Here is a 113,282-nt window from a genome sequence, read left to right as displayed (position 1 = left end):
GGCCAGTGACCGGCAAATGCACACGCAGAGCGGCGTGCGGGCGTCATCGCGGTAACCGCCGCGCGTCCAGGGCGCCGAACAGCCCGTCGGCGCGGTTCCACCCCGCGGCGAGGCGCTGCGCGTGCTCGTGGCGACCAGAGGCAGCGGCATCGGCGATCTCGCGGGTCGCGTGGGCATGCAGGTGCGCGCGGTAGCGCGCATAGTCCGCCGCGGAATCCTTGCTGACCATGAACGGCCAGTCGCTCGACACGGTCAGCAGCGTCTCGCGCAGGATCTGGTCGGCGACGTAGTTGCGGGCCGGGGGTGCGTCGGTCTCGCCGAGCGCCTTGTCGACGGTCGTCAGCGCGGTGTCGACGACTTCGGTGTTCAACTGCACGAGATCGGCGACCTGCTCGCCCGCCCACACCTGCCAGTCCTTACCGGAACCCCAAGAGCTGGGTGGCAATTCGACGGGTGAGCCGATGAAACCGTCGGCCTTGGCGTCGGCCAGCGTGCCGACGCGCACGCCCGCCTCGGGCAGCGCGCGCAGCACCCGTTCGAGCCACACCGGTCCCTCGTACCACCAGTGCCCGAACAATTCGGTGTCGAAGGCGGCGATGACGTGCGCGGGGCGTCCGATGCGCTCGCTCTCGTCGTGCAGGCGCTGACGGACGACCTCGACGAAATCGGCGACGTGGGCGTCGATCGCCCGGTCGGCCCGCTCGGGGTCGTACGGTGCCTTGGCGTCCGACGGCACGTTGCGGCCGGTGACTCTGGCCGGCTTGAGCCCGGTCGTGTGGTCGTAGGTGTGAAAGTCGCGGTAGGCGGCGTGCCCGGGGTAGCCGGATTTCGGCGACCACACCCGATAGCTGACCTGGAGGTCGCGGCCGAACGCGATCACGTCGGACGCTGCGACGGGGCGGCCCAGCGCGGTAACTCCGTGCAGCGACGGCCCGTCGACTATGAAGTGCCCGACACCCGCTGCGGCGTAATCGATTTCCATCCCGGGGGCGTAGGCGCATTCCGGGGCCCAGATGCCGGTCGGCGTATGCGCAAACCGCAAGCGGGCATCGGCAAGCCCCTCACGCAGGGCGAACTCCCGCAGCCTGGGGTTGAGCAGCGGCTGGAACGGATGCGCGAGCGGACCGCCGAGCAGTTCGATGGTCTCGGCGTCGATCACCTCGCGCAGCAGCGGGCTGCCGCCGTGCGCCCACAGCGTGGCGAAATCCTCGAGTGCCTGCTCGGCCTCGGCGTGCTCACGAAGTCCGAACTGCCGCAACGGATCTGACAGAGTTGTTGCTTCGAGTGCGCGCAGCTGCCAGTTCGCCAGCCAGTGGTGCATTCCCGTCAGGCAATACGGGTCGTCGAGTTGGGCGGTCACCACGGGCGTCATTCCCAGCGTCAGCTGATGCCGACGGCCCTCGGCCGCGAGCGTGCGCAGAACCCGCATGAGCGGCAGATACGACGCCGACCACGACTGGTACAGCCATTCCTCACCGACGGGCCAGCGGCCGTGGTGCGCGAGCCAGGGCAGGTGCGTGTGCAGGACGAGGGTGAACAGCCCCGGTACGGGGTCGGCGGATTCCGGGGTAGTCACGGTCGCACCGCGATCGCGACCAGATCCAGGCTGTCGTCGATGTTGCGCTCGCGCGCGTCGACCAGATCGAAGTCGTCGCTGCGCACCGACGCGACATCGGCGAGCAGATCCTCGGGCCACGGCGCACCCGCGAGCGCCCGGGCGATCTGGGCGTCGATGATCGACCCACCGTGACGGGCGTCGAGCTCGGCGAGCCGAGGCCCGTGGAAGACGCCGAGCACGCTGTCGACCGCAAAGCCGGCCACCGTCAGCAGGTCGGTCAGCTCGGCGGCGTTGAGCTCGCGGGTGTGGAACGGGTTGATCGGCGTATCCCGGCCGGGGGAGAACGTGATGCGGTTCGGCGTGGACATCAGCAGGCAGCCACCCGGGCGCAGCACGCGCAGGCATTCGCGAACGAATTGTCCTTGATCCCAGAGGTGTTCGATGACCTGGAAGTTCACGACGACGTCGACCGCGCCGTCGGCGAGCGGGAGTTCGGCCAGGTTTCCGTGGCGCATGTCCACCCGCGGATACCGCGCGCGGACGTGCGCGACCGTCGTCTCGTCGTAATCGAGGCCGATCACACGGCGGGCCACGTCGGCGATCAGGTTGGCTCCGTATCCCTCGCCGCAGCCCGCCTCGAGCACGTCACGATCCGCGCAGCGGTCGGCCATCCGCTCGTAGACGACCTCATGGCGGCGGAACCAGTAGTTCTCCTCCGCGAGCCCCGGAACCGTGCGTTCCCCGGTGAGGGGGAGGTCCGGTCCGTCAGTAACAAATGCGCTCATTGGAAGGCAGGCTAACGTGAATCGGCCCACAGACGAATGGTTCACCGCCTACGTGCTGCTAGAACACGAACTTCGACCCGCTATGGTGTTCCTGCGAACCACCACAAGTTACCCGCGAGTAACATGGTGGTTGTTGCTCAGAGCGTGATATTGCGGGCCGATCATCGGCCCCTTCGAGGAGGACGAACCACACTCATGACGAACATCGTGGTCCTGATCAAACAGGTCCCTGACACCTGGTCGGAGCGCAAGCTCACCGACGGCGACTTCACCCTCGACCGCGAGGCCGCGGACGCGGTGCTCGACGAGATCAACGAGCGTGCCGTCGAAGAAGCGCTGCTCATCAAGGAGAAGGAAGGCGGCGAGAGCACTGTGACGGTGCTCACGGCCGGCCCCGAGCGCGCCACGGAGGCGATCCGCAAGGCCCTGTCGATGGGCGCGGACAAGGCCGTACACCTCGTCGACGAGGGCATGCACGGCTCGGACATGGTCCAAACCGGTTGGGCCCTGGCGCGTGCGCTGGGCACCATCGAGGGCACTGAGCTCGTCATCGCCGGCAACGAGGCCACCGACGGCACCGGCGGCGCGGTTCCGGCGATCATCGCCGAGTACCTGGGCCTGCCGCAGCTGACGCATCTGCGCAAGGTGACGGTCGAGAACGGCAAGGTCACCGGCGAGCGCGAGACCGACGACGGCGTGTTCTCCGTCGAGGCGTCGCTGCCCGCGGTGGTCAGCGTCAACGAGAAGATCAACGAGCCGCGCTTCCCGTCCTTCAAGGGCATCATGGCCGCCAAGAAGAAGGAAGTCACCAAGCTCACGCTTGCCGAGATCGGTGTGGAGGCCGACGAAGTCGGTCTCGCCAACGCCGGTTCCAAGGTGCTGTCCTCGACGCCGAAGCCGCCGAAGACCGCCGGCGAGAAGGTCACCGACGAGGGTGACGGCGGCACCAAGATCGCTGAGTACCTGGTCGCCCAGAAGATCATCTAGGGCCGAACACCGAGACTGCGAAACAAGAGACGAGAGAAGAACTCATGGCTGAAGTACTCGTGCTCGTTGAGCACGCCGAAGGTGCGCTGAAGAAGGTCACCTCGGAGTTGATCACCGCGGCTCGCAAGCTTGGCGAGCCCTCGGCCGTCGTCATCGGCGCGCCGGGAACCGCAGAACCGCTCGTCGACGGCCTCAAGGCCGCCGGCGCCGCCAAGATCTACGTCGCCGAGTCCGACGACGCGGAGAACTACCTGATCACCCCGCAGGTCGACGTGCTGGCCTCGCTGGTGGAGTCCGCATCGCCCGCGGGCGTCCTGCTGTCGTCCAACGCCGACGGCAAGGAGATCGCCGGTCGCCTGGCGGCGCGCATCGGGTCCGGTGTGCTCTCCGACGTCGTCGACGTCAAAGACGGTGGGGTGGGTGTGCACTCGATCTTCGGTGGCGCGTTCACCGTCGAGGCCGAGTCCACCGGTGACGTCCCGGTCATCACCCTGCGCGCGGGTTCGGTCGACGCCGAACCGGCCGACGGTGCGGGCGAGGTCGTCAACGTCGAGGTGCCTGCCCAGGCCGAGAATGCGACGAAGATCACCAAGCGCGAACCCGCCGTCGCCGGCGATCGCCCGGAGCTCACCGAGGCCACCGTGGTCGTCTCGGGTGGCCGCGGTGTCGGCAGCGCCGAGAACTTCACGGTGGTCGAGGAGCTGGCGGACTCGCTCGGTGGCGCCGTCGGTGCGTCCCGTGCCGCCGTCGACTCCGGCTACTACCCGGGCCAGTTCCAGGTGGGCCAGACCGGTAAGACGGTGTCGCCGCAGCTGTACATCGCACTGGGCATCTCCGGTGCGATCCAGCACCGGGCCGGCATGCAGACGTCGAAGACGATCATCGCGGTGAACAAGGACGAGGAGGCGCCGATCTTCGAGATCGCCGACCTCGGCATCGTCGGCGACCTGTTCAAGGTCGCGCCGCAGCTGACCGAGGCGGTCAAGGCTCGCAAGGGCTGATCGTCGCTTTTCCGCGGAGCCCCGGTGCCTGGCGCACCGGGGCTTCGTGCTTTTCGGCGGCGGTAAGACTACGGATTCTCAAGGGTGCACACGAGGCACCGCCGGGCGCACGCTTGTGTACGTAAATGTCGAGTAGAAGCGCGACAAAGCGTGCGCTCGGCGTTCGGAAAGGGTGCCCGAGATGAAGATCACGGTGATCGGCTCGACCGGCCTTATCGGCTCGAATCTGGTGTCGCTGCTCGGCGGGGAAGGCCATTCGGTGGTTGGGGCGGCCCGGTCCACGGGCGTGGACGTGCTGAGCGGCGACGGGGTGGCCGACGCGATCGCCGGCGCTGACGTGGTGATCGACGTGACGAATTCGCCGTCTTTCGAGGACGGGCCGGTGATGGACTTCTTCACCACGTCGACGACGAACCTGGTGACCGCGGCCAAGGCCGCGGGGGTGGGGCATTACGTGGCGCTGTCCATCGTCGGCGCCGACGATCTGCCCGAAAGCGGATATCTGCGTGCGAAAGTCGCGCAGGAGACGATCATTCGCGACTCCGGGCTGCCCTACAGCATCGTGCGCGCGACGCAGTTCCACGAGTTCGCCGAGGCGATCACCGACTCGCTGAACGTCGACGGCGAGGTCCGCGCACCCGATGCGCTGATCCAGCCGATTGCGGCCCAGGAGGTCGCCGCCGAGGTGGCCGAGGTGGCGGTCGGGAAGCCGCGTAACGGCCACATCGACGTCGGCGGGCCCGACAAGATCCCGTTCGCCGACCTCGCCCGCGCGGTGCTGGCCAAGCGCGGCGACGACCGGCGCGTCGTGGTCACCCGCGAGGCGACCTACTTCGGCACCCCGCTCGCCGAGGGCAGCCTGGTGACCGGCGACGACGCCGTCATCGCCGCCACGCGCTTCACGGACTGGCTGGCCCGGCGATGACCGCCGCCGCGCCGGAGAGCGACCTCGAGCGGGTCGTCCGCGAGCGGCACTGTACGCGAAAGTTCCTGCCCGACAAGCCCGTACCGCGTGAACTCCTCGACGAGGCACTGGAGTTGGCGATGCGGGCGCCGTCGAACTCCAACATCCAGCCGTGGCGGCTCTTCCTGGCCACCGGCGCGGCCCGCGACCGCCTCGCCGAGGCGCTGACGGAACGCGCCTCGGGTGGCTTTCCGCCGACGATGGGAATCCCGGAGAGCTTCGCTCCGCTGCGGCAGCAGCTGGGCGCGCTGGTGTACGGCGCGATGGGCGTGGACCGCCACGATGCCGAGGGACGCCGCCTCGCCCAGCTGCGCAACTTCGAATTCTTCGGCGCCCCGGTGGCCGGCGCGGTGTGTATGCACCGCGATCTCGGCCACGCCGACAGCCTCGCGGTCGGGATGTTCCTGCAGACGCTCGTCCTCGCGCTGACCGAACGCGGCCTCGACACCTGCGTGCAGGTTTCGGTTGCCTACTTCCCGGACGTGCTGCGCGAGCAACTTGACATCCCCGACGAGCTGCAGGTGCTGTGCGGCATCGCGATCGGATACGCCGACCCAGAGTTCCCGGCGAACCGCGTGCGCACGCCGCGCAACGCCGTCGAGGACAACGTCGCGATCCTCGACCGCTGAGGCGGGCCGGCCGGGTCCAATTCGTCACCTGGCGCTCACCGACACGTCACGCGCCCGATGCCGCCCGGAGATGCGGCTGGGCGACCGTGCAGCCATGAGCACCGCTTCTGTACTCATCGCCCCCGACGAAATCCGCGGCGGGTCGACCCCCGCGCCGCGCTACACCCTGCTGCTCACGACCGATGCCGCGCACATCGAGGATGCGCAACGGCTGCGCCACGAGGCGTTCACCGCCGAACCCGGCTTCGCACTGCGCGGTACCAGTGACGGTCTGGACGCCGACCGCTTCGACGAGCACTGCGATCACCTCCTGGTTCGCGAGGACGTCACCGGCGAGCTCGTCGGCTGCTATCGCATGCTGCCGCCGGCGGGTGCGCTGTCTGCCGGAAGCCTCTACAGCGCAACAGAATTCGACGTACGTGCGCTCGCTCCGTTGCGGCCGGGCCTGGTCGAGATGGGTCGTGCCGTGGTGCGGCCCGACCACCGCAACGGGGCCGTCGTCCTGCTGATGTGGGCCGGGATCCTGGCCTACCTCGACCGCTGCGGCTACGACTACGTGACCGGCTGTGTGTCGGTGCCCGTCTGCGGCCCCGACGGTCAGCCACCGGGCGCACAGATCCGCGGCGTGCGCGACTTCGTCCGTCACCGTCATGCCGCCCCGGCCCGCTATACAGTGCACCCGCACCGGCCGGTGACCGTCGACGGCAGGGGCCTCGACGAGATCGCTCCGCCCGATCGGACCGTCGTGCCCCCGTTGATGCGCGGCTACCTGCGGCTCGGCGCGCAGGTGTGCGGCGAACCCGCACACGACCCCGACTTCGGGGTGGGCGACTTTCCGGCGCTGCTCGACAAGCGCCGAGCGGACACCCGCTACCTGAGCAGGCTGAGGGCGGTCGACGCGGCCACCGGGATCGCGTCGTGACGGTCCAGGAGAGCTGGGTGCCGCGGGGGGAGTGCGACGCAGGCTGCGTCAGCAACACCGCGCGGCAGGGCGGACGGCGGGTGATCGTCGCGTGCCGGGCCGCGCTGCGGATCACCTCGGCCGCCTCGCTCCTGTTGCTGGCGCCGCTGCTGGCCGTCCCGGCGCCGGGCAGATCTCGACTGCAACGCGGCTACTGCCGGCTGTTGCTGGCCTGCCTGGGCGTGCGGACCAGGGTGTCCGGCGGTCCGATCCGCAACCTGCGCGGTGTTCTGGTGGTCAGCGGTCATGTCTCCTGGGTGGACGTTTTCGCGATCGGCTCGGTGCTGCCGGGGCGGTTCGTCGCCAAGTCCGAACTCGTCGGCTGGCCCGGACTGGGACTGTTGGCCCGGCTGCTGAGGGTCATCCCGATCGAGCGGGCGAACCTGCGGCGGCTGCCCGATGTGGTGGGGGCCGTCAGCCGTGGACTACGGGCCGGGCACACCGTCGTCGCATTTCCCGAGGGCACCACCTACTGCGGGCTGGCGTACGGCCGCTTCCGGCCGGCGATGTTCCAAGCGGCCATCGACGCGGGGAGGCCGGTGCAGCCGCTGCGGCTGAGCTACCTCGACGCCGACGGCGCCGCCTCCACCGTCGCCGCTTATGTGGGCGACGACACGCTGCTCGCGTCGATCCGGCGGCTGATCAGCGCGAAACGCACGGTCGTGCGGGTGCACGTGAAGTCGTTGCAGCTCCCGGGAACCGACCGCAGGGATCTGGCGATGCGCTGCGAGGCGGCGGTGCGCGGCGATCCGACGCGACGCTCGCACGGTCACGCGCTCGTGGCCTGAGCGAATCGGGGGAGCCCCGGCCCGACGGCTATTCTGGACTGGTTATGACCTCGGATCAGCCGGTCTACCTCGATCACGCCGCCACCACCCCGATGCACCCCGCTGCCATCGAGGCGATGACGGCCGCGCTGGCGACGGTCGGCAACGCGTCGTCGTTGCACGGCACCGGCCGCACGGCCCGGCGGCGCATGGAGGAGTCCCGCGAGACGCTGGCCCACCTGCTGGGCGCCCGCCCGTCGGAGGTGATCTTCACCGCCGGGGGCACCGAAAGCGACAACCTCGCGGTCAAGGGCATCTACTGGGCCCGCCGCGACGCCGATCCGCGCCGCAGGCGCATCGTCACCACGCCGGTTGAACACCACGCCGTGCTCGACTCGGTCGAATGGCTGGTCGAGCACGAGGGCGCCGAGGTGACCTGGCTGCCCGTCGAGCGGGACGGTTCGGTGACGCCGGCGGCGCTGCGGACCGCGCTGCAGGACCACGACGACGTGGCCGTGGTGTCGGTGATGTGGGCCAACAACGAGGTCGGAACGATCATGCCGATCGCCGAACTCGCGGCGGTCGCCGCGGAGTTCGACGTGCCCATGCACAGCGACGCCGTGCAGGCCGTCGGCCACATCCCGGTCGATTTCGCGGCGAGCGGACTGTCGGCGATGAGCGTCGCGGCGCACAAGTTCGGCGGGCCCACCGGTATCGGCGCCCTGCTGCTGCGCCGGGACACGGCCTGTGTGCCCCTGCTGCACGGCGGCGGCCAGGAGCGCGATGTCCGTTCCGGCACACCATATGTGGCAGGTGCGGTCGCGATGGCCGCGGCGGCTAAGGTCGCGGTCGACGGTCTGGAGGCCAACGGTGCGCGGGTGTCGGCGCTTCGCGACCGCCTGATCGAGGGCGTGTTGGCCGTCATCGACGACGTCGAGGTCAATGGGGCGACGGGCGCCGCGCGGCTGCCCGGCAACTGCCACTTCACTTTTCGCGGCTGCGAGGGCGACTCGCTGCTGATGCTCTTGGACGCCAAGGGCATCGAGTGTTCGACGGGGTCGGCCTGTACGGCCGGCGTTGCGCAGCCCTCACATGTGCTGATCGCGATGGGAGCGGACCCGGCCAGTGCGCGCGGGTCGCTGCGTCTTTCGTTGGGGCACACCAGCAGTGAGGCTGACGTAGAGGCCGCACTGGCGGTGCTGCCGGCCGCGGTCGAGCGGGCGCGGCAGGCGGCGCTGGCAAGTTCGGGAGTGGTCGAGTAGTGCGGGTACTGGTTGCCATGAGCGGCGGCGTGGACTCCTCGGTCGCCGCCGCCAGGATGGTCGACGCCGGCCATGACGTGGTCGGTGTGCACCTGGCGCTGTCGCCCTCTCCCGGCACCCTGCGCACGGGATCGCGTGGCTGTTGTTCGAAGGAGGACGCCGGCGATGCGCGCCGGGTCGCCGACATCCTCGACATCCCGTTCTACGTATGGGATTTCGCGGACCGGTTCAAAGAAGACGTGATCGATGACTTCGTGTCGTCGTACGCTCGTGGCGAGACTCCGAACCCGTGCGTGCGGTGCAACGAGCGGATCAAGTTCTCCGCGTTGGCCGCCCGCGCGCTGGCGTTGGGTTTCGACGCTGTCGCCACCGGACACTATGCGCGGCTGTCCGACGGGCGGCTGCGCCGCGCGGTCGACGCCGCCAAGGACCAGTCGTACGTACTCGCGGTGCTGACCGCAGAACAGCTGCGGCACGCGGCGTTCCCGGTGGGTGACACGCCGAAGCCGCAGATCCGCGAGGAGGCCGCACGTCGCGGGCTCGCGGTCGCCGACAAGCCCGACAGCCACGACATCTGCTTCATTCCCTCCGGCGACACCCAGGCGTTCCTCGGCGCGCGGATCGGGGTGCGGCGGGGGTCGGTCGTCGACGCCGCGGGCACGGTGCTTGCCGAACACGATGGGGTGCACGCGTTCACCGTCGGTCAGCGCAAGGGCCTGGGCATCGCCGGGCCCGGCCCGGACGGCCGGCCGCGCTACGTGACCGAGATCGATCCGGACACCGCGACGGTGCGGGTCGGCGCCGCCGACGACCTCGACGTGTGGACGTTGACCGGGGAGCGGCCGATATTCACATCCGGTGTCGCGCCGGACGGTCCGATCGAATGCCAGGTGCAGGTGCGCGCACACGGCGGGATCGAGGAGGGCGTGGCCGAACTCCGCGACGGCCGCCTCGTGGTCGACCTGCGCACACCGCTGCGCGGGGTGGCTCCGGGTCAGACGATGGTGCTGTACCGCCCCGACCCCGCGGGCGACGAGGTGCTGGGAAGCGCGACGATCACCCGATAGCTAGCCGGGCACGTTGGCCAGGATGTTGGTGATGACGATCTCGGGCACCGAGTCGGGGAACCGGCATGCGGTCACCTCCACCAGCACCACCGACTTGACGCGGTAATCGCGACCGCAGGCACTGGCGGGCCGCGTCTGCAAGGTGTCCGCACCGACGGCCCATTCGCCGACGAACATGGGTCCCAAAGGCGTTGCGCTGCAGCCGTCGACGAGGGCGACTAGGGAGTCGAACGCGCGCCGCGCGGTCGCGGCATCGCGATACGCCGCCGCACCCTCGGAGATCAACCTGCCCTCGGGCGGATGCTGGAACGTCGTCTTGTGGAACTCCTCGACGTCGGGTCCGAAGGTCTGAGTCTCGGCGAAGATCCATTGGCACTGCAGGGGAGTGGTCTCGGTGAGCGGATCGATGTCGACCGGGAACTTGCCGTCCATCGTCGGGATGATCGTGAGATCCTCACCGGCGCCGGTGATCGCGCGCATCTGCGACTGATCGAGCATGATCGTCTCGACGTCGATCGGGGACAGCGACTCGTCGTCGATCCCGGGTAACGCCCGCATCGCTTGACCGTCGACGAGGTGGGTGCACCCCGACGTGATCGCGACCGCCGCGCACCACACCGCTGCCGACCGTAGCGCTGCGGGCATGGTGTGTCCTTCCCAACCCTTCCGGACCGAGACTAGCCCGATCGAATACTGTCAAACGAGTGAGTGCTTTCGCCGCCGCCACCGGCATCGGATCCTGGCCCGGCACGTCGGCACGGGATGCGGCCGAGATCATCGTCGGCGAACTGGACGCTCTGCCGCATCTGGCCGAGCTGCCCGGCCGCGGTGTCGGCGCCGACATGATCGGCCGGACGGGGGCACTGCTGGTCGACATCAGCATGGACACCGTCCCCCGCGGTTATCGCATCGCCGCGGGCCGCACCGCGGTCCTCCGGCGGGCCAGGAGCCTGCTGGAGGAAGACCTCGACGCGCTCGAAGAGGCTTGGGAGAAGGCGGGTTTGCGCGGTGCGGGCCGCACCGTCAAGGTTCAGGCACCCGGGCCGATCACACTGGCGGCACAGTTGGAGCTGGGCAACGGCCACCGCGCGCTCACCGATCTGGGTGCGGTGCGCGACCTGACCACTTCGCTGGCCGAAGGTGTCGCGCAGCATCGGGCGCACGTCGCCCGACGGCTGGACGCCGCGGTGGTGGTGCAGTTCGACGAACCGCTGCTCTCCGCGGCACTGGAGGGCCGGCTGACCGGGGTGACCAGCCTGACGCCGGTGCACCCCGTCGACGAATCGGTGGCCATCAGTTTGCTCGACGAATGTGTCGCCGCGGTGGGCGCGCCGGTCGCCGTTCACGGATGCGCATCAGGTGTGCCGTGGAATGTGTTGCAGCGCAGTACGGTTGACGCCATATCGGTCGATGCGTCGGTCCTCGTGCCCGCCGATCTCGACCGCGTCGCTGAGTTCGTCGACTCCGGTCGCACGGTGGTGTTCGGCGTCGTGCCTTCGACCGCGCCGGAGGCCCGCCCGTCGTCGGAAGAGATCGCCAAGGCCGCCGTGTCGCTGACCGACCGACTCGGCTTCGCGCGCGCCGTGCTCACGGAGCGCATCGGCATCTCGCCGGCCTGCGGTCTGGCGGGCGCCACCGCCGAGTGGGCGCGCACCGCGATCGGATTGGCACAGAAGGCGGCCGACGCCTTCGCCGAAGACCCCGACGCGATCTAGTGCGCGCCGAATTCTGCACCAGGGCTGTGGTCCGTCGAAAACAGCGACCCTGACGCAGAATTCGGCGCACTCAGAAAAAGTGCAACCAAAGGGTTGCGCTTCGTGGCGACGACGCCTACCGTCAGGCGCAACCAGGAAGTTGCATATGAGTACGGATCGAATCGAGAAGGAAGTGGTGTTGAAGGCGCCGCTCGAGCGCGTCTGGCGGGCGATCAGCGACGCCGATGAGTTCGGTCAATGGTTCGGGGTGCGCTTCGACGGGCCGTTCGTCGCCGGTACCTCGATCACCGGTGTCATGACGCCGACGGCGGTCGACGCCGACGTCGCCCGGCAGCAGGAGCCGTATGCCGGCACGGCCGACGCCTGGCACATCGAAGCGGTCGAACCGCCACGACGGCTGGCCTTTCGCTGGCATCCCTACGGGGTCGAGGAAGGCGTCGACGTCTCCGAAGAACCGACGACGCTGGTGGAGTTCACGCTCGAGCAGGTCGCCGAGGGCGTGCTCCTGCGCATCGTCGAGTCCGGCTTCGACGCGCTGCCCGCGCACCGGCGTGCCTCGGCGTTCGAGGGCAACAGCCAGGGTTGGGCCGCGCAGACCGAACTCGTGCGCAAGTACCTCGCGGTCAGCGAGGCCGTGTGAGCACAACGACGGCCGACGCGCCGTTGTCGTCGTTCTTCAACGCGCTGGGGGATCCGAACCGCCTGCGTATCGTCACCCGGCTGTGCGACGGCGGACCCTGCTCGACCAGCGAAGTCACCGAGGTGGTGGCGGTCAGCCGGCAGGCCACGACGAAACACCTCTTGCTGCTGGAGTCGGTCGGCCTGGTCAGCAGCGAGCGCAGCGGTCGCGAGCGTATCTGGCGGGTGCGGCCCGAACCCCTCGCCGACGCCGGGGAGTATCTGGAGAGACTGTCGCAGCGGTGGGACCGCGCCATCGACCGGCTGCGAGCCCACGTCGAGGAGGGCTGAGGTCCGCTTCGCGGACGATTTGCGGCGTCCGAATCGGGTGCTGCGCTTCGGGGTGCTCTCATGCAAGAATGCCTGTCAGGCGATGTCATTCGCCTTTGCCGAGAAGGGAATGGTGTTCGGATGAACCCGCGCCTCGCCGCAGGTGCCGGCGTGGTGTCCGTATTTTTCCTGCTGAGCGGATCGGGTGCGGCGGTCGCGTACGCCCACCCCGGTGACTCGCGCGGCTCCGACCGTGGACACAGCTCCGATCGGGGTGGCAGCCACGGCCGCGGGTCCAACAACGGCAAGCACGACAACGACCGCCGCGACGGCAACCGCCCCGGCGGCAGCAAACAGGGCGGCGGCCTCAACCGCCCCGGTGCGGCCCCGGAATCGCGGGTCGGTTCGGGCCGCGAAGACCTCAAGACGACATCGGGCAACCGGTTGTCCGTCGCGCCGGGCCCCGAGACGGCCGGTCGCGCCGCATCGAGCCCACAGCCGGCCGCCCGAGTGGCGTCCACCCCGCAGCCGGAGGCTCGGGTGGCGGCGGGTCCGGAGTCCGCCAACCGGTCGGCCGTAGCAGGTGTGGCGCCCGTCGTCGAAGCGCCGGTGGGCATCGCGTCGGTGGCCGGACCGGTCGCGGCGGGCGGATCCGGTGCCGCGGGTGCGCTCGCGCCCGCGTTCGAACCGCCTCAGGTGACGTTCGGCAACGGTCGCACCCCGCAGAGCCGCGGTCCCGCGCCTGAAGCCGGCGGGGAATCGCCCGCGGTCCCGGCGCCCGCGGTCCCGGCGCCCGCCCTGCCGGCTCCGATGCCCCCGGAGTCGCTGCCGCCGCTCGCACCGACTCCGTTGAGCCGGGACACCGCTCCACCCGCGGTGGTGCGTCAGTTCGTCGTCGCGCCCGGCGCCGGCACCACCGACCCCCTGTGGGGCATCGCCGGTTTGCTGGTGATCCCCGTGGCGGGCGCCGCGCTCGGGTACCGACAGGCGAGGGCGGCCCAGGCGGCCGAGCGGATCGGCCGATCCTGATCAGCTCCGCAGATCCTTGCGGAGGATCTTGCCGGACGCCGACTTCGGCACCGCGTCGATGAACGCGACCTGGCGGACCTTCTTGTACGGTGCCACCTCGCCCGCGACGAAGTCGATCACCTGCTGCTCGGTGAGCTCCGCCCCGGATCGCTTGACCACGAACGCCTTCGGCACCTCTTCGCCCTCGGCGTCGGGCACCCCGACGACGGCGGCGTCGGCGATGTCGGGATGGCTCAGCAGCACGGCCTCCAGTTCGGCCGGCGGGACCTGGTAGCCCTTGTACTTGATCAGCTCCTTGAGTCGGTCGACGATGTACACGCAGCCGTCGGCGTCGACCTGCGCTAGGTCGCCGGTGTGCAACCAGCCCTGGTCGTCGATCGTCTCCCCGGTGGCCTCTTCGTTGCCGAGGTAGCCGGCCATCACGTTCGGGCCCTTGAACCACAGTTCGCCGGTTTCGCTCAAACCCTCTGTGGGCGGGTCGATCTCATCACCGGTCTCGGGGTCGACGATCTTCGACGCGGCGTTCGACACCGTCCAGCCGACCGAGCTCAGTGGCGCCACCATGTTCATCTCGTGCTGGCCGCCGTCGAACGGGGTGATGTGGCTGACCGGACTGAGCTCGCTCATGCCGTAACCCTGAACCACGCGGCACCCCAACCGTTCTGCGACGGCGTGGCCGAGATCGGCGTCCAGCGGAGCCGCACCCGACATCACGACGTTCAGCGAGGACAGGTCGTATTCGTCGATCAACGGATGCTTGGCCAGCGCCACGGCGACCGGAGGCGCGATGAACGCGATCGTGCACGCGTGGTTCTGGATGTTGCCGAGGAAATCGCCGAGATCGAAGTTCGGCATGATCACCAACTTGGCCCGCGCATGCAGCGCCGCGTTGAGCAGCACGGTCATCCCGTAGATGTGGAAGAACGGCAGAACGGCGAGCACGGTGTCGTCGGCGACCATGCCGTGCAGGGGCCGGATCTGGGCGACGTTGGCCACCAGGTTGCGGTGGGTGAGCATGACGCCCTTGGGGTTTCCGGTTGTACCCGAGCTGTACGGCAGCGCGGCCAGGTGCGACGACGGTGCGAAGCTCACATCCGGCGCCGGGTGGCCGGGTCCCATCAGGTCCTCGGCGTTCGGGTGTCCGTCGGCGTCCTGGCCGGCACCGTCGAGCACGACGAGTGCGTCGCCGGCGATGCCCGCCGCCGCGGCCGCCTCCTCGGCCTGTGCCAGCAGCGGGGAAACCGTCACGAGCATCTTGGCCTTGGAGTCGGTTAGCTGCTTGGCGATGTCCTTGGCGGTGAACAGCGCGTTGATGGTCGTCGCGGTCGCGCCCGCGCGCAGAATGCCATGAAATGCGACCGCGAACCCGGAACTGTTCGGCGAGAGCAGACCGACGACGTCACCGACGCCGATCCCGCGCCCGGCGAGCGCGCCCGCGAACGCCTCGATGCGCGCGATCACTTCGCGGTAGGTGGTCTCGCGGCCGGACTTCGCGTCGACGAGCGCGATCCGGTCGAGGTCTGCCTCGGCGATGTCGCCGAACAGGTAGTCGTAGACGCTGGTGGACGGAATGTCGACCTCGGGAAAGGGGCTCGCGAAACTCATCGCGTCTCCGATCGATTCATGGCCTGTCGGCTGTTTGTTCAGACCTCGTCGAGGTTTCTGAGTCGAGCTGTTTGATGAGTTTCCTGGGCGCGGTCAACCGAAACGACGCGTCGATCAGCTCCCGCACCTCGTCCCAGTCGACGGTCCCGGCCGACAGGTCGAGCCCCAGCCACCCCGACGGCCCGAGATAGGCGGGGGAGAAGAACCGGGCGTCGTCCTGCAGCGCGTGCCGTTCGCTCTGGTCGACCCTGACCAGGATCGACTGCGGGTACTGGATGTAGTCGCCCTTGCGCGGCGGTTTGACGCTGCCGCTGTACATCGCGAACATCTTGGCGGCGAAAAATGCGGGCCGTCCGTGCGAGATCTTCTCGTAGGCCTCGGGAAACGACAGCGCCAGCGTCCGTACCCGTGCCAGCACCGGGTCGTCGTCGCGGAACATGATCGGGTGCGGCATGGGGTCAGGGTAACGGTGCGGTGCTGTCGGGCCGCTCGGTTAGCCTGCGAAGGTGACCTCCAAGCGTGCCGAAGACGCGCTGGCCGCGCAGTCCGACGACGGCCCCGACGCCGACGTGCGTCGCCGCTGGCAGAAGCTCGCCGACGAGGTGCGCGAGCATCAGTTCCGCTATTACGTGCGCGACTCCCCGATCATCACCGACGCCGAGTTCGACGCACTGCTGCGCGAACTGGAGGGCCTCGAGGAGGACCACCCCGAACTGCGCACCCCGGACTCGCCGACCCAGTTGGTGGGCGGGGCCGGCTTCGCCACCGATTTCACCCCGGCCGAGCATCTCGAACGAATGCTGAGCCTGGACAACGCGTTCACACCCGATGAGCTCGCCGCATGGGCGGGGCGGCTCAAGGGTGAGATCGGCCCAAACGTGCTGCAGGACGCGCACTTCCTGTGTGAGCTCAAGATCGACGGCGTCGCCCTGTCTCTGGTGTACCGCGACGGCCGGCTGGAGCGGGCGGCCACCCGAGGCGACGGCCGCACCGGTGAGGACGTCACGCTGAACGCCCGCACCATCGCCGACATCCCCGAAAAGCTCAGGCACAGCGACGAATTCCCGCAGCCCAAGGTTCTCGAGGTGCGCGGTGAGGTGTTCTTCCGCGTGGCCGATTTCGAGGAACTCAACGCCGGTCTGGTCGCCGACGGCAAGCCGCCGTTCGCCAATCCCCGCAACAGCGCGGCCGGCTCGCTGCGGCAGAAGAACCCGGCCGTCACCGCGCGCCGCAAGCTGCGGATGATCTGCCACGGCGTCGGCCACGCCGAGGGGTTCCGGCCCAAAACCCTGCACGACGCCTATCTGGCGCTGGCGGCATGGGGGCTGCCGGTCTCCGAGCACACCGCGCAGGTCAAGGGAATCGACGCGGTCACCGAGCGCATCGCGTACTGGGGCGAACACCGCCACGACGTCGAACACGAAATCGACGGCGTGGTGGTCAAAGTCGACGATGTGTCGTTGCAGCGCCGGCTCGGATCGACGTCGCGGGCGCCGCGCTGGGCCATCGCCTACAAGTTTCCGCCCGAGGAGGCGCAGACCAAGCTGCTCGACATCAAGGTCAACGTCGGGCGCACCGGTCGGGTCACGCCGTTCGCCTGGATGGAGCCGGTGAAGGTGGCCGGCTCGACGGTCAGCCAGGCCACGCTGCACAACGCCTCGGAGGTCAAGCGCAAGGGCGTGCTCATCGGGGACACGGTGGTCATCCGCAAGGCGGGTGACGTTATCCCCGAGGTGCTCGGCCCGGTCGTCGATCTGCGCGACGGCTCCGAACGCGAGTTCGTGATGCCGACGCACTGTCCGGAGTGCGGAACCAAGCTCGCGCCCGCTAAGGAGGGCGACGCCGACATCCGCTGCCCGAACACCCGATCCTGTCCGGCGCAGTTGCGCGAGCGCGTGTTTCACGTCGCGGGCCGCGGCGCGTTCGACATCGAGGGTCTGGGTTATGAGGCGGGCACCGCGCTGCTGCAGGCCGGTGTCATCGCCGACGAGGGAGACCTGTTCACGCTGACCGAAGACGACCTGCTGCGCACGGATCTGTTCACCACGAAGAACGGTCAGCTCTCGGCCAACGGCAAACGGCTACTGGCCAATCTGGACAAGGCCAAATCGCAACCGCTGTGGCGGGTGTTGGTCGCACTGTCGATCCGTCACGTCGGGCCGACGGCGGCGCGCGCGCTGGCCACCGAGTACGGCAGCCTCGACGCCGTCATGTCCGCCTCGGAGGACGAACTTGCGGTCGTCGAGGGGGTCGGCCCGACGATCGCGGCCGCGGTCACCGAGTGGTTCACCGTCGACTGGCACCGCGCGATCGTCGACAAGTGGCGCGAGGCCGGCGTGCGGATGGCCGACGAACGCGACGCCAGCATCGAGCGGACGCTGGAAGGGCTGTCGATCGTCGTCACCGGCTCGCTGACCGGGTTCTCCCGCGACGAGGCCAAGGAGGCGATCGTCGCGCGCGGCGGCAAGGCAGCCGGTTCCGTGTCGAAGAAGACGGCGTACGTGGTCGCGGGTGATTCGCCGGGGTCGAAGTACGACAAGGCCGTCGAGTTGGGGGTGCCGATCCTCGACGAGGACGGTTTCGCCCGGCTGCTGGAGAACGGGCCCGACGGGGTCTGAGATCGCCGCTCGCCCGAGCGCTCCGCGTTTGTCCGGCCCGCCCACGGGGCACCCGACTGGGCGAATCGACAAGGAGTTGTGATGGCGATCTGCGATACCTGTGGCAACGACTACGACAAGGCGTTCACCGTGACGTGGCCCGACGGCCGCAGCGCGACGTTCGACAGCGTCGAGTGCGCGGCCGTCCAGCTGGCCCCGGAATGTGCGCACTGCGGGTGCCGAATCCTCGGGCACGGCATCGAAACCGAGGAAGCGATCTTCTGCTGCGCGCACTGCGCCCGCAAGGACACCAACGCCGACGTCAACGACCGCTGGCCGGTTCCGGCCGGCGGCTGACCGATTGGCTTCCGCCGCAACGGCTTTCGGCGCGAACCCTCAGCGCAGAATCGTCGCGACGATTCCCGCGAGATAGCCGAGCCGAGCGACCTCCGACGGCCGGAACAGCGGTCCGCCCGGCCTGCCCAGCACGACAGCCGTGCGGGGGTCCCCGAGCGGCGCAGCCGCCAGCGTGGTCGCCATGTCGCGCCACACCTGCGGCACCCACGCGGCGTCACCGTCGAGCGCCTCGGCGTGGTCGAGCGGCAGCCACGGCGTCTCTTCCACCTGGGTCTCGGGGGCGCCGGAGCTGCCGACGAGACGTTCCGGTCCACTGTCGGTCAACCGCACCACAGAGGTCCAGCCCACGCGCAGCACCCTGGGGGCCTCGTCGGCGAGCACCTGCAGCCTGCTCTTGCGGTCCGCCGCGGCGATGTGGTCGATGAGCTCGAGCTCGCGATGCGCCTCGAGCAGGCCGGTGTGTGGACGAATGGAGTCGACGTAGACGCCCTTGATCTGCTCGGCGGCGGTGATCAGCATGTCGGGCATCGCACCCCCGGGCAGCTCGACGACCAGATCGTCGACGGCGTAACCGGCTGACCGTTCCACCACGTCAAGCGACAGAATGTCGGCGCCCACCGACCCGAGCGCCACGGCCAGGGAGCCGAGGCTGCCAGGTCGGTCCTCGAGCTGGACCCGCAGCAGGTACGTAGGCACGCGCAACACTGTTGCACAGAGCGCCGGGGTGGGCATTCCGGCCTCAGCGGCCGCAACCGCGGTGACTAGGCTTGCTTGTCGTGTCGCAGATCTCCCGAGACGAGGTAGCCCACCTGGCGCGCCTGGCCCGCCTCGCGCTGAGCGAAGACGAGCTGGACAGCTACGCCGAGCAGTTGGACGCCATCCTCGGTCACGTCAGCCAGATCCAGTCCGTCGACGTCGAGGGCGTCAAACCCACCGGCAACCCGCTCACCGACGTCAACGTGTTCCGGCCGGACGCGGTCGAGCCGTGCCTGACGCAGGAGGAGGCGCTCGATCAGGCGCCGAAAACAGCCGAGGGCCGGTTCGCGGTGCCGCGGATCCTGGGGGAGGCGCAGTGAGCGACCTCACTCGGATGGACGCGGCGGCGCTCGGGGAGAAGATCGCCGCCAAGGAGGTGTCGTCGACCGAGGTCACCCAGGCGCACCTGGACCAGATCGCGGCCACCGACGAGCGCTACCACGCGTTCCTGCACGTCGCCGAGGAGCGTGCGCTGGAAGCGGCGGCGCGCGTCGACTCCGCCGTCGCCGCCGGTGAAAACCTGCCTTCGCCGCTTGCCGGCGTCCCGATCGCGCTCAAGGACGTGTTCACCACCACCGACATGCCGACGACCTGCGGGTCGAAGATCCTCGAGGGCTGGACCTCGCCGTATGACGCGACCGTCACCATGCGGTTGCGCGCGGCGGGTCTGCCGATCCTCGGCAAGACAAACATGGACGAGTTCGCGATGGGGTCCTCGACCGAGAACTCCGCATACGGGCCGACCCGCAATCCGTGGGACGTCGAGCGCGTCCCCGGCGGGTCGGGCGGCGGCAGCGCCGCGGCGCTGGCCGCGTTCCAGGCGCCGCTGGCCATCGGCACCGACACCGGCGGCTCGATCCGCCAACCGGCCGCGCTGACCGCGACCGTCGGCGTGAAACCGACCTACGGAACCGTGTCGCGGTACGGGCTCATCGCCTGCGCTTCGTCCCTCGACCAGGGCGGCCCGTGTGCCCGAACCGTTCTCGACACCGCCCTGTTGCACCAGGTGATCGCCGGCCACGATGCCAAGGATTCGACGTCGGTCGACGCGGCGGTGCCCGACGTCGTCGGCGCCGCACGCGCGGGCGCGTCCGGCGACCTCGCGGGCCTGCGGATCGGCGTGGTCAAGCAACTGCGCGGCGACGGCTACCAGCCCGGCGTGCTCGAGTCGTTCAACGCCGCCGTCGAACAACTCACCGCGCTGGGAGCCGAGGTCAGCGAGGTGGACTGCCCGCACTTCGACTACTCGCTGCCCGCCTACTACCTGATCCTGCCGTCGGAGGTGTCAAGCAATCTCGCGCGGTTCGACGCGATGCGGTACGGGCTGCGCGTCGGCGACGACGGCGCCCACAGCGCCGAGGAGGTCATGGCGCTGACCCGCGCCGCGGGGTTTGGCCCGGAAGTCAAGCGTCGCATCATGATCGGCACCTACGCGTTGTCGGCGGGTTATTACGACGCCTACTACAACCAGGCGCAGAAGGTGCGCACGCTGATCGCGCGCGACCTCGACGAGGCCTATCAGCGGGTCGACGTGCTGATCTCACCGGCGACGCCGACCACGGCGTTCCCGTTGGGGGAGAAGGTCGACGACCCGCTGGCGATGTACCTGTTCGACCTGTGCACGCTGCCGCTGAATCTGGCCGGACACTGCGGAATGTCGGTGCCGTCCGGTCTGTCGCCCGACGACAATCTGCCCGTCGGTCTGCAGATCATGGCGCCGGCGCTGGCCGACGACCGGCTGTACCGCGTCGGCGCGGCATACGAGGCGGCGCGCGGACCGCTGTCGACGGCGGTCTGAACGCCCGTTTGACGGACGCAAACGCCGACAGAGGGCGCAAACAACCGCGCGCTCGGGGAGGATGGGGTCATGCGCATCGGAGTTCTCACCGGCGGGGGCGACTGTCCAGGACTCAACGCGGTCATCCGGGCGGTGGTCCGAACGTGTGACGTTCGCTACGGCTCGTCGGTCGTCGGCTTCCAGGACGGCTGGCGCGGCCTGCTGGAGAACCGCCGCATCCAACTCGCCAACGACGACCGCAACGACCGCCTGCTCGCCAAGGGCGGCACGATGCTGGGCACCGCCCGGGTGCATCCGGAGAAGTTGCGGGCCGGGCTCGACCAGATCAAGCAGACGCTCGACGACAACGGCATCGACGTGCTGATCCCGATCGGCGGGGAAGGCACGCTCACCGCCGCGCACTGGCTCTCCGAGGAGAACGTGCCCGTCGTCGGCGTGCCGAAGACCATCGACAATGACATCGACTGCACGGACGTCACATTCGGCCACGACACCGCGCTCGGGGTGGCCAGCGAGGCCATCGACCGGCTGCACAGCACGGCTGAGTCGCATCAACGCGTGATGCTCGTCGAGGTGATGGGCCGCCACGCCGGGTGGATCGCGCTGAACGCCGGGCTGGCGTCCGGTGCGCACATGACGCTCATTCCCGAGCAGCCGTTCGACGTCGAAGAGGTCTGCCGACTGATCAAACAGCGCTTCGTGCGCGGCGATTCGCATTTCATCTGTGTGGTGGCAGAAGGGGCGAAGCCGGCCGAGGGGACGATGCAGCTGCGGCAGGGCGGCATCGACGAGTTCGGCCACGAGCGCTTCACCGGCGTCGCACAGCAACTCGCCCTCGAGGTGGAGAAGCGCATCAACAAAGAGGTGCGCGTCACCGTGCTCGGGCACGTCCAGCGCGGCGGCACGCCGACGCCCTTCGACCGCGTGCTGGCCACCCGCTTCGGCGTCAACGCCGCCGACGCCGCGCACGCGGGGGAGTACGGGATGATGGTGTCGCTGCGCGGCCAGGAGATCGGCCGGGTTCCGCTGGCCGACGCGGTCCGTCAGCTGAAGCTGGTTCCGCAGAGCCGCTACGACGACGCCGCGGAGTTCTTCGGTTAGGGCAGCGCGCCCGCATTGAGCGCGCAGACGAAGATCAGCACCAAGCCGGTCGCGGCTGCGAGACCGATGGGCGCGAACGCGAGTCCCGCGGCAAGACCGATCACCCCACAGGTTTTCAGTGTCCCTATCGGAAACTCAACCACGACGCGGGTAGGTTCACCCGTGCCATGGGGGCCAGGATGGGTCGAAAGTGCAACAGCGCCGCCGTCATGAGGCCCTCTTGAACGCTTCTCGCCGGACCATCTGCCACATCGTGGGCGTCTGCTCGGTGGTGGAGACGGTCACCGTCTTGCCCGTGATGGTCGAATCGCTCGCCAGCGCGACCAGATAGTCGGCCAGATCGATGCGGGCTGTGAAGCCGCCCACCGGGTCCACCTCTCCGGCAACGTATTTCGTCACGGCCGGCAGGTCGAACAGACCCGACGGCCGCACGATCGTCCAGTCCAGGTCGGTCTCGCGCACGATGTCCTCCATCCGCCGCTGGTCGTCGTAGGTGCTCCTACCGATAGTCCGGGTGATGACCGGTTCGACGATGCGCAGCGCCAACGGCGGGTCGACCCGGCCCGAATAGTGATGCGCGCCGGTCGAACTCACCACCACGAGTCGTCGCACGCCCGACTGCCGCATGGCGGCGGCGATGTTTCGCACTCCGGTCGAATAGATGTCGACGGGCCGCAAGGTGAACGGCACTCCGAGCGTCGACAGCACCGCGTCGGCCCCCTCGACGACGCGAACCGTGGCGGCGGCGTCGCGCACATCGGTGCGCGCCACCTCGAGCCGCGGATGAGCGAAGGGAAACTCCGCGGGCCGACGCGTCACGGCCACCGCCTCGTGGCCCGAATCGAGCACGCAGCGCGTCAGCAGCCGGCCGGTCTGGCCGTTGGCGCCGAAGACGACGATTCATGGCGTACCTCCCAAATGATCATGATAAGTGATTATCACGATAGGTGACTATCACTCGCGGTGCTAGTCTCGCCGCATGAACGAGCGTTCGACCGGCATCGCCGAGCTGCACGAGCGGATTCCGTTCCTGCTCTCCCAGCTCGGCGTTCACCTCGCGGAGGACTTCGTGCGCCGGCTGGAGCCGTTCGGCGTCGAACCGCGCACGTACGCGGTGCTCAAGGCGTTGTCCGAGGCGGATGGACAGACGCAGCGTCAGCTGTCGGTGCAGCTCAACATCCACCGCAACGTGATGGTCACCGTCATCGACAAGCTGGAGAACCAGGGGCTGGTCAAACGGATGCCCCATCCCGGTGACCGACGGGCGTTCGCGGTGACGCTGACCGGCAAGGCCCGCGAGCTGCTGCCGAAACTCGATGAGCAGGGTCGCAAGCAGGAGGCCGAGATCACGGCACCGTTCACGGCCGCCGAGCGCAAGACGGTGCTGCGCGACCTGCAGCGGATGTCGGCCGCGGCCGGGCTGATACCCGGAGTGCACCCCAAACTCGGGTAGGCCCGCACCACTAAACTCGCGGCATGACCACTGCATCCGCCGCCGATCTGCTCGACTACGACGACGTCGTCGCACGCTACGAGCCGGTGCTGGGGCTGGAGGTGCACGTCGAGCTGTCCACCGCCACCAAGATGTTCTGCGGCTGCGCCAACAGGTTTGGCGCCGAGCCCAACACCCAGGTGTGTCCCGTCTGCCTCGGCCTGCCCGGGTCACTGCCCGTGCTCAACGAGAAGGCCGTCGAGTCGGCGATCCGCATCGGGCTCGCGCTGAACTGCGAGATCGTGCCGTGGTGCCGGTTCGCGCGGAAGAACTACTTCTATCCGGACATGCCGAAGAACTACCAGATCTCGCAGTACGACGAGCCGATCGCGATCAACGGATATCTCGAGGTGCCGCTCGACGACGGTACGACCTGGCGCGTCGAGATCGAGCGCGCGCACATGGAAGAGGACACCGGCAAGCTGACCCACCTCGGCAGCGAGACGGGCCGCATCGAGGGGGCGACGACCTCGCTGATCGACTACAACCGTTCGGGTGTGCCGCTGATCGAGATCGTCACCAAACCCATCGAGGGCACCGGTGAGCGCGCGCCCGAGATCGCCCGCGCCTACGTGACCGCGCTCCGGGATCTGCTGCGCGGCCTCGGGGTCTCTGATGTACGCATGGACCAGGGATCGATGCGCTGCGACTCCAACGTCTCGCTCAAACCGATCGGGCAGAAGGAGTTCGGCACCCGCACCGAGACCAAGAACGTCAACTCGCTCAAGAGCGTCGAGGTCGCCGTCCGCTACGAGATGCGCCGCCAGGCAGCTGTTCTCGATGCCGGTGGCCGAGTGACCCAGGAAACCAGGCACTTTCACGAGGACGGTTACACCTCGCCGGGTCGCAGCAAGGAAACCGCCGAGGACTATCGCTATTTCCCCGAGCCCGACCTGGAACCCGTCGCCCCAGACGCCGAGTGGATCGAGCGGCTGCGGGCGACCATCCCCGAACTTCCGTGGGTGCTGCGAAAGCGAATTCAGCAGGACTGGGGCATCTCCGACGAGGTGATGCGCGACCTCGTCAACATCGGGGCGCTCGACCTGATCGCCGCCACCGTGGCGGAGGGCGCCTCGAGCGACGCGGCCCGCGCGTGGTGGGGGAACTTCTTGGTGCAGAAGGCCAACGAAGATGGGGTTGCAGTGTCCGACCTGCCGATCACGCCCGCTCAGGTCGCGGCGGTGGTCAAGCTCGTCGACGACGGCAAGCTGTCGAACAAGCTCGCGCGCCAAGTCGTCGAGGGTGTGCTGGCCGGCGAGGGTGAGCCCGAGCAGGTGATGAAGGACCGCGGGTTGGAAGTCGTGCGCGACGACTCGGCGCTGCAGACCGCCGTCGACGAGGCGCTGGCCGCCAATCCCGATATCGTCGAGAAGATCCGAGGTGGCAAGGTTCAGGCCGCGGGCGCGATCGTCGGCGCCGTAATGAAGGCCACCAAGGGCCAGGCTGACGCGGCGCGGGTACGCGAACTCGTGCTGGAGGCCTGCAGCTAGCGCCGAAACTGCACACAGGGTCGTTGGCGACGCTCATTCACAGCCCTGGCCGCAGTTTCGAGCGCGGGCAGGCGGTTACGTATTGTCCGCCGGGCTGCGCGGGAAGCCGCCGCCCTGCGGGAACAGCGGGAAGACGACGTCGTCGAGCTTCTGGGCATCGCCCGCCGTCTTGTTGATCGTGCCGCCCCAGATGTTGCCGTCGGGCGACATCGCCAGCGCCCAGGCGTGGCCGTGCTGGTCCTGGCGCACCACCTCGGGATCGCCGGTAACCGCACCGGTTTCGGGAGCGAGACGCACTGCGACGGTCTGCTTGGTGTTGACGAGATTGACCAGAACAGATCCGTCCAGCGCGGCGCAACCCGCGACGCCGGGCCGGTCGGGCCAGGTCCACACCGTCGAGGTCTTGGAGTCCTTGGTGATGCGCTGCAACCGGTCGCCGGAGGCGGCGCGGTCGGTGATGTACAGCGACCCGTCCGAGTAGTCGATGCACATGCCGCCCGCGGCGCCCAGCCCCGACAGCGCGGTCGTCGTCGGCGCCTGATCGACCGTGGTGGGCTGTTCAATCCGCAGCACCTTGCCTGCCAACGACCCCGGGTTCGCCGCGTCGGCGGGATTTCCCGCATCGCCCGTCTGTACGAGCAGGGTCGTCGGGCTGGTGAAGATCAGCGAGCCCGCGTTGCCGGTCGCGCCCTTCGGGATGCCGGTCAGGATCGGCTTGGGAATGTCGCCGTCGGCGATGCGGATGACGCGGTTGTCCGTCGGGGTGCTGACGTAGGCGTACATCAGCCGGTCCTGCTGGTAGGTCGGCGACAGCACGATGTCCATCAACCCGCCATCGCCCGAACCGTCGACCGGCAGCGTGGTCTTCACTTTCGGTTCCGCGCGGACCGAGACCTCTTTGACCACACCGGTGGTGCGCTCGGCGACCAGCGCCGACTGGCTGTCGGGAAGCATGATCAGCCCGCTGGTGCTTTCCAGGCAGCCCTGCATGACGCCCGGTGCCGGGCACTCCTTCGGAAACGGCGTCGGTGGCAGCGGCGGCGGTGGCGGCGGCGTCGACGTGGGGCCCGGTGCGAGCTCGGGTTCGGTGGTGAACGGCTGCGACTGCAGGTCGTCGAATCGCGCACACCCCGACCCCGCGAGCAACGCCGCGCACAACACGGCGAGCACGCCCCGCATCGGCCGGCGCAGTTTCATGCGAGCCAGGTTACGGATCATTCGGACGTGCGCGCCACGCACACCCGCGCGACGGCGCCGCGAGACGTCCGCGAATTAGGGCCCCGAAAGCACCGCGCCAATACCCGACTACCGGGTGACAAGCACTTACGCTGGCAGAGTGACCAGTCATACCAATGACCCACGCGCCTGGCAGCGGCCCGACGACGCGGCCGGGCGGCCCGTGTCGGCGAGCCTGGTCGACCCCGAAGACGATCTGCCCACCTCCAACTACGCAGGCGATTTCGAAACCACCGCGATCCCGCACTACGACTCGAACAGTGGTGCACCGGTCTCGACCGGGTTCGGACTGCTCAACGACCCCGAGCCACTGCCGTATGTGCAGCCAAGCGGCCGGCACGCGCTGACCGACTACTCCGCCGAGCCCTCGGAGATCGGTCCCGATCCGTTCCGGGCTGGCCCCGACCGTCGCGGCACGCTCGACCTCGGGCTTCTTCTGCTGCGCCTCGCCGTGGGTGCCCTGTTCATCGGTCACGGCCTGCAGAAGGCCTTCGGGCTGTGGGGCGGTCCCGGACTCAACGGCTGGGAAGCGGAACTGTCCGACATGGGGTTCCGCTACGCAGACATCCTGACCTACGTCGGCGCCGCCGGTCAGATCGCCGCCGGGGTTCTGCTCATCCTCGGTCTCTTCACGCCCGTGGCCGCCGCCGGCGCGCTGGCATACCTGGTGACCGGGGTGCTGGCCGACGCGATGGTCGCCCACGAAGAAGCGCGGCTGTCGGACTTCCTGACCGACGGGCACGAGTACAAGGTGTTCCTCTTGTGCGCGGTGGCCGCGCTGGTGCTGACCGGCCCCGGCCGCTACGGGTTCGACGCCGGACGCGGGTGGGCACGGCGGCCGTTCCTCGGCTCGCTCGGTGCGCTGGTGCTCGGCGCGGGCGCCGGTGTCGCGATCTGGGTGCTGCTCAACGGCGGCAACCCGCTTGCCTAATCCGTCGAATACGGATTCGGCACGCGACCGCCGCTGGCCTCGGTGAGCCGCGGTAACGTCGCGAACGTCACCGCCGGTAGCCGCAGGTCCCTGCCGTCCTTCAGGTGGGCGTAGGCCGCCGGCCCCTTGCCGAACCGCAGACCGTCGATGTCGTCCCACTGGACCGTCTCGCTGCCGAACAACGTGCGTGCGGTCACGTGGTCGCGGTCGGCGACCGTGCGATAGCGGGCGACGAACACCGACAACACGATCGGAATGATGAGTAGGGCCGCCACCCAGGTCAGCCCCGCGAGAACCAGCGAAAGCATGCTGAACGCCAGGAACGCGACGGCGAAATGCGCCATGGGCGAGATGCGGATGACGACGGGTGCGGGTTCGGCCTCGGGACTCACCCGGCCATCTTCGCACCGTGCCGCAATTTGACCTGTGACCAGTGCGGAGGCTACCGTCGACGGTTATGCAGGGCCTGGGGTTGCTCGTAGTAATCGGGAAGCGCGTCGATGCCGCGCCTGCCCTTACTCGGGCATAACTCCGGCACCGACGCGCGACCCTCGTACAGCTGCCCAGCTGACGGGGGTTTTTTCTTGCCCGACCACCGAATTTGAGACCCTAGAGACAGATCCGCAGAAGGATTTAGGAGAACGAACACCGTGAGCGCACCGACAACCCGACCGCTGGAGCAGGTGGCGGCAACCGTGCCCGACGACGGACATGCCAAGAAACCGGCGGTGAAATCTGCGCCGGCGTCGACGCAACGCGTTGCGCCGCAACAGATGACCGGCGCGCAGGCAGTGATCAGGTCGCTGGAGGAACTCGACGTCGACACGATCTTCGGCATCCCCGGCGGCGCGGTGCTGCCGGTGTACGACCCGCTGTTCGACTCCAAGAAGCTGCGCCACGTACTGGTCCGCCACGAGCAGGGCGCCGGACATGCGGCCAGTGGTTACGCCCACGCGACCGGCAAGGTCGGCGTGATGATGGCCACCTCGGGCCCCGGTGCGACAAACCTCGTCACGCCGCTGGCCGACGCCCACATGGACTCGATCCCGGTGGTCGCGATCACCGGACAGGTCGGCCGCGGGCTGATAGGCACCGACGCGTTCCAGGAAGCCGACATCTCCGGCATCACGATGCCGATCACCAAGCACAACTTCCTGGTGCGCAGTGGCGACGAGATCCCCAAGGCGATCGCGGAGGCGTTCCACATCGCGTCCTCGGGCCGTCCCGGTCCGGTGCTTGTCGACATCCCCAAGGACGTGCTGCAGGGTCAGTGCACCTTCAGCTGGCCGCCGCGGATGGATCTGCCCGGTTACAAGCCGAACACCAAACCGCACAACCGCCAGATCCGGGAGGCAGCGAAGCTGATCGCCGCAGCCCGCAAGCCGGTGCTCTACGTCGGCGGCGGCGTGATCCGCGGCGAGGCCACCGAGGGTCTGCTGGAGTTGGCCGAGCTGACCGGGATCCCCGTCGTCACCACGCTGATGGCGCGCGGTGCGTTTCCCGACAGCCATCCGCAGAACATGGGCATGCCCGGAATGCACGGCACGGTGTCCGCGGTGGCCGCCCTGCAGCGCAGCGACCTGCTGATCGCACTGGGCACCCGCTTCGACGACCGGGTGACCGGTCGGCTGGATTCCTTCGCCCCGGAGGCCAAGGTCATCCACGCCGACATCGACCCGGCCGAGATCGGCAAGAACCGGCACGCCGACGTGCCGATCGTGGGTGACGTCAAGGCCGTCATCGCCGATTTGATCGTGGCGCTGCAGCGTGACGGTGCCGCGAACTCGATCAAGATCGACAACTGGATGGAGTACCTGCGCGGGGTGCAGGCGACCTACCCGTTGAGCTACGGGCCGCAGAGCGACGGCAGCCTCTCGCCGGAGTACGTGATCGAGACGCTGGGCAAGATGGCCGGACCCGAAGCGGTGTACGTCGCGGGTGTCGGACAGCACCAGATGTGGGCCGCGCAGTTCATCTCTTACGAGAACCCGAAGACGTGGTTGAACTCCGGCGGCCTTGGCACCATGGGGTATGCCGTGCCCGCGGCGATGGGCGCCAAGTTCGGCCGCCCGGAGGCCGAGGTGTGGGCCATCGACGGCGACGGCTGTTTTCAGATGACCAACCAGGAGTTGGCCACCTGTGCGGTCGAGGGTGCGCCGATCAAGGTGGCGCTGATCAACAACGGCAACCTCGGCATGGTGCGCCAGTGGCAGACCCTGTTCTATGAAGAGCGGTACAGCCAAACGGATCTCGCCACGCACTCGCGTCGCATCCCCGATTTCGTGAAGCTTGCCGACGCGCTCGGCTGCGTCGGATTGCGTTGTGAGCGAGCCGAAGACGTCGAGGACGTGATCCGCCAGGCGCGCGAGATCAACGACCGCCCCGTGGTGATCGACTTCATCGTCGGTGCGGACGCACAGGTGTGGCCGATGGTCGCCGCCGGCACCAGCAACGACGAGATCCAGGCCGCCCGCGGCATCCGACCGCTGTTCGACGATCCGGAAGAAGGGCACGCCTGATGAGTACCCCCGCCACCCAAACGTTGTCGGTGCTTGTCGAGGACAAACCGGGCGTCCTGGCACGTGTCGCATCGCTGTTCTCGCGGCGCGGCTTCAACATCCAGTCCCTGGCTGTCGGTGCGACCGAGCAGAAGAACATGTCGCGCATGACGATCGTCGTCAGCGTGGACGAGGCGCCGCTCGAGCAGATCACCAAACAGCTCAACAAGCTGGTGAATGTGATCAAGATCGTCGAGCAGGAGGAAGAGAACTCGGTCTCGCGTGAGCTCGCGCTGATCAAGGTGCGCACCGACGCGTCGACCCGCGGCCAGGTCATCGAGGCGGTGAACCTGTTCCGCGCCAAGGTCGTCGACGTGTCGACCGAGTCGTTGACGGTCGAGGCGACCGGCACGCCCGAGAAGCTCGAGGCGCTGCTGCGGGTGCTCGAGCCCTTCGGGATTCGCGAGATCGTGCAGTCCGGTGTGGTGTCGCTGTCCCGCGGTCCCCGCAGCATCGGCACCAGCAAGTAAACCCTAAATCAGTTGAGAGATAAGGAAATTCAGTGGCAGTAGAGATGTTCTATGACGACGACGCGGACCTGTCGATCATCCAGGGACGCAAGGTCGGCGTCATCGGCTACGGCAGCCAGGGGCACGCGCACTCGCTGAGCCTGCGCGACTCCGGAGTCGAGGTGAAGGTCGGCCTGAAGGAAGGCTCGAAGTCCCGCGACAAGGTCGCCGAGCAGGGACTGGATGTCGACACCCCCGCCGAGGTCGCCAAGTGGGCCGACGTCATCATGTTGCTCGCGCCCGACACCGCGCAGGCGGAGATCTTCAAAAACGACATCGAGCCCAACCTCGAGGACGGCAACGCGCTGTTCTTCGGGCACGGCCTCAACATCCACTTCGACCTGATCAAGCCGCCGTCCAACGTGACGATCGGCATGGTCGCCCCGAAGGGGCCGGGCCACCTGGTGCGCCGGCAGTTCGTCGACGGCAAGGGCGTGCCCTGCCTGATCGCGATCGACCAGGACCCCAAGGGTGAGGGCCAAGCGCTCGCACTTTCGTACGCCAAGGGCATCGGCGGCACCCGCGCCGGCGTCATCAAGACCACCTTCAAGGACGAGACCGAGACCGACCTGTTCGGTGAGCAGGCCGTGTTGTGCGGCGGCACAGAGGAACTCGTCAAGACCGGCTTCGACGTGATGGTCGAGGCCGGATATGCGCCCGAGCTGGCGTACTTCGAGGTGCTGCACGAGCTGAAGCTCATCGTCGACCTCATGTACGAGGGTGGCATCGCGCGCATGAACTACTCGGTGTCCGACACCGCGGAGTTCGGCGGCTACCTGTCCGGCCCGCGGGTGATCGACGCCGACACCAAGAAGCGGATGCAGGACATCCTCAAGGACATCCAGGACGGCACGTTCGTCAAGCGCTTGGTCGCCAACGTCGAGGGCGGCAACAAGGAGCTCGAGGGCCTGCGCAAGCAGAACGCCGAGCACCCGATCGAGGTCACCGGCAAGAAGCTGCGCGACCTGATGAGCTGGGTCGACCGGCCCATCACCGAGACGGCGTAAGTAGAGGTTTCGGTGCGCTGCCTATCGCTGGTCGATCGGTAGCGCACCGAAATCACACGGATCAGGGGCGGTGTTCGTGCCCGGGGCGACCCTGGGTGCGGCGCCGCTCCTTCATTTCCGACTCGAACACGTGCTTGCGGCCCTGCTGGAGTTCGTCGCGCACCCGGCGCTCGTGGTCACGGAACACCGACCAGTAGTTGTCGTCGAAATCCTCGACGATCTGGAAGGTCCAGCGGCCGTACAGCACATTGCGGCCAACGACCTCGGCCTCCAATCGCTCGGCGACGGCGTCATGACCGGCGTCGCGCAGCTTGTCGCACGCCTCACCAAGCAGCAGGTCGCCCCGACCCATCAGCTGGTGGAACGAATACAGATGCCCGCGTGCCCGTTCCACCCACTCCAACGCCTCCGATACCTTTCCGACCGCCTCGACGGTCGCGTCGTCGAGCCCCTCGGGGCGGCTGTGTTGTTCGTCTGTCTGCTGATCGGTCATGGGCGTACAGGTACCCGCATCTCGCCGCCGGTATGTCCACACAGCGAACGGTTGCATCGGTTTCGCATCGACGAGTTTGCCCACCGCGGTATCGGTGAATCCTCGCTGGGCCCACACCCCGATGAGCAGGCCCCATGGACGACGCTGACAAACCGCGGTACACCGTGCGCGTGGTGGCCGCGCGCGTCGGCGTGCCCACCGCGACGCTGCGCAGTTGGAGCCAGCGCTACGGCGTCGGGCCGTCGCATCACCGACCGGGTCGGCACCGGCTCTACAGCGACAACGACATCGCGGCCGTGCGGCACATGCACGACCTCATCGGGCAGGGGACCAGCGCGCGCAGCGCGGCCCAACTGGCGACCGAGGCCGTCGTGCCGCCGCGCGGTGACGTCGCATCGCTGTTGGCGGCCGCATTCGCCCTCGACCTCGCCGCGCTCAGCGCGCTGCTGGAGACCCACGTCCGTCATTTCGGCGTGATCGACACGTGGGACCTGTTGGTACAGCCCGCGTTCGCGGCCGTTGTGACCAGGCAGGACGAGGACGGCGGATGCATCGACGTCGAGCACGCCCTGTCGTGGGCGGTGTCGCGTTCGATGCACCACACGCCGCTCGTTAGCCTCGGCGCGGCGACGCCGGTCATCCTGGCGTGCACCCCGCGCGAGACGCATGTGTTGGCGCTCGAGGCGCTGCGCGCCGCCCTCGCCGAGCGCGGGCGCGGTGCGCTGATCCTGGGCGCCACCGTGCCGGTGCCGGCTTTGACCGACGCGATCGCACGCGTGAGCACGCCCGTCCGGGTGGTGCTGTGGTCACAGACCGCCGATACTGCCGACATGGATATGGTCCGCGCCGCCGCCACCGGCGCCGAAATCCTGCTCGGAGGCTCCGGCTGGGACGATGGCGCCGCCGGCTCGGCCACCCGCGTGCACAGCCTGGGCGAGGCCGTCGAGATGTGTACGTCCGCCCCGTGACCGAGGCGCATCGTCTATGCATCGGTTAGTCCCGCGGATTTGGGTACATACATGAGGTGTCTGCAATGACCACCGCGACGACGGAGACCACGGATGAGTCCGTCGTGCTTCTCGACGAACAGGGCCGACAAATCGGCAGTGCCGCCAAGACCACTGTTCATCATGCCGCGACGCCGCTGCACCTGGGCTTTTCCTGCTATCTGTTCGACGCGGACGGCAGTGTCTTGTTGACCCGCCGCGCATTGAACAAGACAACATGGCCGGGGGTGTGGTCCAACTCGTTCTGTGGGCACCCGGCGCCGGGGGAGCAGGTGGAGGACGCGGTACGCCGCCGCGCCGAGCAGGAGCTGGGCGTGTCCATCGAATCGGTGGTCTGCGTGCTGCCGGACTTCCGTTATCGCGCCGTCGCGGCCGACGGCACCGTCGAGAACGAGATCTGCCCGGTCTTCTTCGCCCGCTGCGACGCCCGGTTGCGACCGGACCCCAGCGAGGTCATGGAGTGGATGTGGGTGTCGTGGGAGCAGCTCCGCTCGGCAGTCGGGCTGCCGTGGTCGATCAGCCCGTGGGCCATGGAACAGATACCGCTACTCGACGAGCCCTACTTGCAGGGATCGTGGCCCCAGTTCATCAGCGAGTAGCGCCACGCGGACTCCTCGACGTCGCCGCTCGGCCGCTGGGCCAGGTGGCGGTGTGCGTAGCCAACGACCTTGCGCATGTGGGCGTAGTCGTCGTCGTCCAACTCCGACTTCTTCTTACGTAGCAGTTCGACGATGCGTCGGCCGCTTTCGTGCCCGGTCGACTCGCCACCGCCCGACTTCTGCCCGACGTCCTTGGATTCGGTTGTCTGGAGCCACTTTTCGAGTTCGGAGGCCGTCATGTTGACGGTGTCGGTGAACTCGGTATAGGTCGTGGCGTGATCGTCGGCCACGGCGCTACTTCTTCTTTAGCGATTCCGGCTTGTGCACCGCGTCGCGGGCGCTCTTGTCGCTGCGCACCCGGTACTGCGGGTTGTCGGAGTCAGCGCGCACGGTGCGGCCGGCCGCTTCCGTGTCAGAGGTGATCTTCTCCTCGACGGTGCCGGTCACGGTGGTGCCGTGGCTTTTCCACTGCACTTTGTCGCCCTTGTGGATGTCCTTGCTCATCCCGGCGGTATACCCGGGCGACCCGGCGCAAAACGGGATCAGCCGCGCGAACGCTGCCGATAGAGACGCTCGGCGTAGGCGAGATCGTCGCGCCACAGCCGAGTGGCCGCGTGCCGCATGAACGGGGTGATCAGCGGCGCGCCGCGGAGCGCATGGGCGAAGCCGGGGCGGTCGGAGTGGGCGATCACCGCCTCGATGACCGCGGTGCGGGGCGCGCCGTCGGTGCCCGGTCCGAGCGGGGTGGCGTGCGTCTCGACCACGCTTCCCGCTCCTTCGCCGTCGATGATGCGCATGACGATGGTGCGTTTCTCCGGTGCGGTGAACTCCGCGATCACCGGAACGCCGAGTCGGCCGATCCGGAAGGTGACCGCGACGAGGAAGCGGTCGGCGTCCTCGCGAAGGCCGTCGTCGGCGGTCGGCGCCGAAAGCACCTCGAGGCGGGTGAACGAATACGGGTGGAACCACGCCCCGTGCCACGGGTCGAGTCGGTTGGCGATCACGTCCGCTGGTTCGCAGGTGCCGACCAGCCGCGTCACCGCCGAGAGCCGCGGCTCGTCCGGTCGCACCGGCAATATCGGTGTCTCCGTGGGGGTTTCGCCGCCGACCGCATCCAGCCGCACCCAGGCAAGCACACCGTCGTCGTGAGCGGGGAAGGGGCGCCAGCTCCAGGTGCGGCCGCCGTCGAAGCGCAGGCCGTGCCACGGGCAGATCAGCGTTCCGCAGGCCACGGTCCCGGTCGACAGATCGGCGCCGAGGTGCGGGCAGGCCGCCGGCCCGACCGCGAGTGCCCCGCCCTCGGCGCGCCAGGCGACCAGTTCGACGCCGCCGACCGTGGCGCTGATCGGTCGCTTGCCGATGGTGTCGCTGGCCGCGAACGCATACCAGTTTCCGCTCGGCCTGCCCTGCGAACGCCGCAGCGCGGAGTTGATCAGCGACGGCTGGGCGTCGTCGTACGTCGGCCGCTGGCCGGACCAGGCTGTGCGCGGAACCACTTGGAACGGCGTGGTTTTCGCCAGCCGCGCTTTGAGTTCGGCGAGCACGCTCATGCGAGCTGCCTTTCGGCCAGCCGTCGTAACGGTGCGAAGCGCCCCTGGGTGGGCACCGTCTGGATGTCGTGCCCGGTGAGGCCGAAGCCCTTGAGCAGCAGGTTGGCCGCCGACCACCCGGTGGTCGCGGCGCGCTCCATCAACGCGACCGGCAGGTCGATGCGGATGCCGTCACCCGCCAAGGCCAGGCCGGGCTGCGGCGTCGCCACAGTCGGGCGGCGTGCGAAGTCGCCGGGCGCAAAGCGAGGGCAGTCCTGACGGGTCAGCACCCGTTCACCGGCGACGTTCGCTGAGGCGGTCTCCGGATACAGTTCCCGCATCCGGATCGGCAATCGTTTCACCACGTCGTCCGTGCCGTCGGTCGCCGCGTACGAGTGCAACTCGACCACCGAACCGCCGGTGCGGCGCGACCAGTCCGCCGCTTCCCGCTCGTATCGCTCCAGCACGCTCACATTGTCCAGCGGCGGACGCCCGCCCGTCCCGAGAAATGCCGGACGGTCCGGGTTCACGGGCCGGTCCAGCCACAGCCGCTGTACGACGAACGGTGCGGCCGTGCGCATCGCGGCGATGTCGGAACGCCACCGCTCGTCGCCCAGGGACGCCGAATCGCCGACGATCTTCTGTAGACCCGCGACATCGGTGGCCAGCACGACGCCGTCGGCGTCGATACGGTCAGCGCCGTCGACATGTACCGAGAAGCGATCGCCGCGGCGGATCTCGGTGACCGATATGCCGGTGTGCACCCGCACGTCCAGCGACTGCAGGTAGGCGCGCAGCGGATCCCACAGCGCGGTGTCGAAGTTCGCGTTCACGACATCGAACACCAGGCCCTCGCTGGACCCCAGGAAGTAGATGTGGAACATCGTCGCCAACTCGGCGGCCGAGAGGTTGGTCGGCTCGGCGAAGAAGCTGCGTGAGAAGACCTCGAAGGCCAGATGGCGGGCTGGTTCGGGAAAGTTGATGTCGCGCAGAAACGTCTCGGCGTCGATGTGGTCGAGCCGGTCATAGATTCCGGGCACCGAGACCGCGGCCAACGGCGCCGCGGCGCGCGCATTGAGCCGCACCAGATCGCGCAGCCGGAACGTGGGGCTGCGCAGCGCGAACGCCACAGCATTCCACGGCGGCGTCTGGGGCAGGCCGCGGAACGTGTCGCGTCGGCCGTACGCGTCGACGAGCGGATAGTCAGAGACCGGGGTGAGCATGCCCAGCGCGGGGTCGATGCGCCGCAACAGGTTCCGCAGGTTGTAGTACTGACGGAAGAACGCGTGGAAGCCGCGATTCATGGCCACAGCGGTGCCGTCGTCGAACGACTCGGTCCATCCGCCGACGCGACCACCGAGGTAGGTTTCGCGTTCGACGAGGTCAACGCTCACGCCGCGTTCGGCCAACCCGGTGGCCGCGGTCAGCCCAGCGATGCCGCCGCCGACGACGACCACGTGCGGTTTGTCCTGAAGGCGGTTCGCATCGGGCTGCGGTGCGGAGTGCGTGATCCGGCGCGGATCGGTCATCGTGGCGCCTCGGCGAGGAAGGTGTGCACGATGTTGCGCTGCCAGCCCGCCATCGTCTCGCTGTGCACTGCGGTGAAACCGTTGCGGCGCAACCGGGCACGGAAGTCGGCGGCGCCGTCGAAGCGGTTCACGCTGCGCCGCAGGTACCGGTACAGCGATGCGTCGCCACTGCGCAGTCGGCCGCTCGGGATGATGATCGCGGCACAGACGGCGTTCCACACCGCGGTGGCGATGCGCGAATCCCGCACCGAGTACTCGTGGACCGCCAGCGTCGCTCCCGGCCGCAGCAATGCGAGGAACTCTCGCAGTTGCGCATCGGGATCCGGGAGGTTGCGGATGAGGTAGGCGGCGAAGATGCCGTCGAAGGGTCCGGTAACGCCGGCGTCGGCGAGGTTTTCGATCCGGCTGTGGACAAAACGCACCGACGACGGCCATTGTTTGGCCCTCGCCTCGGCCAGCATGCCGTCCGAACCGTCGACACCGACGATCTCCGCATGAGGTGCCACCGCCAACAGGGCGGCGGTCGATGCGCCGGTTCCGCATCCCGCGTCGAGCAGGCGCAGCCCGCGACCCTCGTCGGGCAGCCGCATCCGCTGCGCGGAGATCCGAAGGTGCTCATGGTATCCCGGATTCGAGTTGACGAGCGTGTCGTAAGACGATGCACCGTCGTCGAACGCGGCCGGAACATCCGAGGGGTCATCGGCCTCTCGACCCGCGCTGACCTTCACGAAGCATCCCTTCTCTGTGCGCGGAGCCGCTGCCGTTCCCACAGCAGAAGCACCGCGGTGACCATCGCCCAGCCGAAGAGGAAATCTTCCACCGGGATGTCGAACGGGAACCGAATCCCGCTGGTGTGCTGATCGTCGTAGATGACGATCGGTGCGCTGAGCTTGGTGAGCCAACCGTCGACCGGTATCTGGAAACCGAGCACGATCACCATCGAGATCCAGTACGCGGGCTTGCGGAACAACCCGGTGCGAAGCACACCCAACTCGAGAGCGCAGACGGCGAGTACGGCCAGCACGGCGGGCACCGTGTATCCGAGTCCGTTCACTTGACGTTCTCCGCGTGGTCGCGCGTCCGGTGCACCCGCGACAGGATCGCGGTGACGGCGTTGTAGGTCAGCAACCCGCACAGCGGGATCACGATGAAGAACAGCAGTTCTTCGATGGGCATCACGCCCGGTATGTCGATGCCCGTCACGTACTTGGAGTTGTACGTCCAGATGTCGGCGAAGATCGCGATCACATCCCAGACGACGAACACGGCGGCCACGGGCAGCACCGCGGCTGCCGCCCGGCGCGCCTGTCGGTACACGCCCTCGCCGAAGAACTCCAACGGCGCCGTGATCAGAAGACAGGCGGCCAGTACCAACAGGTATTGCCACTTGTCCATCGTCACGCCTTGCGGTCCCGGTGTCGCGCCCGCCACGCCTTGAGCAGACCGGCGCACCCCACGCGGATGCGGCGTCCGGTACCGACGGTCGCGCGCTGGCTGAAGACGGCGAAGTCGACTTCCTCGATGCGGTCCAGGATTTCGGAATACAGGGTCAGCGCGACCGCGACGCAGGGGCGCGACCGCGGGCTGAGGTGGGCGATACCGCGCCGCGCGAAGTCGTACACGCGCCGATTGATGGCGTGCTGCTCCACCAGGGCCCGGCGCACCTTCGCGTCGGTGCGGCGGTTCTCGTGGCACCACGTCAGCACGTCGCGATCGACGCCGTACGCGGCGAGTTCGTCGGCGGGCAGGTACACCCGGCCCCGCTCGAGGTCCTCGTCGATGTCGCGCAGGAAGTTCGTGAGCTGGAACGCCTTTCCGAGCGCGGCCGCGTACGGGGCGGCCTCCTCGCGAGGACCGACGGTGCCGAGGACCGGCAGCAGCTGCAGGCCGATGACTTCGGCCGAGCCGTACATGTACCGATCGAGTGCGGCCCGGTCGGGATAGTCGGTGACGGTGAGATCCATGCGCATCGACCCGAGGAAGTCGTCGAACAGCTCCCACGGGATCCCGTACCGGCGGGCGCAGTGCACCACGGCGGCCAGCGCTGGGTCGCCGTCGTCGCAGCTACCCTGTGCGAGACGGTTGAACAGCTGGGTCGCCAGCAGCTGGAGTTGGTCGGCCCGTTCGCTCATCGGGATGACGGGGTCGAAGTCGTCGAGGATGTCGTCGGCGCGGCGGGCGAACCCGTACAGCGCGTGCACGGCGGGGCGCTGTTCGGGCGCGAGCAGCCGGGTGGCCAGGAAGAACGTGCGGCCGTGCTCGGCATTGATTGTGCGGCAACGGCGATAAGCCTCACGCAGTGCCGGGTCGCGTACGCCCGCGGCGTCGAGTTCGGAACCGATCATGCTTGCACCACCTGGCTATGGGCCCGCCCGACGGGAAGGCCGGTGATTCGGTCAGCCGCCAACCGCCCGGACAGCATCGCGGTCGGCACGCCGACCCCCGGGACGGTCGACGACCCCGCCAGTACCACGTTGGCGACACCGCGCACCGTGTTGGCGGGACGGAAGGGGCCGGTCTGGCCGAACGTGTGTGCCAGCGCGAACGGGGTGCCCGCGGCCATCCCCTGACGCGCCCAGTCGGCGGGATCCACCACATGCAGCACCTCAGCGTCGACCCCGAGATGGGGGAGCCGGGTGCTCACCACATCCATCATCTGACGCACGTAGTCGTCGCGGGCCGACGCCCAATCCACCTGCCCCACATCGAGGTTGGGGGCGGGTGCGAGGACGTATAGCAGGTCTCGGCCATCGGGGGCCAGCGACGGGTCGCCTGCGGTGGGGCGGGTCACCAACAGCGACGGATCGGACATCACGCGTCCGTCGTCGATGATGTCGGTGAACGTCTTCTCCCACTCGTGGCCGAAGACGATGGTGTGGTGGTCGCCGTCCTGGCCGACCGCGCGGCACCCGACGTGGGCGACCACGGCCGACGGTGCCGGCCGCAACCGCAGCGGGCGGCGCGGCGTGCGGCCGAGCAGCCGGTAGGTGTCGGGCAGCTCGGTGGTCAGCACGACCACGTCGGCGGCGATCCGGTCGCCGTCCTCGGTGCGAACCGCGACCACCCGGTCGCCGGTCCGCTCGAGAGCCGAAACCGCGGAGCCGTAACGGAACTCGACACCGGCGTCCGCCGCGGCCGCGGCGAGGGCGTCGGGCAGGGCGCGCACACCGCCGCGGGGGAAGTACACCCCGGAGATGGTGTCCATGTAGGCGATCACGGCATACACCGCCAACGCCCGATGCGGGGGTACCCCGGCGTACAACGCCTGGAAGGTGAACACCCGTTGCAGTCGTTCGTCGCTGATGAACTTGCGTACCATGCGATCCCAGCGACGGAATCCGCCGATCGCGGTCAGTCGGGCCAGTTGTGGAGTCAGCAGCGACAGGGGCGAGTCGAAATTCGCGGCGATGAAACCGTCGAACTCCACGCGGTACAACTTGGTCAGCCAATCGCGAAGCCGCACATAGCCGTCCGCCTGTTCACGACCGGCGAAGCGCTCGATCTCGGCGGCCATCGCGTCGGCGTCGCTGCGCACGTGCAGCGAGCTGCCGTCAGCGAACGACGCGCGGTAGGCGGGGTCGACGGTGAGCAGGTCGAGTCGGTCGGCCGTGGTCTCTCCGACGGCGGCGAATGCGTCGTCGATGATGTCGGGCATCGTCAGCACGGTCGGCCCGGTGTCGAGGCGGTAACCGTCGACGTCGACGCGTCCGACGCGTCCGCCCGGATGCTGTCCGCGTTCCAGGACCGTCACCCGGCGACCGCGCCCCGAGAGTTGCAGTGCCGCCGACAGCCCGGCCAGCCCGGCGCCGACGACCACGGCGTGGTCGGTGCGGCCCGCGACGGTGCGCATCACGCGGCCCGCTCGGTGCAGGCGGCGGCCATGTCGGCCAGCGCGGTGCGGACCATCGGATCCAACTGACCGTTGTCGAGCAGCTCGAGCGCATGCGTGAGCCGCGAATCGATGAGTTGCTCAATCCATTCCAGGGCGCCGGTCGCGACGATCAGCTTGCGCCACTGCCGGATGTCGGCGTCGTCCAGGCGGGAGGTGCTCATCAACTCGGTGAGGTCGCGCCGCAGGGACGCGTCGGCGAGCCGGTAGGCGGCCACCACGACGCTGGTCGCCTTGTGCTCGAGAAGATCGCTGCCCGCCGGCTTCCCGGTGATCTCCGGAGAGCCGAAGATCCCGAGGACGTCGTCGCGCAATTGAAAGGCCTCGCCGACGGCTTCGCCGTATTCGCCGAGCAGCATCAGCACGCCCTGCGAGCATCCGGCCATGGCGGCGCCGATCTCGAGCGGTCTGCGCACGGTGTAATTGCCGGACTTGCGCCGCAGCACGTCGAGAACCCGCTCCCACTCCGGGAATTCGGCGGCGTCGTTGACCAGGTCGGCGAACTGCCCGACGGCGAGTTCGGTGCGCATCGCGTCGTACCGGTGCCATCCGCGCGCCAACGCGTCCGCGTCGATTCCGCTCTCGCGCAGCATCTGCTGCGCCCAGACCAGGCACAGGTCGCCGAGGAGCACGGCGGCGGCTTCACCAAAGCGTTCCGGTGACCCCGACATCGCTCGGTCGCAGTGCCACTGCGCAAACCGGATGTGGGCCGCCGGCCGTCCGCGCCGCAACGTGGAGTCGTCCATCACGTCGTCCTGCAACAGGGCGAACGCATGCAGCAACTCGAAGCTCGCCGCGGCCCGCAGCGCGCCCGCGTCGTCGTCGGCGTTGCACAACCAGCCGAGGTAGACGAACGTCGAGCGCACACACTTGCCACCGTCGACGAAATCCCGCAGGACGTCGGCGGCGACGTCGACTCCCGCCGCACGGAGATCGTCGACGCACCGCCTTTCGACGAATTCGCTCAGCGACCGCAGCACTTCTCGCCGGATGGCGTCGCGCCATACCGGGAAGGCCGTGGTCATCAGCCCTCGGGGCGGAGCGGTGGGGTGTGACATCGACAGGAGGGGGGTCCGCGTATTTCCGTTGATACCGCTCAAGCAGCGTCCCCTTCACTCGATGCGATGACAAGTACCCGAAACGGCCGAACTCAACCGGGGTACCCCTTCTGTCCACCCCTACGCATCGAACTTGCATCGATTGCCGAAGGAGTTCGCGCCGAAGCTCAGGGCGACAGCGTGGGCATCTTCTTGATGCCGAACTCGCGGCGCAGCACCGTGCGCGCGGCGAAGTAGCCGGACATCCCGTGTACCCCGCCGCCTGGAGGGGTCGCCGACGAGCACAGGTAAGCGCCCGGGATCGGGGTGCTCCACGGGTTGAGCCGAGGGGTCGGACCGGCCAGCGCATGGATCAACGTGTTGCCGCCGACGCCGATGTCGCCGCCGACGAGGTTGGCGTTGTGCTCGGACAGCCGTGCGGCGGGGATGGACCGGACGGCGACGACGATGTCGCGGAAGCCGGGCGCGAAGCGCTCGAAGATCTCGGTGACCCGTTCGGTCTGGTCGACGGTCGACCCGCTCGGCACGTGCGCGTAGGTCCACAGCGGGCGTCGGCCGTCGGCGTCGATGCGCCCCGGATCCTCCAGGTGCGGCAACGCGGCGAGCACCATCGGCCACTCGGGGTGCCGGCCCGCGGCGGCCTCCCGCTCGGCGTGCGCCATCTGCTCCCGGGTGCCGCCCATATGCAGCGTGGGCGCTCGGCGCAGGCGTTCGTCAGTGAACGGCACGTCTTCGGAGAGCACGAAGTCGACCTTGGCCACGCCGGGGCCGAACCGGTATCGCTGAAGGGCTTTCGCGTAGCGGCCGGGCAGCTTGTCGCCGTAGATGTCGCCCAGCGCGGTGGGCGCGGTGTCGTAAAGCGTCACACCGCCGGGCGGTTCGGTGACCTCGTGGCCGGAGGTGATTACGCCGCCGTGGGCCCGCAGATCGTCGATCAGGGCATCGGCGATGGCTTGGCTCCCGCCGACCGGGATGGGCCAGCCGACCGTGTGCGCGAGCGTGGCCAGCATGAGGCCGCCACCCGCCGACACCAACGACGGCATACGCGAGATCACGTGTGCCGCAACGCCGCTGAACAAGGCGCGCGCATCTTCGCCGGACAGTGCGTTCCAGGCGGGTGTGCCTTGTTCGAGCAGCCGGCTCGCCACCTGCACGGCCGCGATCGGGTTGGTCGGGATCGAGCGCTTGTCGCCCAGCAGCAGGTCGAGCACCGCGTCGTCGCGCTCGACCATGGGGCCGAACAGCCGACGCCACGAACGCCCGTCCTCGAGCTCGGCGACGGTGCGGTCGAGGTTCTGGTATCCGACCGCCGAGCGCGCACCCGGGAGCGGATTGGCGTAGGAGACCTCGGGCACCCGCAGGGTCACGCCGCGGGCGGGCAGGTCGAATTCGGCCAGGAACGGCGACGCCAGCGCGAGCGGGTGCACGGCCGAGCAGATGTCGTGGGAGACGCCGGGAAACTCGGGGTCGGCGAGGGTGCGTGCGCCGCCGCCGAGGGTCGGTTGCGCCTCGAGCACCTGCACCGACAACCCGGCCCTGGCGCAGATGACGGCCGCCGCCAAACCGTTGGGTCCGCTGCCGACGACGGTGACGTCCACGCCGGAGGTTCCCGCTCCCGGCGCCGCTGCGTTTCTCCCGCCCACCACCCGAACATTCAAGCCCATTAGGCTGACCGCGTGAGTCTGCCCGTTGTATTGATCGCCGACAAATTGGCCGAATCGACGGTTGCCGCCCTCGGTGACCAGGTGGAAGTCCGCTGGGTCGACGGTCCGGACCGGCCGAAGCTGCTGGCCGCCGTGCCCGAGGCCGACGCCCTGCTGGTGCGCTCCGCGACGACAGTCGACGCCGAGGTGCTCGCGGCCGCGCCGAAGCTCAAGATCGTCGCCCGCGCCGGGGTGGGCCTCGACAACGTCGACGTCGACGCCGCCACCGCCCGCGGTGTGCTGGTGGTCAACGCTCCGACCTCGAACATCCACAGCGCCGCCGAGCACGCCCTGGCTCTGCTGCTGGCTGCGGCGCGCGAGATCCCGGCCGCCGATGCGTCGCTGCGCGCGCACACCTGGAAACGTTCGTCGTTCTCGGGCACCGAGATCTACGGCAAGACCGTGGGCGTGGTGGGCCTGGGCCGCATCGGGCAGTTGGTGGCCCAGCGGCTGGCGGCCTTCGGCACCCACATCGTGGCCTACGACCCCTATGTGTCGGCCGCGCGCGCCGCGCAGCTCGGGATCGAGTTGCTGAGCCTCGACGACCTCTTGGCGCGGGCGGACTTCATCTCCGTGCACCTGCCGAAGACACCCGAGACCGCGGGCCTGATCGGCAAGGAGGCGCTGGCGAAGACGAAGCCCGGTGTGATCATCGTCAACGCCGCACGCGGCGGCCTCATCGACGAAGAGGCGCTGGCCGATGCGGTGCGCTCGGGGCACGTGCGGGGTGCGGGCCTCGACGTGTTCGCCAAGGAGCCGACGACCGAGAGCCCGCTGTTCGACCTGCCGCAAGTGGTGGTGACCCCGCACCTGGGGGCATCGACCGCCGAGGCCCAGGACCGGGCGGGGACCGACGTCGCGGCCAGCGTCAAGCTGGCCCTGGCGGGCGAGTTCGTCCCCGACGCGGTCAACGTCGGCGGGGGAGTCGTCGGCGAAGAGGTCGCGCCCTGGCTGGACCTGGTTCGCAAGCTCGGCCTGCTGGTCGGAGTGTTGTGTGACGAGCTGCCGGTCTCGCTGGCGGTGCAGGTCAAGGGTGAGCTCGCCGCCGAAGACGTTGAGGTACTGCGTCTTTCGGCGCTGCGAGGACTGTTCTCGGCCGTGATCGAGGATCCCGTGACGTTCGTCAACGCGCCCGCGCTGGCCGCCGAGCGGGGGGTGGAGGCCGAGATCAGCACGGCGAGCGAGAGTCCCAGCCACCGCAGTGTGGTGGACGTGCGCGCGGTGTATGCCGACGGGACGACCGCCAACGTCGCGGGCACGCTGACGGAGCCGCAGTTGGTGGAGAAGATCGTCCAGATCAACGGGCGCAACTTCGATCTGCGTGCCGAAGGTGTGTACCTGATCGTCAGTTACGTCGACCGCCCGGGCACGCTGGGCAAGATCGGCACGATCCTCGGATCGGCGGACATCAACATCCACGCCGCCCAGTTGAGCGAAGACGCCGAAGGACCGGGCGCCACGATCCTGCTGCGCATCGACCGTGACGTCCCCGACGATGTGCGGTCGACGATCGCCGAGGAGGTCGGCGCGAAGCTGCTGAAAGTGGTTGATCTGTCGTGAGTTCCGGCATGAAACTGGCGGTCATCGCCGGCGACGGCATCGGCCCGGAGGTCGTCGGCGAGGCCGTCAAGGTTCTCGACGCGGTGTTACCCGGTGTGGACAAGACGCCGTACGACCTCGGCGCGCGCCGCTACCACGCCACCGGCGAGGTGCTGCCCGATTCGGTGCTCGACGAACTGCGCGGGCACGACGCGATCCTGCTCGGCGCGATCGGCGATCCGTCCGTGCCCAGCGGTGTGCTCGAACGCGGTCTACTGCTGCGCATCCGGTTCGAACTCGACCATCACATCAACCTGCGGCCCGGCCGTCTGTACCCCGGCGTGAGCAGCCCGCTGGCGGGTGATCCCGAGATCGACTTCGTCGTCGTGCGCGAAGGCACCGAGGGTCCCTACACCGGAACCGGCGGCGCGATCCGCGTCGGCACACCGCACGAGATCGCCACCGAGGTCAGCGTCAACACCGCCTTCGGCGTGCGGCGCGTGGTGACCGACGCGTTCGTGCGCGCACAGCAGCGCCGCAAGCATCTGACGCTGGTGCACAAGAACAACGTGCTGACCTACGCCGGCGCGTTGTGGTGGCGCACGGTTCAGGAAGTCGGCGCAGACTTCGGAGACGTCGAGGTCGCCTACCAACACGTCGACGCCGCGACCATTCACCTCGTCACCGACCCGGGCCGTTTCGATGTGATCGTCACCGACAACCTGTTCGGCGACATCGTCACCGATCTCGCCGCGGCGGTGTGTGGCGGTATCGGCCTGGCCGCCAGCGGCAACATCGACGCCACGCGGACCAACCCGTCGATGTTCGAACCCGTCCACGGCAGCGCCCCCGATATCGCGGGCCAAAACATCGCGGATCCGACGGCGGCGATCATGTCGGTCGCGCTGCTGTTGGCGCATGTCGGGAAGCACGACGCGGCCGCCCGCGTCGACAAGGCCGTCGAACAGCATCTGGCCACGCGCGGTGACGAGAAGCTCTCGACGACACAGGTCGGCGACCGGATCGCGTCCTACCTGTAGATCGCAATCGCGTAGACGAGAAGGCATGGCGACACTTCGACGCCAGTGCTGGCTGTTCGCGATCGGCTCTGCGTTCTTCGCGATCGCGACCGCCCCGGGAGTGTCGGCGCTCGCCGGCGCGGGTCTTTCCAACCTGTTGTGTTTCATCGGATCGTGGTTTTTCACGACCGCCGGCTGGATGCAGTTGGTGTTGGCCAGGCCGGTGTTGGGCGTCGGATGGCTTTCTGCGGCCACGCAGTCCGCGGGCACCGTCCTGTTCAACATCAGCACCGGAGCCGCGTTGTGGGCGCATGCGGTCGAGCCGGAGCGGCGCCTGGTGTGGGCGCCGGACGCGATTGGCTCGACGGCGTTTCTGATCAGCGGCGTGCTCGGCGTCGTCGCGGTGACCGTCGCCGTCGGCGTGGCCGAACTGAAGTCGCGTGACTGGCAGGCGGAGTGGATCAACCTCGTGGGCTGCCTGGCGTTCGGGGTGTCGGCCGCGGGCGCCTACGTGAGCGGAAGCGGAGTCACCGAGGACGCGAAGCTCGCCAACGTGGGCACGTTCGTCGGTGCGCTGTGTTTCCTCGCGGCCGCGCTCTTGGTGCTACCGCGCGAGCGGCCGTCGGCGAGTTCTGCCCCAGGGTCGTAGCCGCGGCAAAATCACAGCCCTGGTGCGGAAGTCGCCGTGTGCTCGGTGTCGTTGGGGACGACCGGGATCGCCAGGAGCGGCAGCAACGCGCTCACCGCGAATGCCGCCGGGTATCCGGCCACCCCGATCAACCCGCCGAACAACGGGGCGGCCGCCGCCGACGCGAGATGCTGGCTGGTGTTCTGCGTGCCCAGGGCCCGACCGCTCCAGAATGGGCCCGCGATCTCGGCGATGGCGGTGAACGCCAAACCGTTGTCGGACACCGTGATCACCGACGCAATCACCATCGCGGCCACGGCGACAGGGGATTCGAGAAAGTCCAACAACGCCAGGGCGCCCATGCTGAACGCCGCGGCGGCTGCGATCGTGCGGATCGGGCGCAGCCGCTGCCCCAGTCGATCCGACCAGTGCCCGGCCGCGATCCGTCCGCCCGCGCCGAGCAATTGGGCCACCATGACGATGACGCCCGCCGAGCCGGCCGACCAACCGCGTTCGGTCATCAACCACACCAGCGTGAACGTCCATACGACGGCCTGCGGCACGACGAGCAGCACCGAGACGGCGTGGATCCGCCACAGCACCGAGGACCCCCGGTAGGGATTCGCGAGGTGTTCGACCGGCGCTTCCGATCGTGGTGGCCGTGGCGGGTCGATCACCGCCACCAGGCACACCAACGCCGACACCGCGCACACGACCGCGGGGAAGAGCAGCGCCCCTGACACGCCATGGCTCTGCGCGAGTCGCGGAATCACCAGCGCCCCCAACCCGACTCCCAGCGGGGTGGCCGTCTGCCGGATCCCCATGGCCAGGCCGCGTTGTTCGACCGGAAACCAGCCGACGACCAATCGGCCGCTCGCCGAATTGCTGCTTGCGGCCGCCATGCCGCCGAGAAGAAGGAAGGCCCCCACGGCGACCAGCGATTCCGAGAAGGCGGCGGCGAACGCGGCCGCGGAGATCAACACCGAACCGACCGTCAACACGATGCGCTCGCCGACGCGGTCGACGACATAGCCCCAAGCGATCAGCGTGATGACCAGGCCGAGGCTCGGCATGCCCGAAAGCAGGCCGGCCGCAGCGAGGTCGAGCCCGCGTTCGGTGTGCAGCGTCGGAATGAGAAACGCCGCGCCGTTGATGAAGACGTTGGCGCTCGTCGTCGCCGCCAGCGCAACGGCCAGCATCGACCACCGCCGTGCAGTGCTGAGCGACTCGACGGACATCCGTCCATGGTGGCACAGCCGTCCCACGATGCTGAATTTGTATCTCATAATATGAGAGACAGGCGGTCGGCGACCAGGATGACCACGCACACTAGGCTGAACGCCATGCGTCTAGGCCGAATCGCCAGTCCCGACGGGGTCGCCTTCGTCAGCGTCGAGGGTCCCCCCGATGACCCCGCGCAGGCGATCGCGAGGGAGATCGCCGAGCACCCGTTCGGCAATCCACAGTTCACGGGCAGGCAGTGGCCGCTGGCCGACGTGCGCCTGCTCGCCCCGATCCTGGCGACAAAGGTGGTATGCGTCGGCAAGAATTACGCCGCGCACATCGAGGAGATGGCCGCCGCAGCGAAAAGCGATGGCGGCGCGAGTCCCGACCCCCGCACGTTCGACGACCCGATCATCTTCATGAAACCGAATACCGCGATCATCGGCCCGAACGTGCCGATCCAGCTGCCGGCCGACGCGAACCCGGTGCATTTCGAAGGCGAGCTGGCAGCGGTCATCGGCAGGCCGTGCAAGGACGTGCCTGCCGCGCGCGCTGCGGAGAACATCCTGGGCTACACGATCGCCAACGACGTCTCGGCCCGTGATCAGCAGCAGAAGGACGGCCAGTGGACCCGCGCGAAGGGTCATGACACGTTCTGCCCGATCGGACCGTGGATCGTCACCGACGTCGACCCGTCGGACCTCGAGATCCGTACGGAGGTCAACGGTGTGGTCAAGCAGAACAGCCGGACGTCGATGATGATTCACGACGTCGGTGCGATCGTGGAGTGGATCTCCCGGGTGATGACGCTGCTGCCCGGCGACCTGATCCTCACCGGAACACCGGAGGGTGTCGGACCGATCGAGGATTCCGACACCGTCAGCATCACCATCGAAGGCATCGGAACGTTGACGAATCCTGTTGTGCGCAAGGGGAAGTCATGACCAGCGAGAACTCCGTCCGCGTGCGGTTCTGCCCATCTCCGACGGGTACGCCGCACGTCGGGCTCATCCGGACCGCGTTGTTCAACTGGGCCTACGCCCGCCACACCGGCGGCACCTTCGTGTTCCGGATCGAAGACACCGACTCGGCGCGCGATTCCGAGGAGAGCTACCGCGCCATCCTCGATGCGCTGCGGTGGCTGGGTCTGGACTGGGACGAGGGTCCCGAAGTCGGTGGTCCTTTCGAGCCGTACCGCCAGTCGCAGCGGCTCGGCCTGTACCGCGACGTGATCGCCCGGCTGCTCGAGTCCGGTGACGCGTACGAGTCGTTCTCCACGCCCGAGGAAGTCGAAGCGCGTCACCTGGCCGCCGGTCGCAATCCCAAACTCGGCTACGACAATTTCGACCGCGACCTGACCGAGGAGCAGCGTGCGGCGTTCCGCGCCGAGGGCAGGGGCGCAGTGGTGCGGCTGAAGATGCCGGACGGCGACATCGGCTGGCGTGACCTCGTTCGGGGGGAAACGACGTTTCCCGCCGGGTCGGTACCCGATTTCGCACTCACCCGCGGTAACGGGGAACCGTTGTACACCTTGGTGAATCCGGTCGACGACGCGCTGATGAAGATCACCCACGTGCTACGCGGCGAGGACCTGCTGTCGTCGACGCCGCGCCAGATAGCGCTCTATCAGGCGCTGATGCGGATCGGCGTGGCCGAACGGATTCCCGAGTTCGCCCACCTGCCAAGCGTTTTGGGTGACGGAAACAAGAAGCTGTCCAAACGCGATCCCCAGTCGAACCTGTTCCTGCATCGCGAGCGGGGCTTCATCCCCGAGGGGTTGCTGAACTATCTGGCCCTGCTCGGCTGGGGCATCGCAGAAGATCGGGACGTGTTCAGCCTCGACGAGATGGTGGCGGCGTTCGACGTCGCCGACGTCAACTCGAATCCGGCGCGGTTCGACCAGAAGAAGGCCGACGCACTGAACGCCGAACACATCCGGATGCTGACCGAGGAGGATTTCACCGCCCGGCTGCGCGCGTACTTCACCGAACACGGTCACGACACGGGCCTCGACGACAAACGCTTCGCCGAGGCCGCCGCGCTGGTACAGACCCGCATCGTGGTGCTGGGCGACGCGTGGGATCTGCTGAAGTTCCTCAACGACGCGGACTTCGCACTCGACGAGAAGTCGGCGGCCAAGGAGCTGCGCGCGGAGGCCGTGCCCGTGCTCGACGCCGCATTGGTCGCGCTGGAGGGCAGTGGAGACTGGACCACCGAGGCGATCGAGGCGGCGCTGAAGGAGGCGCTGCTCGACGGCCTGGGGCTCAAGCCGCGTAAGGCGTTCGGCCCGATCCGGGTCGCCGCCACGGGCGCGTCGGTCAGCCCGCCGCTCTTCGAATCGCTTGACCTGCTGGGCCGCGAACGCAGCCTGGCCCGATTGCGCGCCGGGCGCGAGCACGCGGCGGCGCAAGCCGAGGCGTGAAAAAGCGGCCGAAAATCTTTGGTAGTCTGCACGTCGGTCCGGTACTACGCGCGACGGGTTCCGCCCGCCGAGCGAGGGGACCGGAAAGGGTCCGTGACCTGCGGTTACGGGAAGCCTTTGGGGTATGGTGTAATTGGCAACACAGCTGATTCTGGTTCAGCCATTCTAGGTTCGAGTCCTGGTACCCCAGCCAATGACCGTGATTAGGCCGACAAATCTCGCTGAGATATGCTGGCCATCCGGAAACCAGTTCTAGCCCCCGTCGTCTAGCGGCCTAGGACGCCGCCCTCTCACGGCGGTAGCGTGGGTTCGAATCCCATCGGGGGTACAAATTCCGCGGAGCGCGATATGCGCTCATCCTTCTCATAGGCGGCGGGTCAGCGCCTCGGCAGCGGCCAACAGATCGGCAGCCCACCGGGCGCCCGGCCGCCGGCCCATTCGGTCGATCGGCCCGGACACCGAGATCGCAGCGATCACATCGCCCCGGCCATCACGCACCGGCGCCGAGACACTCGCCACACCCGGCTCGCGTTCGGCAGCGCTCTGCGCCCAACCGCGCTTGCGGACCTCGGCGAGCGTGCGCTCGGTGAACTTCGCCGAGGGGAGCACGGCCTGTTGGGTCGCAGCGTCGGCGTAAGCCAGCAGAACCTTCGCGCCGGACCCGGCGGTCATCGGCAGCCTGCTGCCGACCGGCACCGTATCGCGCAGCCCGGCAGGCGGTTCCAACGCCGCCACACAGATCCGGGACGTGCCCTCGCGTCGGTAGAGCTGCACGCTCTCACCGGTGATCTCGCGCAATCGGGGCAGCACCACGGCCCCGGCGGCCACGAGCGGATCGCTGATTCGTCCGGCCAATTCGGTCAGGCCGGGTCCGAGCCGCCAGCGCCCGTCGCCGTTGCGCGCCAGCAGGCGGTGGGTTTCCAGGCCCGCGGCGAGGCGGTGGGCCGTGGCGCGCGGGAGACCGGTGCGCTCGCACAACTCGGCCAGCCCACACGGCGAATCGGCGACCGCGTGCAGCACGCCCACGGCTTTGTCCAATACGCCGATGCCGCTATCCTGTCTCATAGAGAGATACTAACGTCCCAGATTGTGAGATAGTCAAGATGTCGACCGATGTTTCCGGTGCAGCTCGCGAGCGCATCGACAAGCCACGCACGATGGCCGAGAAGGTGTGGGCCGATCACGTCGTCGTCGAAGGCGGTGGCGAAGGCGCGGCGCGTGAACCCGATCTGATCTACATCGACTTGCACCTCGTGCACGAGGTGACCAGTCCTCAGGCGTTCGACGGTCTGCGGTTGGCCGGGCGTCCGGTGCGTCGGCCGGATCTGACGATCGCCACCGAGGACCACAATGTGCCGACGATCGACATCGACAAGCCGATCGCGGACCCCGTGTCGCGCACACAAGTGGAGACGCTTCGGCGCAACTGCGAAGAGTTCGGTATCCGGCTCCACCCGATGGGCGACGCCGAGCAGGGCATCGTGCACATCATCGGACCGCAACTCGGATTGACCCAGCCCGGTATGACGGTCGTGTGTGGCGACAGCCATACCTCGACGCATGGTGCGTTCGGTGCGCTGGCGATGGGCATCGGCACGTCGGAGGTCGAACACGTCCTCGCCACGCAGACGCTTCCGTTGCGGCCGTTCAAGACGATGGCGGTCAACGTCGACGGCGAACTGCCCGACGGGGTCAGTGCGAAAGACATCATCCTCGCGGTGATCGCGAAGATCGGCACCGGCGGCGGACAGGGACACGTCATCGAATACCGCGGCAGCGCGATCGAATCGCTGTCGATGGAGGGCCGGATGACGATCTGCAACATGAGCATTGAGGCCGGCGCGCGCGCCGGCATGGTGGCCCCCGACGAGACCACGTTCGAGTTCCTGCGTGGGCGTCCGCACGCTCCGCAAGGTGCGCAGTGGGACGAGGCCGTCGCCGCATGGCGCCGCCTTCGCACCGATGAGGGCGCCGAGTTCGACACCGAGGTCTACATCGACGCCTCGACGTTGAGCCCCTTTGTCACGTGGGGGACCAACCCCGGTCAGGGGGTGCCGCTGTCGGATTCGGTTCCCGATCCGGAACTGATGTTCGATGAGGGCGAGCGCCAGGCGGCCGAAAAGGCATTGGCCTACATGGACCTTCGGCCCGGGACGGCCATGCGGGACGTCGCCGTCGACACCGTCTTCGTCGGCTCGTGCACCAACGGCCGCATCGAGGATCTGCGGGTGGTCGCCGATGTGTTGCGCGGCCGCAAGGTCGCCGACGGGGTGCGCATGCTGGTGGTGCCGGGGTCCATGCGCGTGCGGCTGGAGGCCGAATCCGAAGGCCTCGGCGAGATCTTCACCGCGGCCGGTGCGGAGTGGCGTCAGGCGGGTTGTTCGATGTGTCTCGGCATGAACCCCGATCAGCTGTCGCCTGGCCAACGGTGCGCGTCGACCTCCAACCGGAATTTCGAGGGCAGGCAAGGAAAGGGTGGCCGTACCCATCTGGTGTCGCCCGCCGTCGCGGCGGCCACCGCGGTACGCGGCACGCTGTCCTCACCCGCCGACCTGACCGACTGATAGGAGCAAGAAGCCATGCAGGCTTTCCACACCCACACCGGCATCGGCGTTCCCCTGCGCCGATCCAATGTCGACACCGACCAGATCATCCCGGCCGTCTACCTGAAGCGAGTTACACGAACGGGTTTCGAGGACGGTTTGTTCGCCGCCTGGCGCAACGACCCGTCGTTCGTTTTGAACCTGCCGCCCTTCGACAAGGGTTCGGTATTGGTCGCCGGCCCCGATTTCGGCACCGGTTCTTCACGCGAACATGCCGTGTGGGCACTTATGGATTACGGCTTCCGGGTCGTCATCTCGTCCCGCTTCGCCGACATCTTTCGGGGCAATGCGGGCAAGGCCGGGCTTCTGGCGGCCGAAATTCCGCAAGATGATGTGGAAATTTTATGGAAGCTCATCGAGGAGCAGCCAGGCCTGGAAATCACTGTGAATCTTCAAGATCGGACCATAGTCGCCGGAACGGTCATGGTGCCGTTCAGAATTGACGACTATACGGCTTGGAGATTGCTGGAAGGGCTCGACGATATAGGCCTTACGCTGCGCAAATGCGACGATATCGAAGCTTATGAAGCGCGTAGGCCGGACTGGAAACCCCGGACTCTGCCGACCGGATAAAGGCCGCCGGTGAGCCCAAATCACCGCCTCTGACCCCGGTTCTCGGGGGTCCCCTCTGGAGGTCAAGGGGGGCAAGAAAGTTCGCTGACGTCGCTTGAAACTGCGCGTGGCTCTTGGAAATCAATGGGGAATGGGTTTACCGTGTCCTCTAGTCGGTCCAATGAGGGCCACTGGTTTCTCGGAGGTTATGCATGAACAAAGCAGAGCTCATCGACGTACTTACGACGAAGCTCAATACCGATCGCCGGACGGCGACCGACGCGGTGGAGAACGTCGTTGACACCATCGTGCGTGCGGTTCACAAGGGTGACAGCGTCACCATTACCGGCTTCGGCGTTTTCGAACAGCGCCGCCGCGCCGCCCGCGTCGCGCGTAACCCGCGCACCGGCGAGACCGTGAAAGTCAAGCCCACGTCCGTGCCGGCATTCCGGCCCGGCGCTCAGTTCAAAGCGGTTGTCTCTGGCGCACAGCGCCTCCCGGCGGAAGGACCAGCAGTGAAGAGAGGCGCAACGGCGGGAGGTGCCCGCAAGGCGGCCAAGAAGACCGCGAAGAAGGCCGCGAAGAAGGCACCTGCGAAGAAGGCCGCGACCAAGCGGACGGCAGCCAAGAAGACCGCCGCCAAGAAGTCACCGGCCAAGAAGGCCGCGACCAAGCGGACGGCAGCCAAGAAGACCGCCGCCAAGAAGGCGCCGGCCAAGAAGTCCGCCGCGAAGAAGGCCCCGGCCAAGAAGGCCGCGACCAAGCGGACGGCAGCCAAGAAGACCGCGAAGAAGGCTCCGGCCCGCAAGGCGCCGGCCAAGCGCGGCCGCAAGTAGTTTCAACCGGAGACGCCGTGGGTCCTCGCGACCCACGGCGTTTTCGCGTTTTCGGCCGCCCAAAACATCTACGGCTCAATCTTTCCGGGCCCGCACCGGCCCGAATTTTGTATTCAACAGGTGGGCGTCACTTTACGGCGAGGGGGCTGCCCATGTGGTCGGCCGCGATCAGTTGGCCGTCGGCCAGCGACAGCACCCAGGTGCTCCCCTTGCGGTTGCGCGACTTGTCGGGCCGCACGTTGTCGCGCTCGCACCACCACTCGATGAGGTCGGGAATCACCTTCCCCTGGGTGCAGATCACCGGTGTGCCTGGGGTGTCGGCGATCTCGAGGAAGCGTTGCCGGGCCGCTTTGCGATTGTCGGCGTAGGACTCCTCGGTCAACAGCTCGTCGCGAAGAATGGCCGCGCCGAGCTCGGCGGCCAACGGTTCCAATGTCGAGACGCAGCGCACCCTGTCGGCGGCGAATAGATGGTCGGCGCCGAAGGCGAGCAACAAGCCGACGAGAGATTGCGCCTGCGCGCGCCCGTTCTTGTCCAACGGCCGTTCGCGGTCGTCGCCCTTGAACCGCGACTTGCTGCCCGCAGTGGCATGACGGACGATCAGCACCGTCTTGGTATCGGCCGGATTCTTCGCAAAGCGGCGCAGGACCTTTCGGTCCTGGGGGTAGTCCAGCTGTTTGATGGCCGCCGGAACGGGTAACCACTTGAGTTCGTCGACCTCGTCGTTCGGGCGAAATTCGCCGCGGATCTGGCGGGCCGCCCAGTAGCGGACCTTCTTCTTACCCTGCTCGACGGGATAGCTCACCGACGCGAGCCGCCGACCGAGATGCGCGGCGTACCCGGTTTCTTCGCACACCTCACGGACGGCCGCGACGGGCTCGGTCTCACCGGGGTCCACCTTCCCCTTCGGCAGCGACCAGTCGTCGTAGCGAGGACGGTGGATCAGCGCGACCTCGGGCGCATCGGGCTGACCGTTCGGACGCCACAGCACCGCCCCCGCGGCCAGGATCGTCCTCACATCGGAGCCGGTCTCGGATGTCCGCTTCGGCAACTCAACTCCTGCAGATCATTCCGGGCACCCACGGCCCTTTTCGGCAATTCGGTCGCTGTGGAGATCCGTCATCGCTGCCGGTGGCGTTCCATCAACGAGACCTGGTGATCGCGAACCGTCTGCCCCTCCTGCGGCGAGGCCATCCACTTACCGTCGACGCCCAACTCCCAACACCGGGTCGCCGGGTCCATCGCCGACTCGAAGATCTCATGGAGTTCTGCCTTCAGTCGCGGATCCTTGACTTCGGCCATCACCTCGACGCGCCGATCGAGATTGCGGTGCATCATGTCGGCGCTGCCGATCCAGAATTCGTCGATGCCACGGAAATGGATGATCCGTGAATGTTCGAGGAACCTGCCGAGGATCGAGCGGACGACGATGTTGTCCGAATACCCAGGGGCGTGGGGGCGTAGCGCACAGATGCCCCGGACCACCACCTCCACCCGCACACCGGCCTGCGATGCACGGTAGAGCGCGTCGATGACCTGCTCGTCCACCAACGCGTTGGCTTTCAGCCTGATCCGCCCGTCGGCGCCGTCACGGGTGGCGGCGATCTCGCGTTCGATGCGGTCGATGATGCCCCTGCGGACACCCTGGGGCGCCACCAGAAGGTTACGGTACGAGTCCTTGCGCGAGTAGCCGGTCAACGAGTTGAACAGGTCGGTGAGGTCCGCACCGATGTCGGGCGCGGCTGTCAACAACCCGATGTCTTCGTACAGGCGCGCGGTTTTCGGGTTGTAGTTCCCGGTGCCGATGTGGCAGTAACGCCGGATCAGTGAGCCCTCCCGGCGCACCACCAGACACGTCTTGCAATGGGTCTTGAGCCCGATGAGCCCGTACACCACGTGCACGCCTGCACGCTCCAGCGCGCGCGCCCATTGGATGTTGGCCTGTTCGTCGAACCGCGCCTTGATTTCGACGAGCGCGACAACCTGCTTACCCGCGGCCGCAGCGTCGATGAGCGCGTTCACGATTGGGGAGTCACCCGACGTGCGGTACAGCGTCTGCTTGATCGCCAGCACGTTCGGGTCCGCCGCGGCCTGTTCGATGAACCGCTGCACGGTGGTGGAGAACGAGTCGTACGGGTGGTGCACCAGCACGTCGCCGTCACGCAGCGTCGAGAAGATGCTCTTCGGCGTCTCCCGCTCGCCGAACGCCGGCGGTGTCGCAGGCACGAACGGCCGATCCTTGAGCCCGGGGCGATCGAGATCGTAGATCTGCCAGAGCGAGGACAGATCGAGCAGGCCGGGCACCTCGATGACGTCACCGGGCGCGACGTCGAGCTCGCGCAGCAGCAACTCGAGCATGCTCTCGGTCATGTCGTCGGAGACTTCCAACCGCACCGGTGAACCGAATCGGCGCCGCGCGAGTTCGCGCTCGAGGGCCTGCAACAGGTCTTCGTCGCGGTCCTCTTCGACCTCGAAATCGGCGTTGCGCGTGATGCGGAAGGCGTGATGCTCGACGATCTCCAGCCCCGGGAACAGCACATGAAGGAACGCCGCGATCAGCTCCTCCATCGGAAGGAAACGCACGATCTTCGCATCACCCTCGCGCACGGCCAGTTCGACGAATCGTTCGACGTTGTCCGGCACCTTGACTCGGGCGAAGTGCTGCCCGCCGTCATCGGGGTGTTTGACGGTGATCGCGAGGTTCAGGCTGAGCCCACTCACAAACGGGAACGGGTGGGCCGGATCGACCGCGAGCGGAGTCAGGACCGGGAACACCTGTTCGTGGAAATAGGTGGACAGCCGGGCGCGTTCGGCTTCGTCCAGTTCGGCCCAAGTGACGATCACGATGCCCTCGTCGGCCAGCGCGGGTCGCACCGAGTCGAGGAACACGTGCGCGTGACGGTTCGCGAGGTGTTGAGTTCGCTCGTTGATGCGACGCAACTGTTCGCGCGGGGAGAGGTTGTCGGCGGAGCGCACCGAGAGCCCCATCTCGTCGCGCCGCTTCAGCCCGGCGACGCGGACCATGTAGAACTCGTCGAGATTCGAGGCGAAGATCGCGAGGAACTTCGCGCGTTCGAGCAGCGGCAGCGACGGATCGGCGGCCAGCGCCAGCACCCGGGCGTTGAAGTCGAGCCAGCTCAGTTCACGGTTCAGGTAACGATCTTCGGGCAGCGCGTTCTCGACCGCGGGCGCCGTGGCAGCCGGAGGCGCCTCTGGCGCCGAGTCGCCCGAGTCCGACGGCATCGGCCGGATGCTCGCAGCGGTCGGTTCGCTGTCGTTGTCGCGAACCTCGATCCCGGCTTTGGTCATGCCTCAGATGATCCCCCATACAACGGCCTTCGTGCCAGCGCGCTACGAACTGTTCACCCGGAAGCGGCGATGGTCGCCGCCGTTGCGGCACCGACACCGAGCCGGCGCGCAACCAGCAGGTCATCGGGTGTGTCGATGTCGCAGCGCAGCCCGGGCCACGCCCCGGTGAGCTCGAGCGCACCGGAACTGCGGTGCCGTTGCGCGGAGTCCGCGCCGAACTGCGGGTTCAGCGCGACCCCGAAGGCGAACAACGCCGACGTGCCGGTGCCGTGCCGGTCGCCGACAAAACTTCGCGGGTGTCGGCGGGCGTCGGCGACCGCCGCCGCCAGCTCATGGGTCTGCAGAGCGGGTAAATCACCTTGCAACACAACGACGTTCGCTGTCTCACGCCGAACCTCGGCTTCGGCCGCGGCGATTGCGTTGTTCAACGGATCGCGGTGGCCGTCGGGGGTGGGGTCGGTGAGCACTCGGGCCCCGAGCCGGTCCGCCGCCTCGGCGGCACCCTCATCCGGTGTGACGACGGTGATCGAGCGCACCGCCGCGACCGCGGACGCGGCGGTGATCGTGTCGATCAGCATCGCCAGCACGACCTTTTCGCGGGTGCTCGCGGAGAAGACGGGCGCCAACCGGGTCTTGGCCGCTGCGAGTCGTTTTACGGCGATCACCAACCCGATGTCGGCATCCGGTGATCCGCTCATATGCGTCATCCTGCCAGCACTGTCGCGCGCGTTACCCTGAAGGCGTGGTGGAAGCGGCGGTGATGGGGGCCGGTGCGTGGGGTAGTGCACTGGCCAAGGTGCTCGCCGACGCGGGCAACGAGGTGAGGATCTGGGCTCGGCACACCGACGTCGCCGACGAGATCAACGACACGCATCGCAACACCCGATATCTGGGTGACACCGAACTACCCAAGACGATCCGGGCCACCGGCGATGCGGGCGAGGCGCTGGACGGCGCATGCACGGTGCTGTTCGCGGTGCCCGCCCAGACACTACGAGCCAACCTCGAACAGTGGTCGGGACTGATCAGCGACGAAGTCACCTTGGTGAGCCTGGCCAAGGGCATCGAACTCGACACGCTCATGCGCATGAGCCAGGTGATCATCCAGATGACCGGCGCCGATCCATCGCGCGTCGCGGTGGTGTCCGGGCCGAACCTCGCCAGCGAGATCGCCGACGAGCAACCGGCGGCCACGGTCGTGGCCTGCAGTGACTCCGGACGGGCCGTGGCGTTGCAGCGTGCGCTCTCGACCGCGTACTTCCGCCCCTACACCAATGCCGACGTCATCGGCGCCGAGGTCGGCGGCGCATGCAAGAACGTCATCGCGCTCGCGTCCGGCATGGCCGCCGGTGTCGGGCTGGGGGAGAACACCGCGGCGGCGATCATCACCCGCGGGCTGGCCGAGATCATGCGGCTGGGAATCGCGTTGGGCGCCAAACCCGCGACGCTGGCAGGCCTGGCCGGTGTCGGTGACCTGGTCGCGACGTGTACGTCGACGCAGTCGCGCAACCGCTCGTTCGGGATGCGGCTGGGCCAGGGCGGCACGATGGAATCGGCGATGCGTGCAACCGGCGGCCACGTCGCCGAGGGTGTCGCATCGTGTCAGTCGGTGCTCGCATTGGCCGAGAGCTACGACGTCGAGATGCCGCTCACCGACGCGGTATTCCGGGTGTGCCACAGGGGTTTGTCGGTCGACGAAGCCGTCGCGTTGTTGCTCGGGCGCAGCACGAAACCGGAGTAACCGGTGGACGGTCAATACGGCGATTCCACCCGAAGCGTGAAATCCGTTGCTTCGGAAGCGATCCCGGGTCAGGCGGTGGCGCCGTCACCCGTGCCGGCGACCACCTTCCATCTGTCACCTGATGAGTCCGAATCGCCGGACACCTACGGACGCGGGTCGAATCCGACGTGGCGCCACGTGGAGTCGGCGCTCGCACAGCTCGAGGGCGCGCCGGCCGCGTTGGCCTTCGGATCGGGGATGGCCGCGATCACCTCCGTCCTGCGTGCGCTGACCAAGCCCGGGAGCAAGCTCGTCGTACCGGCCGACGGGTACTACCAGGTCCGCGACTACGCATCGGAATACCTTGTCGCGCAGGGTGTCACGGTGGTGGTTGCGACCACCGGCGAGATGTGCGCGGCGTCGGCGGACGCCGACGTGGTACTCGCCGAGAGCCCTGCCAATCCCGGCCTCGATGTGGTTGATCTGCACCAGCTCGCGATGCAGTGTCGCAGCCGTGGCGCGACGCTGGTCGTCGACAACACCACCGCAACACCGTTCGGACAGCAACCGCTTTCGCTGGGCGCGGACGTGGTGGTGGCCAGCGCGACCAAGGCGCTGTCGGGCCACAGCGACCTCCTCGCCGGGTATGTCGCCAGCGCGCACACCGACCTGATGGACGCGGTGGCCCGGGAACGGCTGCGCTCGGGCGCCGTGCTCGGCGCCTTCGAGGCGTGGCTGCTGTTACGCAGCCTCGGCACCGCCGGCCTGCGGTTCGAGCGGCAGTGCCACAACGCGGCGGCGCTGGCCGTGGCACTGCACGCACACCCCGCGGTGCGAACGGTGCGTTACCCCGGCCTGCCCGACGACCCGTCGCACCGGATCGCGTGCGCACAGATGAAGAGGTTCGGCGGCCTGATCGCCGTCGAGTTGGTCGACGCCGCCGCCGTGCACGCCCTGGTCGAGCGCAGCGCGCTGCTGATCGCCTCGACGAGCTTCGGCGGAATCCACACGTCGGTGGACCGTCGCGCCCGCTGGGGCGACGACGTCAGCGACGGGTTCGCCCGGATCTCGCTCGGCATCGAGGACACCGACGATCTGATCGCCGATATCGAGCAGGCGCTGGGCTGATAGCGCCGACGGCCATCGTGGGCGGGCCGGCCGACAGCCATGACGGTAGCCTCTGCAGGTTGTGACTGCCCGCCATGACCCCGGCACCGGACGCGTCCGGGTTGCCGTCGTCTACGGCGGACGCAGCTCCGAACACGCGATTTCGTGCGTCTCCGCAGGCAGCATCCTGCGCAATCTCGATCCGCAGCGCTTCGACGTGGTCCCGGTCGGCATCACCCCGCAGGGGGCGTGGATGTTGACCGATGCGCGGCCGGACACCCTCGCGATCACCGACGGCCGCCTGCCGGAGGTGACCGCCGCGTCGGGCACCGAAATGGCGCTGGCCGCCGATCCGGGCCGCGGCGGGCAGTTGCTGTCGCTCGGCGGGGAAGCGGGGGAGATCCTGGCGGCGGTCGACGTCGTCTTTCCGGTTCTGCACGGCCCGTACGGGGAGGACGGCACGATCCAGGGCCTGCTCGAGCTTGCGGGTGTGCCTTACGTCGGGGCGGGTGTGCTGGCCAGCGCCGTCGGCATGGACAAAGAGTTCACCAAGAAGCTGTTGGGCGCGTCCGGTCTGCCGATCGGCGATTACGAGGTGTTGCGGCCCCGCCGGGACACGCTGACCCTCGAGGCTCGCGAGCGGCTGGGCCTTCCGGTCTTCGTGAAACCGGCGCGCGGCGGCTCGTCGATCGGCGTGAGCCGGGTGACGGCCTGGGACCAGCTGCCGCAGGCGATCGACCAGGCCCGCAGGCACGATCCGAAGGTGATCGTCGAGGCCGCGGTGTCGGGGCGCGAACTGGAATGCGGCGTGCTCGAATTCCCCGACGGACGGGTCGAGGCCAGCGCGCTCGGCGAGATCCGCGTCGCCGGGGTGCGCGGCCGCGAGGACGGCTTCTATGACTTCGCGACGAAATATCTCGAGGACGCGGCCGAACTCGACGTGCCCGCCAAGGTCGACGACGATGTCGCCGACGCCGTGCGTGCGCTCTCGATCCAGGCGTTCAACGCCATCGACTGTCAGGGACTGGCCCGCGTCGACTTCTTCCTCACCGACGACGGTCCCGTCATCAACGAGATCAACACCATGCCGGGATTCACGACCATCTCGATGTTTCCGCGGATGTGGGCCGCCAGCGGCGTCGACTATCCGACCCTGTTGGCCACGATGGTGCAGACCGCGCTCAACCGCGGCACCGGTCTGCGCTGAGGTTCAGCACCTTCGCCGCAGAGTCAACGCGGCGGGCCCGGGACGACGGGCTTGGCGGGCAATGCCTTGGCGATCGCCGCGGACAGCAGCTGGATCGGCGTCGGACCGGAACCCTGGGGCAACGTCAACGCGACGTACACCCCTCGGTCGACGGCGAACCACGTGCTGCGTGCCTGGTCGACGTCCGCCGTCTCGGCGCCGGGCTCACTCACCCGAAACCACTGCACCTCGTCGACCACCTGCACCGGCGCGCCCGCGACGAACTCGGCCGGCCGCTCCACCCCGCAGCGCAGGACGATGGGCTCGCCTCCGCCCTCGGGACGCCACGCCGCCGCGCCGGGGGGCGCCGGATCGGCCAGCGGCGCGCGGGCGTGATCGCCCAGCTCGTCCGGGAGGCCGGCGAGCAGGTCGGCGCAGTGCGAACTCGTGGCGGCAGGGGCGGGCACGGCGGCCACGGGAACGGGCTGTTGCGGTGCCGATCCCTGGCGCATCACGGCGATCGCCAAGACCGCCACGATTCCGGCCACCGCCACCACCAGGGCGGTGACCAGCAGCGCCCGAGGCGGTCCGTCACCGGTCTCCGAATCCACGGCCCAACTCTATTGATGGGCCCCGTTGGCGATCGGACAGGTCAGCGTCCTGGTGATACCGGCGACGTGCTGGACGGTGGGGACGACGGTGGCTTTCAGATCGGCCAGGGTGTCCGCACCGACGCGCACGACCACGTCGTACGGGCCCGTCACGTACTCGGCGGACAACACCCCGGGAAGCGCGGCGAGTTGTTTGGCGACGACTTCGGCGCGGCCCACTTCGGTCTGAATCAGCATGAAAGCCTCGACCACCCGCTGTCCCTCCACATCGCTGCATAGACTCCACGCCGCAGGCGCTTAACGTACCGCAGGTGCGCCCGGCGTTCAGGCCAGCATGAAACGGACAAGGCCGCGACAGGAGGTGACATGGGGTCCGACGCCGAGACCCTGGCGCAGGTGGGGGAGTTCGCGGTGATCGCGCGCCTGGTGGCCGGGCGTCGCCAGCCCGACGCCGTCGCGGTGGGGCCCGGTGACGACGCCGCCGTACTGTTCGCGCCCGACGGCAGGACGGTCGTGTCCACGGACATGCTGGTGGCCGGGCGGCACTTCCGGTTGGACTGGTCGACGCCGAACGACGTGGGGCGCAAGTCGATCGCGCAGAACGCGGCCGACATCGAGGCGATGGGTGCGCGACCGACCGCCTTCGTCGCCGCGTTCGGCGCACCGTCGGACACACCCGCCGAGCAGGTCTTGGCGCTGGCCGACGGCATGTGGCAGGAGGCCGAGTCGATGGGCGCGGGCATCGCAGGCGGCGACCTCGTCAGCGCCCCGCAGTGGGTGATCTCGGTGACCGTGCTCGGCGACCTCGAGGGCCGCGAGCCCGTGCGCCGCGGCGGGGCCGGCCCCGGTGACGTGATAGCCGTCGCCGGTGATCTCGGCCGCTCTGCCGCCGGATTCACGTTGTGGCGCAACGGCCTCGAACGCTTCGACGAACTGCGCAGGCGCCACGTCGCACCGCGGCCGCCGTACGGGCAGGGTCGCGTCGCCGCCGAGAGCGGTGCCACCGCGATGACCGACGTGTCGGACGGGTTGCTCGCCGACCTCGGCCACATCGCCGAGGCATCCGGTGTCGGCATCGACCTGTCCACCGCCGCGTTGGCCGCCGACCATGAGGCACTCGCCGGAGCCGCCGAAGCGGTGGGCGCCGATGCCTGGTCGTGGATTCTCGGGGGCGGGGAGGACCACGCGCTGGTCGCGACGTTCCCCGACGCGCCTCCGCCTGGGTGGCGCGTGATCGGTCGGGCGCACGACGGCGCGCAGGGGGTCTCGGTCGACGGCGCGGTGTGGCAGGGGAATACCGGGTGGCAGTCGTTCGACTAGTTAGGGTGTCGAGTCGTGACCGTGTACGCCATCGCCCAGCTGAGGTTCACGGACCGTGCGGCGTATGACCGCTACCAAGCCCGTTTCCTCGACGTCTTCACCCGCTACTCGGGAACGCTGCTCGCTGCCGACGAGTCGCCGCAGATCCTGGAGGGCTCCTCGGACCGCGAGAAGGTCGTGTTGATGTCGTTCCCTGACGAGGCGTCTTTCCGCGCGTGGGCGAACTCGCCCGAGTACCAGGAGATCTCGAAGGACCGCCACGCCGGCGCCGACTCGTTGGTGATGCTGGTCGAGGGGCTTCGATGAGCGCCAAACCGCTGCACGAACTCGTCGAGCAGGGCTGGGCCGCAGCGCTGGAACCGGTCGCGGACCACGTCGCGCAGATGGGCGAGTTCCTGCGCGCCGAACTGGCCGCCGGTAACGGATATCTGCCCGCCGGTCAAAACGTGTTGCGCGCGTTCACCTTTCCGATGGACAAGGTGCGTGTGCTGATCGTCGGTCAGGACCCGTATCCGACACCCGGGCACGCCGTCGGCCTGAGCTTCTCGGTGGCGCCCGAGGTGCGGCCGCTGCCGCGCAGCCTGGAGAACATCTTCAAGGAGTACGCCGACGACCTCGGCCATCCGGCGCCGGCCACCGGCGACCTGACGCCGTGGGCCGAGCGCGGCGTGATGTTGCTCAACAGGGTGCTCACGGTCCGCCCGGGCAACCCGGCGTCACACCGGGGCAAGGGGTGGGAAGCCGTGACCGAATGCGCGATTCGCGCGCTCGTCGCACGCAGGCAACCGTTGGTCGCGGTGCTGTGGGGCCGCGACGCCTCGACGCTGAAGCCGATGCTGGACGGCGCCGACTGCGTTGCGATCGAATCGCCGCACCCGTCGCCGCTGTCGGCGTCGCGCGGGTTCTTCGGGTCGCGGCCGTTCAGTCGCGCGAACGAACTGCTCGAGAAGATGGGCGCCGAGCCGATCGACTGGCGGCTGCCCTAACGAACTATCCGACGCCCGGGATCGGCGGAGGTGAGGGGATCGGCGGAGGCGACGGAATCTCCGGCGGGGCCGGGATCGCCGGCGGCGATGGAACGCCGGGCGCCGGAACCTCGACCGTGCCGCCCTCAGTTCCATTGCCCTCGGTGGTGGTGGCGGGAACTCCAGGCGCCGGTGTGGTGGTTTCGGGTGCGCTGGTCTCCACGGTCACTTCGACCGACGTGGTGGCCGACGTCGTCGGTGTCGTGGTCGTCGTCTCGTCACCGGCGGAATCGCCGCCGCCGCACGCGGTCAATAGGGCCAGCGCGCATCCGGACAGCGCGATCAGGGTGGGTCTTGCAGCTGCACGAGAGGTCATGCATCGGGGGCTACCCGGTGGGTGGCCGCCGCAATCGCGCGTGCGTCAGCCGCGCGAGACCTTTCCGGCCTTGATGCACGACGTGCACACGTTCATGCGCTGCTTGTTGCCCCCGGGTCGGGTGACGGCGCGCACGGTCTGGATGTTGGGATCCCAGCGACGGCTGGTCCGGCGATGGGAGTGCGAGACCGACTTGCCGAAACCGGGTCCCTTCCCGCAGATATCGCACACGGCAGCCATTGCAGAACTCCTCAGATCAGTACGTGGGGGTCCGGGCCGCTGCACCGCGGCGGGCGCGGCTCGACCCGACAACCCGACCAGGATACCGGCAGCCGCAACGATCACCAAAATGCCGTCGCCGCGCAGCGCGTGGACCACGATCAGGCTACCGACCGGCGGCAACTTCGTGCCGGTGCTGTCAGGTCCAATCGCTAGGCTGACCCGCACGGCGGGGCGTCACATTCGGTGGAGGTAAGGCATGTCGGCTCGACTGCTCGATGCCCCCACGCTGCGGAAGTGGTCGCACACCGCGGTCGGTGACCTCATCACCCACACCGACGAGATCAACCGGCTCAATGTGTTCCCGGTCGCCGACGCCGATACCGGCACGAACATGCTGTTCACCATGCGTTCGGCCTGGGCGCAGGCCGACGCGCTGCCCCACACCGACGACGTCGCCGAGGTCGCGGGAGCGCTGGCGCGCGGGGCCTTGCACGGGGCGCGGGGAAATTCCGGCGTGATCCTGTCCCAGATCCTGCGGGCGGTGGCCGAGGTCACCGCGGAGGCGGTTTCGGACCGTGGGAGCGGGCTGGTCGCCGTGGACGGGCCGTTGTTCGCCGCTGCGCTGCGCCACGCCGTGGTGCTGGTGATCCGCTCGATGGGAGAGGCCGTGCCCGGCACCATCGTCACGGTGCTCCAGGACGCGGCTGAGGCCGCGGAACTGGCCTGCGCCGAGCGCGCCGGGCTGCCCGACGTCGTGTGCAGGGCCGCGGATGCGGCGGCGCAGTCGCTCGACCGGACCACCGGCCAACTCGACGTGCTGGCCCGCGCGGGCGTGGTGGACGCCGGCGGCCGCGGGTTGCTGGTACTGCTGGACGCGATGAGCACGACGCTGACCGACCGCGCAGTGCGCAGGACGCCGTACGCCCCGGCGCCACCGCTGCATGCCGACGCCGGCGGGGCGCACGTCGTCAAGGCTCCGCAGTTCGAGGTGATGTACCTGCTGAGCGAATGCGATCCGGCGGGAGTGGAACGACTCCGCGCCGACCTGGACGCCCTCGGCGATTCGGTGGCGATCGCCGCCGCGTCGGAGGGCGGCGGCCACTACTCCGTGCACGTGCACGCCGACGATGCGGGCGCCGCCGTTGAGGCCGGCCTCGCCGTGGGGGTGCCCAGCCGCATTCAGATCACGGCGCTCACCGGCACCGCCGGTGCGCGTCCCGGGGGCGGATGGTCGCGAGGCCGCACTGTGCTCGCCGTCGTCGACGGACAGGGCGCCGAGGAGTTGTTCGCCGGTGAAGGCGCGCACGTGCTGCGGATCGACGGGGAGGCGCCGGTCAGCGCCAAACAGCTGCTGCACGCGCTCGTCAACGCCGACGCCGGCCAGGCGATGATCCTGCCGAACGGATACGTCGCCGCCGAAGAACTGGTCGCCGGGTGCACGGCGGCGATGGGCTGGGGCATCGACGTCGTGCCGGTTCCCGCGGCGTCCATGGTGCAGGGCCTGGCGGCGCTGGCGGTCCACGACGAGTCGAGGCAGGCCGTCGACGACGGATACACCATGGCCCGGGCGGCCGCCGGTGCCCGCCACGGGTCGGTGCGGGTCGCCACCGAGGAGGCGCTCACGTGGGCGGGCATGTGCAAGCCGGGCAACGGCCTCGGCATCTCGGGCGACGAGGTGCTGGTCGTGGGTGACGACCTCGTCGCCGCGGGCGCGGGCCTGATCGATCTGCTGCTGTCCGCAGGCGGCGAACTCGTGACCGTCCTCACCGGTGCCGGAGTCGACGACGGCGTCGCCGCCGCACTCGGCGAGCATGTGCACGAACGCCACCTCGGCGCCGAACTGGTCACCTACCACACCGGCCACCGCGGCGACGCTCTGCTGATCGGGGTGGAGTAGCCGTGGCGACGCTGCACGACCGCCTCGACTTCGTGATCGGCAAGAAGGCCGCGGATCCGCTCGCCGAGTACTTCGGCTTCCACACCGTCAACGACCTGCTGCGTCACTACCCCCGCAAGTACAGCGACGAGATGACGACCGTCAACGAGGGCGAGGAACTCGAAGAGGGCGTCCATGTCACGTTCGTCGACACGATCTCCAAAGCCGAAGTGCGGTACACGAACCGGCAGCCGCGGCGCGAGTATCTGGTCGTCACGCTCGGGAACCGCAGGCCGAAGGTGACCGCGACGTTCTTCAACGTCAAGTTCCTCAAGAAGCAGTTGGTCGAGGGTGCGAAGGTGATGCTCTCGGGGGAGGTCGGCTACTTCAAGGGCACGATGCAGCTGACCCATCCGGCGTTTCTCGTACTGCACGAGAGCGGCAACGTGCGCGGGTCCAAGTCGCTGCGCGCCATCGCGGAGGCGTCCGGAACGACCGGTGAGGACCTGCTGGCGGCGTTCGAACGCGACTTCTTCCCGATCTATCCGGCCAACAAGAAGGTGCAGACCTGGGAGATCTACGCCTGCGTGCGTCAGGTGCTCGACGTCTTAGACCCTGTCCCCGAACCTCTTCCGGAATCCTTTCTGCGACAACACAATCTGATCACCGAAGACCAAGCGCTGCGGGCCATCCACACCGCCGAGAGATCCGCTGACCGCGATGCCGCCGTCGCTCGCCTGACGTACGACGAGGCCATCGGGCTGCAGTGGGCACTGGTCGGCCGACGCCACGGTGAGCTCAGCGAATCCGGTCCGGCCGCCCCTCGCCGCGACGACGGGCTCGTCGCCGCCATGCACCGACAGATGCCGTTCGAGTTGACCGGCGGCCAGAAGGATGTGCTCGACGTGATCTCGGGCGAACTCTCGGGAACCCGGCCGATGAACCGCATGCTGCAGGGCGAGGTCGGCTCGGGTAAAACCATCGTCTCGGTGCTGGCGATGCTTCAGATGGTCGACGCCGGTTATCAGTGTGCGCTGCTCGCCCCCACGGAAGTCCTTGCCGCACAGCATGCCCGGTCGATCCGCGCCGTACTCGGTCCGTTGGCGATGGCAGGCCAACTCGGTGGCGTGGAGAACGCCACGCGCATCGCGCTGTTGACCGGATCGATGTCGGCGCAACAGAAGCGCGCGGTGCGCGACGAAGTCGCAGGCGGCGAGGCGGGCATCGTCATCGGCACGCACGCCCTGCTGCAGGACGCCGTCGAGTTCCACCGCCTCGGCATGGTTGTCGTCGACGAACAGCACCGCTTCGGGGTGGAGCAGCGGGATCGCCTGCGCGGCAAGGCCCCCGAGGGCATCACTCCGCATCTGCTGGTGATGACGGCCACCCCGATCCCACGCACCGTCGCGTTGACCTACTACGGCGATCTGGAGACCTCGACGCTGCGCGAGCTGCCGCGGGGCAGGCAGCCGATCACCACCAACACCGTCTTCCTCAGCGAACACCCGCGCTGGCTGGACCGGGTCTGGCAACGCATCACCGAAGAGGTGCGCGAGGGTCGGCAGGCGTACGTGGTGGCCTCGCGGATCGACGAAAGCGACAAGACCGCCAACGACAAAGAGGGCGGCCCGCCACCAATCACGGTCGTCGAGCTGTTCGACCGGCTGCGCCGCGGCCCGCTCTCGGGTCTGCGGCTCGGGCTCATGCACGGCCGGCTGCCCGCCGACGAGAAGGACGCCGTGATGGCCGCGTTCCGCTCCGCAGAGATCGACGTGCTGGTGTGCACGACGGTCATCGAGGTCGGGGTGGACGTGCCGAATGCGACGGTGATGGTCGTGATGGACGCCGACCGTTTCGGTATCAGCCAGCTGCACCAGTTGCGCGGACGGATCGGTCGCGGAGCGCACCCCAGCTTGTGTCTGCTCGTCACCAAGCTGCCGCAGGGGAGCAAGGCCGGCGCCCGGCTTTCCGCCGTCGCGTCGACGTTGGACGGCTTCGCGCTCGCCGACCTGGACCTGCGCGAGCGCCAGGAGGGAGATGTGCTGGGCTACAACCAGTCCGGCCGCGCGATCACGCTGCGCTTCCTGTCTCTGCAGGAGCACCTCGACATCATCGAGACCGCCCGCGACTTCTGCGCCCGCTTGTACGAGCGAGACCCCGCGAATCCGGGGATGGCCGCGCTGGCCGGGCCGTTCGTCGACACCGACCGCGTTGAGTTCCTGGACAAGGCATGAACCGCAAGCATCTGTGGTGGCTGACCACGATCGTCGCGCTCGCGGTGATCGTCGCCGTACAGGCGGTCAACTCGGCGGGGGAGCGCGCACACTTCATCGCGCGGGCCGACATTCCGACCGTCGCGCCAGGCGTCGACGTCCTCGCCGGGGTGCCCGTCATCCCGTTGCGGATCCGCGGATACGACTACCGCAGAGCGGCCTTCGGGGACAGTTGGACCGACGACAACGCGGCACCGGGAGGGCATAACGGCTGCGACACCCGCAACGACATCCTCAACCGCGACCTCGACGACAAGACGTTCGTGTCGATCAAGCGCTGCCCCAACGCCGTTGCGACCGGAGTCCTGCACGACCCGTACACCAACGCCGTCGTCGCCTTCACCCGCGGCGAGAAGACCGGGGCGGCGGTGCAGATCGACCACATCGTCCCGCTGGCGCTCGCGTGGGACCTGGGCGCGCGTGGCTGGCCCGAGGGCCTGCGGGTCCGGTTCGCCAACGACCCGGCGAATCTGATCGCGGTCGCAGGAAACGCCAACCAGGACAAGGGAGATCACGAGCCCGCGAACTGGATGCCGGCCAACGCGGCGTTCCACTGCCAGTACGCGATTCAGTTCATCGCGGTGCTGCGCGGCTACGGGCTGCCGATCGACGCTCCGTCGGCCGGCGTGCTGCGCAACGCCGCCGCCACCTGCCCGACGGGCTGAAAGCCTAGGTGCCGGTGTAGGTTTCCGGGTCCGGGCGGAACCGCTTGCCCTCATCGAGCCCGTTGAGCGAGCCCATCTCGTCATCGGTGAGCTCGAAGTCGAAGACCTCGAGATTCGAGGCGATCCGATCCGGCTTCGACGACCGGGCGATGACCGCGTTGCCCAGCTGAATGCTCCACCGGATCAACACCTGTGCGGGCGTCTTGCCCTGTGCCTGCGCCACCGAGGTGACCGCCTCGTTCTCGAGCAGGTGCCCGACGCCCAACGGTCCGTAGGCCTGGGTGACGATGCCGTAGCCGGCGTTGACCTCGCGCAGCTCCGCCTGGTTGAGCAGCGGGTGCAGCTCGAGTTGGTTGACCGCCGGGGTGAAGAACGACAGGTCGATGACGTCGGAGAGGTGCTCGGCGTGGAAGTTGGCGACGCCGATCGACCTGGTGTCGCCGACCTCCTTGCGCTTCATCAACCCGCCCCAGCTGTCGACGTACTTGCCGTGCTCACCGGCGGGCCAGTGGATCAGGTACAGGTCGACGTAGTCGAGGCCGAGCCTGTCGAGGCTGGCCTTGAGCGCGTCTTGAGACGACTGGAAGCCGAGGTCGGGCGTGGCCAGCTTGGTGGTGACGAAGATCTCGTCGCGCGGAACCCCGGACGACTTGATGGCCCGGCCGACGGCTTCCTCGTTGCCGTAGGCCGCGGCGGTGTCGATCAGCCGGTACCCGGCGGACAGCGCCGCGAGCACCGCCTCCTCGGTCTCGGACTCCGACAGCTCGCCGACGCCGAGACCGAACACCGGCATCGTGTGATCGTCGTTGAGTGTGACGGTCGGAACCGCACCCGATTCGGTCATTTCACCTATCCCGTGAATTCGAAGGTCCGTGGATCGGGGCCCAACCGAGTGCCGTCGCCGAGCTCGGACACGGATGCCATGTCCTGTTCGCTCAGTTCGAAATCGAACACGTCGAAATTGCTCACGATTCTCTCGGGGGTCACCGACTTCGGGATGACTATATTGCCGAGCTGCATATGCCACCTAATCAACACCTGGGCCGGCGTCTTGCCGTGTTTCTCGGCGACCGAGACCACGGTGTCGTTCTTGAGCAGTGATCCCTGGCCCAGCGGGCTCCACGCCTCGGTGGCGATGCCCATCTGAGCGTGCACTTCGCGCAGCTCCTCCTGCTGCAGCAGCGGGTGAAGTTCGATCTGGTTGACCGTGGGCACGATCCCTGTCGCGTCGACGAGTTCGCGCAGGTGTTCGGGCTCGAAGTTGCTCACCCCGATCGACCGGATGCGACCCTGCTCGCGCAGGTGCGCGAACGCCTTGAACGTCTCGACGAACGCGCCCTTGGCCGGCATCGGCCAGTGGATGAGGTAGAGGTCAAGGTAATCGAGCCCGAGCCGCTTCATGCTCTTGTCGAAGGCGGTGAGCGTGGTGTCGTAGCCCTGATCGGCGTTCCACAGCTTGGTGGTGATGAAGACCTCATCGCGCGGTACGCCCGACTTCTCGAGCGCCTGACCCACCTCGCGTTCGTTCTGGTACGCGGCGGCGGTGTCGACGTGCCGGTAGCCGGCCTCGAGGGCGGTCGCGACCGCACGTTCGGTGTCCTCGGGCGGGGTCTGCCAAACACCGAGCCCAACCTGAGGTATCGAATTACCGTCGTTCAAAGTGATCGAGGGAGATGCCATGACTTCGAGTCTGCCAGGCGAGGCGGAGCCGGTCGTACCGCCGAAGCGCGCGAAGGTGTCGATGGTCAAGGCCGGCGGCGTGACGTCGCGTGCGTTTCCGCGGATACCGGACGCCGTGAAGCGACTGCTGCTGGGCCGTCGTTCCGTGGTCATCGACGGCAACACCCTCGACACGACCATGCAGCTGATGCTCGCCGGCCAGAAGACCGTCGGCATCGGTGGGCTGACGCTGAGTCCCGACGACGCCGAGGCGCGCGCGCTGCTGGGGATGCTGGCGGCGGCCTTCAAACAGAACATCCCGGTCGCGTCGGTGTCGAGCCTTTCGATTCCGGGTCCAGGCGGCCCCATCCCGGCGCGCCACTACCGCCCCGCCGACGGCGACGGAGCACCGCTGCTGGTCTTCTACCACGGTGGCGGCCAAGTCCTCGGCGACCTCGACACGCACGACGACCTGTGCCGGCTGATCTGCCGCCAGGGCCGCATGCACGTGCTGTCGGTCGACTACCGGCTGGCGCCCGAACATCCGGCGCCCGCCGGTAACGACGACGCATTCGCCGCGTTCGGCTGGGCATGCGAGCACGCTGCCGAACTGGGCGCGGACCCCGAGGGCGTCGCCGTCGGCGGCGATAGTGCGGGCGGCAACCAGGCGACCCTCGTCGCGCACCGCGCCCGCGCCGAGGGACCGCAACCCGCCCTGCAGTTCCTGCTGTATCCGGTGGTCAACTACCGCGACGAGACCCGGTCGCAGGCACTGTTCGACGACGGGTTCTTCCTCACCCGGAACGACCTGCGCTGGTGTCGGGCCAAATACCTGCGCGGCGGGATCGATCCGGGCGACCCGCGGGTGTCGCCGCTGCTCGCCGACGACCTGTCGGGCTTGGCGCCGACGCTGATCGTCACCGCCGGTTTCGACCCGCTGCGCGATGAAGGCAGGCAATACGCCGACGCCCTGCGGGCGGCCGGGGTTCGCGTCGACCACCGCGAGTTCGGCTCGTTGATCCACGGCTTCGCGAACTTCTTCCCGTTCGGCGGCGACAGCGCCACCGCGATGGCCGAGGTGATTTCCGCATTGCGGGCGCATCTCGCCCGCGGCTGACCGGGCGGGGAAATCGCGCCGGTACTCTTACCGGCGTGGCCTCGAAACCCAAGAAGACCCCGCGCTACGACCTGAAGGCGGCCGACCGCCGACGCAACCGCGCCGTGCAGATCGGGTTGACGTCCGTCGTCGTCATCTTCGCTGTCGCGCTTGTGCTGTACATCGTGATGACCAAAGAGGACAAACCCGGTGAGGGCGAGACCCGGGCCGTGCGCGTGGCGTCGAGCAACCTGATCACCAAGGAAGGCACATCCGAGCCCAAGGCGGTGCTGTCGCTCTACGAGGACTTCCTGTGCCCGGCGTGCGGCAACTTCGAGAAGCAGTTCGGCCCCACGGTCAACAAGCTGATCGACACCGGAGCGGTGGCCGCCGACTACAACATGGTCTCGATCCTGGACCGCGCGGGGCAGGGGTATTCGACCCGCGCGGCGAACGCCGGCTACTGCGTGGCCGAGGCCGACACCGACGCCTTCCGACGCTTCCACGCCGCGCTCTTCGCCCAGCAGCCCGAAGAGGGCGTCGGCCCGTTCCCCGACAACGCCCGGCTTATCGAGGTCGCCCGGCAGGCGGGGGTCACGGGTGACGTTCCGAACTGCATCAACGGCGGCCGCTTCAACGACATGGTCAAGGGGCTGGCGAAGGCGAGCGGCGTGAACTCGACGCCGACCATCCGGATCAACGGCAATGACTACTCGCCGTCGACGCCGGACGCGCTGATCGCCGAGATCAAGAAGATCGTCGGCGATGTGCCCGGATTGGACGCCGGGGCACCGCCGCCCAACGCCGACCCGACCCCGCCGCCGAGGCCGTGACGGTCGCCGCGCCCGGCGCCGTCTCGCCGACCGATCCCGCGGCTGAGCCGCCGGCGGGGGTGTCGGTGGGTCGGCCGAGCGCGGTCTGGATCCTCATCGCCGGTGTGCTGGGACTGGCCGCCGCGATCGCGCTCACGGTCGAGAAGATCGAGCTGCTGATCGATCCGGAGTACGTGCCGTCGTGCAGTTTGAACCCCGTGCTGTCCTGCGGTTCGGTGATGATCACGCCGCAGGCGTCGGCGTTCGGTTTCCCCAACTCCCTGATCGGCATCGTCTCGTTCACGATCGTCCTGGTGACCGGTGTGCTGGCGCTCGCCCGGGTGGAACTGCCGCGCTGGTACTGGGCGGGTCTGGCCACCGGCACGCTGCTGGGCGCCGCGTTCGTGCACTGGCTGATCTTCCAGAGCCTCTACCGCATCGGTGCGCTGTGCCCGTACTGCATGGTCGTGTGGGCGGTGACGATCCCGCTGCTGGTCGTCGCCTCGGTCATCGCGCTGGCGCCCCAGCACGGCAACGCCGTGACGCGGGTGCTGCACACCTGGCGGTGGTCACTTGTCGCGCTGTGGTTCACCGCCCTGATCCTGCTGATCCTCGTGCGCTTCTGGAGCTACTGGTCCACGCTCATCTGATCCGGCCGCAGAGTTAAGGTAGCCCGTGATTTCTAAGGTCCTGGTCGCCAATCGCGGCGAGATCGCGATCCGCGCCTTCCGCGCCGCGTACGAGATGGGGATCGACACCGTCGCGGTCTACCCCTACGAGGACCGCAACAGCGTGCACCGGCTGAAGGCCGACGAGTCCTACCAGATCGGCGAGACCGGTCATCCCGTCCGGGCGTACCTGTCGGTCGACGAAATCATCCGGGTGGCCCGGCATGCCGGCGCGGACGCGGTGTACCCGGGATACGGCTTCCTGTCGGAAAATCCGGCGTTGGCGGCGGCGTGCGCGGAGGCCGGCATCACGTTCGTGGGGCCCAGCGCGAAAGTGCTCGAGTTGACGGGCAACAAGTCCCGTGCGATCGAGGCGGCCCGCGCTGCGGGGCTTCCGGTGCTGAACTCGTCGCCTCCTTCGGCGTCGGCCGAGGAACTGTTGGCCGCCGCGGAGAACCTGGAGTTCCCGTTGTTCGTCAAGGCCGTGTCCGGCGGCGGCGGGCGGGGGATGCGACGGGTCACCGACATCGACGCGCTACCCGACGCGATCGACGCCGCGGCGCGCGAAGCGGAGTCCGCTTTCGGCGATCCGACGCTGTACCTCGAGCAGGCGGTGCTCAACCCCCGCCATATCGAGGTGCAGATCCTCGCCGATACCCACGGCAACGTGATGCACCTGTTCGAGCGCGACTGCAGCGTGCAGCGCAGGCACCAGAAGGTCATCGAGCTGGCGCCGGCGCCGAACCTGTCCGACGAACTGCGGCAACGGATCTGCGCCGACGCGGTGGCGTTCGCCAAGGAGATCGATTACACGTTCGCCGGCACTGTCGAGTTCCTGCTCGACGAGCGCGGTCACTACGTGTTCATCGAGTGCAATCCGCGCATCCAGGTCGAGCACACCGTCACCGAGGAGATCACCGACGTCGACCTGGTGTCGAGCCAGTTGCGCATCGCCGACGGCGAGACCCTCGAGAGCCTCGAACTGAGCCAGGACGCGCTGCCCGCACCGCGGGGTTTCGCGATGCAGTGCCGGATCACCACCGAGGATCCGGCCAACGGGTTCCGCCCCGACACCGGCCGCATCACCGGGTACCGCACGCCGGGCGGGGCGGGCATCCGGCTGGACGGCGGTACGCATCTGGGCGCCGAAATCAGCGCGCACTTCGACTCGATGCTGGTGAAGCTGACCTGCCGGGGCCGCGACTTCGGTGCCGCGGTGGCGCGGGCGCGACGTGCGTTGGCGGAGTTCCGGATTCGCGGGGTGTCGACGAACATCCCGTTCCTGCAGGCCGTGGTGAACGATGCGGACTTCCGCGCCGGGCGGATCAGCACGTCGTTCATCGACGAGCGCCCGTATCTGCTGACCGCCCGAACACCGGCCGACCGCGGCACCAAGATCCTCAACTACCTGGCCGACGTGACGGTCAACCAGCCGCACGGCCCGCGCACCGCGTCGGTGTACCCGCACGACAAACTGCCCGGCATCGACCTCGACGCCGCGGCGCCCGACGGCAGCAAGCAGCGGCTGACCGAGCTGGGCCCCGAGGGGTTCGCCCGGTGGTTGCGCGACTCGAAACCGTTGGGCGTCACCGACACGACGTTCCGCGATGCCCATCAGTCGCTGCTGGCCACCCGGGTGCGGACCAACGGGCTGCTGATGGTGGCGCCCTACATCGCGCGCATGACGCCGCAGCTGCTCTCGCTCGAATGCTGGGGTGGTGCGACTTACGATGTGGCGCTTCGGTTTCTGAAGGAAGACCCGTGGGAGCGGCTGGCCGCGCTGCGCGAGACCGTACCCAACATCTGCCTGCAGATGCTGCTGCGTGGGCGTAACACCGTCGGGTACACGCCGTATCCGGAGATCGTCACCGACGCGTTCGTCGCCGAGGCGACGGCGACGGGCATCGACATCTTCCGCATCTTCGATGCGCTCAACAACGTTGAGTCGATGCGCCCCGCGATCGACGCCGTGCGCGAAACCGGTACGGCGGTGGCCGAAGTCGCGATGAGTTACACCGGCGACCTGTCGGATCCGGGGGAGAACCTCTACACGCTGGACTACTACCTCAAGCTCGCCGAGCAGATCGTCGACGCCGGCGCTCACGTGCTGGCGATCAAGGACATGGCCGGGCTGCTGCGCCCGCAGGCCGCGCACACCCTGATCGGCGCGCTGCGCAGCCGCTTCGACCTGCCGGTGCACGTGCACACCCACGACACCCCGGGTGGACAGTTGGCGACGTACCTGGCGGCCTGGCAGACGGGTGCGAGCGCGGTCGACGGCGCGGCCGCGCCGCTGGCCGGCACCACCAGCCAGCCTGCGCTGAGTTCGATCGTCGCCGCGACCGCGCACACCGAGTACGACACCGGGCTTTCGCTGCAGGCGGTCTGCGACCTCGAGCCGTACTGGGAGGCGCTGCGAAAGGTGTACGCGCCGTTCGAGTCTGGTCTTCCGGCGCCGACGGGGCGGGTGTATCACCACGAGATCCCCGGTGGTCAGCTGTCGAACCTGCGCCAGCAGGCCATCGCGCTGGGGTTCGGTGACCGTTTCGAGGAGATCGAGGCCAACTACGCCGCCGCCGACCGGGTCCTGGGACGGCTGGTGAAGGTCACCCCGTCGTCGAAGGTGGTCGGCGACCTCGCGCTCGCGCTTGTCGGTGCCGGCATCAGCGCCGACGAATTCGCCTCGGACCCGGCGCGTTTCGACATTCCCGATTCGGTGATCGGGTTCCTGCGCGGCGAGCTCGGCGATCCGCCGGGCGGATGGCCCGAACCGCTGCGCACCAAGGCGCTGGCCGGCCGCGCCCCGGCCAAATCGCAGGAGGAACTCAGCGAAGAGGACGAAGCGTTGCTCGCGCAGGCCGGACCGAAGCGACAGGCCGCGCTGAACCGGCTGCTGTTCCCCGGGCCGACGAAGGAACTCGAGGCCCATCGCGAACAGTACGGCGACACGTCGAGCCTGTCGGCCAACCAGTTCTTCTACGGGCTGCGCAGCGGCGAGGAGCACCGGGTCAAACTGGAACGCGGGGTCGAACTGCTGATCGGGCTCGAGGCCATCTCCGATCCCGACGAGCGCGGCATGCGCACGGCGATGTGCATCCTCAACGGCCAGTTGCGGCCCGTTCTGGTGCGTGACCGCAACGTCGCCAGCGACATTCCCACCGCCGAGAAGGCGGACAAGGCCAATCCCGACCACATCGCCGCGCCCTTCGCCGGGGTGGTCAGCGTCGGAGTCGCCGTCGACGACGAGGTCGAGGCCGGCCAGACGGTGGCCACGATCGAGGCCATGAAGATGGAGGCCGCCATCACCGCGCCGAAGGCGGGCAAGGTGAGTCGGGTCGCGGTATCCGAGACCGCACAGGTCGAAGGCGGCGATCTGCTGGTGGTGGTCAGCTGACCCGCATCATCGCCGGCGCGCTGGGCGGTCGACGAATCACCGTGCCGCAACAGCGATCCGGGTCTGGAACCCGTCCCACCACCGACCGGGTGCGCGAAGCGTTGTTCAACGTGCTGGCCGCGCGCGTCGACCTGAGCGGGGCCGCGGTGCTCGACCTCTACGCCGGCTCGGGTGCACTCGGGCTCGAGGCGCTCTCCCGCGGTGCGGTGCAGGCGACGTTCGTCGAGTCCGATCGGCGCGCCGCGGCCGTCATCGCCGACAACGTCGCGGCGCTCGGTGTCGCCGGGGCGACCGTGCGGCGCGGGGCGGTGGCCGCGGTGCTGGCCGCGGACGCCCCGCGGCGGGTCGACCTGGTGCTCGCGGATCCGCCGTACGAGGTCGCCGCCGAAGAGGTCGAGTCGGTGCTGAGGCTGCTCGCCGAACGCGGTTGGGCCGGAGCGGGAACCGTCGTCGTGGTGGAACGGGCGGCGAACGGGCCCCCGTTGTCGTGGCCGCCGGGCTGGCGGGAGTGGCCGTCACGCACATACGGCGACACCCGCCTGGAGCTTGCCGAAGCGTCCGAGCGGCCCTGCTAGCGTCATCGCTCATGAGCGGCGCGGTATGCCCAGGATCCTTCGACCCGGTCACGCTCGGGCACGTCGACATCTTCGAGCGCGCCGCCGCGCAGTTCGACGAGCTGATCGTCGCGGTTCTGGTCAACCCGAACAAGAAGGGCATGTTCACCCTCGAAGAGCGCATTGCGATGATCGAGGAGTCCGCCGCCCACCTGCCGAACCTGCGCGTCGAGTCGGGTCAGGGCCTGGTGGTGGATTTCGTCAGGCAGCGCGGTATGACCGCGATCGTCAAGGGCCTGCGCACCGGGACCGACTTCGAATACGAACTGCAGATGGCGCAGATGAACAAGCACATCGCCGGTGTCGACACCTTCTTCGTGGCCACCACACCGCGCTATTCGTTCGTGTCCTCGTCGCTGGCCAAGGAGGTCGCGTCGATGGGCGGCGACGTCTCCGACCTGCTGCCCGCCGCGGTCAACACGCGCGTGCAGGCCAAGCTGCGTCAGGGTTAGCCCGCTTTCGGCAGGGGTAGTCAGAGGGCAGCGCACAGCCCATTCGCGCACCCACCACTACCGAAAATGCAGGGAGTTTCTGCCATGGCTGAAACATTCGTCCAAAACACCGATGACGTCGTGAAGTTCCTGACCGATCAGCACAACCTGATCAAGGATTTGTTCGAAGAAGTGCTGAGCGCCTCAGAGACGGAGGCCCGTGAGAAGGCGTTCGCCGATCTGCGTCAACTGCTCGCCGTGCACGAGACCGCCGAGGAAATGGTGGTCCATCCGCGCGCCCGCAAGGAGGTCGCCGATGGTGAGGCGATCGTCGATGCGCGCCTCAAGGAGGAGCACGAGGCCAAGGAATTTCTGTCGAAGCTCGAGAAGATGGACATCGGGTCGAAGGAGTTCATCGACGAGCTCACGAAGTTCCGCGACGACGTGGTCGAGCACGCCGAGCACGAGGAGCGCGAGGAGTTCAGTCACCTCCAGAAGAACCTCGACGGCGACGACCTCAAGCGGATGGCGGGCGCCGTGCAGGCCGCCGAGGCGATCGCGCCGACGCATCCGCATGCCGGCGTCGAGTCGGCCAAAGCCAACTTCGCGCTGGGCCCCTTCGCGTCGATGCTCGACCGCGCGCGCGACCTCATCGGCGCCGCGGTGAAGTAACCGCAACCCCTTCTGCAGCCGAACGTGAGCTTGTGTCCGAAGTGTCGGACACAAGCTCACGTTCGGCGTCGACGTCGGCAGCGCATCACCGGGTTGACATAATGCGGACAGCAATTCAGTCAGCAGTTGCGGCCTGGGAAGGGGAGAGACTCAGCAATCCGTGAATTTCGGACGTCCGGGGCGACACACCGGGCGGGAAACTGAGTCACAGGGGTAACACCAGGCACACTAGTAACTGTCAACTTCGCCTGGAGGGTGTTGCCGTGTACCGAGTTTTTGAGGCGCTCGATGAACTGAGCGCAATCGTGGAAGAAGCCCGCGGCGTGCCGATGACGGCAGGCTGCGTCGTGCCCCGCGGCGATGTCCTCGAGTTGATCGACGACATCAAGGACGCCATCCCCGGCGAGCTCGACGACGCCCAGGATGTGCTCGACGCGCGCGACGGGATGTTGCGCGAGGCCAAGGAGCACTCCGACCAGATGGTGTCGACGGCCACGGCCGAGGCCGACTCCGTCCTCAACCACGCCCGCGCCGAGGCCGATCGGCTGCTCGCCGATGCGAAGGCCCAGGCCGATCGGATGGTGTCCGAGGCCCGCCAGCACAGCGAGCGGATGGTCGGCGAGGCCCGCGAGGAGGCCAATCGCGTCGCCGCCACCGCCAAGCGCGAGTACGAGGCCAGCACCGGACGGGCCAAAACCGAGGCCGACCGGCTCATCGAGAGCGGCAACCTCGCCTACGAGAAGGCCGTGCAGGAAGGCATCAAGGAGCAGCAGCGCCTGGTGTCGCAGACCGAGATCGTGCAGACCGCGACCGCCGAGGCGACCCGGTTGATCGACTCGGCGCACGCCGAGGCCGACCGGTTGCGCGGCGAATGCGACATCTACGTCGACAGCAAGCTCGCCGAATTCGAGGACTTCCTCAACGGCACGCTGCGCTCGGTCGGACGCGGTCGCCACCAGCTTCGGACCGCCGCCGGCACGCACGACTACGCGGCGCGCTAGCTCCGGAGGTCGCCGAAAAACCTCGCCGTAAAATGGGTGATTATGGCGACGCATGCCAAAGCGGCGACGCATCGCGCGTCACAATCGCCGCTTGTGATCAACATTTCCCGGCTGGGGAGACGGCCCGGCTCGATGATGGCCGTCTCCGAGACGGTGCCCAGCCCGACGCGGATCGGCCTCGACCTGGTCGGCATCGACGAGGGCGCGCCGCTCGCGCTCGACCTGCGGGTCGAGTCGGTGTCGGAGGGCGTGCTCGTCAGCGGGACGGTGTCGGCGCCGACGTCGGGTGACTGCGCCCGCTGCCTGACCCCGGTCACCGGCGACGTCGAGATCGACCTCACCGAGCTGTTCGCCTATCCCGACAGCGCCACCGACGAGACCACCGAGGCCGACGAGGTCGGGCGCGTGGTGGACGACACCGTCGACCTCGAGCAGCCGATCATCGACGCCGTGGGGTTGGCGCTGCCGTTCGCCCCGCTGTGCGGTCCGGACTGCGCCGGCCTGTGTCCCGACTGCGGCGTGGCGCTGGCCACCGCCGAACCCGGCCACCACCACGAGCAGCTCGATCCGCGCTGGGCCAAGCTGGCGGGCATGTTCGACACAGTCGGCGGAGCCGACGATCCCACTGAGGACACGCGTGACTGACCGCGCCGCGCTGCTGGCGGCGCTGGGCGTCGACCTGCCCGACGAACTGCTCACCATGGCGCTCACCCATCGCAGCTACTCCTACGAGAACGGCGGCCTGCCGACCAACGAGCGACTGGAGTTTCTCGGCGACGCCGTGCTCGGGTTGACCATCACCGAGGAGCTCTACCACCGTCATCCGGAGCGGTCCGAGGGCGATCTGGCCAAGCTGCGCGCCAGCATCGTCAACACCCAGGCGCTCGCCGACGTCGGTCGCCACTTGACCGACGTCGGGCTCGGTGCCTACCTGTTGCTCGGTAAGGGCGAGTTGAACTCCGGTGGCGCCGACAAGGCCAGCATCCTCGCCGACGGGGTCGAATCCCTCTTGGGGGCAATCTATTTGGAACACGGCAACGCGGTCGTCCGCGAGGTGATCCTGCGCTTGTTCCGCCAGCTCTTGGACACGGCGCCGACGCTGGGGGCCGGGCTGGACTGGAAGAGCAGCCTGCAGGAGCTGACCGCATCACGGGGCTTGGGTGCGCCGGCGTACGTCGTCACGTCGACGGGGCCCGACCACGACAAGGAGTTCACCGCAACGGTCGTCGTCACCGACACCGAGTACGGCACCGGGGTCGGACGCACCAAGAAGGAGGCCGAACTCAAGGCGGCCGCGGCGGCGTGGAATGCGTTGTCCGCCACCGAGGTAGATGCCTGAGCTTCCCGAGGTCGAGGTCGTCCGGCGCGGGTTGCACGCGCACGTCGTCGACAAGACCATCACCGCTGTGCGCGTACATCATCCGCGCGCGGTGCGCAGGCACGACGCGGGGCCGGCGGATCTGACCGCACGGCTGCTCGACAGCACGATCACCGGTACCGGGCGGCGGGGTAAGTACCTGTGGCTGACGCTGGACGACGGCTCGGCGCTCGTGGTGCATCTGGGGATGAGCGGACAGATGCTGCTCGGGCCGCTGCCGCGGGAGAACCACCTGCGCATCGCCGCGCTGCTCGACGATGGCACGGCGTTGAGCTTCGTCGACCAACGCACGTTCGGCGGGTGGATGCTCACGGACATGGTCACCGTCGAGGGAACCGATGTCCCGGTGCCCGTCGCACACCTCGCGCGTGATCCGCTCGACCCGCGCTTCGACCGCGACGGTGTCGTGAAGGTGTTGCGCGGCAAGCACTCTGAGATCAAGCGCCAGCTCCTCGATCAGACCGTCGTATCGGGCATCGGCAACATCTACGCCGATGAGGCGCTGTGGCGGGCCAAGGTCAACGGCGCCCGGCCGGCATCGTCGCTGACGCGGGTGAAGCTCGCCGAACTGCTCGACGCGGCCGCCGAGGTGATGCGGGAGGCGCTCGATCAGGGTGGGACATCGTTCGACTCGTTGTATGTCAACGTCAACGGCGAGTCGGGCTACTTCGACCGGTCGCTGGACGCCTACGGCCGCGAAGGCGAGCCGTGCCGGCGCTGCGGGGCGATCATGCGGCGGGAGAAGTTCATGAACCGCTCGTCGTTCTACTGCCCGAAATGCCAACCGCGGCCGAGGGTACGACGAACCGCGCCGAGACCGACGTAATGGTCGATTGCACGCGCACTTTTCCGCCAATACGTCGGTCTGGGCGAAGATGGGGCCATGACCGAACTCTGGGTTGAGCGCACGGGGGAGCGCCGCTACGTCGGCCGCAGCTCGCGCGGTGCGGAGGTGCTCGTCGGCAGCGAAGACGTGGAGGGCGTCTTCACCCCAGGCGAGCTGCTGAAGATCGCACTCGCGGCGTGCAGCGGGATGGCCAGCGACGCGCCGCTGCGGCGACGGCTAGGCGACGACTACCGCACGACGATCCGCGTCTCCGGGCCGGCCGACCGCGAGCAGGAGCGTTACCCGCTGCTCGAGGAACACATGGAACTCGACCTGTCCGGCCTGTCGGAACAGGAGATCGCGCGGGTACTCACGGTGGTCGAGCGTGCGATCGACCAGGTCTGCACGGTCGGCCGCACCCTCAAATCCGGGACCAAAGTGACGTTTGAGGTACATGATGCAGGAGTTAGCTGAGGTACGACTGACCGCGTGGGTGCACGGGCACGTGCAGGGCGTCGGATTCCGGTGGTGGACCCGCGCCCGCGCACTCGAACTGGGGCTGACCGGATTCGCAGCGAACAAGCCCGACGGCCGGGTTCAGGTGGTCGCCCAGGGCCCCCGCGAGTCCTGCCGGCGGCTACTTGACCTGCTGCAAAGCGGTGAAACGCCGGGTCGGGTCGACAACGTCGTCGCCGACTTCACAGAACCTCGCGACTCGCTACAAGGGTTCACCGAGCGATAGCCGTCGCGGCGGTAGTGTGGCACGTCGTGCACCTCAAGAGTCTGACCCTGAAGGGCTTCAAGTCGTTTGCTTCGCCGACGACTCTGCGCTTCGAGCCAGGCATCACCTGCGTGGTCGGACCCAACGGCTCGGGCAAGTCGAACGTGGTCGACGCGCTCACCTGGGTGATGGGGGAGCAGGGCGCCAAGACGTTGCGCGGCGGCAAGATGGAAGACGTCATCTTCGCGGGCACATCGTCGCGGCCGCCGCTGGGCCGCGCCGAGGTCACGGTGACGATCGACAACTCCGACAACTCGCTGCCGATCGAATACTCCGAGGTGTCGATCACCCGGCGGATGTTCCGCGACGGTGGCAGCGAGTACGAGATCAACGGCAGCAGTTGCCGGTTGATGGACGTCCAGGAACTGCTGTCCGATTCCGGTATCGGCCGCGAGATGCACGTCATCGTCGGCCAGGGCAAGCTCTCCGAGATCCTCGAATCGCGGCCCGAGGACAGGCGCGCGTTCATCGAGGAGGCCGCCGGCGTCCTCAAACACCGCAAGCGCAAGGAGAAGGCGGTCCGCAAGCTCGACGCGATGTCCGCCAACCTCAACCGGTTGACCGACCTGACCACCGAACTGCGCCGTCAGCTCAAACCGCTCGGGCGCCAGGCCGAGATGGCCCGTCGCGCGCAGACCATTCAGGCCGATCTGCGCGACGCCCGGCTGCGCCTGGCCGCCGACGATCTCGTCACCCGCCGCGCCGAGTTCGAGAACACCAATCAGGCCGAGACGACGCTGCGACGTGAGCACGACGAGATCGCCGCCCGGCTGGAGGCCAAGACGGCCGAACTCGCCGCTCACGAGGCGGCCGTCGGGGGCCTGAGCGAACGCGCTGACGCCGCCCAGCAGACGTGGTTCGCGCTGTCGGCGCTCGCCGAACGCGTCAGCGCGACGGTGCGCATCGCCAGCGAGCGCGCCCAGCATCTCGACACCGAGCCGGAGGCGTCGACGGGACCGGATCCCGACGCGCTGGAAGCCCAGGCCGACGAGGTCGCCGAGCGGGAGCGCCAGCTGCTCGCAGAGCTGACCGAGTCACGCGGCAAGCTCGAGGCGGCCCGCGCGGAACTCGCCGACCGCGAGCGCATCGCCGCCGAGGCCGAACGCGCGCACATGGCGGCCGCGCGCGCCGAGGCCGACCGCCGTGAAGGCCTGGCCCGGTTGGCCGGCCAGGTCGACACCATGCGCACCCGAGTGGAGTCGATCGACGAGACCGTCGCCCGGCTCACCGGCACCATCGACGAGGCCGCCACGCGGGCGCAGCAGACGCAGGCCGAGTTCGAGACCGTTCAGAGCCGGGTCGGCGAACTCGACGCCGGCGAGGTCGGTCTCGACGAACACCACGACCGCACCGTCGCGGCGCTGCGCCTCGCCGACGAGCGCGTCGCCGAACTGCAGGCCGCCGAGCGCGGCGCCGAACGTCAGGTCGCCTCGCTGCGCGCGCGTATCGAGGCGCTGTCGGTCGGTCTGGACCGCAAAGACGGCGCGGCCTGGCTGCAGAAAAACCGCGGCGGGGCAGGGCTTCTCGGGTCGATCGCCAACCTGCTGAAGGTGCGCAACGGCTACGAGGTGGCCGTCGCGGCCGTGCTCGGCGCCGCGGCCGATGCGGTGGCCGCCGAAAGCCCCGGCGCCGCACGCGATGCGGTCGCCGCGCTCAAGGAGTCCGACGGCGGCCGAGCCGCGATCGTGCTCAGCGACTGGCCGAATCACGAAGCGGCACAGACGCAGTCGTTGCCCGAGGGCGCGGTGCGTGCGGTGGACATGGTCGAAGCGCCGCCGCGGCTGCAAGGTGCGGTGCGGGCGATGCTGTCCGACGTCGTGGTGGTGTCGGATTTGGCCGCCGCGCTCGATCTGGTCGCGTCCCGTCCGTCGTTGCGGGCGGTAACCACCGACGGTGACCTCGTGGGCGCGGGTTGGGTCAGCGGCGGGTCCGATCGCAAACCCAGCACGCTGGAGATCGCGTCCGAGGTCGAGAAGGCCCGCGCCGAGCTCGCCGAGGCCGAGAGGCAGGTCGGGGAGCTGTCGGCGGCGCTGTCCGGAGCGCTGGCCGAACAAGCGAGCCGTCAGGACGCCGCGGAGCAGGCGCTTGCGGCGCTCAACGAATCCGACGCCGCGATCTCGGCGATCTACGAGCAGCTGGGCCGGCTCGGTCAGGATGCGCGTGCCGCCGACGACGAGTGGCAACGGCTGATCCAGCAGCGAAATGAGCTGGAAGCCAACCGCTCCCGCACCGTCGAGGAACTCGCACAGCTCGAGCAGCGACTGCACAACGCGCAGCAGGAACCGACGTTCGAGGCCGAGCCCGTCAACCGCCAGGAGACGACGGCCGCGGCAGAGGCGGCGCGCGCCGCCGAGGGGGAGGCCCGACTGGAGGTGCGCACCGCCGAGGAGCGCGCGAACGCCGTTCGCGGCAGGGCGGATTCGCTGCGCCGGGCCGCCGCGGCCGAACGTGAGGCCAGGCTGCGCGCCAAGCGTGCCCGCGAGGCGCGTCAGCACGCCGCGGCGGTGGCCGCCGCGGTCGCGGAGTCGGGTCGCGTTGTGGCACAACGGTTGAGCGCGGTCGTGGCGGTGGCGTCGCGCGCCCGCGACGAGGTCGCCGCCGAACGGCAGCACCGCGCCGCCGCGCTGGCCAAGGCGCGCGACGAGGTCAACGAGCTCACGGGCAAGTTCAACGGCCTCACCGAGGCGCTGCACAAGGACGAGGTTGCCAAGGCCCAGGCCGCGCTGCGGATCGAACAGCTCGAGGAGCAGGTCCTCGAGCAGTTCGGCATGGCGACCGCCGATCTGATCGCCGAGTACGGGCCCGACGTACCGCTGCCGCCAACGGAATTGGAGATGGCCGAGTTCGAGCAGGCGCGCGAGCGCGGCGAGCAGGTGACCGCGCCCGCCCCGATGCCGTTCGACCGGGCGACCCAGGAACGGCGCGCCAAGAAGGCCGAACGCGAGCTCAACGAGTTGGGCCGGGTCAATCCGCTCGCGCTCGAGGAGTTCGCCGCGCTCGAGGAGCGGTACAACTTCCTGTCCACCCAGCTCGAAGACGTCAAGGGCGCGCGCAAGGATCTCCTCGACGTGATCGAGGACGTCGACGCCCGCATCCTGCAGGTGTTCACCGAGGCCTATGCCGACGTGGAACGCGAATTCACCCAAGTGTTTTCGACGCTGTTCCCCGGCGGCGAGGGCCGGTTGCTGCTGACCAACCCCAACGACATGCTGACCACCGGCATCGAGGTCGAGGCGCGGCCGCCCGGCAAGAAGATCAAGCGGCTCTCGCTGCTCTCCGGTGGCGAGAAGTCGCTGACCGCGGTTGCGATGCTCGTGGCGATCTTCCGCGCGAGGCCATCGCCGTTCTACGTGATGGACGAGGTCGAGGCCGCGCTCGACGACGTGAACCTGCGCCGGTTGATCAGCCTGTTCGAGCAGTTGCGCGAGCGGTCGCAGCTGATCGTGATCACCCACCAGAAGCCGACCATGGAGGTCGCCGACGCGCTGTACGGCGTCACCATGCGCGATGACGGGATCACGGCGGTGATCAGCCAGCGCATGCGCGGGCAGGAACTGGTCGGCGCCGCCAACTGATCGGCGATCTGTGCACCGTTCGGCGCGCTGAGCGCAACACGCGGTGCACAAACCGCGGCCCCGAGGGGGCGCGGGGGCGTCGGCGCGACTCTCCTTGAGACAATGGCGCCGTGACAGATGCTGGCTCGATGGGTTTGTGGATCGCGATCGCGGTCATCGCCGTTTTGTTGGTCACCGCGCTCGTCATCGGGCTGGTCCGGTATCGACGCCGGCGCATTCGGCTGTCGAAGACCGACACGGCCACCCCGATCGACCGGTCCGGCGGCTATACGGCCTCCTCAGGCATCACCTTCTCGCAGTCTGCGCCCGCCGCGCCCGCCGAACGCATCGACACCACCGGCCTGCCCGCCGTCGGCGATGACGCCACGATCCCGCGCGATGCACCGAAGCGCCCGATCGCCGATGTGCAGTTGCCCGAGCCGCCGGTCGAGGAGCGACCCGCGCCTCCGGCCGAACCCGCGCCCGTCGAGCCGCCCCCCGCCGAACCGGCTCCCGTCGTCGAGGAGCCTGCCGAGCCCGCACCCGCTGAATCGGCGCCCGTCCTCGACGAGATCGCCCCGACCGAAGGGCGCCTGGAACGGCTGCGCGGCCGGCTGTCCAAATCGCAGAACACGCTCGGGCGCAGCATGCTCGGACTGCTCGGCGGCGGAGACCTCGACGACGAGTCGTGGGAGGAAGTCGAGGACACCCTGCTGATCGCCGACCTCGGTCCTGTCGTGACCGAGTCGGTGGTCTCGGCGCTGCGGGCCCGGATGGCCAGCAGCCGGGTGCGCACCGAGGCCGACGCCCGCGCCGTGCTGCGCGAGGTCCTCATCGACGAACTACAGCCCGACCTCGACCGCTCCATCAAGGCCCTGCCGCACGAGGACAAACCGTCGGTGCTGCTGGTCGTCGGGGTGAACGGCACCGGTAAGACCACGACCGTCGGCAAGCTCGCCCGCGTCCTGGTGGCCGACGGGCGCCGCGTGGTGCTCGGGGCGGCCGACACCTTCCGCGCCGCCGCGGCCGACCAGCTGCAGTCCTGGGCGTCGAGAGTGGGCGCGCAGGTGGTGCGTGGTGCAGAAGGCGCCGATCCCGCGTCCGTGGCGTTCGACGCCGTCGACGAAGGCATCAAGGAAGGCGCGGACGTCATCGTCATCGACACCGCCGGGCGCCTGCACACCAAGACCGGGCTGATGGACGAGCTGGGCAAGGTCAAACGCGTCGTCAGCCGCCGGGCCGAGGTCGACGAGGTGCTGTTGGTGCTCGACGCCACCATCGGCCAGAACGGCCTGCCGCAGGCCAGGGTGTTCGCCGAGGTCGTCGACATCACCGGTGTGGTGCTGACGAAACTCGACGGAACCGCCAAGGGCGGAATCGTTTTCCGCGTTCAGCAGGAATTGGGCGTTCCGGTCAAGCTGGTCGGGCTCGGCGAGGGTGCCGACGATCTCGCGCCTTTCGAGCCTGCGGCGTTCGTCGACGCGTTGCTCGGCTAGTCGTTCGCGACCGCGGAAACATGAGCGTAACGCTTCTGGCGTGTCCGTTCACTTAACGGAAACGGAACAGAATCACCGGTGAAACTCCGGCAAAAGAGTCTCTTCGGGAGGCCGATCCGATCGGCGCACTTCCCAAGGAGGTTCACACAAAGTGGTTTCAGCCTTACCCCTTGCTCTACCCGATGATGCGTTCGCGCCGTTCGGCCCTGACGGGTTGAGTTCCGGCGACACCGCATGGGTACTCACCGCCGCGGCGCTGGTGCTGTTCATGACGCCGGGCCTCGCGTTCTTCTATGGTGGGCTATCGCGCCAGAAGTCCGTGCTGAACATGATGATGATGTCGTTCGGCACCCTCGGCGTCGTGAGCGTCATCTACGTGCTGTGGGGCTACTCGATGTCGTTCGCCTCGGCGCATACCGGCAGCAGCGACATCGCGGGCGTCTTCGACAACCCGTTTGCGTTGTTCGGGCTGAGCCCACTACTGGAAACGCTGGAAGTCGACGGCACCAGCCTTTACGTCATGGGCGGATTCGGTTCCGTTCCCGCGATCGTGTGGGCCGGCTTCCAGTTGACCTTCGCGGTCATCACCGTCGCCCTGATCAGCGGTGCGGTCGCCGAGCGGATGAAGTTCGGCACCTGGCTGGTGTTCGGCGGCATCTGGGTGACGCTGGTGTATTTCCCGCTCGCGCATATGGTTTGGGGTGGGGGTCTGCTGTCCGGTGCCGAGAACGGCATTGCGGCCAAGCTCTTCGGCGTCAGCGACGAAGGTGAAGCGAACGTGCCGCCCATCGACTTCGCCGGTGGCACCGTCGTTCACATCAACGCCGGCATGGCCGCACTGGTTCTGGCGATCCTGCTCGGCAAGCGGACCGGCTTCGGCAAGATCGCTTATCGGCCGCACAACATTCCGTTCGTGATGCTGGGCGCCGCGATCCTGTGGTTCGGGTGGTTCGGCTTCAACGTCGGATCCGAGGGCGCGGCCGACATGCTCGCCGGCCAGGTGTGGATCAACACGACCGCCGCCACTGCCGCCGCGATGCTCGGCTGGTTGCTCGTGGAGCGCCTCCGCGACGGCCACGCCACCAGCGTGGGCGCCGCCTCGGGCGTCGTCGCCGGCCTCGTCGCGATCACCCCTGCCTGCGGGTCGTTGTCGCCGATCGGCTCATTGATCCTCGGTGTCATCGCCGGTGCGCTGTCCGCTCTGGCGGTCGGACTGAAGTACAAGTTCGGTTACGACGATTCACTCGACGTGGTCGGCGTGCACCTGGTCGCGGGCCTGTGGGGCACCGTCGGCATCGGATTCCTGGCAACGGAGACCGGACTGTTCTACGGCGGCGGCTTCCAGCAGCTCGTGGTTCAGGTGGTCATCGCTTTGGCCGCGGTTATCTTCACTGGCATCATGACGGCGATCATTGCCTTTATCGTCAAGCCGTTGGGTTGGCGTGTCACCCCGGAGGATGAGGACACCGGCATCGATGAAACCGAACATGCCGAAACCGCTTACGAGCTCGTCTGATCGGCAACAATTTCCTCGGAAGGGATCGACTACATGAAGCTGATTACTGCGATTGTCAAGCCGTTCACGCTCGAAGACGTCAAAACCGGGCTCGAACAGACGGGTATCCTCGGGATGACCGTCAGCGAGGTTCAGGGCTACGGCCGTCAGAAGGGTCACACCGAGGTCTACCGCGGTGCCGAGTACTCCGTGGATTTCGTACCGAAGGTGCGAGTGGAGGTCGTCGTCGAGGACTCCGCCGTCGACAAGGTGGTCGATGTCATCGTCCAGGCCGCACGGACCGGGAAGATCGGTGACGGCAAGGTGTGGGTGAGCCCCGTCGACACCGTTGTCCGGGTACGCACCGGAGAGCGGGGAGCCGACGCCCTTTGAGCCGCTTGAAGAGCTGAGAATTCGTCTCCCGACCGATCACACGGCAAGCGACAATCGAGAGGGCGGGAGAGGGCGAGATGGCAAAGCAGGTACCTGGTCCCGCCGACGAGCGCGACGAGCGCGACGAGCGCTCGCGCGAGGAGCATTCAGCCGCCGACGAGCGCTCGCGCGAGGAGCAATCAGCCGCCGCCGGTGCCCCCCAGTGGGTGGTGCCGGCGGCGGCCTCGTCTCGTCCGGCCAACGACCTCGCGGCCGCGATCAAACAACTGCTGACAGGCGGTGCCCGCCAACTGGATTCGGCCGGCCTGCGCCACGCGCTGCAGGACCTGCACGAATTCTGGCTCACCACCAAGGCCACCGAGATCGGCATCACGCCCACCAGCGGCTTCGCGATCGTCGCCACCGGCGGGCTGGGCCGGGGCGAGTTCGTGCCGTACTCCGACCTGGACCTGATGCTGCTGCACGACAACATGCCGGCCGACGCTGTCGGCCAGGTGGCGGAGTTGCTGTGGTACCCGTTGTGGGACGCCAACATTCGCATCGACCACAGCGTGCGCACGGTGCCCGAGGCGTTGAAGGTCGCGGGGGAGGACATCTCGGCGGGCTTGGCGATGCTCGAGGCGCGCCACATCGTCGGCGATGCCGACCTCTCGACACTGTTGATCGGGGGAGCCCGTCGGCAGTGGCGCACCGGAATCGCCTCGCGCTTCGACGAACTCGTCGAGCACACGCGGGCGCGCTGGCAACGCAGCGGCGAGATCGCGCACCGCGCCGAACCCGACCTCAAATGCGGCCGCGGCGGCCTGCGCGACGTCCAACTGCTCAACGCGTTGGCGATCGCGCAACTGGCCGACGTGTACCCCAACCAGACGTCCGCGTCCCCGCTCGGGTCGCTGGGCGAGGCTCACATGGCGCTGCTCAACGTCCGCACCGAACTGCACAGGGTCGCCGGTCGCGGCCGCGATCTGCTGCTGGCGCAGCACGCCGACGAGATCGGCGCGGCGTTGCACATCGGCGACCGCTTCGATCTGGCGCGCATGCTCTCCGACGCCGCGCGCACCATCAGCTTCTACGTCGACGCCGGAATCCGCACGGCGGGCAACGCACTGCCCCGACGCGGGTTCGCGGCGCTGCGCCGTCCGGCTCGCCGGCCGCTCGACGAGGGGGTCATCGAATTCGCCGGCGAGGTGATCCTGGCCCGCGACGCCCGCCCCGCGCGCGACCCCGGCCTGATCCTGCGGGTGGCCGCCGCGTCGGCGACCACCGGATTGCCGATGGCCGCGTCGACACTGGCCCGGCTCGCCGAGGCCGCGCCCGAACTTCGCGCGCCGTGGCCCGCCCAGGCCCTCAAGGATCTGCTCGTCATGCTCGCCGCGGGCCCGTCGGCGGTGGCCACAATCGAGGCGCTGGACCGCACCGGTCTGTGGGGCCGGTTGTTCCCGGAATGGGGAGCGGTGCGCGACCTTCCGCCCCGCGACGTCGTGCACATCTGGACCGTCGACCGGCATCTCGTCGAAACGGTTTCGCGGGCAAGCGCTTTCACAACGCGGGTGTCGCGCCCGGACCTGCTGATGCTCGGCGCGCTGTGCCACGACATCGGTAAGGGACGCGGCGGCGACCACAGCGTCATCGGCGCCGAGTTGGCGACCCAGATCGGCACCCGGTTGGGGCTGTGGCCGTCGGACGTCGAGATCCTGTCGAAGGTGGTCCGCCACCACCTCCTGCTGCCGCACACCGCGACGCGGCGCGACCTGCAGGACCCCAACACGATCGCGGCCGTCGTCGATGCCCTAGACGGCGACCTCGTGCTGCTCGAGCTGCTCCATGTGCTCGCCGAAGCCGACTCGCTGGCGACCGGTCCGGGCGTCTGGGGTGACTGGAAAGCCTCGCTCATCGGCGACCTGGCTCACCGCTGCAGGACCGTGATGGCGGGCGAGCCGCTGCCCGAACCGGATCCCATTGACCCGCGGTATCTTTCGCTCGCCGCGGACGTCGGGGTGCATGTGGAGCTGTCGCCGGGAGACAGCCCGCACATCTACAACGTCACGATCATCGCGCCGGATCGGCGGGGCCTGTTGTCGAAGGCGGCAGGCGTGCTGGCGCTGAACTCGCTGCGGGTGCATTCGGCGTCCGTCAACGGACACGAGGGTTCGGCGATCAACACGTTCGTCGTCTCCCCGCATTTCGGCTCTCCGCCGGCGGCCGGGTTGCTGCGTCAGCAGTTCATCCTCGCGCTCGACGGCGAACTCGACGTGGCCGAGGCCCTGGATCGCCGCGAACGCGAGGCCGCGCAGTACGGCACCGCGCGGGCGGGCGAGGTGCCTGCCGCCGTCCCGATCAACCACGTCACCGCCCCGCCGCGCATCCTGTGGTCCGAGGGCGCCCGGTCCGGTGAGCTCGTCGTACAGATCCGCAGCACCGACCGCGCCGGCCTGCTGGCCCGGCTCACCGCCGTCTTCGAGCGCGACGGCATCGACATCGCCTGGGCGAAGGTGACCACCATGGGGTCCTCGGTGGTCGACTTGTTCGGGATCACTGCCGACCCGGGCCTGCGCGACGAGATCGAACGCGACCTGTACGCGGTGCTGCCGGCACCGCCTCCCCCCAAGCCGGTGTCCGAAGCGAGCTGATCACGGGCGTTCTTGCTCTGCATGCCCTGCTCGGGCGGGCCACCCGCGGCTCCCATTAGGCTGGACGTCGTGTTTGAATCCCTGTCCGACCGGTTGACCGGCGCCCTGCAGGGGCTGCGCGGCAAGGGGCGGCTGACCGACGCCGATATCGACGCGACCACCCGCGAGATCCGGCTGGCATTGCTCGAAGCCGACGTGTCTCTGCCCGTCGTGCGCGCGTTCGTCAACCGCATCAAGGAACGCGCCCGCGGCGCCGAGGTGTCCGGCGCACTCAACCCGGCCCAGCAGGTCGTCAAGATCGTCAACGAGGAACTCATCGGCATCCTCGGCGGGGAGACCCGCCCGCTGGCGTTCGCCAAGACGCCGCCGACGGTCATCATGCTGGCCGGTCTGCAAGGTTCCGGTAAGACCACGCTGGCCGGCAAGCTCGCGAGATGGCTTCGCGTGCAAGGGCATACGCCGCTTCTGGTGGCGTGCGACCTGCAGCGGCCCGGCGCGGTCAACCAGCTCCAGATCGTCGGCCAGCGCGCCGATGTCGCGGTCTTCGCGCCCCACCCGGGTGTGTCGGCCGACGGTGCGGCCGATGCGGCGCCCGGCGATCCGGTCGCCGTCGCGGCCGCCGGCCTGGCCGAGGCCAAGGCCAAGCACTTCGACGTGGTGATCGTCGACACCGCGGGCCGCCTCGGCATCGACCAGGAGCTGATGAGCCAGGCCGCCGCGATCCGGGAGGCCGTCGATCCGGACGAAGTGATCTTCGTGCTGGACGCGATGATCGGCCAGGACGCCGTCACCACGGCCGAGGCGTTCCGTGAGGGTGTCGGGTTCACCGGCGTGGTGTTGACCAAGCTCGACGGCGACGCCCGCGGCGGTGCCGCGCTGTCGGTCCGCGAGATCACCGGTGTGCCGATCTTGTTCGCCTCCAGCGGCGAGAAGCTCGAGGACTTCGACGTCTTCCATCCCGACCGGATGGCCAGCCGCATCCTGGGCATGGGCGACGTGCTGTCGCTGATCGAGCAGGCCGAGCAGGTCTTCGACGCCCAGAAGGCCGAGGAGGCCGCCGCCAAGATCGGCAGCGGCGAGCTGACGCTGGAAGACTTCCTCGAGCAGATGCTGGCGATCCGCAAGATGGGTCCGATCGGCAACCTGCTGGGCATGCTGCCCGGCGCGGGCCAGATGAAGGATGCGCTGGCCGCCGTCGACGACAAACAGCTCGACCGGCTGCAGGCGATCATCCGCGGTATGACGCCCGAGGAGCGTGCCGACCCCAAGATCATCAACGGGTCGCGCCGGCTGCGCATCGCCAACGGATCGGGCGTGACCGTCGGTGAGGTCAACCAGCTCGTCGAGCGGTTCTTCGAGGCCCGCAAGATGATGTCGCAGATGGCCGGGCAGATGGGTATGCCGTTCGGCCGCAAGAACTCTCGCAAGGCGGGCAAGAACAAGAAGAAGGGTGGCAAGGGCAAGAAGGGAGGCCGGGGGCCGACGCAGCCGAAGGTGCGCAATCCGCTCGGCGCTTCAATGCCCGGTATGCCCGCGGGTTTCCCGGATCTGTCCGACATGCCCAAGGGCCTCGACGAGCTGCCGCCGGGCCTGGCCGACATCGACCTGTCGAAGCTGAAGTTCCCGGGTCAGAACTAGCGTGAAGCTCCACGTCCGCGGCGTCGGACTGCCCGACGAGCAGCCGGTGGAGTGGTGGATCGACCGCGGCGTGCTCAGCGCCGAACCGGTCAGCGGCGCGGAGACGGTGTTCGACGGCGGGTGGATCCTGCCCGGGCTCGTCGACGCGCACTGCCACGTCGGCCTCGGCGACCACGGCCCGCTCGACAACCTCGACGACTGCATCACCCAGGCCGAGGTGGAACGCGACGTCGGCGCGCTGCTGCTGCGCGACGCGGGCTCTCCGATCGATACCCGCAGCCTCGCCGAGCGCGACGATCTGCCGGAGATCATCCGCGCGGGCCGCCACCTCGCCAAGCCCAAGCGCTATCAGCGCGGGTTCGCGATCGAGTTGGACGACGAATCCGCGCTGCCCGAGGCGGTGGCCGAGCAGGCGCGCTTCGGCGACGGATGGGTCAAGCTCGTGGGCGACTGGATCGACCGCGAGGTCGGCGACCTGGCGCCGCTGTGGTCCGACGACGTGCTCAAGGCCGCGATCGACGCCGCCCACGCCGTCGGTGCCCGCGTGACGGCGCACGTGTTCAGCGAGGACGCGCTGCCGGGGCTGATCAAGGCCGGTATCGACTGCATCGAACACGGAACCGGCCTCACCGACGACACCATCGACCTGATGGTCGAGCACGGTACGGCGCTGGTGCCGACGCTGATCAACATCGCCAACTTCCCGGGCATCGCCGACGGCGCGTCGAAATACCCGGCGTATGCCAAGCACATGCGGGACCTGCACGAGAAGTGCTATCCGCGCATCGCCGCCGCTCGCGAGGCCGGCATCCCGATCTACGCGGGCACCGACGCGGGCAGCATGGTGGCACACGGTCGGATCGCCGACGAGATCGAAGCGCTCACGCACATCGGGATGACCCCGACCGAGGCGTTGGGCGCTGCCTGCTGGAGCGCCCGCGAGTGGCTCGGCCGCCCGGTTATGGAGCACGGTGCGCCCGCCGATCTGGTCTGCTACGCCGAGGATCCGCGGAACGGCACGGGCGTCGTCAACAACCCGGACCTGGTGATCCTGCGCGGGCGCACCTTTCCCTGAGGCGCGAGCGACCACAAAATGCCGCGAGATGGCGGCGTGTCATGTGCAAACACGGTCGCTCGCGCAACGGTTAAGGCTGGCTGAAGCCCCAGTCGAACAGTTGGATCGCCTGCCCGTAGAGATCGCCGTTGCCGTACAACTGCGCGACCACCAACCGCCGATTGCCGCGTTGCGCCGCGGCAGCGAAGGTGTCGCGGGCGAGGTTGGTGTAGCCGGTCTTGCCGACGAGCGTGCCCGGATACCGTTCGAGCAACTTGTTCTGGTTGGTGATCGTCTTCGGCCCGTTGTCGGTCGGGAACAACGACGACGGCTGACGCACGATCGCGGCGAACACGGGATAGCGCAGCGCCTGGCGATAGATCACCGCGAGATCGCTCGCGGTGGTCAACGACTCCATGCCCGGACCGTCGAGCCCGGATGGCGACGACGCACGCGTGCTGCGTGCCCCCAGCGCCTGCGCCTTGGCGTTCATCTTGGCCACCGCGACCCGGTATCCGCCGAGACCGTCCGCCAGGACGTTGGCGGCATCGTTGCCCGACACCAGCATCAGGCCGTCGAGCAGTTGCCGCACCGTGTAGGCGCGCCCGGCTTTCACTCCGACACAAGAGCATTCGACGTCGGCGGCTGCGGGCCTAGCGGCGATCACCGCGTTGAGCGGTAGTTGGTCGAGAACCACCATCGCCAGCAGCGCCTTGATGGTGCTGGCCGGTGCATGGGGTTCAAAAGGATTGCGCGAAGCGAGGATTCGCCCCGAGTCGAGGTCGGCGAGCACCCATGCCTGCGCCGGTCCGTCCGGCAGCGCGACGGCGCCCGACGGTTCACCCCGCGGCTGGGCTGGCGCGGGTGGGGCGACGCCGACGGCCGCCGCCATTGCGCAAGACAGCGCAGTGGCCAAGGCGGCCAACATGCTTCGCATGGACGCCGAGCGTATCGACGCCGTTCGGAGTCCCGGTCTCGGATGCGTTGCGATTCAGCAACTCAACGGGTGATCACAGTGCGCCGATACCGACTCCCGGGCTCAGCGCGAAGCCCCAGTCGAACAGGCTCATGGCCTGATCCCAGTAAGTCGGCTGGCCGGGCTTGTCCATGCCGTACATCAACGCGACGACCAACCGGCGGCCGTCGCGCTGCGCCGCGCCGACGAAGGTCTTCTGGGCGCGGTCGGTGAATCCGGTCTTGCCGCCGAGCATGCCCGGATACCGCTTGAGCAGTTCGTCCTGGTTGACCAGCACCTTGTCGCCGGCCTCGGTGGGGAAGACCGCCGTCGGCTGTGCGGTGATCGACGCGAACACCGGGTTGGCCATCGCGGCGCGGAAGATGACCGCGAGATCGCGCGGCGACGACCACATGTCGATGCCGGGCCCGTCGAGCCCCGATGGCGAGGCCGCGTGGGTGCCGTTCGCGCCGAGCTGGGCGGCCTTGGCGTTCATCTTCGCCACGCCGACGTCGTAACCGCCGAGCATGGTCGCAAGCGTGTTGGCCGCGTCGTTGCCCGACACCAGCAGCAGCCCCTCGAGCAGCTGCCGCGTCGTGTACACCATGCCGGGCGTGACGCCCGCGCAGTTGCACTCGACCTCGGTGTCGGCCTCGTTGGCGACCACGGTGGCATCCAGCGGCAGCTCATCGAGCACCGTCAACGCCAGCAGCACCTTGATCGTGCTGGCCGGCGCGTACTGCGCGTATTCGTCGCGGGCCGCCAGCACGGCACCGGTGTCCATATCGGCGAGCACCCAGGCGTGGGCCGGGCCGTCGGGAACCGGAACCGAGCCCGACGGCTGGCTGACGTCGACGGGAGCGGCGGCGGCGTTGGAGGTTCCCCAGATCGTCACGCACAGCACGGTCATGACGCAGATCAACAGCTTGCGCATGGGCAGGCAGCCTAGTCGTGTTCAATCGACCCATGTTGAGCCTGGAAGAGATTTCGGACCGCCTCGAGATCCAGCAATTGCTGATCGACTACTCGACCGCCATCGATCGGAAGCGATTCGACGACCTCGACCGGGTTTTCACGCCGGACGCCTACATCGACTATCGCGTCACCGGCGGCATCGACGGCCATTTTCCGGCTGTCAAGGCGTGGCTCAAAGACGTGCTGCCGAACTTCCCGGCGTACTACCACATGCTGGGCAACGTCGATATCCGCGTCACGGATGACACCGCGTCGTCCCGCGCGATCTGCTTCAACCCGATGGTGATGGGTGGCTCCGACCAAGACGCACGCCCGATCTACTTCGTCGGGATCTGGTACGTCGACGAGTTCGTGCGCACCGCCGACGGCTGGCGGATGAGCAAGCGGGTCGAGGAGAAGTGCTTCGACAAACTCCTCTGACCCCCTTGACGGGTTGATCCCCCTCACGTGGTGCGTGGAATCAACCCGTCAAGCCCGTCCAGCCGTCAACCGGTAGCGGATTTCTCCCGGTCGGGGCTGTTCTGGCACAATGGGCGGCTGTCTGCCGCGGGATTACGACCCTGCGGCGGTCACACGCGCAAAGGCAAAACCGGGCCGGGGCAATCCGCCTCGATCGCTGAATTGCCAGCGTGGCAATCACAGGAGAAGACGCACAACCATGGCTGTAAAGATCAAGCTCACGCGGCTCGGCAAGATCCGCAATCCCCAGTACCGCATCGCCGTCGCCGACGCGCGCACCCGCCGCCAGGGCCGGTCCATCGAGGTCATCGGCCGGTACCACCCGAAGGAAGACCCGAGCCTCATCGAGATCGACTCGGAGCGGGCCCAGTACTGGCTCAGCGTCGGCGCCCAGCCGACCGAGCCCGTGCTCGCGCTGCTGAAGATCACCGGCGACTGGCAGAAGTTCAAGGGCCTGCCGGGCGCGGAGGGCACGCTGAAGGTCAAGGAGCCCAAGCCCAGCAAGCTCGAGCTGTTCAACGCCGCGCTCGCGGAGGCCGAGGGCGGTCCGAGCACCGAGGCCACGCAGCCCAAGAAGAAGAAGGCGCCCGCAGCCAAGAAGGCCGCCGAGACCGAGGCGCAGGCCGACCCGGCGCCCGCCAAGGACCAGTCCGAGCCCCCCGCTGAGGGCGAGGACGCCACCGTCTCCGGCGCCACTGAAAGCTGAGCCCGGCCGTGAGTTCTGTCGTCGTCGACGCGGTCGAACACCTGGTACGCGGGATCGTCGACAACCCGGACGACGTCCGCGTCGACATGGTGACCAGCCGTCGTGGTCGCACCGTCGAGGTCCACGTCCATCCCGATGACCTGGGCAAGGTGATCGGGCGGGGTGGCCGCACCGCGACCGCGCTGCGCACGCTGGTCGCCGGCATCGGTGGTCGCGGTATCCGCGTGGACGTGGTGGACACCGACCAGTAGCCCCGCGCATGGACCTCGTTGTCGGGCGCGTCGTCAAAGCGCACGGCATCACCGGTGAAGTGGTGGTGGACGTGCGCACCGACGATCCCGACGCGCGGTTCGCGCCCGGGGTGTCGTTACGCGGTCGCCCCGGCAAGGGCGGCGCCGAGCGCGAGTACACGATCACGTCGGTGCGCGAACACGGCGGCCGGTTGCTGATCCGGTTGGACGGCGTCGACGACCGCAACGCCGCCGACGCGTTGCGCGGCATCGTGTTCCTCGTCGACTCGCAGCAACTTCCGCCGATCGAGGACCCCGACGAGTACTACGACCATCAACTCGAAGGGCTGCGGGTGCGCACCACCGACGGCGTCGACGTCGGCACCGTCGCCGAGGTGTTGCACACGGCGGCCGGTGAGTTGCTCGCCGTCCGCGGCGACGACCGCGAGGTGCTGGTGCCGTTCGTCAGCGCGATCGTGACCTCGGTGTCGCTGGCCGATCAGCTGGTCGAGATCGACCCGCCGGAAGGCCTGCTGGAGATCTGAGCCATGCGAATAGACGTCCTGACGATTTTCCCGGCATATCTCGAACCCTTGCGACAGTCGTTGCCCGGCAAGGCCATTGAGTCCGGCATCGTCGAGCTGGCCGTGCACGATCTGCGGCGCTGGACGCACGATGTGCACCGCTCGGTCGACGACGCGCCCTACGGTGGGGGGCCGGGCATGGTGATGACGGCGCCGGTGTGGGGTGAGGCGCTCGACGAGATCTGTTCGGACGAAACGCTTCTCGTGGTGCCGACCCCCGCGGGCCGGCTTTTCCGCCAGGCGGACGCCGCGGCGTGGGCCGACGAGAAACACCTGGTGTTCGCTTGCGGACGGTACGAGGGGATCGACCAGCGCGTCGTCGAGGACGCTTCTCGCCGCATGCGCGTCGAGGAGGTGTCGATCGGTGACTACGTGTTGCCCGGCGGCGAGTCGGCCGCACTGGTGATGATCGAGGCCGTCGTGCGGTTGCTGCCCGGTGTGCTCGGTAATCCCCAGTCGCACCAACAGGATTCGCATTCCGAGGGCATTCTCGAGAGCCCCAGCTACACCCGGCCGCCCAGCTGGCGGGGCCTCGACGTGCCCGAGATCCTGTTGTCCGGCGACCACGCCAGGATCGCCGCCTGGCGTCGCGAGCAGGGCCTCGATCGCACCCGCGAGCGCCGCCCCGATCTACTCGACTGAGCGCGCGTCAGGTGACGACCTCGACGGTCCCGTCCAGATCCATGATGCCGAGTTCGACGACCAGAGCGGGCTGACGCCGACCGGCCTCATCGCGGAACGCGCGCAAGGCCCCCGACAACACCTCGGTCTCGTAGGCCCTGTCGGTCAACACGCGATCGCCGTAGGCCGCAGCGGCCGCGCCGCAGTCGCGGTGCGCCATGCCGATCAACCGCGTCAACCAATGCAGGTCCACCGAGATCGCGAGGTTCTCCCAAAACGTCTCGTGCCAACCCGCGAACGCGGGCGCCACCACGCCGACCGGCCCGCCGGCGAAGGCGAACTCGCTGTAGTTGTTCTGCCAACCCCGGCCGGTCATGTACTTCCATGTGCTGGTGGTGAACCGCGGATCGATGCACTTCATCAACATCGCCTCGTAGCCCTGGTCGAGTTGGCCCGCCGCCTGCGGGGCGGTGGCGATGGCAGCGGCGCCCAGTCCCAGCGCACCGAGCGCGGCGCGGCGGGAGAGGTGCGGTATGCGATCGGCTGACGTCATCAACGCAGCGTGCCCTACTCGCCGCGGTGTGAAGAGGCTTTTGCCGTACCCGTCAGATGCGGCCGCCGGGAAACATCGTCTTGACCGCCTGGGTGATCGTGTCGCGAGCGGTGGCGTCGTCGGCGGGTTGCATCGACGCGATCGCCATGACGAAGCGACGGTCGGCACCGATCGCTCCGGTGGACCAGTGCACCCAATTGCCGCCGTTCCAGCAGCAGAACCACCCCTGTTTGACCGCCACCCGCTCGTCGTAGAGCCCCTCCGGAATGCCGAACCGCTGCGGGTACACGCCGCCGGGCACCGTGCCGTCGGGCGCCGTGGGTGTCGACGCCGCCAGGTTCGACAGGATGATGTCGGCCTTGTCGGGCGGTAGCCCGCCACCACCGGAGAGCAACTCCGAGTAGTACCGGACCAGGTCCTGCGTCGTGCTCAACGTGTTGAACCAGCGGCCGTTGTACGGCGTGCTGGTGTCGCCCAGGCCGTATCGCGCGGTGACGCGCGAGACGATCTCGCTGCCGCCGCTGCGGTTCCAGAAAACCTCGGCGGCGCTGTCGTCGGAAGAGCGCAGCATCGCCTCGAACGCCTTGCGGTCCTCGGGCGTGAGTTCGGTCTTGCCCTGCGACTCCTGCAGCAACAGATCGTCGGCGATGAACAGCTTGACCACCGACGCGATCGGCATCGCCTCGTTGTTGCCGTTGGACACCAGATATCCGGTGTTGCGGTCGAGAACGGCGATCGAAAGGTCGGCGCCGGCCTCGGCGGCCTGCGCGGTGGCTTGCTGCGTGCGAGTGTCCAGGCCGCCGAATGAGGCGGCGGGTTCGTCGGGGGGAGCCTCGGGCAGCGGGGCCATGTTGCCCTGCGGCGCGACGACGGTCAGCTGCGGACCCGCGGCCGCCGGTGGCGTGCCGTGCACCTTCGCCTCGCACCCGGCTGCTGTCAGGACCACAGCGGCGATCAGTGCGATCGTCCTGACCAGCATCGACGGCCGCCGTCGCATGACCCTCCTCGAATGGCTGGATCGGAAGTCGGGCCCCGCCGCATCGCTTAAGCCCTGGTATCAAGCCTAATGCTTGAGTACCACCACCGCCTGCTTAGCTAACCTTACGAAGGATCGGCGCGACGATCCGGCGCGATTTCGCCGGAGGGCTCCCATCTGGCACAATTGAGCAGTTGTCTGTGCAGGATCCGGGAACGGCCAGCTCCGCCCGCTGCGAGATACACCCCGATTCGCCCGATCAGTTCGGCTCGGCAGGCTTATGTCCACGCGACAGGAAGCGCCCGCAGCCGCCAACCGCAAGGAAGTGTCACCGATGAACACGCTGGACTTCGTCGATCAGACCTCGCTGCGCGACGACATCCCGGACTTCGGCCCCGGCGACACCGTCAACGTGCACGTCAAGGTCATCGAGGGCTCCAAGGAGCGCATCCAGGTCTTCAAGGGTGTGGTTCTGCGTCGCCAGGGCGGCGGTATCCGGGAGACCTTCACGGTGCGCAAGGAAAGCTACGGCGTCGGCGTCGAGCGGACGTTCCCGGTGCATTCGCCCAACATCGATCACATCGACGTCGTGACGCGCGGTGACGTGCGCCGCGCGAAGCTCTACTATCTGCGCGAGCTTCGCGGCAAGAAGGCGAAGATCAAGGAAAAGCGCTGACCTCCGGGTCGGCCGTCGGCGCCGGGACCTGATCATTGGAGCGCGAGCAGCGCGAGGTTGAGCACGGCGCTGGCTACCCTGATGCGGTGACCGGTTCCGCAGAGTCCGACGAGGCATCGACCGAGCGCGCGCCCGAAGACACTTCGCCGGACGAAGCGGCGGAGAAGCCCAAGAAAAAGGGCGGCGCGCTACGGGAATTCGCGATCCTGATCTCGATCGCATTGATCCTGTACTACGTCATGCTGACGTTCGTCGCCCGGCCCTACCTGATTCCATCCGAGTCGATGGAACCGACGCTGCACGGCTGCCCCGGTTGCACCGGTGACCGGATCATGGTGGACAAACTGTCCTACCGGTTCTCCTCCCCGCAGCCCGGCGACGTCGTCGTGTTCAAGGGCCCACCCAACTGGAACATCAACTACCGGTCGATCCGCTCGGACAACACCGCGATCCGGTGGGTTCAGAATGCGCTTTCGGTGGTGGGTTTCGTCCCGCCCGACGAGAACGATCTCGTCAAGCGAATCATCGCCGTCGGTGGTCAGACCGTCGAATGTCGAGCGTCGACCGGATTGACCGTCGACGGAAAGCGGCTCGACGAACCATATCTGGACCCCAACACCATGCGCGCCGACCCCGCGGTCTACCCCTGCCTCGGCAACGAGTTCGGGCCCGTGACGGTGCCGGAAGGGCGGCTGTGGGTGATGGGGGACAACCGCACCCACTCGGCGGATTCGCGCGCGCACTGCACCAACACCCCGGCTGATGCCCAGAAGGGTCTTCTGTGCACGGGTGACCCGATGGCCGGAACCGTCCCGGTGGACAATGTCATCGGTAAGGCGCGGTTCATCGCCTGGCCTCCCTCCCGATGGGGTGGCGTGAGCAGCGTGAACCCGCAGACATAACCGCCACGACGCACCAGGACGCAAGAGGAGAGGGTGTTCTTGCCGGCGACATGGCCACCGCGCACTGTGATCCGGAAATCCTCGGGGCTGCGCACGTTGGAGTCTGCGCTGTATCGCAGCGGCCTCGGACCGGTTGCCGGCGTCGACGAGGTCGGCCGGGGTGCGTGCGCGGGACCTCTCGTCGTCGCCGCCTGCGTCCTCGGCCCGAACCGGCTGGAAAGCCTCTCGGCCCTCGATGACTCGAAAAAGCTGAACGAGAAGGAGCGCGAGCGCCTCTTCCCATTGATCCGGCGGTACGCGCTGGCCTATCACGTGGTGTTCATCCCCTCGGTGGAGGTGGATCGCCGCGGTGTGCACGTGGCCAACATCGAAGGGATGCGCCGGGCCGTTGCCGGCCTTTCGGTGCGACCGGGCTACGTGCTCTCCGACGGCTTCCGCGTGCCCGGCCTGCCGGTACCTTCGCTCCCGGTGGTCGGGGGTGACGCGGCAGCGGCGTGTATCGCCGCGGCCAGCGTGCTGGCCAAGGTCAGCCGCGACCGGTTGATGGTGAAGATGGAAACCGAACATCCCGGCTACGGTTTCGCGGATCACAAGGGCTATAGCACGCCGGCGCACAGCGCCGCGCTGGCCGAGCTGGGGCCCTCTAGTCAGCACCGCTACTCGTTCATCAACGTCCGCCGTGTGGCCACGGCCGCAGGGATCAAGGTGGTGACCGAACTGGTCGACGCCGACCAGGTGGGTCCACCGCATCAACGCGACGAAGCGGGGTAGGGGACAATGGGAGCCAACAAGGGGGCAGCGACCAACATGAAGGACAGCTGAGCCGATGAGTGCCGAAGATCTCGAGAAGTACGAAACCGAGATGGAGCTCTCGCTCTACCGCGAATACAAGGACATTGTCGGCCAGTTCAGTTACGTGGTGGAAACCGAGCGCAGGTTCTACCTCGCCAACAGCGTCGAACTCGTACCGCGCAACTCCGACGGAGAGGTCTACTTCGAGCTGCGTCTGGCCGACGCCTGGGTCTGGGACATGTACCGGCCCGCCCGCTTCGTCAAACAGGTACGGGTGATCACCTTCAAAGACGTCAACATCGAAGAGGTCGAAAAGCCGGAATTGCGGCTTCCGGAATAAACGCGGCGGCACGTTTGACGCTGGCGACAATTGTTGATCGCAACGGAGCGGCGGACCGATTTGGTTGCCGCAGGGCCTTTTTGAGACTGTCCGTCTCTATTCTCATAATGATTGCCATTTAGGCCCTTTGGGGTCGGCGACACGGCATCATTGAGTTCCGCCGATGACGTCCACATTGGGGCGGCCGCCTTACGGTCACGTTGCGCGATGCTCGGATTGGGCCTAATCATTGTTCCGTCTGCCCTGCTGGACAATGACGCTGACACGCCGGCCACGTACGTCCCGAACGCGAGACAGATAACAGGTATTTGTCCCATTATTGCTGGTTGAACTGCTCGAAACCGTGTGACATGCTTGAGCAGCAAACATTTTTCCTGTGTAAATCCGCTCGAAAGAAGATCTGCAACCTCGAATTTCCACTTGGCAACGGGAGCGATTGACCCAAAGATATGTTCCGGCGTAAAGTCCTGCACCGTCCTCGATCGCATGCTGGGGGGAATACAGGCTTGTCATACCGACCAATCGGGTGCGGTGCGGGACATCTCGAGTACGTGCACGGAGACGCTCGGTGAAGCGCGCGGTACTTCGGCCCCTCGTCGGCTTGGTGTCGATCGTCGCGATCGTCGCGGTCTTCGTCGTGGCGGCGAGCCTGTTTCGGGGCGACTTCTCCGATACCGTTCCGGTCACGGTCATTTCGCAGCGCGCCGGTCTCGTGATGAACCCCGATGCGAAGGTACTTGTCCGAGGTGTTCAGGTCGGACGGGTCGCATCGATCGAAGGTCTCCCCAGCGGTGAGGCGGCACTGCATCTCGCGATGGATCCCTCTCGCCTCGACGCGATACCGGCCAACGCGCTGGTCGACATCGCGTCGCCAACGGTGTTCGGCGCCAAGCAGGTCCAGTTCATCTTCCCCGACGACCCATCGCCCCAGTCGCTGCGCGCCGGTCAGGTGATCGAGGCGCAGCACGTGATGGTCGAAGTGAACACCGTCTTCGAACAACTGACCTCGGTGCTGTCGACGATCGAACCGGCGAAATTGAATGCCACGCTCGGTGCCATCGCGCAGGCGGTGTCCGGCCGGGGCAACAAGTTCGGGAAGATGCTCTCCGATCTGGACTCCTACCTTGCGACGCTAGAGCCCAGCCTGCCGGCGCTCAATCGCGACCTGGAACTTGCTCCCAGCGTGCTGCGCGCATACGCAGACGTGTCAGGGGATTTCGTGTCGATCGCCGACAACGCGGCGACCATCAGCGAATCCATCGTCGACAAACAGGACGATCTGGATGCGGCACTGGTCAGCGTCACCGGATTGGCCGACGTCGGCAACGAGGTGATCGGGCAGAACAGCCAGTCGCTCGGGGAGGTCGTGCGGCTGCTGGTGCCGACCACCGCGTTGACCAACGAGTACAACCAGGCGTTGTGGTGTGGGCTGGCCGGCATAGTCGAGGCGTCGCACTTCCCGCCACTGAAAGCGCCGGGCGTCGAGGTGTTGGCCGGCTTCCTATGGGCCCAGGAGCGGTACCGCTATCCCCTGGATCTGCCCAAGGCCGGCGCCGAGGGTGGTCCGCAATGCACCGGACTGCCGAAGATGCCGTTCGAGACCGTCGCACCGTATGTGGTTGCCGACACCGGAACCAACCCGTGGCGACGCACCTACCCGGGCATCGTCCTCAACTCCGACCTGATCAAGCAGATCATGTTCCCCGACACCGAAACCGCTGGGCCGCCCCGAAATACGGCACAGATCGGAATGCCCGGATGAGGCGTTCGCTGCGGCCGACTCTGGTCAAGATGGGGCTCTTCGCCCTGGTGATGGCGATGCTGACTGCATCGTTGTTCTTCATCTTCGGCCAGTACCAAACAGGCAGCACGAAGGACTACACCGCGGTGTTCGCCGATGCGTCCCGGCTGAAGGCCGGGCAGTCCGTGCGGGTGGCAGGGATGCGGGTCGGCACGGTCAACAGCGTGAAACTGCAGCCCGACAAAACGGTCTTGGTCAAATTCGACGCCGATCCGAACGTGCGCATGACAACGGGCACCCGAGCAGCGGTGCGCTATCTGAACCTCGTCGGCGACCGGTACCTCGAGCTGATCGAGGGTGCGGACGGGACGCCGGCGCCGCCGGATTCCCAGATCCCGCTGGAGCGCACCGAGGGCGCGCTCGACCTGGACCTCCTGCTCGGCGGACTCAAACCCGTTATCCGCGGGCTCAATCCGCAGGACGTGAACGCCCTCTCGGCTTCGCTGATCCAGATTTTCCAGGGACAGGGCGGAACCCTACGATCGCTGCTGGACAACACGTCGGGATTCACCACGGCGCTGGCGGAGCACAACCAGACGATCCAGACCCTCATCGACAATCTACGCACGTTGCTGGCCACACTGAATCGCGAGGGGGACAAGTTCTCGGGCACGGTCGACCGCTTGGAGAAGCTCGTCACGGAGCTTGCGGCGGAACGCGACCCGATCGGCACAGCGATCGAGTCGCTGAACAACGGATCGGCGTCGGTGGCCGACCTCCTCAGCGAGGCGCGCGCCCCGCTGGCGGGCACCATCGATGAGCTCGCCCGGTTGGCGCCCAACCTCGACTTCCAAAAGGACCGTATCGACACGAGCCTGCAGAAGGCGCCCGAGAACTACCGGAAACTGGTCCGTACCGGTTCATACGGAAGCTTCTTCAACTACTACATCTGTGAACTCAAGTGGCGGGTGACCGACCTGCAGGGCCGCACCGCCGTCTTCCCCTGGCTGAAACAGGAAAACGGGAGGTGTGCCGAGCCCTGATGCTGAAATACCGTGGCAGACAACTGATCCGCGCCGGAATCCTCGGGGTGGTACTGATCGTGCTTGTCATCGCAGTGGGCCTTGCGCCCGAACGGTTGGTATCCTGGGCGACCTCGGCGCGGTATCAGGCGTTGTTCAGCGACGCAGGCGGGCTGGCACCGGGCAACGACGTGGTGATCTCGGGTATCAAGGTGGGCACCGTCTCCAGCGTTGCGCTGCAGGGGCGCAACGCACTGGTGACGATGGTGGTCGACGGCTCGGTGTCGTTGGGATCGGACACCACCGCACACATCCGGACCGGAACCCTGCTGGGCGAGCGCGTCGTGACCCTGGAGTCCAAGGGCCAGGGGTCGCTGCACCCGATGGATGTGATTCCCGTGTCGCGCACCGCATCCCCCTATTCGTTGACCGAGGCGGTCAGCGAGCTGACGAGCAACACGGCGGGCACCGACACCGCGTCGCTGAACCAGTCGTTGGACACGTTGGCGGCGACCCTGGACCAGGTGGCGCCGCAGCTGGGCCCCGCGTTCGACGGGCTGACCCGGCTGTCGAAGGCGATCAACGACCGCGACGAAACTCTCGGGGATCTGCTGAAAAACGGCGCCGACGTCACCGAGATCCTGTCGGACCGCAGCCAGCAGGTGAACACGCTGATCCTCAATGCCAACGACTTGGTATCGGTGCTGTCGGCGCGGCGCTACGCCATTGTCGAACTGCTCGCCCACACATCGGCGTTGTCGCAACAGCTGTCCGGCCTCATCGCCGACAACGAGAAACAGCTCGCCCCCACGCTGGAGAAACTCAACGGAGTCACCGAGATCCTGGAGCGCAACCGAGACAACATCGCCAAGGCGCTCCCGGGACTGGCGAAGTTCCAGATCACGCTTGGCGAGACGATTGGGAACGGCCCGTACTACCAGGCCTACATCCCCAACATCTTCTTCGCCCAGATCTTCCAGCCGTTCTTCGACTACGCGTTCGGGTTCCGGCGCGGGGTCAACGCCGGCCAGCCACCCGACAACGCCGGACCGCGCGCCGAACTTCCATTCCCCTACAACGGAATCCCGATGCCCAATGAACAGTGGGGGCCCGGACGATGAACAACAACTGGGTCAAGCGCGCACTCGCGGTCGCATTGGTCGTGGCGCTCGTCGGTGGCGTCGTGGCCCTGATCCGGCAGACCGTGTTCCGGCCCACGACCATCACCGCCCAGTTCACCACCGCCACTGCCATCTATCCCGGTGACGAGGTCCGCATCGCGGGCGTCAAGGTCGGCTCGATCGAATCGATCAAACCGGTCGGCACTCAGGCCGAGATGAGGTTGGCCGTTGACCACGGCATCAAAGTGCCCGCCGACGCCAAGGCGGTGATCGTTGCCCAGAACCTGGTGTCGGCGCGGTACGTCCAGCTGACACCCGCATACGAATCCGGGCCCGCGATGGCCGACGGCGACGTTATCCCGTTGGAGCGCACGGCCGTTCCGGTCGAGTGGAACGAAGTCAAAGAACAGCTGATGCGCCTGGCGACCGACCTCGGGCCCGCAGCGGGGATGTCGACCGGGTCGGTCGGGCGGTTCATCGACAGCGCGGCCAACGCGCTGGACGGCAACGGCGACAAACTGCGTCAAACGCTGGCGCAGCTGTCCGGCGTCGGTCGCATCCTCGCCGACGGCAGTGGCAACATCGTCGACACCATCAACCACCTGCAGACGTTCGTCACTGCGCTGCGGGACAGCAACGAGCAGATCGTGCAGTTCCAGGACAGGTTCGCGACGTTGACCAGCGTTGTCGACGACAGCCGATCCGATCTCGACGCCGCGCTGACGAATCTGTCCGACGTCGTCGGCGAGACCACCCGGTTCATCCGGGGCACACGCAATCAGACCGCCGAACAGATCCAACGACTTTCCAACGTCACGCAGAACCTCGTCGACCACCGGATGGCGCTGGAGAACGTCCTGCACATCGCGCCGCACTCGATCGCCAACGCCGTCAACATGTTCGACCCGCGCACCGGCGCCGCCAGCGGGGTGTTCGTGCTCAACAACTTGTCGAATCCCGTATGGGCCTTCTGCGGCATGATCGGGGCGTTGCAGAACGTCACCTCGCCCACGACCGGCAAATTGTGTTCGCAATACCTCGGGCCCGGCCTGCGCACCGCGAGCATCAACAACGTGCCGTTCCCGTTCAGCCTGTTCCTGACGTCGAATCCGCCGTCGTACATGCTGCGGTATTCGGAACCGGAGCTGATGCCCGGTGCGGGTGGACCGCCCGACGATCAGCCCGAGCCTCCACCCGCGGTGTCGGCCTATACCGGAATCGGCGACATACCGCCGCCTCCCGGCTGGGGCGCGCCCCCGCCACCGCCTGGCATGCCGCCCGCACCACTCGCGGCGCCCGCACCGGTCGCGACACCGGCAGCACCGGGTCCGCCGACACTGCAGGACATGTTGTTGCCCGCCGAACAGCCCAACCCGCAGGCCGATCCCGCGCCCCCCATCCCGCACGGCGGAGGACCCTCATGATCGGCCGCCGCGTGGTGGCGACCGGGCTGACCTTGCTGCTGACGCCCACCGGGTGTTCGTTTCAGGGAGTGAACTCGCTGCCGCTGCCGGGGGCGGTGGGCCGAGGGCCGGACGCCGACGTCTACCACGTCGAACTCGCCAACGTCGGCACGCTGGAATCGAATTCACCTGTGATGATCGACGACGTGGTGGTCGGCAGCGTCGGCAAGATGACGTTGCACGGCTGGCACATCGACCTCGATGTCTCGGTCAAGCCTGACGTCGTGGTGCCCGCCAACGCCGTCGCTACCGTCGGCCAGACCAGTCTCCTGGGCTCCATGCACGTGGCGCTCGACCCGCCGCCGGGTGAGAAGCCGAGCGGACGTCTCAACCCGGGCGCCACCATTGGGCTCAACAGGACGTCGACCTACCCGTCGACGGAACAGACGCTGTCGTCACTGGCGGCGGTGGTCAACGGCGGGGGGCTGGGTCAGATCGGCGACATCATCGCCAATTTCAACACCGCACTGTCGGGACGACAGGGGACGGTGCGCGACTTGATCGCCCGACTGGACACCTTCGTCGGGACCCTCTACCAACAGCGCGACAACATCATCGCGACCATCGACGAGCTGAACAGGTTCTCGCAGCGATTGGGTGATGAACAACGGGTGCTCACCCGCGCTCTCGACAAGATCCCGCCCGCTCTCGACGTGCTGATCCGCGAGCGGCCCAACTTCACCACCGCACTGAATCGGTTGGGGCAGTTCAGTGATACGGTTTCCGGCTTGATCGCCGACACACAGGCCGACCTCGTCACGAATCTGCAGAACTTGGAGCCGACGCTGCGCGCGCTCGCCGATGTGGGCGCCGAGATCGACACGGCGCTGGCCGCCCTCCCGACATTCCCGTTGAGCCAGAACCTGATCGACCGCGGGGTCCGCGGTGATTACGTGAACCTCTTCGTCACGGTGGACTGGACCAACGCCCGGCTCAAGCGTGGATTGTTGCTCGGCACCGCGCTCGGGCAGAACCGCGCATCGTTGATTCCCGCGCCGGGCGACCCCGGATACGACGCGTACTACACAAAATTCCCACTGGGCGTTGGGACCTCGCCACCCTTCGGCCCGATCCCGAATGCTGCGCCCGCACCGTGGGAACCGGGGGGTGGTGGCTGATGCTGCCGCGGATGGTGCGCATCCAGCTCGTGATCTTTACGATCGCGTCAATCATCGGCGTGGTCGCGATGGTGTTCACCTATATGCAGGTGCCCACCCTGCTGGGCATCGGGAAGATCACCGTCACACTGGAATTACCATCCTCTGGCGGGCTGTACCGGTTCGCTAACGTCACCTATCGCGGGGTGCAGGTCGGCAAGGTGACCGAGATGGACGTGACCCGCACACGGGCCACCGCGACGCTGCGGCTCGACACGTCACCCAGAATCCCCGCCGATCTGCATGCCGAAGTGCGCAGTGTCTCAGCCGTCGGCGAGCAGTACGTCGAGCTGCTCCCGCGCACCGACTCGCCGCCGTATCTGGAAGACGGATCGGTGATCGCCATGGCCGACACCACGATTCCGCAGCCGGTGAGCCCGATGCTGGAGCAGCTGAACACCCTGATCGCGAGCATCCCCAAGGGCCGCCTGACGGAATTGATCGACGAATCGTACAACGCGTTCAGCGGCGCCGGGTTCGACATGGGATCGCTGGTGGACTCGTCGGCCACGCTCTCCGAAGCCCTGAACGAGGACCCCTCGCGCTCGGCGAGACTGGCCGAAGACTCGCTGCCCCTGCTGGATTCGCAGGCCCGATCGGCCGACTCGTTGCGGGTGTGGGCGCGAAGCGTCGCCGGTATCACCGGGCAGGTCGCGGCGGACGACCGGCAGATCCGCACTCTTCTGGACGAGGGCCCCGCCGCAGCCGACGAGGTCGCCGGTCTGCTCGAGCAGATCAAGCCGACACTGCCCGTGCTGCTGGCAAACATGACCACGATCGGTCAGGTTGCAGTCACCTACCGCCCCTCGCTGGAGCAGGTGCTCGTGCTGTTACCGCCGTTCGTGGCCAACGTGCAGTCGTCGGCTCCCCAGAACAACCCCACCGGTATCGCCCTGGGTGACTTCCGCATTCAGATGGCCGACCCCAACCCGTGCACGGTCGGGTTCCTTCCGCCCTCGCAGTGGCGGAGCCCGGACGATCAGACCACGATCGACACGCCGGACGGGATCTACTGCAAGCTGCCGCAAGACTCGCCGATCGTCGTGCGGGGTGCGCGTAACGCACCGTGCATGGGGGTACCGGGTAAGCGGGCGCCCACCGTCGAGCAGTGCTACAGCGACAAGCCCTACGAACCGTTGGCGATGCGCCAGCACACCCTCGGTGCGTATCCGATCGACCCGAACCTCATCGCACAAGGTGTGCCGCCTGACGACCGGGTCAGGGCCGACGAGAACCTCTTCGCCCCGCTCGAAGGCACGCCACTCCCGCCCGGCGCGGTTCCGCGGGGCCCGCTGCCGCCGATCCCACCTCCGCCGCTCGCTCCCGGGGCGCAGATGCCATCGCTGCCGCCGAACGCGATCCCACCCCTGGTTTCGCATCCGGTGGACCAGCAGGCCGTCGCCGGTGCACCCGCACCGCAGGGGGTAACCCCACACGGGCCACCGCTGCAAGGCGCACCGCCGCCGGACGGTTCGCCACCTCCGCCCGGGCCGGTACCCGCGACGCCGAGTTCGATCACCACCGGTCCCGCTTCGGAGGGACCGTCGGTCGCTGTTGCGCACTACGACCCGCAGACGGGACGGTATGCGACGCCGGACGGGAACGCCGGCCGCCAGACCGATCTCGTACAGACCCCGAAATCTTGGCAGCAGTTGATTTACGAGGGAGGGGCGCAGTGATCCGAGCTTTGACAATCGGGGTGACGATCGTCGCGGCGATCCATTTCGCGCCGCACGCACTGGCGCAGAACGAGGTCGCGATCAACGGCGTGTTCACCGCGTTCTCCGATGGCCGGTATGCGACAACCAAAGACTCACGTCATGAAGAGGCGAGTGTCACCCAGAGGTGGACCATCACCTCGACATGTACGACGTATCAGGATTGCACCGGCCGGGTCGAGAGCGATCAGGGCTGGAGCGCGGATCTGGTGTACATGAGCGGTCGGTGGAAGGTCACCAGGACCGTGCCGGACTGGGAACCGTGCATCGACGGTACGGCCTACCCGGGCAAGCAGTCATGGGTGTTCTGGCTGGGTTATCCGCAGGACCCCAACAAGTACGAGGGGTGGGACAAGACCGAGGGCCCAAGTGGCGCCTGCGGTTTCAACAAGGTGCTCGGTATCGAGATGCCGTTCAGGCTGACCCGCGTGGGTTGAACGCGTGCTTCGGGATGGTCAGCGGCAAATCCACGGAACTGAGCAGACCCGGTTGAGCGGCAACGACATACGGCACGGCGTTGACGACCCGCATCGCCGTGGCGACCATCGCTCCGGCGCCTGAGGTCATGCTCTCGATTGCGGCGTCCTTGCGGTCGCGCACGGTGGCCGCCATAGTGCACTCGATGTCGGGCTGGCCGGTGATCACGATGCGGTATCCGAGTGCGTCCGGCAACGTCGGCCATTCGGGAGCGACGTCGGGCGCCAAACGGGTGACGTGTTCGATCACGATCGCCTCCTGACCGTCGACGATGCCGATAGCCTGCATCCTCAGGGCGCCGCACGTCCCCGCCTCGACGGTGCCCATCGCCACCTCGAGCGGCCGCTCCGTCACCACGCGGTCGAACGTTTCGCGAATCTCCTGCACCTCAACGCCAAGAGCATCGGCAACCATGCGGATCTGGCCCTGCCATTCGCCGGCGATCGCGCCGGGGAAGGAGATCCATGGCTGGTAGTCGAGCGGGCGGCCGAATCCCAAAGCGTCGCTCATGATGTCGGGCACGCCGTAGTCGTCGTAGAGGCCGATCTCGTAGGCGTGGATCTTCTCGATCTGCGAGGACTGTGTGCTCAGCACCAGCGGTAGGTAGTCGGCGACGAACCCGGGCTCGATACCCGACGCGTACAGCGATGCCTGGCCCTCCTTGGCGGCCGCGGCCAGTTGATCGCGCCACTCGACCGGTTCGTAGGCATGGGGGTTGACCAGGCGGGTGGTGCTGGTCGTCACCACGTTGATTCCCGCGCTGAGGAGCTTCACATAGTCGGGCACGGCCAGCGCGTCACGTTCCGGCCCGCTGGCCGAATAGATGACACAGTCGGGTTCGAGTCCGATCAG

115 protein-coding genes and 2 tRNA genes are annotated in these 113,282 nt (G+C 68.1%); 80 read left to right on the top strand and 37 right to left on the bottom strand.

Annotated features, from left to right (window positions below):
- Positions 1-43 precede the first annotated feature (43 nt).
- A complete protein-coding gene (locus A5752_RS26625) occupies positions 44-1,576 on the bottom strand; it encodes a 1,4-alpha-glucan branching protein domain-containing protein (RefSeq protein WP_067092289.1) in 1,533 nt (510 codons plus the stop codon).
- A complete protein-coding gene (locus A5752_RS26620; protein ID WP_067092288.1) occupies positions 1,573-2,343 on the bottom strand; it encodes a class I SAM-dependent methyltransferase in 771 nt (256 codons plus the stop codon). Before A5752_RS26620 ends, A5752_RS26625 begins: the two co-directional genes overlap by 4 nt.
- A 195-nt stretch (positions 2,344-2,538) precedes the next feature.
- Between A5752_RS26620 and A5752_RS26615 the strand changes: the two genes are divergently transcribed.
- The 8 genes from A5752_RS26615 (at position 2,539) to mnmA (ending at position 9,981) form a co-directional block, all read left to right on the top strand.
- The gene (locus A5752_RS26615; protein WP_067092286.1) at positions 2,539-3,330 is read left to right on the top strand and encodes an electron transfer flavoprotein subunit beta/FixA family protein; all 792 of its coding nucleotides are present in this window, start codon (positions 2,539-2,541) and stop codon (positions 3,328-3,330) included.
- 44 nt (positions 3,331-3,374) lie between these two features.
- Positions 3,375-4,331 (top strand): electron transfer flavoprotein subunit alpha/FixB family protein, encoded by a 957-nt coding sequence (locus A5752_RS26610; RefSeq protein ID WP_067092284.1) that lies wholly within the window; start codon positions 3,375-3,377, stop codon positions 4,329-4,331.
- Positions 4,332-4,512: 181 nt separating this feature from the next.
- Positions 4,513-5,256, top strand: a complete 744-nt coding sequence (locus A5752_RS26605) for an SDR family oxidoreductase (RefSeq protein WP_067092322.1) — start codon at positions 4,513-4,515, stop codon at positions 5,254-5,256.
- Positions 5,253-5,924 (top strand): nitroreductase, encoded by a 672-nt coding sequence (locus A5752_RS26600; protein ID WP_067092282.1) that lies wholly within the window; start codon positions 5,253-5,255, stop codon positions 5,922-5,924. The genes A5752_RS26605 and A5752_RS26600 overlap by 4 nt, the downstream gene beginning before the upstream one ends.
- A gap of 94 nt (positions 5,925-6,018) precedes the next feature.
- Positions 6,019-6,846: a GNAT family N-acetyltransferase gene (locus tag A5752_RS26595; RefSeq protein ID WP_067092320.1), complete on the top strand. Its 828-nt coding sequence runs from the start codon at positions 6,019-6,021 to the stop codon at positions 6,844-6,846.
- Positions 6,843-7,673, top strand: coding sequence for a lysophospholipid acyltransferase family protein (locus A5752_RS26590; RefSeq protein ID WP_067092280.1), 831 nt, complete (start codon positions 6,843-6,845; stop codon positions 7,671-7,673). Before A5752_RS26595 ends, A5752_RS26590 begins: the two co-directional genes overlap by 4 nt.
- Before the next feature lie 44 nt (positions 7,674-7,717).
- Positions 7,718-8,914: a cysteine desulfurase family protein gene (locus A5752_RS26585; RefSeq protein WP_067092278.1), complete on the top strand. Its 1,197-nt coding sequence runs from the start codon at positions 7,718-7,720 to the stop codon at positions 8,912-8,914.
- A complete protein-coding gene (gene mnmA, locus A5752_RS26580) occupies positions 8,914-9,981 on the top strand; it encodes a tRNA 2-thiouridine(34) synthase MnmA (RefSeq protein WP_067092276.1) in 1,068 nt (355 codons plus the stop codon). The genes A5752_RS26585 and mnmA overlap by 1 nt, the downstream gene beginning before the upstream one ends.
- Here the strand turns inward: mnmA and A5752_RS26575 are convergent, their stop codons facing one another.
- Positions 9,982-10,626, bottom strand: a complete 645-nt coding sequence (locus tag A5752_RS26575; protein ID WP_067092274.1) for a sensor domain-containing protein — start codon at positions 10,624-10,626, stop codon at positions 9,982-9,984.
- A gap of 59 nt (positions 10,627-10,685) precedes the next feature.
- Between A5752_RS26575 and A5752_RS26570 the strand changes: the two genes are divergently transcribed.
- The 4 genes from A5752_RS26570 to A5752_RS26555 all read left to right on the top strand — a co-directional run bounded on the left by A5752_RS26570 (position 10,686) and on the right by A5752_RS26555 (position 13,673).
- Positions 10,686-11,696 (top strand): uroporphyrinogen decarboxylase/cobalamine-independent methonine synthase family protein, encoded by a 1,011-nt coding sequence (locus tag A5752_RS26570; RefSeq protein ID WP_067092272.1) that lies wholly within the window; start codon positions 10,686-10,688, stop codon positions 11,694-11,696.
- A 145-nt stretch (positions 11,697-11,841) separates the two neighbouring features.
- On the top strand, positions 11,842-12,336 hold the full coding sequence (locus A5752_RS27630; RefSeq protein ID WP_067092270.1) for an SRPBCC family protein: 495 nt from the start codon (positions 11,842-11,844) through the stop codon (positions 12,334-12,336).
- Positions 12,333-12,665 (top strand): ArsR/SmtB family transcription factor, encoded by a 333-nt coding sequence (locus tag A5752_RS27625; protein WP_067092268.1) that lies wholly within the window; start codon positions 12,333-12,335, stop codon positions 12,663-12,665. The genes A5752_RS27630 and A5752_RS27625 overlap by 4 nt, the downstream gene beginning before the upstream one ends.
- Positions 12,666-12,785: 120 nt before the next feature.
- Positions 12,786-13,673: a hypothetical protein gene (locus tag A5752_RS26555; protein ID WP_067092266.1), complete on the top strand. Its 888-nt coding sequence runs from the start codon at positions 12,786-12,788 to the stop codon at positions 13,671-13,673.
- Here the strand turns inward: A5752_RS26555 and A5752_RS26550 are convergent, their stop codons facing one another.
- Entirely contained in the window at positions 13,674-15,278 is a 1,605-nt protein-coding gene (locus A5752_RS26550; RefSeq protein ID WP_067092264.1) for a 4-coumarate--CoA ligase family protein, read from the bottom strand. It abuts the gene before it with no gap.
- A 16-nt stretch (positions 15,279-15,294) separates the two neighbouring features.
- Positions 15,295-15,732, bottom strand: a complete 438-nt coding sequence (locus A5752_RS26545) for an MmcQ/YjbR family DNA-binding protein (protein WP_067092262.1) — start codon at positions 15,730-15,732, stop codon at positions 15,295-15,297.
- Between the two features lie 79 nt (positions 15,733-15,811).
- Here A5752_RS26545 and ligA point away from each other — a divergent pair, with 79 nt between their 5' ends.
- Both ligA and A5752_RS26535 read left to right on the top strand, forming a co-directional pair.
- Positions 15,812-17,896 carry an NAD-dependent DNA ligase LigA gene (ligA, locus tag A5752_RS26540; protein ID WP_197500744.1) on the top strand — a complete coding sequence of 695 codons (2,085 nt, stop codon included), beginning with the start codon at positions 15,812-15,814 and terminating at the stop codon, positions 17,894-17,896.
- A gap of 81 nt (positions 17,897-17,977) precedes the next feature.
- Complete coding sequence (locus A5752_RS26535) at positions 17,978-18,232, top strand: metallothionein (RefSeq protein WP_064416829.1); 255 nt, start codon at positions 17,978-17,980, stop codon at positions 18,230-18,232.
- 39 nt (positions 18,233-18,271) lie between these two features.
- Here the strand turns inward: A5752_RS26535 and A5752_RS26530 are convergent, their stop codons facing one another.
- Entirely contained in the window at positions 18,272-18,928 is a 657-nt protein-coding gene (locus A5752_RS26530; protein WP_067092318.1) for an ACT domain-containing protein, read from the bottom strand.
- An 80-nt stretch (positions 18,929-19,008) separates the two neighbouring features.
- Between A5752_RS26530 and gatC the strand changes: the two genes are divergently transcribed.
- From gatC to A5752_RS26515, 3 genes are all read left to right on the top strand, one after another.
- Positions 19,009-19,308 carry an Asp-tRNA(Asn)/Glu-tRNA(Gln) amidotransferase subunit GatC gene (gatC, locus tag A5752_RS26525; RefSeq protein WP_067092258.1) on the top strand — a complete coding sequence of 100 codons (300 nt, stop codon included), beginning with the start codon at positions 19,009-19,011 and terminating at the stop codon, positions 19,306-19,308.
- A gap of 14 nt (positions 19,309-19,322) precedes the next feature.
- Entirely contained in the window at positions 19,323-20,786 is a 1,464-nt protein-coding gene (gene gatA / locus A5752_RS26520; RefSeq protein ID WP_067092256.1) for an Asp-tRNA(Asn)/Glu-tRNA(Gln) amidotransferase subunit GatA, read from the top strand.
- A 69-nt stretch (positions 20,787-20,855) separates the two neighbouring features.
- Entirely contained in the window at positions 20,856-21,887 is a 1,032-nt protein-coding gene (locus A5752_RS26515) for an ATP-dependent 6-phosphofructokinase (protein ID WP_067092254.1), read from the top strand.
- Between the two features lie 207 nt (positions 21,888-22,094).
- Here the strand turns inward: A5752_RS26515 and A5752_RS26510 are convergent, their stop codons facing one another.
- Positions 22,095-22,787: an NAD(P)-dependent oxidoreductase gene (locus A5752_RS26510; RefSeq protein WP_067092252.1), complete on the bottom strand. Its 693-nt coding sequence runs from the start codon at positions 22,785-22,787 to the stop codon at positions 22,095-22,097.
- A gap of 79 nt (positions 22,788-22,866) precedes the next feature.
- Here A5752_RS26510 and A5752_RS26505 point away from each other — a divergent pair, with 79 nt between their 5' ends.
- Positions 22,867-23,340, top strand: a complete 474-nt coding sequence (locus A5752_RS26505) for a MarR family winged helix-turn-helix transcriptional regulator (RefSeq protein WP_067092250.1) — start codon at positions 22,867-22,869, stop codon at positions 23,338-23,340.
- 23 nt (positions 23,341-23,363) lie between these two features.
- The gene (gene gatB, locus A5752_RS26500) at positions 23,364-24,869 is read left to right on the top strand and encodes an Asp-tRNA(Asn)/Glu-tRNA(Gln) amidotransferase subunit GatB (protein WP_067092249.1); all 1,506 of its coding nucleotides are present in this window, start codon (positions 23,364-23,366) and stop codon (positions 24,867-24,869) included.
- 75 nt (positions 24,870-24,944) lie between these two features.
- Here gatB and A5752_RS26495 read toward each other — a convergent pair whose 3' ends face one another.
- Positions 24,945-26,066 carry a PQQ-dependent sugar dehydrogenase gene (locus tag A5752_RS26495; RefSeq protein ID WP_067092247.1) on the bottom strand — a complete coding sequence of 374 codons (1,122 nt, stop codon included), beginning with the start codon at positions 26,064-26,066 and terminating at the stop codon, positions 24,945-24,947.
- A 139-nt stretch (positions 26,067-26,205) separates the two neighbouring features.
- Here A5752_RS26495 and A5752_RS26490 point away from each other — a divergent pair, with 139 nt between their 5' ends.
- A complete protein-coding gene (locus A5752_RS26490; RefSeq protein WP_067092244.1) occupies positions 26,206-27,036 on the top strand; it encodes a DoxX family protein in 831 nt (276 codons plus the stop codon).
- On the opposite strand, the gene A5752_RS26485 is transcribed toward A5752_RS26490, so the two are convergent.
- Entirely contained in the window at positions 27,033-27,380 is a 348-nt protein-coding gene (locus tag A5752_RS26485; protein WP_067092316.1) for a PH domain-containing protein, read from the bottom strand. The two genes, A5752_RS26490 and A5752_RS26485, sit on opposite strands and share 4 nt — an antisense overlap.
- Before the next feature lie 384 nt (positions 27,381-27,764).
- Here A5752_RS26485 and A5752_RS26480 point away from each other — a divergent pair, with 384 nt between their 5' ends.
- Genes A5752_RS26480 through ilvC form a run of 3 tightly spaced genes read left to right on the top strand, consistent with a single transcriptional unit; the run spans position 27,765 to position 31,110 of the window.
- On the top strand, positions 27,765-29,555 hold the full coding sequence (locus A5752_RS26480) for an acetolactate synthase large subunit (protein WP_231983530.1): 1,791 nt from the start codon (positions 27,765-27,767) through the stop codon (positions 29,553-29,555).
- Positions 29,555-30,064, top strand: a complete 510-nt coding sequence (ilvN, locus tag A5752_RS26475; protein ID WP_067092240.1) for an acetolactate synthase small subunit — start codon at positions 29,555-29,557, stop codon at positions 30,062-30,064. The genes A5752_RS26480 and ilvN overlap by 1 nt, the downstream gene beginning before the upstream one ends.
- 44 nt (positions 30,065-30,108) lie before the next feature.
- Positions 30,109-31,110 (top strand): ketol-acid reductoisomerase, encoded by a 1,002-nt coding sequence (ilvC, locus tag A5752_RS26470; RefSeq protein ID WP_197500743.1) that lies wholly within the window; start codon positions 30,109-30,111, stop codon positions 31,108-31,110.
- A 61-nt stretch (positions 31,111-31,171) separates the two neighbouring features.
- On the opposite strand, the gene A5752_RS26465 is transcribed toward ilvC, so the two are convergent.
- On the bottom strand, positions 31,172-31,603 hold the full coding sequence (locus A5752_RS26465) for a hypothetical protein (RefSeq protein WP_067092314.1): 432 nt from the start codon (positions 31,601-31,603) through the stop codon (positions 31,172-31,174).
- Between the two features lie 134 nt (positions 31,604-31,737).
- On the opposite strand from A5752_RS26465, the gene A5752_RS26460 reads away from it, so the two are divergent.
- Entirely contained in the window at positions 31,738-32,571 is an 834-nt protein-coding gene (locus A5752_RS26460; RefSeq protein ID WP_067092236.1) for a MerR family transcriptional regulator, read from the top strand.
- A gap of 65 nt (positions 32,572-32,636) precedes the next feature.
- Entirely contained in the window at positions 32,637-33,209 is a 573-nt protein-coding gene (gene idi, locus A5752_RS26455; protein WP_067092235.1) for an isopentenyl-diphosphate Delta-isomerase, read from the top strand.
- Here the strand turns inward: idi and A5752_RS26450 are convergent.
- From A5752_RS26450 to A5752_RS26400, 11 genes are all read right to left on the bottom strand, one after another.
- Positions 33,170-33,499, bottom strand: coding sequence for a DUF3140 domain-containing protein (locus A5752_RS26450; RefSeq protein WP_067092233.1), 330 nt, complete (start codon positions 33,497-33,499; stop codon positions 33,170-33,172). The two genes, idi and A5752_RS26450, sit on opposite strands and share 40 nt — an antisense overlap.
- A gap of 4 nt (positions 33,500-33,503) precedes the next feature.
- Positions 33,504-33,713 carry a hypervirulence associated TUDOR domain-containing protein gene (locus tag A5752_RS26445; RefSeq protein WP_067092231.1) on the bottom strand — a complete coding sequence of 70 codons (210 nt, stop codon included), beginning with the start codon at positions 33,711-33,713 and terminating at the stop codon, positions 33,504-33,506.
- 38 nt (positions 33,714-33,751) lie between these two features.
- A complete protein-coding gene (locus tag A5752_RS26440; protein ID WP_067092229.1) occupies positions 33,752-34,759 on the bottom strand; it encodes a Rieske (2Fe-2S) protein in 1,008 nt (335 codons plus the stop codon).
- Positions 34,756-36,267, bottom strand: a complete 1,512-nt coding sequence (locus tag A5752_RS26435; protein ID WP_067092227.1) for an FAD-dependent oxidoreductase — start codon at positions 36,265-36,267, stop codon at positions 34,756-34,758. Before A5752_RS26435 ends, A5752_RS26440 begins: the two co-directional genes overlap by 4 nt.
- On the bottom strand, positions 36,264-36,995 hold the full coding sequence (locus A5752_RS26430; protein WP_067092224.1) for a class I SAM-dependent methyltransferase: 732 nt from the start codon (positions 36,993-36,995) through the stop codon (positions 36,264-36,266). The genes A5752_RS26435 and A5752_RS26430 overlap by 4 nt, the downstream gene beginning before the upstream one ends.
- On the bottom strand, positions 36,992-37,321 hold the full coding sequence (locus tag A5752_RS26425) for a lycopene cyclase domain-containing protein (protein ID WP_067092222.1): 330 nt from the start codon (positions 37,319-37,321) through the stop codon (positions 36,992-36,994). Before A5752_RS26425 ends, A5752_RS26430 begins: the two co-directional genes overlap by 4 nt.
- Positions 37,318-37,662 carry a lycopene cyclase domain-containing protein gene (locus tag A5752_RS26420; protein ID WP_067092220.1) on the bottom strand — a complete coding sequence of 115 codons (345 nt, stop codon included), beginning with the start codon at positions 37,660-37,662 and terminating at the stop codon, positions 37,318-37,320. Before A5752_RS26420 ends, A5752_RS26425 begins: the two co-directional genes overlap by 4 nt.
- Positions 37,663-37,664: 2 nt before the next feature.
- Positions 37,665-38,612 carry a phytoene/squalene synthase family protein gene (locus tag A5752_RS26415; protein ID WP_067092218.1) on the bottom strand — a complete coding sequence of 316 codons (948 nt, stop codon included), beginning with the start codon at positions 38,610-38,612 and terminating at the stop codon, positions 37,665-37,667.
- Positions 38,609-40,117, bottom strand: coding sequence for a phytoene desaturase family protein (gene crtI, locus A5752_RS26410; protein ID WP_067092216.1), 1,509 nt, complete (start codon positions 40,115-40,117; stop codon positions 38,609-38,611). The genes A5752_RS26415 and crtI overlap by 4 nt, the downstream gene beginning before the upstream one ends.
- A complete protein-coding gene (locus A5752_RS26405) occupies positions 40,117-41,214 on the bottom strand; it encodes a polyprenyl synthetase family protein (protein WP_156614183.1) in 1,098 nt (365 codons plus the stop codon). Before A5752_RS26405 ends, crtI begins: the two co-directional genes overlap by 1 nt.
- Before the next feature lie 167 nt (positions 41,215-41,381).
- Positions 41,382-42,812 (bottom strand): phytoene desaturase family protein, encoded by a 1,431-nt coding sequence (locus A5752_RS26400; protein ID WP_197500742.1) that lies wholly within the window; start codon positions 42,810-42,812, stop codon positions 41,382-41,384.
- Positions 42,813-42,890: 78 nt separating this feature from the next.
- On the opposite strand from A5752_RS26400, the gene serA reads away from it, so the two are divergent.
- Genes serA through A5752_RS26385 form a run of 3 tightly spaced genes read left to right on the top strand, consistent with a single transcriptional unit; the run spans position 42,891 to position 46,124 of the window.
- Entirely contained in the window at positions 42,891-44,477 is a 1,587-nt protein-coding gene (gene serA / locus A5752_RS26395; protein ID WP_067092211.1) for a phosphoglycerate dehydrogenase, read from the top strand.
- An 8-nt stretch (positions 44,478-44,485) separates the two neighbouring features.
- Positions 44,486-45,496 (top strand): 3-isopropylmalate dehydrogenase, encoded by a 1,011-nt coding sequence (locus A5752_RS26390; RefSeq protein ID WP_067092210.1) that lies wholly within the window; start codon positions 44,486-44,488, stop codon positions 45,494-45,496.
- 25 nt (positions 45,497-45,521) lie between these two features.
- Positions 45,522-46,124, top strand: a complete 603-nt coding sequence (locus A5752_RS26385) for a hypothetical protein (RefSeq protein ID WP_067092209.1) — start codon at positions 45,522-45,524, stop codon at positions 46,122-46,124.
- 11 nt (positions 46,125-46,135) lie between these two features.
- Here the strand turns inward: A5752_RS26385 and A5752_RS26380 are convergent, their stop codons facing one another.
- Positions 46,136-47,341, bottom strand: a complete 1,206-nt coding sequence (locus A5752_RS26380) for an MFS transporter (protein ID WP_067092207.1) — start codon at positions 47,339-47,341, stop codon at positions 46,136-46,138.
- Between the two features lie 105 nt (positions 47,342-47,446).
- On the opposite strand from A5752_RS26380, the gene A5752_RS26375 reads away from it, so the two are divergent.
- The 4 genes from A5752_RS26375 (at position 47,447) to A5752_RS26360 (ending at position 50,077) form a co-directional block, all read left to right on the top strand.
- A complete protein-coding gene (locus tag A5752_RS26375) occupies positions 47,447-48,271 on the top strand; it encodes a fumarylacetoacetate hydrolase family protein (protein WP_067092205.1) in 825 nt (274 codons plus the stop codon).
- On the top strand, positions 48,268-49,749 hold the full coding sequence (gene gltX, locus A5752_RS26370; RefSeq protein WP_067092203.1) for a glutamate--tRNA ligase: 1,482 nt from the start codon (positions 48,268-48,270) through the stop codon (positions 49,747-49,749). Before A5752_RS26375 ends, gltX begins: the two co-directional genes overlap by 4 nt.
- 118 nt (positions 49,750-49,867) lie before the next feature.
- Positions 49,868-49,942 (top strand) — tRNA-Gln (locus A5752_RS26365).
- A 62-nt stretch (positions 49,943-50,004) separates the two neighbouring features.
- Positions 50,005-50,077: transfer RNA gene (locus tag A5752_RS26360), tRNA-Glu, on the top strand.
- Positions 50,078-50,112: 35 nt separating this feature from the next.
- Here A5752_RS26360 and A5752_RS26355 read toward each other — a convergent pair.
- Positions 50,113-50,814 carry an IclR family transcriptional regulator gene (locus A5752_RS26355; protein WP_067092201.1) on the bottom strand — a complete coding sequence of 234 codons (702 nt, stop codon included), beginning with the start codon at positions 50,812-50,814 and terminating at the stop codon, positions 50,113-50,115.
- Positions 50,815-50,852: 38 nt separating this feature from the next.
- On the opposite strand from A5752_RS26355, the gene leuC reads away from it, so the two are divergent.
- The 3 genes from leuC to A5752_RS26340 all read left to right on the top strand — a co-directional run bounded on the left by leuC (position 50,853) and on the right by A5752_RS26340 (position 53,740).
- A complete protein-coding gene (gene leuC, locus A5752_RS26350; RefSeq protein ID WP_067092199.1) occupies positions 50,853-52,313 on the top strand; it encodes a 3-isopropylmalate dehydratase large subunit in 1,461 nt (486 codons plus the stop codon).
- A 15-nt stretch (positions 52,314-52,328) separates the two neighbouring features.
- A complete protein-coding gene (gene leuD, locus A5752_RS26345; protein WP_067092197.1) occupies positions 52,329-52,925 on the top strand; it encodes a 3-isopropylmalate dehydratase small subunit in 597 nt (198 codons plus the stop codon).
- Between the two features lie 191 nt (positions 52,926-53,116).
- The gene (locus A5752_RS26340; RefSeq protein WP_067092195.1) at positions 53,117-53,740 is read left to right on the top strand and encodes an HU family DNA-binding protein; all 624 of its coding nucleotides are present in this window, start codon (positions 53,117-53,119) and stop codon (positions 53,738-53,740) included.
- Between the two features lie 127 nt (positions 53,741-53,867).
- On the opposite strand, the gene mutT1 is transcribed toward A5752_RS26340, so the two are convergent.
- From mutT1 to cofC, 3 genes are all read right to left on the bottom strand, one after another.
- Positions 53,868-54,791, bottom strand: coding sequence for an 8-oxo-(d)GTP phosphatase MutT1 (gene mutT1 / locus A5752_RS26335; protein WP_067092193.1), 924 nt, complete (start codon positions 54,789-54,791; stop codon positions 53,868-53,870).
- Between the two features lie 68 nt (positions 54,792-54,859).
- Complete coding sequence (locus A5752_RS26330) at positions 54,860-56,983, bottom strand: RNA degradosome polyphosphate kinase (RefSeq protein WP_231983528.1); 2,124 nt, start codon at positions 56,981-56,983, stop codon at positions 54,860-54,862.
- A gap of 119 nt (positions 56,984-57,102) precedes the next feature.
- Entirely contained in the window at positions 57,103-57,747 is a 645-nt protein-coding gene (gene cofC / locus A5752_RS26325; protein WP_067092189.1) for a 2-phospho-L-lactate guanylyltransferase, read from the bottom strand.
- Positions 57,748-57,809: 62 nt separating this feature from the next.
- Here cofC and A5752_RS26320 point away from each other — a divergent pair, with 62 nt between their 5' ends.
- From A5752_RS26320 to A5752_RS26310, 3 genes are all read left to right on the top strand, one after another.
- Positions 57,810-58,790 carry an NAD(P)H-dependent glycerol-3-phosphate dehydrogenase gene (locus A5752_RS26320; protein WP_197500741.1) on the top strand — a complete coding sequence of 327 codons (981 nt, stop codon included), beginning with the start codon at positions 57,810-57,812 and terminating at the stop codon, positions 58,788-58,790.
- Between the two features lie 3 nt (positions 58,791-58,793).
- Positions 58,794-59,897 (top strand): cystathionine gamma-lyase, encoded by a 1,104-nt coding sequence (locus tag A5752_RS26315; RefSeq protein ID WP_067092185.1) that lies wholly within the window; start codon positions 58,794-58,796, stop codon positions 59,895-59,897.
- Positions 59,898-59,958: 61 nt separating this feature from the next.
- Positions 59,959-61,083 carry a D-alanine--D-alanine ligase family protein gene (locus A5752_RS26310; RefSeq protein WP_067092183.1) on the top strand — a complete coding sequence of 375 codons (1,125 nt, stop codon included), beginning with the start codon at positions 59,959-59,961 and terminating at the stop codon, positions 61,081-61,083.
- Positions 61,084-61,106: 23 nt separating this feature from the next.
- On the opposite strand, the gene A5752_RS26305 is transcribed toward A5752_RS26310, so the two are convergent.
- Positions 61,107-61,673: a DUF3515 domain-containing protein gene (locus A5752_RS26305; protein WP_067092182.1), complete on the bottom strand. Its 567-nt coding sequence runs from the start codon at positions 61,671-61,673 to the stop codon at positions 61,107-61,109.
- A 9-nt stretch (positions 61,674-61,682) separates the two neighbouring features.
- Positions 61,683-61,925, bottom strand: coding sequence for an Lrp/AsnC ligand binding domain-containing protein (locus A5752_RS26300; protein WP_067092312.1), 243 nt, complete (start codon positions 61,923-61,925; stop codon positions 61,683-61,685).
- Between the two features lie 114 nt (positions 61,926-62,039).
- Between A5752_RS26300 and A5752_RS26295 the strand changes: the two genes are divergently transcribed.
- The 3 genes from A5752_RS26295 to A5752_RS26285 are packed head-to-tail and all read left to right on the top strand — an operon-like array spanning position 62,040 to position 63,979.
- Positions 62,040-62,993, top strand: a complete 954-nt coding sequence (locus tag A5752_RS26295) for a thiamine-phosphate kinase (RefSeq protein ID WP_067092180.1) — start codon at positions 62,040-62,042, stop codon at positions 62,991-62,993.
- A 15-nt stretch (positions 62,994-63,008) separates the two neighbouring features.
- Positions 63,009-63,299: a DUF1330 domain-containing protein gene (locus A5752_RS26290; protein ID WP_067092178.1), complete on the top strand. Its 291-nt coding sequence runs from the start codon at positions 63,009-63,011 to the stop codon at positions 63,297-63,299.
- Positions 63,296-63,979 (top strand): uracil-DNA glycosylase, encoded by a 684-nt coding sequence (locus tag A5752_RS26285; protein WP_067092176.1) that lies wholly within the window; start codon positions 63,296-63,298, stop codon positions 63,977-63,979. The genes A5752_RS26290 and A5752_RS26285 overlap by 4 nt, the downstream gene beginning before the upstream one ends.
- Positions 63,980-63,983: 4 nt before the next feature.
- Here the strand turns inward: A5752_RS26285 and A5752_RS26280 are convergent, their stop codons facing one another.
- Positions 63,984-64,334 (bottom strand): hypothetical protein, encoded by a 351-nt coding sequence (locus tag A5752_RS26280; protein ID WP_156614181.1) that lies wholly within the window; start codon positions 64,332-64,334, stop codon positions 63,984-63,986.
- Between the two features lie 45 nt (positions 64,335-64,379).
- Positions 64,380-64,574 (bottom strand): 50S ribosomal protein L28, encoded by a 195-nt coding sequence (gene rpmB / locus A5752_RS26275; protein WP_064351131.1) that lies wholly within the window; start codon positions 64,572-64,574, stop codon positions 64,380-64,382.
- Between the two features lie 238 nt (positions 64,575-64,812).
- Here rpmB and A5752_RS26270 point away from each other — a divergent pair, with 238 nt between their 5' ends.
- From A5752_RS26270 to A5752_RS26260, 3 genes are read left to right on the top strand one after another with little or no spacing between them, the layout of a single operon-like run.
- Positions 64,813-66,453, top strand: a complete 1,641-nt coding sequence (locus tag A5752_RS26270; RefSeq protein WP_067092172.1) for a DAK2 domain-containing protein — start codon at positions 64,813-64,815, stop codon at positions 66,451-66,453.
- A gap of 2 nt (positions 66,454-66,455) precedes the next feature.
- On the top strand, positions 66,456-68,666 hold the full coding sequence (recG, locus tag A5752_RS26265) for an ATP-dependent DNA helicase RecG (RefSeq protein WP_067092170.1): 2,211 nt from the start codon (positions 66,456-66,458) through the stop codon (positions 68,664-68,666).
- Positions 68,663-69,370: an HNH endonuclease family protein gene (locus A5752_RS26260; protein WP_067092168.1), complete on the top strand. Its 708-nt coding sequence runs from the start codon at positions 68,663-68,665 to the stop codon at positions 69,368-69,370. The genes recG and A5752_RS26260 overlap by 4 nt, the downstream gene beginning before the upstream one ends.
- 4 nt (positions 69,371-69,374) lie before the next feature.
- Here A5752_RS26260 and A5752_RS26255 read toward each other — a convergent pair whose 3' ends face one another.
- The gene (locus tag A5752_RS26255) at positions 69,375-70,214 is read right to left on the bottom strand and encodes an aldo/keto reductase (protein ID WP_067092166.1); all 840 of its coding nucleotides are present in this window, start codon (positions 70,212-70,214) and stop codon (positions 69,375-69,377) included.
- A 5-nt stretch (positions 70,215-70,219) separates the two neighbouring features.
- Entirely contained in the window at positions 70,220-71,050 is an 831-nt protein-coding gene (locus A5752_RS26250) for an aldo/keto reductase (RefSeq protein WP_067092164.1), read from the bottom strand.
- Here A5752_RS26250 and A5752_RS26245 point away from each other — a divergent pair.
- The 20 genes from A5752_RS26245 to A5752_RS26150 all read left to right on the top strand — a co-directional run bounded on the left by A5752_RS26245 (position 71,049) and on the right by A5752_RS26150 (position 94,983).
- On the top strand, positions 71,049-72,146 hold the full coding sequence (locus A5752_RS26245) for an alpha/beta hydrolase (protein WP_082964078.1): 1,098 nt from the start codon (positions 71,049-71,051) through the stop codon (positions 72,144-72,146). The genes A5752_RS26250 and A5752_RS26245 overlap by 2 nt on opposite strands.
- 35 nt (positions 72,147-72,181) lie before the next feature.
- Positions 72,182-72,958, top strand: a complete 777-nt coding sequence (locus tag A5752_RS26240) for a DsbA family protein (protein WP_067092162.1) — start codon at positions 72,182-72,184, stop codon at positions 72,956-72,958.
- Positions 72,955-73,587 (top strand): vitamin K epoxide reductase family protein, encoded by a 633-nt coding sequence (locus A5752_RS26235; protein WP_067092160.1) that lies wholly within the window; start codon positions 72,955-72,957, stop codon positions 73,585-73,587. The genes A5752_RS26240 and A5752_RS26235 overlap by 4 nt, the downstream gene beginning before the upstream one ends.
- A 25-nt stretch (positions 73,588-73,612) precedes the next feature.
- The gene (locus A5752_RS26230) at positions 73,613-76,999 is read left to right on the top strand and encodes a pyruvate carboxylase (protein ID WP_067092158.1); all 3,387 of its coding nucleotides are present in this window, start codon (positions 73,613-73,615) and stop codon (positions 76,997-76,999) included.
- Entirely contained in the window at positions 76,996-77,574 is a 579-nt protein-coding gene (gene rsmD, locus A5752_RS26225; RefSeq protein WP_067092156.1) for a 16S rRNA (guanine(966)-N(2))-methyltransferase RsmD, read from the top strand. The genes A5752_RS26230 and rsmD overlap by 4 nt, the downstream gene beginning before the upstream one ends.
- 11 nt (positions 77,575-77,585) lie before the next feature.
- Positions 77,586-78,065 (top strand): pantetheine-phosphate adenylyltransferase, encoded by a 480-nt coding sequence (gene coaD, locus A5752_RS26220; protein ID WP_067092154.1) that lies wholly within the window; start codon positions 77,586-77,588, stop codon positions 78,063-78,065.
- Between the two features lie 84 nt (positions 78,066-78,149).
- On the top strand, positions 78,150-78,716 hold the full coding sequence (locus tag A5752_RS26215) for a hemerythrin domain-containing protein (protein ID WP_067092152.1): 567 nt from the start codon (positions 78,150-78,152) through the stop codon (positions 78,714-78,716).
- Positions 78,717-78,979: 263 nt separating this feature from the next.
- Positions 78,980-79,717: a cell division protein SepIVA gene (sepIVA, locus tag A5752_RS26210; RefSeq protein WP_067092150.1), complete on the top strand. Its 738-nt coding sequence runs from the start codon at positions 78,980-78,982 to the stop codon at positions 79,715-79,717.
- Positions 79,718-79,759: 42 nt separating this feature from the next.
- On the top strand, positions 79,760-80,362 hold the full coding sequence (locus A5752_RS26205) for a YceD family protein (protein WP_067092148.1): 603 nt from the start codon (positions 79,760-79,762) through the stop codon (positions 80,360-80,362).
- Positions 80,355-81,056, top strand: coding sequence for a ribonuclease III (gene rnc, locus A5752_RS26200; protein ID WP_067092146.1), 702 nt, complete (start codon positions 80,355-80,357; stop codon positions 81,054-81,056). The genes A5752_RS26205 and rnc overlap by 8 nt, the downstream gene beginning before the upstream one ends.
- Entirely contained in the window at positions 81,049-81,921 is an 873-nt protein-coding gene (mutM, locus tag A5752_RS26195; RefSeq protein WP_067092144.1) for a bifunctional DNA-formamidopyrimidine glycosylase/DNA-(apurinic or apyrimidinic site) lyase, read from the top strand. The genes rnc and mutM overlap by 8 nt, the downstream gene beginning before the upstream one ends.
- Before the next feature lie 57 nt (positions 81,922-81,978).
- A complete protein-coding gene (locus A5752_RS26190) occupies positions 81,979-82,395 on the top strand; it encodes an OsmC family protein (protein WP_067092142.1) in 417 nt (138 codons plus the stop codon).
- Positions 82,379-82,663: an acylphosphatase gene (locus tag A5752_RS26185; RefSeq protein ID WP_067092140.1), complete on the top strand. Its 285-nt coding sequence runs from the start codon at positions 82,379-82,381 to the stop codon at positions 82,661-82,663. Before A5752_RS26190 ends, A5752_RS26185 begins: the two co-directional genes overlap by 17 nt.
- A 26-nt stretch (positions 82,664-82,689) precedes the next feature.
- Entirely contained in the window at positions 82,690-86,277 is a 3,588-nt protein-coding gene (gene smc, locus A5752_RS26180) for a chromosome segregation protein SMC (RefSeq protein ID WP_197500736.1), read from the top strand.
- A 128-nt stretch (positions 86,278-86,405) separates the two neighbouring features.
- Complete coding sequence (gene ftsY, locus A5752_RS26175; protein WP_197500740.1) at positions 86,406-87,752, top strand: signal recognition particle-docking protein FtsY; 1,347 nt, start codon at positions 86,406-86,408, stop codon at positions 87,750-87,752.
- 151 nt (positions 87,753-87,903) lie between these two features.
- Complete coding sequence (locus A5752_RS26170; protein ID WP_067092133.1) at positions 87,904-89,268, top strand: ammonium transporter; 1,365 nt, start codon at positions 87,904-87,906, stop codon at positions 89,266-89,268.
- A gap of 33 nt (positions 89,269-89,301) precedes the next feature.
- The gene (locus A5752_RS26165) at positions 89,302-89,640 is read left to right on the top strand and encodes a P-II family nitrogen regulator (protein WP_018600748.1); all 339 of its coding nucleotides are present in this window, start codon (positions 89,302-89,304) and stop codon (positions 89,638-89,640) included.
- Between the two features lie 77 nt (positions 89,641-89,717).
- Positions 89,718-92,270, top strand: a complete 2,553-nt coding sequence (locus A5752_RS26160; RefSeq protein ID WP_082964077.1) for a [protein-PII] uridylyltransferase — start codon at positions 89,718-89,720, stop codon at positions 92,268-92,270.
- 69 nt (positions 92,271-92,339) lie between these two features.
- On the top strand, positions 92,340-93,908 hold the full coding sequence (gene ffh / locus A5752_RS26155; protein ID WP_067092131.1) for a signal recognition particle protein: 1,569 nt from the start codon (positions 92,340-92,342) through the stop codon (positions 93,906-93,908).
- A gap of 1 nt (position 93,909) precedes the next feature.
- A complete protein-coding gene (locus tag A5752_RS26150; protein WP_067092129.1) occupies positions 93,910-94,983 on the top strand; it encodes a metal-dependent hydrolase family protein in 1,074 nt (357 codons plus the stop codon).
- A gap of 70 nt (positions 94,984-95,053) precedes the next feature.
- Here the strand turns inward: A5752_RS26150 and A5752_RS26145 are convergent, their stop codons facing one another.
- Positions 95,054-95,899 (bottom strand): D-alanyl-D-alanine carboxypeptidase family protein, encoded by an 846-nt coding sequence (locus tag A5752_RS26145; protein WP_067092127.1) that lies wholly within the window; start codon positions 95,897-95,899, stop codon positions 95,054-95,056.
- Between the two features lie 73 nt (positions 95,900-95,972).
- The gene (locus A5752_RS26140; protein WP_067092125.1) at positions 95,973-96,851 is read right to left on the bottom strand and encodes a D-alanyl-D-alanine carboxypeptidase family protein; all 879 of its coding nucleotides are present in this window, start codon (positions 96,849-96,851) and stop codon (positions 95,973-95,975) included.
- Between the two features lie 32 nt (positions 96,852-96,883).
- Between A5752_RS26140 and A5752_RS26135 the strand changes: the two genes are divergently transcribed.
- From A5752_RS26135 to trmD, 5 genes are all read left to right on the top strand, one after another.
- Entirely contained in the window at positions 96,884-97,312 is a 429-nt protein-coding gene (locus tag A5752_RS26135) for a nuclear transport factor 2 family protein (RefSeq protein WP_067092123.1), read from the top strand.
- A 238-nt stretch (positions 97,313-97,550) separates the two neighbouring features.
- The gene (gene rpsP, locus A5752_RS26130; RefSeq protein WP_067092121.1) at positions 97,551-98,057 is read left to right on the top strand and encodes a 30S ribosomal protein S16; all 507 of its coding nucleotides are present in this window, start codon (positions 97,551-97,553) and stop codon (positions 98,055-98,057) included.
- 8 nt (positions 98,058-98,065) lie between these two features.
- Positions 98,066-98,308: an RNA-binding protein gene (locus A5752_RS26125; protein WP_003881089.1), complete on the top strand. Its 243-nt coding sequence runs from the start codon at positions 98,066-98,068 to the stop codon at positions 98,306-98,308.
- An 8-nt stretch (positions 98,309-98,316) separates the two neighbouring features.
- A complete protein-coding gene (rimM, locus tag A5752_RS27620) occupies positions 98,317-98,832 on the top strand; it encodes a ribosome maturation factor RimM (protein WP_067092119.1) in 516 nt (171 codons plus the stop codon).
- A 3-nt stretch (positions 98,833-98,835) separates the two neighbouring features.
- Positions 98,836-99,513, top strand: a complete 678-nt coding sequence (gene trmD / locus A5752_RS27615) for a tRNA (guanosine(37)-N1)-methyltransferase TrmD (protein ID WP_067092117.1) — start codon at positions 98,836-98,838, stop codon at positions 99,511-99,513.
- 7 nt (positions 99,514-99,520) lie between these two features.
- Here trmD and A5752_RS26110 read toward each other — a convergent pair whose 3' ends face one another.
- Positions 99,521-100,045 carry a hypothetical protein gene (locus A5752_RS26110; protein WP_067092115.1) on the bottom strand — a complete coding sequence of 175 codons (525 nt, stop codon included), beginning with the start codon at positions 100,043-100,045 and terminating at the stop codon, positions 99,521-99,523.
- A gap of 52 nt (positions 100,046-100,097) precedes the next feature.
- Positions 100,098-101,042, bottom strand: coding sequence for a serine hydrolase (locus A5752_RS26105; protein WP_067092112.1), 945 nt, complete (start codon positions 101,040-101,042; stop codon positions 100,098-100,100).
- A 313-nt stretch (positions 101,043-101,355) separates the two neighbouring features.
- On the opposite strand from A5752_RS26105, the gene rplS reads away from it, so the two are divergent.
- From rplS to A5752_RS26050, 11 genes are all read left to right on the top strand, one after another.
- Positions 101,356-101,697: a 50S ribosomal protein L19 gene (gene rplS / locus A5752_RS26100; protein ID WP_067092307.1), complete on the top strand. Its 342-nt coding sequence runs from the start codon at positions 101,356-101,358 to the stop codon at positions 101,695-101,697.
- Positions 101,698-101,783: 86 nt separating this feature from the next.
- A complete protein-coding gene (gene lepB / locus A5752_RS26095; RefSeq protein ID WP_067092305.1) occupies positions 101,784-102,599 on the top strand; it encodes a signal peptidase I in 816 nt (271 codons plus the stop codon).
- A gap of 39 nt (positions 102,600-102,638) precedes the next feature.
- Complete coding sequence (locus A5752_RS26090; RefSeq protein WP_067092303.1) at positions 102,639-103,370, top strand: ribonuclease HII; 732 nt, start codon at positions 102,639-102,641, stop codon at positions 103,368-103,370.
- A 55-nt stretch (positions 103,371-103,425) separates the two neighbouring features.
- Positions 103,426-103,731, top strand: a complete 306-nt coding sequence (locus tag A5752_RS26085; RefSeq protein WP_064398671.1) for a DUF2469 domain-containing protein — start codon at positions 103,426-103,428, stop codon at positions 103,729-103,731.
- Positions 103,732-104,299: 568 nt separating this feature from the next.
- The gene (locus A5752_RS26080; RefSeq protein WP_067092110.1) at positions 104,300-105,493 is read left to right on the top strand and encodes an MCE family protein; all 1,194 of its coding nucleotides are present in this window, start codon (positions 104,300-104,302) and stop codon (positions 105,491-105,493) included.
- Positions 105,490-106,515, top strand: coding sequence for an MCE family protein (locus tag A5752_RS26075; protein WP_067092108.1), 1,026 nt, complete (start codon positions 105,490-105,492; stop codon positions 106,513-106,515). Before A5752_RS26080 ends, A5752_RS26075 begins: the two co-directional genes overlap by 4 nt.
- Positions 106,515-107,615: an MCE family protein gene (locus A5752_RS26070; RefSeq protein ID WP_067092106.1), complete on the top strand. Its 1,101-nt coding sequence runs from the start codon at positions 106,515-106,517 to the stop codon at positions 107,613-107,615. The genes A5752_RS26075 and A5752_RS26070 overlap by 1 nt, the downstream gene beginning before the upstream one ends.
- A complete protein-coding gene (locus A5752_RS26065; protein WP_067092301.1) occupies positions 107,612-109,039 on the top strand; it encodes an MCE family protein in 1,428 nt (475 codons plus the stop codon). Before A5752_RS26070 ends, A5752_RS26065 begins: the two co-directional genes overlap by 4 nt.
- The gene (locus tag A5752_RS26060; protein ID WP_067092104.1) at positions 109,036-110,196 is read left to right on the top strand and encodes an MCE family protein; all 1,161 of its coding nucleotides are present in this window, start codon (positions 109,036-109,038) and stop codon (positions 110,194-110,196) included. Before A5752_RS26065 ends, A5752_RS26060 begins: the two co-directional genes overlap by 4 nt.
- On the top strand, positions 110,196-111,914 hold the full coding sequence (locus tag A5752_RS26055) for an MCE family protein (protein WP_067092299.1): 1,719 nt from the start codon (positions 110,196-110,198) through the stop codon (positions 111,912-111,914). Before A5752_RS26060 ends, A5752_RS26055 begins: the two co-directional genes overlap by 1 nt.
- On the top strand, positions 111,911-112,390 hold the full coding sequence (locus tag A5752_RS26050) for an Rv2253/PknI dimerization domain-containing protein (protein WP_231983526.1): 480 nt from the start codon (positions 111,911-111,913) through the stop codon (positions 112,388-112,390). The genes A5752_RS26055 and A5752_RS26050 overlap by 4 nt, the downstream gene beginning before the upstream one ends.
- On the opposite strand, the gene A5752_RS27830 is transcribed toward A5752_RS26050, so the two are convergent.
- The coding region (locus A5752_RS27830; RefSeq protein ID WP_067092100.1) for a dihydrodipicolinate reductase at positions 112,368-113,282 on the bottom strand (915 nt) is incomplete at its 5' end. The genes A5752_RS26050 and A5752_RS27830 overlap by 23 nt on opposite strands.

Source organism: Mycobacterium sp. 852002-51961_SCH5331710, assembly GCF_001665535.1.
Taxonomy (GTDB): domain Bacteria; phylum Actinomycetota; class Actinomycetes; order Mycobacteriales; family Mycobacteriaceae; genus Mycobacterium.
The sequence above is the reverse complement of the archived record's forward strand: the minus strand, read 5'-3'. Positions and strand labels throughout refer to the sequence as shown.

Bases quoted from the DNA above. Each gene is read 5' to 3' on its own strand.
- A5752_RS26620 (WP_067092288.1), bottom strand. From the start codon at position 2,343: ATGAGCGCATTTGTTACTGACGGACCGGACCTCCCCCTCACCGGGGAA.
- A5752_RS26615 (WP_067092286.1), top strand. From the start codon at position 2,539: ATGACGAACATCGTGGTCCTGATCAAACAGGTCCCTGACACCTGGTCG.
- A5752_RS26610 (WP_067092284.1), top strand. From the start codon at position 3,375: ATGGCTGAAGTACTCGTGCTCGTTGAGCACGCCGAAGGTGCGCTGAAG.
- A5752_RS26605 (WP_067092322.1), top strand. From the start codon at position 4,513: ATGAAGATCACGGTGATCGGCTCGACCGGCCTTATCGGCTCGAATCTG.
- A5752_RS26600 (WP_067092282.1), top strand. From the start codon at position 5,253: ATGACCGCCGCCGCGCCGGAGAGCGACCTCGAGCGGGTCGTCCGCGAG.
- A5752_RS26595 (WP_067092320.1), top strand. From the start codon at position 6,019: ATGAGCACCGCTTCTGTACTCATCGCCCCCGACGAAATCCGCGGCGGG.
- A5752_RS26585 (WP_067092278.1), top strand. From the start codon at position 7,718: ATGACCTCGGATCAGCCGGTCTACCTCGATCACGCCGCCACCACCCCG.
- A5752_RS26575 (WP_067092274.1), bottom strand. From the start codon at position 10,626: ATGCCCGCAGCGCTACGGTCGGCAGCGGTGTGGTGCGCGGCGGTCGCG.
- A5752_RS27630 (WP_067092270.1), top strand. From the start codon at position 11,842: ATGAGTACGGATCGAATCGAGAAGGAAGTGGTGTTGAAGGCGCCGCTC.
- A5752_RS26555 (WP_067092266.1), top strand. From the start codon at position 12,786: ATGAACCCGCGCCTCGCCGCAGGTGCCGGCGTGGTGTCCGTATTTTTC.
- A5752_RS26550 (WP_067092264.1), bottom strand. From the start codon at position 15,278: ATGAGTTTCGCGAGCCCCTTTCCCGAGGTCGACATTCCGTCCACCAGC.
- A5752_RS26545 (WP_067092262.1), bottom strand. From the start codon at position 15,732: ATGCCGCACCCGATCATGTTCCGCGACGACGACCCGGTGCTGGCACGG.
- A5752_RS26535 (WP_064416829.1), top strand. From the start codon at position 17,978: ATGGCGATCTGCGATACCTGTGGCAACGACTACGACAAGGCGTTCACC.
- gatA (WP_067092256.1), top strand. From the start codon at position 19,323: ATGGACGCGGCGGCGCTCGGGGAGAAGATCGCCGCCAAGGAGGTGTCG.
- A5752_RS26515 (WP_067092254.1), top strand. From the start codon at position 20,856: ATGCGCATCGGAGTTCTCACCGGCGGGGGCGACTGTCCAGGACTCAAC.
- A5752_RS26505 (WP_067092250.1), top strand. From the start codon at position 22,867: ATGAACGAGCGTTCGACCGGCATCGCCGAGCTGCACGAGCGGATTCCG.
- gatB (WP_067092249.1), top strand. From the start codon at position 23,364: ATGACCACTGCATCCGCCGCCGATCTGCTCGACTACGACGACGTCGTC.
- A5752_RS26495 (WP_067092247.1), bottom strand. From the start codon at position 26,066: ATGAAACTGCGCCGGCCGATGCGGGGCGTGCTCGCCGTGTTGTGCGCG.
- A5752_RS26485 (WP_067092316.1), bottom strand. From the start codon at position 27,380: ATGGCGCATTTCGCCGTCGCGTTCCTGGCGTTCAGCATGCTTTCGCTG.
- ilvN (WP_067092240.1), top strand. From the start codon at position 29,555: ATGAGTACCCCCGCCACCCAAACGTTGTCGGTGCTTGTCGAGGACAAA.
- ilvC (WP_197500743.1), top strand. From the start codon at position 30,109: ATGTTCTATGACGACGACGCGGACCTGTCGATCATCCAGGGACGCAAG.
- A5752_RS26465 (WP_067092314.1), bottom strand. From the start codon at position 31,603: ATGACCGATCAGCAGACAGACGAACAACACAGCCGCCCCGAGGGGCTC.
- A5752_RS26460 (WP_067092236.1), top strand. From the start codon at position 31,738: ATGGACGACGCTGACAAACCGCGGTACACCGTGCGCGTGGTGGCCGCG.
- idi (WP_067092235.1), top strand. From the start codon at position 32,637: ATGACCACCGCGACGACGGAGACCACGGATGAGTCCGTCGTGCTTCTC.
- A5752_RS26445 (WP_067092231.1), bottom strand. From the start codon at position 33,713: ATGAGCAAGGACATCCACAAGGGCGACAAAGTGCAGTGGAAAAGCCAC.
- A5752_RS26440 (WP_067092229.1), bottom strand. From the start codon at position 34,759: ATGAGCGTGCTCGCCGAACTCAAAGCGCGGCTGGCGAAAACCACGCCG.
- A5752_RS26435 (WP_067092227.1), bottom strand. From the start codon at position 36,267: ATGACCGATCCGCGCCGGATCACGCACTCCGCACCGCAGCCCGATGCG.
- A5752_RS26420 (WP_067092220.1), bottom strand. From the start codon at position 37,662: ATGGACAAGTGGCAATACCTGTTGGTACTGGCCGCCTGTCTTCTGATC.
- A5752_RS26415 (WP_067092218.1), bottom strand. From the start codon at position 38,612: ATGATCGGTTCCGAACTCGACGCCGCGGGCGTACGCGACCCGGCACTG.
- crtI (WP_067092216.1), bottom strand. From the start codon at position 40,117: ATGCGCACCGTCGCGGGCCGCACCGACCACGCCGTGGTCGTCGGCGCC.
- A5752_RS26405 (WP_156614183.1), bottom strand. From the start codon at position 41,214: ATGTCACACCCCACCGCTCCGCCCCGAGGGCTGATGACCACGGCCTTC.
- A5752_RS26390 (WP_067092210.1), top strand. From the start codon at position 44,486: ATGAAACTGGCGGTCATCGCCGGCGACGGCATCGGCCCGGAGGTCGTC.
- A5752_RS26385 (WP_067092209.1), top strand. From the start codon at position 45,522: ATGGCGACACTTCGACGCCAGTGCTGGCTGTTCGCGATCGGCTCTGCG.
- A5752_RS26380 (WP_067092207.1), bottom strand. From the start codon at position 47,341: ATGTCCGTCGAGTCGCTCAGCACTGCACGGCGGTGGTCGATGCTGGCC.
- A5752_RS26375 (WP_067092205.1), top strand. From the start codon at position 47,447: ATGCGTCTAGGCCGAATCGCCAGTCCCGACGGGGTCGCCTTCGTCAGC.
- gltX (WP_067092203.1), top strand. From the start codon at position 48,268: ATGACCAGCGAGAACTCCGTCCGCGTGCGGTTCTGCCCATCTCCGACG.
- A5752_RS26355 (WP_067092201.1), bottom strand. From the start codon at position 50,814: ATGAGACAGGATAGCGGCATCGGCGTATTGGACAAAGCCGTGGGCGTG.
- leuC (WP_067092199.1), top strand. From the start codon at position 50,853: ATGTCGACCGATGTTTCCGGTGCAGCTCGCGAGCGCATCGACAAGCCA.
- leuD (WP_067092197.1), top strand. From the start codon at position 52,329: ATGCAGGCTTTCCACACCCACACCGGCATCGGCGTTCCCCTGCGCCGA.
- A5752_RS26340 (WP_067092195.1), top strand. From the start codon at position 53,117: ATGAACAAAGCAGAGCTCATCGACGTACTTACGACGAAGCTCAATACC.
- A5752_RS26330 (WP_231983528.1), bottom strand. From the start codon at position 56,983: ATGCCGTCGGACTCGGGCGACTCGGCGCCAGAGGCGCCTCCGGCTGCC.
- cofC (WP_067092189.1), bottom strand. From the start codon at position 57,747: ATGAGCGGATCACCGGATGCCGACATCGGGTTGGTGATCGCCGTAAAA.
- A5752_RS26320 (WP_197500741.1), top strand. From the start codon at position 57,810: ATGGGGGCCGGTGCGTGGGGTAGTGCACTGGCCAAGGTGCTCGCCGAC.
- A5752_RS26295 (WP_067092180.1), top strand. From the start codon at position 62,040: ATGGGGTCCGACGCCGAGACCCTGGCGCAGGTGGGGGAGTTCGCGGTG.
- A5752_RS26285 (WP_067092176.1), top strand. From the start codon at position 63,296: ATGAGCGCCAAACCGCTGCACGAACTCGTCGAGCAGGGCTGGGCCGCA.
- A5752_RS26280 (WP_156614181.1), bottom strand. From the start codon at position 64,334: ATGACCTCTCGTGCAGCTGCAAGACCCACCCTGATCGCGCTGTCCGGA.
- rpmB (WP_064351131.1), bottom strand. From the start codon at position 64,574: ATGGCTGCCGTGTGCGATATCTGCGGGAAGGGACCCGGTTTCGGCAAG.
- A5752_RS26270 (WP_067092172.1), top strand. From the start codon at position 64,813: ATGTCGGCTCGACTGCTCGATGCCCCCACGCTGCGGAAGTGGTCGCAC.
- A5752_RS26260 (WP_067092168.1), top strand. From the start codon at position 68,663: ATGAACCGCAAGCATCTGTGGTGGCTGACCACGATCGTCGCGCTCGCG.
- A5752_RS26255 (WP_067092166.1), bottom strand. From the start codon at position 70,214: ATGACCGAATCGGGTGCGGTTCCGACCGTCACACTCAACGACGATCAC.
- A5752_RS26245 (WP_082964078.1), top strand. From the start codon at position 71,049: ATGACTTCGAGTCTGCCAGGCGAGGCGGAGCCGGTCGTACCGCCGAAG.
- A5752_RS26250 (WP_067092164.1), bottom strand. From the start codon at position 71,050: ATGGCATCTCCCTCGATCACTTTGAACGACGGTAATTCGATACCTCAG.
- coaD (WP_067092154.1), top strand. From the start codon at position 77,586: ATGAGCGGCGCGGTATGCCCAGGATCCTTCGACCCGGTCACGCTCGGG.
- A5752_RS26215 (WP_067092152.1), top strand. From the start codon at position 78,150: ATGGCTGAAACATTCGTCCAAAACACCGATGACGTCGTGAAGTTCCTG.
- A5752_RS26205 (WP_067092148.1), top strand. From the start codon at position 79,760: ATGGCGACGCATGCCAAAGCGGCGACGCATCGCGCGTCACAATCGCCG.
- mutM (WP_067092144.1), top strand. From the start codon at position 81,049: ATGCCTGAGCTTCCCGAGGTCGAGGTCGTCCGGCGCGGGTTGCACGCG.
- A5752_RS26190 (WP_067092142.1), top strand. From the start codon at position 81,979: ATGACCGAACTCTGGGTTGAGCGCACGGGGGAGCGCCGCTACGTCGGC.
- A5752_RS26185 (WP_067092140.1), top strand. From the start codon at position 82,379: ATGCAGGAGTTAGCTGAGGTACGACTGACCGCGTGGGTGCACGGGCAC.
- ftsY (WP_197500740.1), top strand. From the start codon at position 86,406: ATGGGTTTGTGGATCGCGATCGCGGTCATCGCCGTTTTGTTGGTCACC.
- A5752_RS26165 (WP_018600748.1), top strand. From the start codon at position 89,302: ATGAAGCTGATTACTGCGATTGTCAAGCCGTTCACGCTCGAAGACGTC.
- A5752_RS26160 (WP_082964077.1), top strand. From the start codon at position 89,718: ATGGCAAAGCAGGTACCTGGTCCCGCCGACGAGCGCGACGAGCGCGAC.
- A5752_RS26145 (WP_067092127.1), bottom strand. From the start codon at position 95,899: ATGCGAAGCATGTTGGCCGCCTTGGCCACTGCGCTGTCTTGCGCAATG.
- A5752_RS26140 (WP_067092125.1), bottom strand. From the start codon at position 96,851: ATGCGCAAGCTGTTGATCTGCGTCATGACCGTGCTGTGCGTGACGATC.
- A5752_RS26135 (WP_067092123.1), top strand. From the start codon at position 96,884: ATGTTGAGCCTGGAAGAGATTTCGGACCGCCTCGAGATCCAGCAATTG.
- rpsP (WP_067092121.1), top strand. From the start codon at position 97,551: ATGGCTGTAAAGATCAAGCTCACGCGGCTCGGCAAGATCCGCAATCCC.
- rimM (WP_067092119.1), top strand. From the start codon at position 98,317: ATGGACCTCGTTGTCGGGCGCGTCGTCAAAGCGCACGGCATCACCGGT.
- trmD (WP_067092117.1), top strand. From the start codon at position 98,836: ATGCGAATAGACGTCCTGACGATTTTCCCGGCATATCTCGAACCCTTG.
- A5752_RS26110 (WP_067092115.1), bottom strand. From the start codon at position 100,045: ATGACGTCAGCCGATCGCATACCGCACCTCTCCCGCCGCGCCGCGCTC.
- A5752_RS26105 (WP_067092112.1), bottom strand. From the start codon at position 101,042: ATGCGACGGCGGCCGTCGATGCTGGTCAGGACGATCGCACTGATCGCC.
- rplS (WP_067092307.1), top strand. From the start codon at position 101,356: ATGAACACGCTGGACTTCGTCGATCAGACCTCGCTGCGCGACGACATC.
- A5752_RS26085 (WP_064398671.1), top strand. From the start codon at position 103,426: ATGAGTGCCGAAGATCTCGAGAAGTACGAAACCGAGATGGAGCTCTCG.
- A5752_RS26075 (WP_067092108.1), top strand. From the start codon at position 105,490: ATGAGGCGTTCGCTGCGGCCGACTCTGGTCAAGATGGGGCTCTTCGCC.
- A5752_RS26070 (WP_067092106.1), top strand. From the start codon at position 106,515: ATGCTGAAATACCGTGGCAGACAACTGATCCGCGCCGGAATCCTCGGG.
- A5752_RS26065 (WP_067092301.1), top strand. From the start codon at position 107,612: ATGAACAACAACTGGGTCAAGCGCGCACTCGCGGTCGCATTGGTCGTG.
- A5752_RS26060 (WP_067092104.1), top strand. From the start codon at position 109,036: ATGATCGGCCGCCGCGTGGTGGCGACCGGGCTGACCTTGCTGCTGACG.
- A5752_RS26055 (WP_067092299.1), top strand. From the start codon at position 110,196: ATGCTGCCGCGGATGGTGCGCATCCAGCTCGTGATCTTTACGATCGCG.